The organism is Pseudomonas sp. P7759 (genome assembly GCF_013386445.1).
In the GTDB taxonomy this organism is placed as follows: domain Bacteria; phylum Pseudomonadota; class Gammaproteobacteria; order Pseudomonadales; family Pseudomonadaceae; genus Aquipseudomonas; species Aquipseudomonas azotoformans_A.
On record NZ_JACART010000031.1, the window covers coordinates 1 to 87,129 of the forward strand.

The window sequence follows — 87,129 nt, forward strand, 5'->3', positions numbered from 1 at the left end:
GGGCTGCGCAGCAGCCCCAACAAGAACACCACATCGTGTCAGGTAGAGCGAGGTGCCAGGTTTTGGGGCGGCTTCGCCACCCAGCGCGGGGCAAGCCCGCTCACCACAACAAGACTCATGTTAGAAGTCGACGGTGGCCGACAGCAGGTAGGTGCGCGGCGTCGACAAGGTCAGCCCCGGCTCGCTGTCATCCGAAGCGCCGGCCGAACTCCAGTAGCGTTTATCGGCGACGTTCTCCACATTCGCCCGCAAGGTGATGTGTTTGTCGTCCACCTTGAACGCATACCGCGCCCCCACGTCGAGGCGGTTCCAGGCGTCGATTTCCTTCACGTTGGACTGGTCCAGGTACTGCGAGCTGGAATAGATGCCACGGCTGGTCAGCGTGAGGCCTTCGAGGCCTGGCACATCCCATTCGGCGCCCAGGTTGACGTTGTACTTGGGCGTGGCCGGGGCGCGGTTGCCGTCCCAGGTGCCGTTGGTGGTGTCTTTCAGTTCACTGTCGATGTACATCACCCCACCGAGCAGGCGGAAGCCCTTGAGCGGTTCGCCGAACACACTCAGCTCTACGCCTGAGTTCTCGCGCTTGCCGTTAGGCCCGAAGAGCCGCGTGGCGGCGTTGGTTTCATAGGCTGGCTGCTTGATGCGGAACACGGCGGCGGTCACCGCGAACGCGCCGGCGTCGTACTTTGCGCCCACTTCCACCTGGCGACTGATAAACGGCGGGAAAATCTCGTCTTCGTTTCGCGAGGTGGACGGCGCGATCTTGCCCTGGCTCAGGCCTTCCATGTAGTTGGCGTACAGCGACAGTTTGTCGGTGGCCTTGAACAGCAGGCCGCCGGACGGCGAAACCTTTTCTTCGTCGTAGGCCGTGGCACCTTTGACGCCGTTGCTCCAGTCATCCACCTTCACGCGCTGCCAGCGGGCACCGAGGGTGAGCAACAGGCGGTCGTCGAAGAAGCCCAGGGTGTCGGACAAGGCCACGCCGCTGAATTTGTTTTCGGTGTAGACCTTGGCGTCCTGGCGGGTAGCTGTGGACGGCGTCGGTGTTTGTACCGGGTTGTAGAGATTGCTCGGCGCCGCCCCATAGCGTGCGCCACCGTTGGTGAAGTCCATATCGAAGTAGCTGGCGGCGAGGTTGACCTCATGGCTGACCGGCCCGGTATGGAACCAGTTGCGCACGCCAGCGGTGTAGGTGCGCACGTTTTCATCGCGGGTGAAATCCCGTGGCTGCACGCTGAAATCACCGGCCGCATTGGACACGGACACCGCGTGGCGCAGGAAGTCGTGGTTGCTTTTGCGCGCGCCCACGCCGCCGTAGAGCATCACGTTGTCGCTGAGGTCGTACTCGGCATTGACTGTGCCGAACGTGTCGTTGGTGCGGGCCTTGCTCCAGGATTGCGCATAATTGCGGCGCACGTCGTTAGCGCTGGGCACCGGCGCTGCGGCCGCCACCTGCACGCGCTCTTGCGGTGCATCCGTGTCGCGCTCGGTGTGGCCGATATCGGTGGAAAGGCGAAGGCGTTCGCCACGGAAATCCAGGCCCAGCACGGCCATTTCGCGGTCGACGCTCTGGTGATCCCAGGCGGTGTCGCCGGACTGCTTCACACCGTTGAAACGGATGCCGTACTGGTTGTCTTCGCCAAAGCGTCGACCGATGTCCACCGCGCCGCCAGCCTGGCTGTCGGACGCCCAGTTGCCGGTAAACGAGTTGATGTCCTTGTCGGTGGCGCGCTTGGGCACCACGTTGATCCCGCCGCCCACGCTGCCACGCGGCGAGATGCCGTTGATCAACTGGCTCGGGCCCTTGAGGATGTCGACGCGGTCGGCCATTTCCATGTCGATGGTGTAGGTCGGCAGCACGCCGTACAGGCCGTTGTAGGCCACGTCACTGTTGAACAGGCTGAAGCCGCGGATGGTGAATTGCTCGTAACGCCCACCGGCCGGGTTGGTTGCACGCACCGAGGGGTCGGCGGCGATCAGGTCGCCGAGGGTGCGGGCCTGTTGGTTCTTCACCGCATCCGCAGTGTAGGTGGTGATGCTGAACGGGGTTTCCATGAAGTCCCGCGTGCCGAGCATGCCCTGGGCCGTGCGGCGCGCCACCTGGCCGCCGGCGTAGGTGTCGCCGTCATACAGGCCGGTGGTGCCGAGGATCGACGTCGGGGCCAACTCCAGCGTACTGCCCTCCGGCGCCGGCACCAGCATGTAGGCCTGTGCGCCCATCGGTTGCAGTTGCAGGCCAGAGCCTTGCAGCAAGCGCGCGAAGCCCTCCTCCACCCCATATTCACCGGACAAACCACTGCTGCTGCGCCCGCTGACCAACGCCGGGTCCACCGACAGGTTGACACCCGCCAACCCGGCGAAGCGGGTGAGCGCCGCACTCAGGCTGCCGGCGGGCACCTGATAACTACGGCGGGTGGCGGTGTCTTCGGCATAACTGACGGCGGCGAAAAACGGACTGGCGCTGAGGCTCAGCAGCAGGCTCAGTTTGAGCAAGGGACGGACGACGGGCATTGGCGGAAGCTCTCGATAGTGTTCACTTGCCTGGAATGACAGGCGAGATGAAAAAAAGGGACAGGCTCCGCCATTTTTTTTCGCTTACCACACGGCGATCGTTGAATCCGCCCTCGGCTCCGTTCCGCCGCACAATACACCACTGACCGGATCACGCAGGATGATCTGCCCGCGCCCGTAGTCGGTGAGGTCGCTGGCGATCTGCACCTGATGCCCGCGCCGTGCCAAGGCGTTGGCCAAGTCGCGGGAGGCGCCCTGTTCGATGCCGACCTTCATGTCACCCAGCCATTGCCAGCGCGGCGCATCCAGCGCCGCTTGCGGGTTGAGGCCGAAATCCACCAGGTTCATCACCATCTGCACGTGACCCTGGGGCTGCATGTAGCCGCCCATCACGCCGAACGGGCCAAGGGCCTGGCCGTCCTTGGTGAGGAAACCGGGGATGATGGTGTGGAAGGTTTTTTTGCCCGGCGCCAGGCAGTTGGCGTGGGTTGGGTCGAGGCTGAACTCCTGCCCACGGTTTTGCAGGGCGATGCCGCTGTCGGGCAGCACCACGCCGGAGCCGAAGCCGTGGTAGTTGCTCTGGATGAACGAAACCATATTGCCTTCGGCGTCGGCCGTGGCCAGGTACACCGTGCCGCTGGCGTGAGGGTCGCCGGGTTTGGGTGGCTGGGCCTGTTCGCCGATCTGTCCACGGCGGCGCGCGCTGTAGTCATCGCTGAGCAGGTCAGCAACGGCCACGCGCATGTGCAGTGGGTCGGTGATGTAGTGCAAGCCGTCGCTGTAGGCGAGTTTCATTGCCTCCAATTGGCGGTGCCAGGTTTGTTGGCTGTCGCGGTGATCGAAGCTGAAACCTTCGAGGATTTTCAGCGCCATCAACGCTACCAAACCCTGGCCGCTGGGTGGGATTTCCCACACATCCACCCCCCGGTAATTGACGTGGATCGGCTCCACCCACTCGGCGCGGTAATCCTGGAGATCGCTCGCGCGCAGGTAGCCGCCGCTGGCCTTGGAATGTGCGTCCAAGCGTTCGGCCAGCGCGCCGCGATACAGGCTTTCGCAGCGGGTGGCCGCCAGCTCTTCGAGGGTGCGGGCCTGGGCCGGGTTGCGAAACATCTCCCCGGCCCGGGGCGCACGGCCGTCGATCAGGAAAGTGTCGAACCAGGCGTCCAGCGCAGCGTCACGATGGGGCGTGAACTCTTCCAGGGTGAGCTGCCATTGATGGGCAACTACCGGCGACAGCGGGAAACCGTCGCGCGCCAGGCGGATGGCTGGTTGCAGCAACTCGGCAAACGGCAATTTGCCGAAACGCTGGGACAGCTCGGCCCAAGCCGACGGGCAACCGGGCACCGTGACCGGCGTCCAGCCATACAGCGGCATCTGGTCATGCCCCGCCGCTTTAACCGCCTTGATGCTCAAGGCCGCCGGCGCATGGCCGTTGCCATTCAAACCGTGCAACTGGCCCTTGCACCAGACCAAGGCAAACGCATCGCCACCAAGGCCACAGCCGGTGGGTTCCACCACCGTCAAAGCGGCCGCCGTGGCAATGGCGGCATCAATGGCATTGCCACCCTTTTGCATGACCTCGATACCGGCCTGGGCGGCCAGGGGCTGGGACGCCGCGACCATGCCGCGCTGGGCAAACACGCTCTGGCGTTGCGAGGGATAAGGGTACTCGTGAGCAGAAAATTTCAACATGGCAGAGGCTCTTCGATTCATTGGCCGGACTTGATGCGGTTCCATTCCCGGGTCATCAGGCGCTGGATATTTTCCGGCAGGTCGGCGGAGACAAAGGTGTGGTTGATCACGTCATCGCCAGGGTAGATACCGGGGTTGCCGCTGACTTTCGGGTCCATCAGTGGCGTGGCGTCTTTATTCGGGTTGGCGTAGCCGACGTAGTCGCTGATCGGCGCGATCACCTCGGGGCGCAACAGGTAGTTGATCAGGGCGTGGGCGTTGGCCGTGTTGCCGGCGTCCTTGGGAATCGCCAGCATGTCGAACCACAGGTTCACGCCTTCCTTGGGGATCAGGTAGCGGATGTCGATATGTTTGCCGGCTTCCTTGGCGCGGCTCTGGGCCTGCATCACGTCGCCGGAATAACCGACCGCCACGCAGATATCGCCGTTGGCCAGGTCGGCGGTGTATTTCGAGGAGTTGAAGTAGGTCACCGAGGGCCGTAGCGCCATCAGCCGGGTCGAGGCCTGCTTGTAGTCGTCGGGCTGAGTGCTGTTGGGGTCCAGGCCGAGGTAGAGCATGACCTGCGGGATGATCTTCACCGGCGCATCAAGAAAAGCCACGCCGCAGCTTTTGAGCTTGGCCAGGTTGCCTGGCTCGAAGACCATCGACCAGGAATCCAGCACCGCGTCCTTACCCAGCACGGCGCGCACTTTTTCTGCGTTGTAGCCGATGCCCACGGTGCCCCACATATAAGGCACGGCGTAGCGGTTGCCAGGGTCGGCCGCTTCCAGGCGCTGCATCAGGCGCGGGTCGAGGTGCTTCCAGTTATCCAGCAAATTTCGCTGCAACGGCTGGTAGGCACCGGCGTGGATCTGCTTGGACAGGAACTGGCTGGACGGCACCACCACGTCATATCCCGAATGCCCGGAAAGCAGCTTGGCTTCCAGCATTTCGTTGGTGTCGAAGATGTCGTATTGCACCTTGATGCCGCTGTCTTTCTCAAAGTTCTTCAAGGTGTCGGGGCCGATGTAATCGGACCAGTTGTAGACCTTGACCACAGGTGTGGCAGCCTGGCTCATGGGTACAACGGCGGCGCAGCACAGGGCTGCAAACAAGCTGGATAAACGCATGGCACATTTCCTTGGAAGGGTCATAACACGCGACTGAGAAAGGCTCGGGTACGGGGATGGCTGGGGTGGCTGAAAATCTGTTCCGGTGGCCCCTGTTCGATGAGCTCACCTTGGTCGAGCACCACCACGCGATCGGCCACTTCACGGGCAAAGCCCATTTCGTGGGTGACCACCACCATGGTCATGCCCTCCTCGGCCAGCTCCTTCATCACCTGCAGCACTTCGCCGACGGTTTCCGGGTCGAGGGCGCTGGTGGGTTCGTCGAACAGCATGGCCTGGGGTTTCATCGCCAGGGCACGGGCGATCGCCACCCGTTGCTGCTGGCCGCCGGAGAGCATCGACGGGTAGTGGTTGGCCTTGTCTGCCAGGCCGACCCGAGCGAGTAATCCACGGGCCTGTTCCAAGGCTTCAGCGCGGGGTGTGCCGAGTACCTGGATCGGCGCTTCGATGATGTTTTCCAACGCGGTCATGTGGGGGAACAGGTTGAAGCGCTGGAACACCATGCCGATGTCGCGGCGCTGGCGGGCAATGTTGCGCTCCGAGTCGCGTACCAGGCTGCCGTCGCTGCGCTCGCGATAGCCCATGGCGCGACCGTTGACGCGGATGCGCCCGCCCTGGATGTCTTCGAGCAGGTTGATACAGCGAATGAAGGTGGTCTTGCCCGAACCCGAGGCGCCGATCAGCACCACGACTTCTCCGCGCCGCACTTGCAGGGAAATGCCCTTGAGGATCTGCAGCGTGCCAAACGACTTGTGGATATCCAGGGCTTCGATGATCAGTTCTTCACTGTGATGCGCCATGGTTATCGTCCCCTCAGCAGTTTCAAGGTGCTGCGCCCGAACATGCGGCTGGACGCCGGTGGCGGCGCGGAAGGCCGGTCGGACTGGCCGAAGCGCGCCTCCAGCCAACGCTGGAAGAAGCCCCAGAGCGTGGTGAGCATCAGGAAGTAGATCGCCACCACCAGGTACAGCTCGAACACGCGGAACGTCGCCGAGGTGACCATCTGCGTACTGAGCAGTAATTCCTGCACACCGATCACGCTGACCAGGGTGGTGTTCTTGAGCATCACGTTGAACTCGTTGCCCAGCGGCGGCACGATCACGCGGAACGCCTGGGGCAGTACGATGCGCCGCATCAGCTTGGCAAAGCCCATGCCCAGGGAGCGCCCGGCTTCGTATTGGCCCTTGTCGACGGCGCCAATGCCGGCGCGGATGATTTCAGCCATGTAGGCGCCTTCGTTGAGGCCCAGGGCGATGATCGCCGCCTGGATATTGCCGGGCACGACCAGGCCGAACAGGTCGATGTCCTCAAAGCGGAAAATCCCCCCGGCCGCCAGTGCGGTGTAGAGAAATACGATCTGCACCAACAATGGCGTGCCGCGCATCAACCACACGTAAAACCGCACTGGCAGGTGCAGCAGCGGGTTCTTCGACAGGCGCAACAGCGCCGCCGCCAAGCCCAGTACGCAGCCCAGCAACATCGCCGACACCGCGATCAAGCAAGTCAGCCACAGCCCGGTGAGGTAGACCCCGCTGGGCTGCAACAGGTACTGCCAGAACACATCCCAATTGAAGTTCATCGCCGCAAACCTCAGTCGAGAGTGTCACTGCTGACATGCCATTTGTTCAGCAACGCCACATAGCTGCCATCGCTGCGCATGTCGCTGATCACTTGCTGCACGGCGGCGGTGAGTTGCGGGTCGTCCTTGCGCATGCCCAGGCCGGTGAGGATGCGGCTGAAGGCCGGTACACCTTCCTGGAACAGGTCCGGGGCCATCGCGGCGTAGTAGCCGGCGGTTTCCACCGTGGTGCCGTAGGCATCGACCTGGCTGATGCGCAGGGCCTGGAAGGCATCAGTGTCGGTGTTGTAGACCACCAGCTTCATCGGTGGCTTGCCGGCCTTGGTCAGGTTGTCGTTTTGCGCGTCCAGCAGGGTCTTGATGGTGGAGCCGTTGAGTACCGCCACCTTGTGCCCGGACAAGTCATCCAGGGCCTTGATGCCTTTGGGATTGCCCTTGGGCACCACCACCGACTGGCTGGAATACATGTAGTTGACGATGTCGATCACCTGGCGCCGATCGGGCTTGTCGAACAGCTGGTCGACGATCATGTCGCACTGCTGGGCAAGCAACGCCGGCACCAGGCCGGAGAACGGAATCACCCGCCACTGCACGTGTTTGTCGCCCAGGCGCTTGGCGATCTCGAGCCCGAGGTCGACGGTGAGCCCGCGCGGCTTCTGCGCTTCATCGAAGGACACCAGGGGCGGCGAATCCATCCCCGAGCAATACACCAGTTTATCGACGCTCTTCAGGCGCTCCGGTACCTGGGGCGCGGCAATGGCCCATTGGGTACAGAGGCCGAGGGAGACAGCCACCAGCAAGGCGCGGCGTTTATGCATGACCAGACACTCCAGTTCGTTGGTTAACGGGGCAGGACTCAAAGTCAAAACACGGGCGGGCTTGGGCCCGCCTCTGATTATTTTTCCGATTGCAAAAACTGGATCAGCGCCGGCACCGTGCCTTCGATGTGCTCGCGCACTACGGCTTCAGCACGTGCGGCATCACCGGAACGGATAGCATCGAGGATCACCGCGTGTTCCTGGCGTGCGCTGAGGGGTTTCTCGCCATGCTGCAACCACAGGCGCATGGGCGCTTCCACCAGCGAGTACAGCGCTGAGATCTGCTTCATCAAGCGCGGACGGCCGCTGAGGCTGCACAGGTATTCGTGGAAAGCGCGGTGACGGCTGACCCAGGCGGCGCTTTCGTCGCGGTAATCGTCCATCTCGTCGAGCAGGCGCTCCAGTGCGGCCAATTGGCGTTCGCCGATGCGTGCGACGGCCACGCGCACCGCCAGGCCTTCGAGGGCACTGCGCATCTCGAACACTTCGTGCAATTCATCGATATCCAGGCCGCTGACGACGGCGCCTCGGTTAGGCCTGAGGGTTACCAGACCCTGGGCATCCAGGCGGCGGAAGGCTTCGCGCACCGGCATGCGGCTCATGCCGATCTCGCTGGCGATGTCCTCGGCAATCAACCGGTCGCCCTTGCGGTAGCGGCCACTGCATATGGCGTCCAGCAGAAAGTTGTAGGCCTCCTCCTCGGCGGTGAGGGGCTGGCGGTCAACGTAAGCGGGGGCGAATTGCATCGGCAGCACCTTTTGAATTTTTGTATCCAATTATCCACGAATGCAAAAAAGCAGGATGTGTGCCAACTGATCGGGGGATATAGCAAGTGATTGATTTGGATGGGATAGCGATGAAATAGCGATAATAGAGAGGATCGCGCGCGTAGGAAATTGCTACCAAATAGCTCAGAAAACGCACCGCCTGTGGGCGGAAGTAACGGGAGGTGAGCATAAAACGCAGCAGACCGGACCATGAACTTTGCTTTAAGAAGGAACTCAGTCATACCCCGCAGGGTCGGGTGCTGTAGGTATTTTCCTCTCACTGCACGGTTGGGCCCGATGAAACAGACAGCCTTCGTCGCCATCGAGCATGCTGGCAACGCTCAGCAGGCTTTGTACGCCCCCTTCACAGCCCCTTGGCTTTCGAACAAATACCAACTGGACCTGAGCGATTTTGACGCCTGCCGGAACGCGGAGTCAGGTGCGGTCTTTATCATTGCTTCCGGCCCGTCAGCCAAGTCCTTTCCCATCAAAAAATTCGCGCACGTGCCAATGATCACGATGAATGGCGCCATTTCGATGTTCCTGGACTCTGAGGTTAAGCCGTACTTCTACGCCTGCACGGACAGAAGTTTCTCCGACCAGCAGCCGGAGCTGTTCAAACACGCGATGGCGATCAGCCAAAGGGTTGCGCTGTGGGAAGATCACGCACGCTCCTCTCATGCTCGACCGACTGGACGGCTGTACCCATTATCCAAAGCCAAGCGGCCCTCCTGGCTGGAATCTGTTCGAGGCAAACACAGTGCACTGGTCGTCAATCACCCCTTGCTACTGGGTCGCGAAAGACCGCTAGGGTTCAGCAAAGACATGAGCGAGGGCTTTTTTGACGCTCGAACCGTGGCCTATCTGGCCATACAGCTGGCGTTCCATGTGGGATTTACCCAGGTCTTTCTGGTGGGCGTCGATCTGGACGAGCACTCAGGCAGGTTTTACGAAAGTGCTGATTCCACCCACTCACCCTGCGGGCTCGATCAGCACTACTTCACACGCATACTGCCGTCGTTTGAGTTGATGTCCGATAAGGTCATGGGTGATGACTTCAGGGTGTACAACCTGTCTGGCACCTCGAGGATTCCGGACAGTGTCGTCCCACACGCCACCCTGGCAGAGGTTGAGGCCATGATCGCGTAAAACGGCGAAAGCCAGAAACGAGAAGCCCGGCGCTGGGCCGGGCTTCAATGTAACAACGTCAGAGCCTAACGATGCTTGTTCTTGTGTTTATGCTTGTTGTTGCCTTTGTGCTTCTTGCCGTCTGATCGATGACCACTCTCATCATCTGCCAGGTTATTACCCAGCGCGCCACCTGCAGCCCCCCCTACACCGGCGCCGATAGTCGATCCAGTTGTGCCTCCGAGACGATTACCAATCAGCGAGCCGCCGGCGGAACCGATACCGCCACCGAGCGCGGCTTCCGCACGATTGCCTCTTTGAGCCCCGACCGCACTGCCGGCGGCACCACCAACGCCTGCGCCTACCGCTGCGCCCGTTGAGCCACCGAGCTGTTGACCTACGATATTGCCAAGGGCACCACCAACGCCGCCTCCAAGAGCGGCTGTGCCATCTCCGGCGGCCATCGCTCCTTGCGAAATGAGGGCGCCCAACATCAGGGCGGGTAGTGTCATTTTCATTCTGTGAACCTCTATGGGTTGTCAGCAGGCGCTCACGGTTTGAAACACGCCTGGAATATGGATGAGAACAGATGGCCGAAGTTCTATACCGACTGCACCCTGGGGCGAATGGTTGTAACAAGATGTGCCGTGATGGTGCGAGGGGGACGCTTAATACCAAATGGCCCTGCGAAACTCACTAGCCCGAAGCATTCTTGCCAGTACCCAATACCTTGGGAGCTTCAGCGAGGCAGCATCACTCAATGGTCGAAAATCCTGTGGGGTGAATGCGGTTTGTTCCGGGCATGAAAAAGCACAACCTGCAAAGATTGGGCTTTCTATCAGAAAGTCCCTGCCCTCGGCGTTCTGCCGATCAACAAATCATAAAGCACTCACCACGAACGCCAGCAGTTCGTCATAGCGCACGCCCAGCACACCGCCTTCGGTGCCAACTATGGCGTAATCGTTTGTATCCAGCCCTTCAGACTTGAACGCCTCAATCACGTCCTGGGCCATCACGCCGACATGGATCTTTCCATCACCGCCCTTTTGTTTCGAAGCCTTGATCAGCGTCTTGAGCTTGGCTGCCACTTTCAGCTCTTTACGAGAAAGGTCGCGCACGTCCTTGGCCTGGGTCGAATCAGCGGAGATAACCGGACCGGTACCAGGACCAAAGAACAGCATGGATCGGTGGTAGCTGGGTGCCGTGCCGGATGAATAGAGGGTGTGACCGTTCGACTGCGATAGGACAACTGCAGAGTTGTTGCTGCCGCTGCGGATGTCCTGAACAAGAACACCAATGTTCTAGTCGATTGTTCCGCCGTTGATGATCGGCATATCGCCAATATCCACGCCGGTGCGCATGTAGATCTTGCCGGTGCCGGCGTGCACAGGGTGCGACATGAATCCGTCGAGCAACTTGATTGCGTTGGAGCCGCTGTACTTCAAGCGGTCCTGAAAGGAAATCATGTGGTCTTGCAGGTTGCTCCCGCGCAACTCTGTCGTGGCGTCGAACGCGCCATAGGTACCAGCGTCTTGGACCTCATCAATGACGGTCTTGTCGGCGAAGGCATGCGCGTCGGTCTGGTGCAGCATCTTGCGCGATACGACTACGCCATCCCGGAGGGCAACACCCTCTACGGGCACGTTGCCTATATGAAGATGCTCAACAGCTTGTGGGTTGGTGGTGTCTGCCGCGACGTGACCGGAAAACATCTCCATTGCGAGGATTGCGGCAAGGGCGATTGGTAACAGCCGCTTGTAGGTCTGTTTGTCCTGGCTCATCTGTTTCACGTCCGTACCACCTCAAAATGGTTTGAGACATCATACGGGCTATGAACAGACGAGCATATTACAGGCCGTCGTTACTCCTCCAGGGCAGACAGTCGCGCTTCAAAACCTGCCGCGATGAACGCCAGCAGCCCGTCCATGCGGAAACTGTAGAGGTCTCCGGCCTCCTGAATGGTTTCGGTCCAAGCCGGTTTTACAACCTGGGTCCAGGCGTCGGACATCTTCACCATCGACGGCTGACCACGATCATCTGAAACCTCGCTTGCCCGGATACGGGTGGCCTGATCGGTTCGGGAGCTACGGCAGTTGAGCGAATGAATGATTCGACCTGGAGGAAGGCCAGGAAGCACGCGGCGGACAAGTGGAAGGAAATTCACAAGTCGCCAGCGCACCCAGGGTTCAGGTCATTCCGGGTTCACGATTTGAAGCACACCTTTGGCAGAAGGCTACGTGCGCAAACGTGACGGAGGAGGATCCGAAGGCATTGCTGGGGCATAAGAACGGCAGCATTACGAGCCGCTATTCTACAGCCGAATTGCAGTACCTGATTGAGGATGCGAACAAAGTGTCGGCAACTGACTCTCGCGGGCCAGCGCTGACCATCTTGAGGAGGAAGACGGGATGAATCCCCGCAAAAGTCCCTACGCATGAAAAAGCCGAACTGGTTAGAGTTCGGCTAAGTCATTGAATAATATGGTCGGGACGGAGTGATTCGAACACTCGACCCCTAGCACCCCATGCTAGTGCGCTACCGGACTGCGCTACGCCCCGACTAGGCGTGTTACTGGGTTTGCTTCTTGACGAAGCGATCCGGAATATACCGCAAGCTTTTGAAATGTGGAAGTATTTTAAAAGCTTGAATCACTTCTTCAACACCACCAGCACATCTTCGAGTTCGGCGATCATCTGGCGGATCATTTGCTTGTATTGGGTAGTGTCGTCTTTGGCTTCATCACCGGACATACGCTGGCGCGCGCCGCTGATGGTGAACCCCTGGTCGTACAGCAACGCGCGGATCTGTCGGATCATCAGCACATCCTGGCGCTGATAATACCGACGGTTCCCGGTGCGTTTGACGGGGTTGAGTTGAGGAAACTCCTGCTCCCAATAGCGCAGCACGTGCGGTTTTACCGCACAGAGCTCGCTGACTTCACCAATGGTGAAGTAGCGTTTGCCTGGGATGACGGGTAGCTCGTCGTTATGACTTGGTTCCAGCATAAGCCTCAACTCGGGCCTTCAACTTCTGCCCTGGACGAAAGGTGACCACACGGCGAGCCGTGATCGGGATTTCTTCTCCCGTTTTTGGATTGCGGCCAGGCCGCTGGCGTTTGTCCCGCAGGTCAAAGTTGCCGAAACCGGACAATTTGACCTGTTCGTTGTCTTCCAGAGCGTGTCTGATCTCTTCAAAAAACAGCTCGACCAATTCCTTGGCCTCGCGCTTGTTCAGACCCAACTCTTCGTACAGACGTTCCGCCATCTCAGCTTTCGTCAAAGCCCCCATACGTCACTTCCTTAACGTGGCGTTCAACCTTTGTTCGAGCGAGGTGAGGATATTTTGTGTCGTGGTATTCACCTCATCGTCATTAAGAGTGCGCGATGGATGCTGCCAGGTCAAGCCAACTGCAAGGCTTTTTCTATGCGGATCAATACCTTTACCCTGATAGACGTCAAATAGCCTGAGGTCTGTCAGCCATTCCCCTGCATTTTCACGGATTACATCCAGAACAGCAGTGGCGGCCACTTCACGGTCGGCGATCAAGGCCAGGTCACGGCGCACTTCAGGGAAGCGCGACAACTCGCTGAATTTAGGCATCTTGCCAGAAGCCACTTCAGCCAGAACCAGCTCGAACACGAAGACCGGACGGTCGAGACCGAGGGTTTTCGACAATTCAGGGTGAATGGCGCCGACGAAACCGACCAGCCGACCTTCACGCTCGATGCGTGCCGTCTGGCCCGGATGCAATGCAGGATGGCTGCCCGGCACGAAAGTGAAGGCATCCAGAGCGCCGGCGAAACCCAGTACCGCTTCCACGTCAGCCTTGACGTCGAAGAAGTCCACAGCGTCGCGCCCCTGTGCCCAGCCTTCCGGCAGACGGCTGCCGCAGACCACACCGGCCAGCATCGGCTCTTGCTTCAGGCCGTCCAACTGACCGACGAAACGCAGGCCGCTTTCAAACATGCGCACGCGGTCTTGCTGACGGTTCAGGTTGTGGGAAAGTGCTTTCACCAGGCCTGGCCACAACGAAGAACGCATGGCCGCCATGTCGTTGGAGATCGGGTTGGCCAGCAACAGCGGTTCGACGCCCGGGTTGAACAGTTCGAACTGCTTCGGATCGATGAAGCTGTAGGTCACCGCTTCTTGATAACCACGGGCAACCAGCAGACGACGCAGCTCAGGCAGGTGCGCACGCGCTTCGGCCTTCGGTTGTGGCGCCAGGCGCGCTTGCGGGTAACGGACCGGCAGGCGGTTGTAGCCGTAGAGACGGGCCAACTCTTCGATCAGGTCGACTTCCAGGCTGATATCGAAGCGATGGCTTGGTACTTCAACGTGCCACTGCCCTTCCCCACTCGAGGAAATAGCCAGGCCGAGAGCCGACAGCAGTTGCTCGATTTCAGCCGCCTCGATGACCAGGCCAAGCATCTGCTCGACGCTTTTGGCACGTAGGGTGATCGGTGCAACGGAGGGCAGGAACTGCGCGTTGACGGTTTCGGTGATCGGGCCGGCTTCGCCACCGGTGATTTCCAGCAGCAGGCCAGTGGCGCGCTCCATGGCTTCACGGGCGAGGTTCCAATCCACTCCGCGCTCGTAGCGGTGCGAAGCATCGGTGTGCAGGCCGTATGAACGGGCCTTACCGGCGATGGCGATCTGGTCGAAGAACGCGCTCTCAAGGAACACGTCGCGGGTAGTCGCGGAGACGCCGCTGTGCTCGCCACCCATCACGCCGGCAATCGCCAGGGCGCGGGAGTGGTCGGCGATGACCAGGGTGTCGGCACGCAGGCTGACTTCCTGACCGTCGAGCAGTACCAGCTTCTCGCCTTCTTCTGCCATGCGCACGCGGATGCCACCGTTGATTTCGGCGAGGTCAAAAGCGTGCAACGGTTGACCCAGCTCCAGCATCACATAGTTGGTGATGTCGACGGCGGCGTCGATGCTGCGTACGTCGGCGCGACGCAAGCGCTCAACCATCCACAGCGGCGTCGGCTTGGACAGGTCGACGTTACGGATCACACGGCCCAGGTAACGCGGGCAAGCGTTTGGCGCCAGCACGTCGATCGGGCGTACTTCGTCATGTACCGCAGCTACGGCGGCAACCACTGGACGGGTGACCGGGGCGTTGTACAACGCGCCAACTTCACGGGCCAAACCTGCCAACGACAGGCAGTCGCCACGGTTCGGGGTCAGGTCGACCTCGATGCTGGCATCTTCCAGTTCCAGGTAAACACGGATGTCCTGGCCCACTGGCGCGTCGGCCGGCAGCTCCATCAAGCCATCGTTGCCCTCACCGACTTGCAGTTCTGCCTGTGAGCACAGCATGCCGTTGGACTCGACACCACGCAGCTTGGCCTTCTTGATCTTGAAGTCGCCTGGCAGCTCGGCACCGATCATGGCGAACGGGATCTTCAGGCCCGGACGCACGTTTGGCGCTCCGCACACGACCTGGAAGGTTTGCGCGCCATTGCTGACCTGGCATACACGCAACTTGTCGGCATCGGGGTGTTGTTCGGTGCTCAACACCTCACCCACGACCACGCCACTGAAAACACCGGCGGCCGGCGTAACGCTATCGACCTCAAGGCCGGCCATCGACAGACGGGCAACCAGCGCGTCGCGATCTACCTGCGGGCTTACCCAGCCACGCAGCCATTGTTCACTGAATTTCATCCTGCTCTCCTAAAGATTCGTTACGACTAGCGAAATTGCGCGAGGAACCGCAAGTCGTTGTCGAAGAACAGACGCAAGTCGTTCACGCCGTAACGCAGCATGGCCAGACGCTCAACGCCCATGCCGAAGGCAAAGCCCGAGAACTCTTCCGGATCGATGCCGGACATGCGCAGCACGTTAGGGTGAACCATGCCGCAGCCCATCACTTCCAGCCAGCCGGTCTGCTTGCACACGCGGCAGCCTTTGCCGCTGCACATCACGCATTCCATGTCGACTTCAGCGGAGGGCTCGGTGAACGGGAAGAACGATGGACGGAACCGTACCGCCAGCTCCTTCTCGAAGAACACCCGCAGGAATTCTTCGATGGTGCCTTTGAGGTCGGCGAAGTTGATGTCGCGATCAACCAGCAGGCCTTCGACCTGGTGGAACATCGGCGAGTGGGTGATATCGGAGTCGCTGCGGTACACACGGCCTGGGCAGACAATGCGGATCGGCGGCTTGGTCGCTTCCATGGTGCGGACCTGTACCGGCGAGGTATGGGTGCGCAACAACATGTTCGCGTTGAAATAGAAGGTGTCGTGCATCGACCGGGCCGGGTGGTGGCCTGGGATGTTGAGCGCCTCGAAATTGTGATAGTCGTCTTCGACCTCAGGGCCTTCGGCAATGCCGTAGCCGATGTGGGTGAAGAACTGCTCGATACGTTCCAGAGTCCGGGTGATCGGATGCAGGCCGCCCGAGGCCTGGCCGCGACCAGGCAAGGTGACGTCAATGGACTCGGCGGCGAGTTTGGCCGCGAGATCAGCCTCCTCCATGGTCGCCTTGCGCGCATTGAGCACCTCTGTGACACGCTCCTTGGCGACGTTGATCAGCGCACCGACTTGCGGACGCTCTTCAGCCGGCAAATTCCCCAGGGTCTTCATCACCTGAGTCAATTCACCTTTCTTGCCAAGGTAGTGAACCCGGATTTGCTCCAGGGCATTTACATCTTCAGCGCTTTGCACAGCCTCAAGGGCTTGGGCAACGAGCGCGTCCAGGTTTTCCATGTACAGACTCCAGATACAAAATAGGGGAAGAGCTTGAAGGCTCTTCCCCTATTTAAGACGTTTACCACCTTGGGCTACAGACGTAACCCAGGGTGATTGTCGGGGGTACTTAAGCCAGAGTGGCTTTAGCTTTCTCGACAATCGCAGCAAACACCGCTTTTTCGTTCACTGCCAGTTCGGCCAGAACCTTACGGTCGATCTCGATGGAAGCTTTTTTCAGGCCAGCGATGAAACGGCTGTAGGACAGACCGTTAACACGTGCACCAGCGTTGATACGAGCGATCCACAGAGCGCGGAACTGACGTTTTTTCTGACGACGGTCGCGGTAGGCGTATTGGCCTGCCTTGATTACCGCTTGCTTGGCGACACGGAATACGCGTGAACGCGCGCCGTAGTAGCCTTTAGCAAGTTTCAGAATTTTTTTGTGACGTTTACGGGCAATGACGCCACGCTTTACACGAGCCATGAGTTACTTCCTCTATTCTTGATCCAAAAATTAACGAAGGCGCAGCATGCGCTCGACTTTTGCCACGTCAGACGGATGCAGCAAGCTGCTACCGCGCAGTTGACGCTTACGCTTGGTCGACATTTTGGTCAGGATGTGGCTCTTGAAAGCGTGCTTGTGCTTGATACCGTTAGCAGTTTTCAGAAACCGCTTAGCAGCACCACTTTTAGTCTTCATCTTTGGCATGTTCGGATACTCCGCATTCAGTTGATAAACATAATCAGAAGGCCTGCCGTGCCCTGTTGATTACTTCTTCTTTTTCGGGGCGATGACCATGATCAGCTGGCGTCCTTCCATCTTAGGATGCTGTTCAACGGAACCGTACTCCAGCAGGTCAGCTTCAACCCGCTTGAGGAGTTCCATGCCCAGCTCCTGGTGGGCCATCTCACGGCCGCGGAATCGCAAGGATACCTTGGCCCTGTCCCCATCACTCAGGAAACGTACCAGGTTGCGCAGTTTTACCTGGTAATCCCCTTCCTCCGTCCCTGGACGAAACTTGATTTCTTTTACTTGAATCTGCTTCTGGTTCTTCTTCGCCGCAGCAATCTGCTTCTTCTTTTCGAAGATCGACTTGCCGTAGTCCATCACCCGGCAAACAGGCGGGACTGCGTCGGCGGAGATTTCCACCAGGTCCAATTTGGACTCTTCAGCGATACGAAGCGCTTCATCAATCGAGACGATGCCAATCTGCTCGCCGTCAGCGCCAATTAACCGAACCTCGCGTGCCGAGATATTCTCGTTGATCGGGGCTTTCGGTGCAGCTCGTTTATCTTGTCTCATTTCACGCTTAATAATAATTACTCCGAATCTGGGCGACCACGCCGGGAAACCGCTTGCGCGAGGAACTCAGCGAACTGGGCGACGGGCATCGAGCCCAGGTCAGCACCTTCACGAGTACGCACAGCGACAGTCTGCATCTCGACTTCCCGATCTCCGATAACCAAAAGATAGGGAACCTTGAGCAAAGTATGCTCGCGGATTTTAAAGCCGATCTTTTCATTTCTCAAGTCGGACTTGGCACGAAACCCGCTTTCGTTGAGAGTTTTTTCAACTTCGGCGGCAAAATCTGCCTGTTTATCAGTGATATTCATGATCACTGCCTGGGTCGGAGCCAACCACGCAGGGAATGCACCCTCGTAGTGCTCGATCAGGATCCCGACGAACCGTTCGAACGAGCCGAGGATCGCCCGGTGCAGCATAACCGGGTGTTTACGGCTGTTGTCTTCGGACACGTATTCGGCGCCCAGACGGATCGGCAGGTTAAAATCGAGCTGCAGGGTACCACACTGCCAGACGCGGCCAAGGCAATCTTTCAGCGAGAACTCGATCTTCGGACCGTAGAACGCGCCTTCGCCCGGCTGCAGATCGTACGCAAGGCCCGCACTGTCGAGCGCAGCGGCCAGTGCAGCTTCGGCGCGATCCCACAGTTCGTCGGAGCCAACGCGTTTTTCCGGACGAGTGGACAGTTTCATCTCGACTTCGGTAAAGCCGAAATCGCGATAAACATCCATGGTCAGCTTGATGAACGCGGCGGATTCGGCCTGCATCTGCTCTTCGGTGCAGAAGATGTGGGCGTCATCCTGGGTGAAACCACGCACACGCATGATGCCGTGCAGCGCACCCGATGGCTCGTTACGGTGGCAGGCACCGAACTCAGCCAGGCGCATCGGCAACTCGCGGTAGCTCTTCAGGCCTTGGTTGAACACCTGCACGTGGCACGGGCAGTTCATCGGCTTGATGGCGTAGTCGCGGTTTTCCGACTGGGTGGTGAACATGTTGTCGGCGTAGTTGGCCCAGTGCCCGGATTTCTCCCAGAGGCTACGGTCAACAACCTGGGGCGTCTTGATCTCCAGGTAGCCGTTCTCACGCTGAACCTTGCGCATGTACTGCTCGAGCACCTGGTACAGGGTCCAACCGTTCGAGTGCCAGAACACCATACCCGGCGCTTCTTCCTGGAGGTGGAACAGGTTCAGGCGCTTGCCGATCTTGCGGTGGTCGCGCTTTTCGGCTTCTTCGATGCGCTGGATGTAGGCCGCCAGCTGCTTCTTGTCAGCCCAGGCGGTGCCGTAGATCCGCTGCAGTTGCTCGTTCTTCGCGTCGCCACGCCAGTAGGCGCCGGACAGCTTGGTCAGCTTGAACGATTTGAGGAAGCGCGTATTCGGCACGTGCGGGCCACGGCACATGTCGACATATTCTTCGTGGTAGTACAGGCCCATGGCCTGCTCTTCCGGCATGTCTTCCACCAGGCGCAGCTTGTAGTCTTCGCCACGGGCGGTGAACACGTCGATGACTTCGGCGCGCGGCGTGACTTTCTTGATCACGTCGTAGTCTTTTTCGATCAGCTGGTGCATGCGCTGTTCGATCGCAGCCAAGTCGTCCGGAGTAAAAGGACGCTCATAGGCGATGTCGTAATAGAAGCCTTCTTCGATGACCGGGCCGATCACCATTTTCGCAGTGGGATACAGTTGCTTGACCGCGTGGCCAATCAAGTGCGCGCAAGAGTGGCGAATGATCTCCAGCCCCTCTTGATCCTTGGGCGTGATGATTTGCAGGCTGGCATCGCTGGTGATCAGGTCGCTGGCGTCGACGAGCTTGCCGTCGACCTTGCCGGCCACGGTGGCCTTGGCCAGGCCTGCACCAATGGATGCGGCGACTTCGGCTACGGAAACCGAATGATCGAATGAACGTTGACTGCCGTCGGGAAGAGTAATAGTTGGCATGGCGCCTCCTCTCCTAGTGGTGACCCCTACCAAAGGTCACGTGGGTTGGGATGAGCCAGTACAAGATCCAATACCAGGCCGTTCAGTGATGAACGCCTGCCTTACAGCGGCAGGAGCCTTTCGGCCAACCGATAATCGAACCAGAGTGACTGGAGTGAGCTAAAAAGAACATGGCAAGGCGGCAATGGGCGCGCCTGGAAATAGCCAGGCCGAAGATGCTAGCACAGATGAACGGTCATCGTGCCGCCGCTATCTTGCGTAAATACAAATTCCGCCCTTTATAGCTGCAAAAGTGAACTTGGGCTGTACGCCAGCCCTCAAACCCTCCGAGAATCGCCGTTCGTCCTCGACCCAAAGGAGCATCCTCATGATGCGTTTTACCTCTACCCTCGCTCTCGCCGCTTCCCTGACCCTCCTCTCCCTGGGTGCACAAGCTGCTGCCCCGTCGAACTGGCCAGCCGGTGCTCGCGACAGTTTTGTCAGCGACTGCAGCGCCGCCGCCAGCCAGAACGTAGACGTCAAAACTGCCAAAGCCCATTGCGAATGTGGCGCAGACAAGATCAACGCTGAACTGAGCACTGCCGAAATCAAAGAACTCATGACGAACCAGAACGCCAGCCCGGAGCTTAAAAACAAAGCCGTCGCGGCTATTTCGTCCTGCAAAGTCGTGAAGAAAAAGTAAGATTTGCGGCTGATCACACAGCTGTTTTGCCGGAAAAATGGCCCGAAAACTGCCATTTCTCACAAATTACACAGGTTTTACGGCTTTTTTTACCAGCTGATATTTCGAGCTTAAGCCCCGTAAATCGGGGCTTTCAGCCGACCAAGGCACTAAACGCAACGCTATTGATTAGCAAACAATGCCTTGGGGGGGCTCCCAAGCCGAACATTTCGACTATGATAGCCCGGTGTGCCCAGTTGGCCTGAGCAGCACAGCACTACTGAAAATATATGTTTCTTGGAGATACACCATGTCTAATCGCCAAACCGGCACCGTTAAATGGTTCAACGATGAAAAAGGCTTCGGCTTCATCACTCCTCAAGGTGGCGGTGACGACCTGTTCGTACACTTCAAAGCTATCGAAAGCGACGGTTTCAAAAGCCTGAAAGAAGGCCAAACCGTTTCCTTCGTGGCTGAGAAAGGCCAAAAGGGTATGCAAGCTGCACAGGTTCGCGGCGAGTAATTCTCCGCTGAGCTAAAAAAAACCCCGTCCATGTGACGGGGTTTTTTATGGGCGCTGCAAAAGCCTGGAGCGACTTAGCCGCAATTGACTCGCGTGATCACCAGGTTGTCGTCAGTGTTCAGGTTCAAGCGGTCGGAGCGATACTCCAGGGTGATCATGTCGTTCGGCTTGAGGATGCGTGCGTTCTGCGCACCGGCACGGGTACGCGCCTGCTCCAGCAACTGGGGCGAAGCTTTCTGGCCGATGGTGAATTCGGCGGCCTTCGACTCACAGCGGCTATGACCGGCATCGGCCACGGCGGCGTCTTTGGCTGGCTCAGAGGCACCCGGGGTGCTGCAACCCGCCAACGCGAGTGCTGCCAACAAAGTACCGAATGATGCGAGCTTCCAAGGCATGAAGCCTCCTATGATAAAAAATGGACAGAGATCGTGCGACAGCGATTGGGCGGATTGGTTTCAAGACGTAAACCGCCGCCTGGGAAGTCTGCCTGACTCTCGACAGGCAATCGCCCGCTCAATCGTGACCAGATATGAACGAAATCAGTAGATATCGATGTAGTCAAATTCCGGCGTCGGCCAATTCTGTTTCAGCGCATTGAAAATCTGGGTGACCCAGACTTCGTCACTGGCAGCCACATTTCCCACGTATCCTGAGCCTTTTGCCCAAGTCTCCAGACGAAACAGCAGGTCGTCGATCTCTACACCGCCTACAAGCTTCCCAGAGGAGATATAAGCGATTCCAGCCTTGGTCACCCGCAACTGGGTATGTTCGTCGTCGCTGGCACTGGCGAGCAATTGGCGCACATTGGCCAATGTCAGGTTCTCGGGGTTGTTCAAATCGATCTGCACGTGGTGTCCCCGGCAATTAAACAGGCCGACAGTGTCGCACAGCGCTGCCGTCATTCCGAATCGCCTCATGCCTAAGTATCAGTGCCAAACGCGATACAAAATGGTTAACTGGCCCGGTAAGAACCGCGTTCCAGCGCACTGCCCAGTACTTTTAGCCTCGCGAGACCGTCATGACCACCGTAACGCTCCAAGCCGACATCAAAGCCAAGTGGCCCCAAGGGCAAAGCTCCTACAGCCCCGGCAGCCCCGAGGAATTGGCAATCATTGGTATCGACCTGCTGGTCAAGGAACTGGGCACGCAGGCGGCGCAAGCGTTCATCGGCCAGATATTCGAGAAATACCCGGCCGATCACATGGGGGCACACGACCCCGAGCGCGAATAAGAACCGGCCGGCGAGCGCCGACCGGTAAAGCCATTACTTCAGCCGTGCCAGGCGCTCGGTCAGCAGATCGAAGAAGCCCTGGGCGTCGCCATTCTCAACCCAGAACACATTCTTTTGCTGCTTCAGGCCGTCGTACCAATCGACGATGGTCTGGCCGAAGGTTGGACCTTCACGGCTATCCACCACCATATTGGCCTGACGCCCACTGAACAACGAAGGCTTGAGCAGGTAGGCGATAACGGTTGCGTCATGCACCGGGCCGCCAGGGATACCGTAGTGCTCCATGTCGCCCTTGACGTATTCGTTAAGAATATCGCCCACCACCTTGCTCGCGTTGTTCTTGATGTCAGCGATCTTTTTCAGGCGTGCTTCGCTGGTCAACACCTTGTGGGTGACATCCAGCGGCAGGTAGGTCAGCTTGACACCACTCTTGAGCACAATCTCGGCGGCCACCGGGTCGGCGAACAGGTTGAATTCCGCCACCGGGGTGATATTGCCGCCATTGAAGTGTGCACCGCCCATCACCACCACTTCCTTGATGCCTTGGGTGATTTCTGGTGCCTGGGTCAGTGCCAGTGCCAGGTTGGTCTGCGGGCCAAGCATGGCGATGGTGATGCTGTGCGGCTTGGCGGTGCTCAGGGTCTTGATCAGGTAGTCAACGGCATTGCCGTCCGCCAGACCCTTCTTGGGCTCATGTACGGTGACACCGGAAATACCTTCCTTGCCATGGATGTTCTCGGCGTAGATCGGCGTGCGCAGCAGCGGGGCTGGCGCACCGGCATACACTGGGATTTCCTCGCGCCCTGCCCACTCGCGGGCCAGGCGTGCGTTGCGAGAGGTTTTGTCCAGGCGCACGTTACCGGCGACGGTAGTCAGCGCGCGGATGTTCAGCTCATCCGGGGAAGCCATGGCGAACAGCAAGGCCACCACATCATCGGCGCCGGGGTCAGTGTCGATGATCAGGTCGATCTTTTCCGCCGCCTGGACGCTTGCAGCAGTGAGTGCGGACAAAAGCAGAACACTCCGGAACAGGTTTTTCAGGGTTGGGAGACCACGTTGCATAAAACACTCCTTGTCGTTGGGAACGCTAGAACGTTACGCCGGATACCAGCGCGATATTGCAGTAAGGCTGGCATTCGCCGGTGCGCACCACGGCGCGCGCCTTGCGGCTGAGCTGCTTGAATTCTTCATGGCTGACCAGCCGCCGCTCACCGAGTGCGGCCTGTTCTGTGAGCGTGTTGAGTTCGGCCAGCGCCGGCGGTTGCTTGAGCAGGATTTCTTCGGCCAGCACATGACTCTCCACCTGCATTTCACTGAGCACGATACGCAAGGTGCTGATGAAATCCGGGATGCCCTGGGTCAACGCCAGGTCAATCAGCTCGACGCCGGGCGGCACCGGCAGACCTGCATCGCCAATCACCAGAATGTCGCCATGCCCCAGCGAAGCGATGACACGCGACAGGGCGATATTAAGCAGAGGTGTCTTTTTCATGAGGGCACAAAACCTTGTACGTCGTGCAGCGTTGGAATAGAGGGTTGCGCGCCGGCACGGGTGACTGACAACGCTGCAGCGACCTGGCCAAAACGGATGGCCTCAGCCTCGCTTTTGCCGTTGGCCAGTGCCGCGGCGAAACCGCCGACAAAGGTGTCGCCCGCAGCCGTGGTGTCGACCGCCTTGACCTTCGGCGCCTGCAGGTGCTCGAAGCGCTGGCCGTCGGTAAACAACGCGCCCTGGGATCCCAGGGTGATGATCACTTTACCGGCTCCGGCCTGGATCAGTTGGGTCGCTGCCACCTTGGCGCTGTCAATCGAGTCGACCGTCACGCCGCTCAGTGCCGTGGCTTCGCTTTCATTGGGAATGAGGTAGTCGATCGACGCGTACCACTCAGCCGGCAATGGACCGCTGGCCGGAGCTGGATTTAGGATCACCGTCTTGCCTAGCTCACGGCCGCGCTGGAGGGTGTAGCCCACCGAATTCATCGGCACTTCCAGTTGGCAGACGATCACGTCGGCCGCTTGCAACACCGCGTCAAACGCCTGCAACGAGGCAGGCGTCAGTTCGCCGTTACTGCCGGCCACGATCACAATCGCGTTCTGGCTGCTGTCATCCACCACGATCAAGGCCACGCCACTGGAGCCCTCCACCGTACTGACGGCCTGACAATCAATGCCTTCCACCAGCAATGCGTCACGCAATTGGGTGCCATAGGCGTCCGTGCCCACACAGCCGATCATCGAAACCTCAGCGCCCAGCCGCGCCGAAGCGACCGCCTGGTTCGCGCCCTTCCCGCCAGGCACGGTGGAAAATGTCTGCCCGATGAGCGTTTCACCGGCACGCGGCAGCCGGCTGGCGCGGGTCACCAGGTCCATGTTCAAGCTGCCTACTACCACTACTTTTGCTGGCATACATCAGTACTCATCAATTCGGTTCAGCGGTATTGGGCGAATGTACCGGCGACGGGCGCCGTCGACTCACGCAATACAATGCTCGGCGTCACGATGCGTTGATCGATCGGCATGTGGGGTGTCGCAATTCTTCGCAGTAACAGCTCGGCCGCCGTCTCGCCCAGTTGCACGATCGACTGCCCGACCGTCGTCAATGCCGGGTAGACGTAACGGCCCATTTGAATGTCATCGAAACCGATCACTGACAGCTCGCCCGGCACGCGGATATTGCGCTCGGCTGCTGCGCGCAACACGCCGAAACCGATCATGTCGTTGCTGGCAAAAATCGCGCTGGGCGGATTGTGCGCCAATAACTGGACAGCGGCGGCATACCCGCCTGTGCTGGTGAAGTCGCTTTCCTGGGTGCGATTGTCTGCCACTGCCACGCCAGCCTCATGCAGCGCGCGGTGATACCCCGCCAGACGCATCTGCGCGACACGAGTATGGGCCGGACCACCGATGCAGGCGATGTCTCGGTGGCCCAGTTCGAGCAAGTGCCGGGTCGCCAGGTAGGCGCCCTCCTCATGGTCGATACGCACCAGGTCCACGTCAATGCCATCCAGCGCCCGGTCAACAATCACCATGGGCGTACGCACCGCGCTCAAACCGGCGGCAAGACCGCTGTCGTCGCCGCCCACCGAGGTCACGATCAAGCCGTCGATGCGTTTTTCCAACAACACGCGCAAATAGTTGCGCTGTTTTTCGGCGTTGTCGTCGGAATTGCAAAGAATCACGCAGTAGCCATTACGCTCACAGTAATCCTCGATACCTCGGGCCAATTCCGCGAAATACGGGTTGAGACTGTTGGGCACCAGCAAACCGATGGTGGCCGTGGTCTTGGCCTTGAGCGAACGCGCGACGGCGCTGGGCACGTAGTCGAGCTGTTTGATCGCCGCTTCGACCTTGATACGTACCGGCTCGCTGACCGGGCGCGTCTTGTTCACCACATGGGACACCGTGGTGTAGGAAATACCTGCAAGCGCCGCCACATCCTTGATCGTTGCCATGGCTCAGCCTCGCCGACTGGCGCGCTGGCTGCGGTAGGTATCGAGGACCACGGCAATCACGATCACGGCACCGGTAATGATGCGTTTCGTGGGCTCCGTGGCACCGATCTGCGCCAGGCCGGCGGCCAATACCGAAATAATCAATACACCAAAAAAGGTACTGATCACCGAGCCGCGCCCGCCCATCAGGCTGGTGCCGCCGATCACCACTGCGGCGATCACTTGCAGCTCCAGACCGGAGCCCGCATTCGGGTCCGCGGCTTCCAGGCGCGAAATCTGGAACAGTGCGGCCACACCAGCCAGCAGGCCCATAAGGCTGAACACCAGAATCTTGTAGGGCTTGGGATTGATCCCCGCCAGGCGTACGGCCTCTTCGTTGGTGCCGATACCGATCAGATAACGACCAAACACGGTACGCGTCAATACAAGCTGCGCGGCGATAATCACCAGCAAGGCAATGATGAACGACGGCGAGATGCCAAAGGCAATCGGGTTGGACAGCCAGGCAAATGAATCACCGATGTAGGCGGTGCGCGAGCCAGTCATCTGGTACGCCACGCCACGGGCCATTTCCAGCACACCGAGGGACACGATAAATGACGGAATGCGCCAGGCCACGGTGATCGAGCCGGTAATTGTACCGGCCAATGCCGCACAACCCATGCCCAGCAAGGCGGCCGGCAATACGCTCCAGCCCCAGCCAAGAATCGCCACGCTGACGGCCGACGCCGCCAGGGCCAGCACCGAGCCCACCGACAGGTCGATGCCGCCGATGATCAGGATAAAGGTCATGCCGACCGCCAGCACCATCAGGTCCGGAATCTGGTTGGCCAACGTGCTGAAGGTGTCGTAGGACAGGAAGTGGTCGCTGAGCACCGAGAACAGCGCGATCATCGCCAGCAAGGCGCCCGCCAGGCCCAGGTAGGTGCCCAGGCCGTAGAAGTTGCCGCCAGTCTTGCCGGGGGAAGTTGTGGTTTTCATGGGGTATCCCTAAGCACTGCGTCATTGAGCAGCGCATCACGTTTTTGATAGCCGGCAAAGGCGGCGGCGAGCAATTCGTCCTGGGTCCAGCTGTCGCGCTCGAAGGTCTCGATCAAGCGCCCGGCGGACAACACACCGATGCGGTCGCAAATCAGCATGAGTTCACGCAGGTCGCTGGACACCACCACCAGCGCTTTGCCCTGGCGGGTCAATTCGCCCAGCAAGGCATAAATATCGAATTTGGCACCGACGTCGATGCCACGGGTCGGCTCATCGAACAACATCACCGAGCAATCGCGCTCCAGCCACCGGCCAATCACCACCTTCTGCTGGTTACCACCGGACAACTCGGAAACCAACTGCGCCGGGCTGGAACTGCGGATGCGCATGGCATCGATCTGGCGCTTGGCCAATGCGGTTTCATTGCGGCTGTTGACCACGCCACCGCCGGAAATTTCCGGCATGTTACCCAGCGCGATATTGGCGCTGATGGACTGAGTCAGCAGCAAGCCTTCGCCCTTGCGGTCCTCGGTGATCAGGGCAATGCCGTGGCCCACCGCATCCACCGGCGAGCGAATGCTCACCACCTGGGCCGGCGAGCCGAGCGCCACGGTGCCGCTGTCGGCCAGGTCAGCACCGAAGATCAGGCGCAACAGTTCAGTACGACCGGCACCGATCAGGCCGGAAATGCCGTAGATCTCGCCCGCACGCACTTCAAAGGACACATCGCGGACCTTGTCCGAGCGGGTCAGGCCTTTCACCGTCAGGGCCGGGCCGCCAATGGTGCGCGGGCCCAGGTCGATGTGTTCGCCCAGCTCGCGACCGACCATCAAGGTGACCAATTGCTCACTGTTGTAGTTGGCCATCGGCTCGACACAGACCAGCTTGCCGTCGCGCAATACCGCAATGCGTTGGGCCACACGGGCCAGCTCTTCCAGCCGGTGTGAAATGTAGATGATCGCCACGCCCCGGGCCTGCAGGCGGGTGATTTGTTCAAACAGCATCTCGACTTCACGGGCGGTGAGCATGGCCGTGGGTTCGTCGAGGATCAGTACATGGCAGTCGCCGATCAGGTTACGGGCGATCTCGACCATTTGCTGATGGCCAATGCCCAGGCTGCCGACCAGAGTATCCGGGTCGATAGCATCCAGGCCGACCTGGGCCATGGCCTCGATCGCAGCCTTGCGCAGTTGCTTGCGGCTGATCCAGCCACAGTGGCTGGGCAGGTTATCCAGGAACAGGTTTTCGGCGACGGTCAGCGTCGGCAGCAGGTTGAGTTCCTGCATGACCATGCGCACGCCCAGCTCTTCGGCCTGGGTGCGGCTGCCGGGGCGGTAGTCCTGGCCATTGAACTGCATGTGCCCGGTGGTCGGCGTGACCAGCCCGCCGATGATCTTCGACAAGGTGCTTTTGCCTGCGCCGTTCTCACCGGTCAGCGCCAGCACTTCCCCGCGATTGAGCGTCAGGGTGATGTCGGACAGAACCGGCTGGGCATAGGTCTTGCCGATACCGCTGACCGAGAGGACAGCGTTCGGGGCGGAAGATGACATAGGAAAATCTCCAGGCGCCCGCTCAGGACGAGCGAGCGCTGTTGGGTACTGCCAGGATTACTTCTTGAGGACGAGTTCGACCGGGGTTTCGATCACGCCGTCCTTGGAGTCGACTTTCTCACCCTTGACCAGCTTGAGCGCGTTCTGGATACCGAACACAGCTTGCTGGGCAGCTGCCTGGTCAGCGGTCGCGAGTACGCGGCCGTCTTGCAGCATCGGCTTGATGGCTTCGATGTTGTCGTAGCCCACGACCAGCACTTTGCCAGCCTTGCCTGCCGCACGCACGGCGGAGACGGCGCCGAGGGCCATGTTGTCGTTACCGGCCAACAGCGCCTTGAGGTCCGGATATTCACTCAACATGGCGGAAGCGACCTTCTGGCCCTGGTCGATTTCCCAGTTGCCCGATTGAGTGGAGACGATCTTCATGCCGGCAGCGTCCATCGCATCCTTGTAGCCTGCGGTACGTTGCTGGGCGTTGGTGGTCGTCGGCACGCCTTCGATGATGCCGACCTTGTCACCCGAAGCCAGTTGCTTGGCCAGGTAGTCGCCCACCAGCTTGGAGCCTTTGCGGTTGTCCGGGCCTACGAACGGAATATCGAGGTTTTTGCTTTTGAGCACGTCCGGGTCCAGGCGGTTGTCGATGTTGACGACTTTGATACCGGCATCCGAAGCCTTCTTCAGCACGGTGACCAGCGCCTTGGAATCGGCGGGTGCGATGACGATGGCATTGACCTTGGCGAGGATCATCTGGTTGACGATATCGATCTGCGCGCTGGTATCGGTTTCGTTCTTGATCCCGTTGGTGATCATGTCGAAATCGGCGGCGTGTTCTTTCTGGTACGTCTTGGCACCGTCTTGCATGGTGACGAAGAATTCGTTGGCGAGGGATTTCATGACCAGGCCAACCTTGGGTTTGGCAGCGTCATCGGCAAATGCAGAGGAGAGAGGCAGGGCAGCGGATGCGGCGGCAAGCACAGCGACAGCAAGAAGGCGTCCAGCAAATGGCAGCTTCATGGGTTCACTCCGATCTTATGATTATTGTGAGCAACGCTTGCACCGAAGATCGCTTCGGCAGCCCTCCCACCCGGGTGGCTGATACGAGCTGTCACGATACTCAGGGAGCACCCCGTGAAACATCTCGCAAACGTTTGCGTTATTCAAACTATGAGAACCTTGTCGAGATTTGTCAACGGTTGAAAACAGCCTTTCATCCACCTCCTCCCTCGCGCCTGACGATAGACACCGTTAAACATCGCACGCTGCCGGTCGTTCTCTAAAACGACAGTCTGTGGCGCATTATTCATGCAAACCCCAAGGGTCGGCGCTCAACTTTTTCGGACAACCGAACGCAATAAGGTCCGATGTTCGGAAAGCCGGACGCCCACCTACCCACAACTCATCAAAATTCAAATTAAACTGTTATAAATCAATAGGTTATTTTATAACCTCGAACACAATCAGCCTGGTACAGATCCTGCTCTACCCCATCACCTCGTGGCATTCAGAACCGCCCGGGTGTTCTAGATGAACCTGCTACAGCACTCATCAAAAACCAGAGAGAAAAATAATGAAATCTGCACTGAAGAACTTTGTTCCGGGCGCGTTAGCCTTCCTGCTGCTGTTCCCCCTTGCCGCCCAGGCAAAGGAAGTTGAATCCAAGACCAAACTGTCCAACGTAGTGATCCTCGCCACCGGCGGCACCATTGCCGGCGCTGGCGCCAGTGCGGCCAACAGTGCCACCTACCAGGCGGCCAAAGTCGGTATCGAGCAATTGATTGCCGGTGTTCCTGAGCTTAGCCAGATCGCCAATGTGCGCGGCGAGCAAGTGATGCAAATTGCGTCCGAAAGCATCAACAATGAAAACCTGCTGCAACTGGGTCGCCGCGTCGCCGAACTGGCCGACAGCAAGGACGTGGACGGCATCGTGATCACCCACGGTACTGACACCCTGGAAGAAACCGCCTACTTCCTGAACCTGGTGGAAAAAACCGACAAGCCCATCGTGGTGGTCGGTTCCATGCGCCCAGGCACCGCCATGTCGGCAGACGGCATGCTTAACCTGTACAACGCCGTGGCCGTGGCAGGCAGCAAAGACGCGCGCGGCAAAGGCGTGCTGGTCACCATGAACGACGAGATCCAGTCGGGTCGCGACGTCAGCAAGATGATCAATATCAAGACCGAGGCGTTCAAGAGCCCATGGGGCCCGCTGGGCATGGTGGTTGAAGGCAAATCCTACTGGTTCCGCTTGCCAGCCAAGCGTCACACCATGGATTCGGAATTCGACATCAAAAGCATCAAGAGCCTGCCTGACGTTGAAATCGCCTATGGCTATGGCAACGTGAGCGACACTGCGGTCAAAGCCCTGGCCCAAGCTGGCGCGAAAGCCATCATCCATGCCGGCACTGGTAATGGCTCGGTGTCTTCCAAGGTCGTGCCTGCCCTGCAGGAACTGCGCAAGCAAGGCGTTCAGATCATCCGTTCTTCCCACGTGAATGCCGGTGGTTTCGTTCTGCGTAACGCCGAACAACCGGACGACAAGTACGACTGGGTGGCTGCACATGACCTGAACCCACAGAAAGCCCGCATCCTGGCGATGGTCGCCCTGACCAAGACCCAGGACAGCAAAGAGCTGCAACGGATGTTCTGGGAATATTGATTCCCGGTAACACCTCGGCAGGGGCGGTTCTATCCGCTCCTGCTCTCCCCCTCGTTTAAAACCCCTTCGCCCTACGCCAAATTACCCGATTTGCTGTCAGACGGACTTCTTGAAATCTAAGTAGTTGCGAAAACGCCTACAGTTAAATACTGTATGTGCGTACAGCTTATTAAGGAACACTCCGTGGCAAAGTCCTCTTCCGCAGCGCCAACCCCACCCGATGCCTACACACGCCTCGCCGTTCGCGTACAAAAGATCATCAATTCGACCAATGCCCAGAAAGCCAAGGCGGCGTTGATCTTCCGTTTGCCGGACGAGCCAGAGGATGAATGGGCGCGCTTGCTGGAGGAAATCGCCGAGAACGACAACGTCACCCTCGCCTATCGGGACGATGGTGGCGTGCAGATTTTCTGGGTTGTGCCGAAGGAAGATTGATTCAATGAGTGTTCGTTTTATCGCGGTGTGTTGCCTGTTTTTTGCCGTCACCGCTCACGCCCAGGCGCCCCGAACCTTCAGCGAAGCCAAGAAAGTCGCCTGGAAGCTCTACGCCCCACAATCCACCGAGTTTTATTGCGGCTGCAAGTACACCGGCAACCGTGTGGACTTGAAGGCCTGCGGCTACGTACCACGCAAAAACGCCAACCGCGCCGCGCGCATTGAGTGGGAACATATCGTTCCGGCCTGGCAGATCGGGCATCAGCGCCAGTGCTGGCAGGACGGTGGGCGCAAAAACTGCACACGCCGTGACGACGTGTTCAAGCGTGCCGAAGCCGACCTGCACAACCTGGTGCCGAGCATCGGCGAGGTCAATGGTGACCGTAACAACTTCAGTTTTGGTTGGCTGCCAGTGCAAAGCGGGCAGTACGGCTCCTGCCTGACCCAGGTGGATTTCAAGGCCAAGAAGGTCATGCCGCGCCCCTCCATTCGGGGAATGATCGCCCGCACGTATTTCTACATGAGCAAGCAGTACGGGTTGCGCCTGTCGAAACAGGACCGCCAACTGTACGAAGCCTGGAACAAGACCTACCCGGTGCAAACCTGGGAGCGTCAACGCAACCAGACCGTGGCCTGCGTGATGGGACGCGGCAATGAGTTCGTCGGGCCGGTGAATCTCAAAGCCTGCGGTTGAACGTGGGCGGTACTCCCGCCCACTCTGTCTTTACTGGGCGGCCTTGTGCTCGATGACCTCTGACACGGTGTCGGTTTTCTTGGCACGGGCCATTTTCTCGTTGAGCAGGGTCTGTTTGGCCTCGGCTTCCGCCTTGGTTGCGAACGGTCCCAGCAGGACTTCGTCCTTGCCATCCACTTTCACGATGTAAAAATTGAAACCATGCTCCAGCAGCCAGGCTGTAAGGTCGGTGATCGCCTGCAACTTGTGGTCCGGCGGGCCGACCCACACGTCCCATTCCTGGGCGGCAATCGCTCCGGTCTGGGGTTGGCTCTCGGTCACGGCAGGCTTGGGCTTGGGCGCCTCGACGCTTTTGCCTTCACCACAACCGGCCAATGCCAACACCGCAATTGCCATCGCTACTTTACGCACTGCCCTGCTCCTTCAAAGATAAAGAGGCGACTTTATCATTCACTGTCTATTCTGGCCGTCATAAACGTTGGCTTAAACAATGCGAATCATGTATCGCAGACCTGTATGATGCCGCCATGGGAATTAATGTCGCCTCTATGCGTCCTAAAAGAGGCAGTCACAGGGAAGCGCTTAGCAGTAAGCTACACACATCCGACACCTGCCCTGTCTGAAACATGTGTCCTTAAAAGTAATCAAGGAGAAGTCCATGCTTATACTCACCCGCAAAGTTGGTGAAAGCATAAACATCGGTGATGACATCACGATCACCATTCTGGGCGTAAGCGGCCAGCAAGTACGAATCGGCATCAACGCACCCAAGGATGTTGCCGTGCATCGCGAGGAGATCTACCAGCGCATCCAGGCCGGCCTGACTGCCCCGGATAAAAACCAGACGCCTTGAAGCGCCCTCAGTAGCCAGCCTTTTCGTTTACTGTAACGGCTGGCGAAAACTTCTTCGGACTGCTCTGATCGTTGTTGCGTGACTGACGGCGCCAATGTGTTCATCTTCATGGAAAGATGAAACTGTCTTCACGCCTGGAACTTGTTGTTTCATTCACGGCCGAATCTTCTGACTGACACTCAGCCATCCGTGTGCATTCTGGAGCACGACGATGAGGCCTATGACCGCACCACCCTTTGCCTACAGGTCCTGGATGATCGCTCTTTTGATAGGGTTGGTTTTCGTGGGGCTGGCCTATGGCCTGAGGTATTTAATTGAAGGCCCCGATAACGACGCCCCCCGCTCCTGGCTGGACCTGACGCTGCTGCTCGGCGGCTACTTGTTCCTGTTTTGCCTCAAACCTATCCAGAAAGCCGTTCAACGCAGGTTGTGCCGGCAAGCGACACGCTGATGTCGTGCCAGCTCGCAGGACCACAACATGATCTGGCGAGGACGCGCATAGTCGCAGCGCAGGGGTTTCAGGCTGCTCCGCTCTGCAAGTACAGCAAACTGTCCGCGTCGCACTGCACCCTCAGCTGCTCGTACCCCTCGATGGAAGGATGCTCGGTGAGCATGGGCGCGTGATGCGTCGACGTCACCACCATCACATCCGCCCCTGCTGCCTCTCCCGCACGAATGCCTACCGCTGCATCTTCAAACACCAGGCAGTCCTGCACAGGTACGCCCAGGCGTTGTGCCCCCAGCACGTAACAGGCGGGGTCTGGCTTGCCGACGGCAACATCTTCGGCGGTGACCAACACCGCCGGCGGCGTTATACCCGCCGCCTGCAGGCGACGCAGCGCCAACTCCCTGGGGGCCGACGTTACCAGCGCCCATTGATCGCCCGGCAGGTTGTTCAGGAACGTGACAGCACCGGGAATCGCGACAACGCCTTGCACGTCATTGATTTCCGCCTCGGTGATCCACTGTGACTCGACCTCAGGATCGACCCCAGGCAATGCCTGGCGCGTGATGGTGTCGATTGCGCGGGCACCGTGGATGGTCTTCAAGAACGCTGGCACATCCAAACCATGGCGCTGCGCCCAGATGCTCCACACGCGCTCCGCGGCAGCAATGGAGTTGAGCAACGTCCCATCCATATCAAACAGAAAGGCACGGTAACGGCGGTTGAACACGGCTGAACCTCGGTTGGACACTGCGTGGCTTCCTCTGGGGTGGTAACAAATGACGGGCCCGATGCAATCTACGGATCACCTCGCCTCTTGTAAACGCTAGGAACCTGGATTGCATTACAGGTTTGTAATGAAGCTGTAAGTCTTGCCAGCACCCTCACTTCATACAGTGGAGCCGTCAGTCACCCACATCGGATGACGTCACTTCCCACTGATGAAAAGGGTCCACCCATGAAACCTGCAAGCAAACTCTGCCTGATCGCCGCCAGCCTGCTGATGCTGGGCACCGGCACTGCCATGGCCGGCACCGTCGCGCCGGTCAAAGCCAATAACGTGGTGCTGGTACATGGCTCCTGGGCTGACGGCTCGAGCTGGTCCGAGGTGATTACCCGCCTGCAGGCAGCCGGGCTGCACGTCACTGCCGTGCAGAACCCGCTGACCTCAGTGGCCGACGATGTCGCCGCCACCAACCGCGTACTGGATCAACAAGACGGCCCTACCGTGCTGGTCGGCCACTCCTACGCCGGCACTGTGGTCAGCGACGCCGGAGTCAATCCGAAAGTCAGTTCGCTGGTCTACGTGGCCGCCCGGGCTCCAGATGCCAACGAAGACTTCGTCGCCCTCTCTGCCAAATACCCAACCATGCCGGTGCGCGCCGGCGTCGAAGACCATGACGGCTACCTCACCCTGAGCCAGGACGCCTTCCTCAAGTATTTCGCCGCCGATGTGGCGCACGCCAAGGCCATGGAACTGTACGCCGTGCAACAACCCATCACCAAGACCCTGTTCAGCGGCCGCACCGTCAATGCCGCCTGGCACACCAAGCCATCCTGGTACGCGGTGTCAGCGAATGACCAAACCATCAACCCGGACCTAGAGCGCTTCCTCGCCAAGCGCATGAACGCCAGCACCATCGAGCTGCCATCGAGCCATTTATCACTGGTGTCCCACGCCAAGGAAATCACGGATCTGATCCTCGAAGCCTCGGGCCGCCAGCCTTAAGCCTTGCATTACAAACTTGTCATCATCCTGTTGGTTGGCTGTTCGGGGCCCCTGGTTACTGTGAAGTCACTGCCATGACCTGGCAGCCAACCCGTTAAGAGAGATACCGCCATGAAACTGTTTATCCTCGGCTTTGCCGCTTTGCTCGCTACCGGCTCCGTGTTTGCCGCCGAACCCGTGATCCACGACAAAACCGGCTTCTTCGTCCATCTGGACGTGGCCAAAGTCTTGTCGAGCACCGACACCTATGGCCAATGCGGCATCGTCCCCGCACGCCTCAACTACCTCGACAGCCAAGGCCGCGAACACGTGTTGGACTATCAAGTGCAGGGCATCGGTTGCGCCAGTGACAATTGATCGGGCTACACTTGCGCCACGCATTGAGACAGGGCATTTCCCATGAACATCCTCGTAGTCGAAGACGAACCCAAGGCCGGCAATTACCTGCTCAATGGCCTGCAGGAACTGGGCTATTCCGTCAGCCTCGCCCGTGATGGCGTGGACGGCTTGCACCAAGCCCTGGAAACACCGTTCGACGTGATCGTGCTGGATGTGATGATGCCGAAAATGGACGGCTGGGAAGTGCTGCGCCGCCTGCGCAAGGAAGCCGACACACCGGTACTTTTTCTGACGGCCCGCGATGATATCGCCGACCGTATCAAGGGCCTCGAACTGGGCGCTGATGATTATCTGATCAAGCCGTTTTCCTTCGCCGAGCTGGTGGCACGCTTGCGTACCCTGACCCGTCGCGGCCCGAGCCGAGACGAGGAACAACTGCAGATCGCCGACCTGCAAATCGACGTACTGAAGCGCCGCGTGTCCCGCGCCGGCACGCGCATTACCCTGACCAATAAAGAGTTCGCCCTGCTGCACCTGTTCGCAACTCACCAGGACCAGGTGCTGTCGCGCTCACTGATCGCGTCGCGGGTATGGGATATGAACTTCGATAGCGACACCAATGTGGTCGACGTTGCCGTGCGGCGCCTGCGCTTGAAAATCGACGACCCGTTCCAGCTCAAGCTGATCCACAGCGTGCGCGGTATCGGCTACCGCTTCGATACCCAGCCATGAACAAACGTCGCCACTATTCCCTGACGCTGCGTCTGGCGCTGATCTTCGCCCTGCTTGCCTTCGCCTTGCTTGCTACCCTGGGTGTGGCGCTGTACCGCGAGCTGGAGCGAGAGTTGATCAAGCGGGACGATGCGGCCTTGATTTCCCGCGTCGACCAACTGCGCAACTTGCTCAATGACAGCAACACGGTCGACCTGATCAAAACCAAGCCGGAGTTGTTCCAAAACATGCTGGGCAACCGTGAATCGGTACTGAGCATCGCCGCGCCTGGGCAAAAACCATTGCTGACGGTCAATCCCGGTAACATCGACCTGCCTTCCGTTCCCCCGGTGCCCAAGAACCACGAGCTGACGTTTGCTGATGTGCACCACTTCCCCAGCATTAACGGTGTGCCGTTCGCGACCGTGGCCGCGTCCATCGACTCCGGCGACCTGGGCAGCCTGCAAGTCACTACGGGGCGCCTGATGACCGAGCGCACCGCCATGCTGGCCAGCTATCGCTTGAGCGTTTACATCCTGGCGAGCATCGCCGCAATCATCCTGGCGGTGGCCGGTTATCTGCTGGTGCATCGTGGACTTGTACCGTTACGTCGCCTGGCCCGGCACGCCCAAGGCATAGGCGTCGGCAACCTCGCCGAACGCCTCGACAGCCATGGCGCGCCAAAAGAACTGCTGCCGATGATTGACTCGTTCAACACCATGCTGGAGCGGCTGGCCAAGGGCTTTGTCCAACTGGGCCAAGTGTCTACCGACATGGCCCATGAACTGCGCACGCCCATCAATAACCTACTGGGAGAAACCCAGGTCGCCCTGCAACAGCACCGCAGCATCGAGAGCTACCAGCAGTTGCTGGCCTCCAATGTCGAAGAGCTTGAACGCCTGGCGCGGATGCTCGACAACATGCTGTTCCTGGCGCGCACCGACCCGGCCAGCGCACTGCGCCAGCGTCAGGAACTCAACGCCGCCGATGAAGTGGAACGCATCGCCGAGTACTTTGAAGGCTTGGCGGGAGATATGGATATCAGCATTCGTGCTGAAGGCGACGGGGTGATCTGGGCGGAGCCGATGCTACTGCGCAGGGCCCTGGCGAACCTGTGTGCCAACGCCATCAAATATGGGGCGCCGAGCACTGAGCTGGTGATACAGGCGACTCCCAATAACGGCGGCATTCATCTGAGCGTCAGCAACCACGGCGAGACCATCGCTGCCGAGCATCTGCCGCGACTGTTCGAACGTTTTTACCGGGTGGATGAATCACGAGAACGGTCAGCGCAATCCAATGGGCTGGGCTTGTCGATTGTGGCGACCATCATGCAGTTGCATAACGGGCAATACAGCGTGAGCAGTGAGGCAGGGGTGACGTGTTTTGATTTGTTCTTTCCGAAGCGGGAAGACTGAGCAGCCGCCCCCCGGTGTTATTTTGCAAAGGTTTGCCCCTTACCCCTGGACGAAAGCCACACTACTCTTACTCCCAACGGGCTCAAGGTAGAGCCGGCAACGGTAAAAACAAGGGAGATTCGGGAATGGAACTACGATTAGGTTTACTGGAAAAGGGGCTGGCTGAAATGAACGAGAAGCTGATCACCGTTTCGAGCAAGGCAGACGCCATGGATAAGCACTTTGCTTCCAAGGCAGACTTGGCAACCACTGAACTGAACCTTATCAAGTGGTACGTGGCGACCGCATTTGCAATGACTGGCCTGGCTTGCGCCATCACCTTCGGGCTCACCCGATTGTTTGCAATGTGAGGAGCGCTGGGCCGGTCAACTGACCTGCCCGCCCACTTCCACTACATCCACAGGTGTTTGCCACGCCGTCAGTACAGCCGCCTGCAATCCCGCAACCATTTTACCCAGCTCCATTGAAGGCCGCTGCGACCCCGTTACCTGCTCCGGCAGAAACGGTACATGAATAAAGCCACTGCGCACTTGCGACCCAGCGAGAGCATGCTGCAATAGATAAAAAACTTGGTTACACACAAAGGTCCCCGCCGTCTGCGAAACCGAGGCCGCGACTCCCGCTTCACGCACAGCCTTGACCATCGCCTTGATCGGCAGCGTCGTGAAGTAGGCCACCGGGCCGTCAGCCAGGACCGGCGTATCGACAGGCTGCTCGCCCAGGTTATCGGGGATACGCGCATCGTTGAGATTGATCGCTACCCGTTCGATGGAGATATCGCTACGACCGGGCCCCAGGCCAGTGGCGATCACCATCGCCGGATGCAATTCGTCGATCAGGCGGGTCAGGCCCCCACCCGCCGTGGCAAATGCGCAAGGCAATTGACGGGCAACAATCTGCACACCGGCCTCCAGCTGCACGCCGTCCAGTTGGCGCACAGCCTCCCAGGACGGATTAACCAAGTCTTTATCAAAGGGCTCAAAGCCCGTCAGCAATACGATTTGCATCCTGGCCTCACATCAACAGGTAGAGCAGCACAATATTGACCACCAACATCATCAACGCCGTGGGCAGTTGAGCCTTGATCACCGCGTTCTTGTCCGGCAGTTCCAGCAACGCAGCAGGCACGATATTGAAGTTGGCGGCCATCGGCGTCATCAATGTGCCGCAGTAGCCGGAGAACATGCCAATCGCCGCCATCACCGCTGGATTCCCGCCGTAGATACCCACCAGCACCGGCACGCCGACACCGCCCGTCATCACCGGGAACGCCGCAAAACCATTCCCCATGATCACCGTAAACAACGCCATGCCCAATACATAGACCATCACTGCCACCAACTTGAAATCCAGGTTGATGTAGGTGGTGGTGACATGCGCAACAGCCGTACCGACCCCAGCCTCATTAAACAGCAAGCCGAGCATCGCCAGCATTTGCGGAAGCACCATCGCCCAGCCAAGGGCTTCAGTGAGACGGCGGGATTCGCGCAAGGCTTGTACCGGCGTATCACGGGTGAGCCAGCAGGCCAGGCCAAGTGCGATCAAGCAGCCGATACCGAGGGAAACGAAGGTGGTGTTTTTCGGATCCAGCAGCGGCACACCGCCAATCTCGGTGTGCTTGAGCAGCACCGAGCCAATGACCGTGGTCAGTGGGATGGCGAGCGCAGGAATGAACAGCTTGTGGCCCAGGCGACCGGCACTGGCGCGAGAGGCCTTGTCATGCAGTTCGGCATGCTTGCCACGGCCGACGCCGCCCATGCCGGCAATCAATGCCATCACTACGACGCCAACGCCGATTGCCACCGATGGCAGGCGCTCACCGATCAGGAACGGAATAGCGAACAGCAACCAGAACAACGCACTGGACCAGCGCTTTGGATGAGTGCGGTCCATCAGGATCATGCCTGCGGTGATCAGCAGCAGAACGCCGGCCAGCCAGTACAGGTATTGAATGGAAATAATCATTGCGCGGCCTCCACTGGCGTAGCGGTAGGCGCCATCTCACGAGTGAGCCTTCGGTCAAACCGATGCAGACGGATCGCGTGAATGATGAAGGCGCAAATCGCCGTAGGAATGCCCCACACCGCAATATGCAGAGGCTCCACGTCAATTCCGGAACCGAGCAGGAAGGTGTGCATCAACGCGATGGCGCCAAAGGCAACAAAGATATCTTCGCCAAAAAATAGTCCGACGTTATCCGTCGCGGCGCACATGGCCAACACCTTGTGGCGCAGCTTGTCCGGCAGCTTGCCGTAGCGTTTTTCCGCCGCACCCTCGGCCATCGGTGCGAGCAACGGACGCACCATCTGTGGGTGCCCACCCAGACTGGTCAAGCCCATGGCGGCGGTGGATTCGCGTACAAACAGATAGATGATCAACAACCGCCCGACCGTGGCGCGTTCGAACCGTGCAATCCAGTTCTGCGCATGCAGGCGCAATCCGTGGCGCTCCAGCAGACCGATGACCGCCAGGGGCAACAACAGAATCAATTGCAGGGCACGGGTCTGAAGGAAGCCATCACCCATGGTGGCGAGGATTTTTTCCAGTGGGAAATGGGCAGCAAGCCCGGTGGCGATAGCGGCGGCGGTGACCACCAACAGAGGGTTGAATCGCAAGACAAAGCCAACCACGATCACAAGTACGCCGATCAACGGCCATAAGTTCACAACAGTTTGCATGACGGTAAGGTCCTTGGAATGCGCGATGCGGCGCCATGGGAGCAGGATGTGAACAAGGGGTTCACAGCAAGAAGTGGCGTGCGGTCGGCTCGGTTTTTTATTGTTGACCCGGAAGGTCGAGCGTCAGTGGCGGCAACTTTGCTGCCTGCGGGCGGGGGTGTCCAACAAGAAAAATTGTTGCTGCGAACCAATAAATTTTGTGGGTGGTGAGAGTTTTGCAAAAGTTTGCAAATCGCAGGCAACAAAAAAGGGCCCACCTTTCGGTGAGCCCTTCTAGACCGCCCAGCAGAGCGGATTTTGTTTGGTAGGCGCGATTGGACTCGAACCAACGACCCCCACCATGTCAAGGTGGTGCTCTAACCAACTGAGCTACGTGCCTGCTGTGAGGCGGCATTCTACGGAATTCCGGAGGGATGTCAACATCTTTTTTGCAGCTAACCCTATGAATATGCGAATTTTTTATTTGCGCGGAGCACACCCGTGGATTTCGGGTGGCTGGCAGGCAATTTTCAACTCAGGTAGGATCGACGCACTCGTAAAAAATATAAAACAGAGGTTCCAGGATGGCGAACACCCCCTACCCCCAGTCGTATTACGCTGCGTCCGCGAATGCCGTTCCGCCTCGCCCGGTGTTGCAAGGCGAAGTCGAAACCGATGTGTGCGTGATTGGCGCCGGCTACACCGGCCTGTCCAGCGCGCTGTTCCTGCTGGAGAACGGTTTTCGCGTGACAGTGCTGGAAGCCGCCAAGGTGGGGTTTGGCGCCTCGGGCCGCAACGGTGGGCAGATCGTCAACAGCTACAGCCGTGATATTGATGTGATCGAGCGCAGCGTTGGCCCCAAACAGGCACAACTGCTGGGAGAGATGGCGTTCGAAGGCGGGAGGATCATCCGCGAGCGCGTCGCCAAGTACCAGATCCCGTGCGACTTGAAGGACGGCGGTGTATTCGCAGCACTCAACAGCAAGCACATGGGCCACCTGGAGTCGCAGAAGCGCCTGTGGGAGCGCTACGGCCATACGCAGCTGGAGCTGCTGGACGAGCGACGTATCCGCGAAGTGGTGGCCTGCGACAACTATGTGGGCGGCTTGCTGGACATGAGCGGCGGCCACATCCACCCGCTCAACCTGGCACTCGGCGAAGCGGCGGCCGTGGAATCTTTGGGCGGCACAATCTACGAGCAATCGGCAGCCGTGCGAATCGAGCGCGGCGCCAACCCAGTGGTGCATACCGCCGAGGGCAAGGTCAGGGCCAAGTTCATTATCGTCGCGGGCAATGCCTACCTGGGCAACCTGGTGCCGGAGCTGGCAGCCAAGTCGATGCCCTGCGGCACGCAAGTGATCACTACCGCCCCGCTGGGTGACGAACTGGCAAAAACCCTGCTGCCGCAGGATTACTGCGTAGAAGACTGTAACTACCTACTCGACTACTACCGCCTCACCAGCGACAAGCGCCTGATTTTCGGCGGTGGCGTGGTGTATGGCGCGCGCGACCCGGCAAATATCGAGGCGATCATCCGTCCGAAGATGCTCAAGGCCTTCCCACAGCTCAAGGACGTAAAGATCGACTACGCCTGGACCGGCAATTTCCTGCTGACTCTGTCGCGCCTGCCGCAGGTGGGACGCCTGGGCGACAACATCTACTACTCACAGGGCTGCAGTGGCCATGGCGTCACGTATACGCACCTGGCCGGCAAGGTACTGGCGGAGGCACTCAGAGGCCAGGCAGAGCGTTTTGACGCGTTTGCCGACCTGCCGCACTACCCGTTCCCGGGCGGGCAACTGTTGCGTACGCCGTTCGCGGCAATGGGCGCCTGGTACTACGGGCTGCGGGACAAGCTGGGTTTCTGACAGCGCGATGGGCGCCGGCAAGCCGGCGCCCGTCATGAACCACCAAATCACAGACACAAAAAACCCCGGTCTTTCGACCAGGGTATTTGCTATCGGATCAAAGTAGCCAGAGGCTTGCTTTGCGCTTCAAGGCGTTCAGTGGGCCTTGAGGCAGATATGGCGCAGCGGACGGGACTCGAACCCGCGACCCCCGGCGTGACAGGCCGGTATTCTAACCGACTGAACTACCGCTGCGTATCGCTTGACGGGCTGAGCGTAAAACCCTCAACCGTCTTTAAACATCTGATCGATCAGCCTAGGCTGTTCAATCTCAAGCCCGACGAATCAGACCTGGAAAATATGGCGCAGCGGACGGGACTCGAACCCGCGACCCCCGGCGTGACAGGCCGGTATTCTAACCGACTGAACTACCGCTGCGCGTCGGTGCAACCTTTAACGTTGCGTCTTGCCCTGGGGCAAAACTCTCAAGAAGTGGTGGGTGATGACGGGATCGAACCGCCGACCCTCTGCTTGTAAGGCAGATGCTCTCCCAGCTGAGCTAATCACCCTTTGCTTCGTTGAGGCCGCGAAATTTACGCAGGTATCGGACCTAAGTCAATAGCCTGCTTGAAGTTTTTCTGAAAAAGACAAAAATGCTTCAAGACGGCTACCCGCCCTACTCGCTGTAAATCATCTTCTTGCTCATGCCACCGTCCACGACAAACTCTTGTCCGGTAACAAACCCCGCCTGACGGGACAGCAGCCACGCGACCATCGCCGCCACGTCTTCTACAGTGCCTACCCTGCCCGCCGGATGTTGCGCATGATCAGCATCACTCAACGGCTCGGCGCGACGCGCCGCCGGATCACGCGCATCGATCCAGCCAGGGCTGACTGCATTGACCCGCACTTCCGGGCCCAAGCTCATTGCCAGGGCGTGCGTAAGGGCCAGCAGGCCACCCTTGCTCGCCGCGTACGCTTCGGTGTCCGGCTCAGACTGGCGAGCCCGGGTCGATGCCAGGTTGACGATGGCCCCGCCATGGGCGCGCAGGTAAGGCGCACAATGCTTGGCCAGCAACATCGGCCCACTGAGATTCACCGCAAGCACTCGATTCCAGTACGCCAGGTCGAGGCTTTCCAGGGTGATATTGCGCGGATCAGCCACCGCCGCATTGCACACCAACGCATCCAGGCGCCCAAACTGCCCCAATACCTCGGCAACACCTTGGGCCACCTGCTTCTCGTCGGCCACGTCCATGCTGATAAACCAGGCGTTATCACCCAGCACCTTGGACACCTTGGAGCCACGCTCACGGTCCAGGTCGGTCAACACCACCTGCCAGCCTTCGCTGATCAGCCACGCAGCAATCCCAAGGCCAATGCCCCGCGCCGCGCCCGTCACCAGCGCGACGCGCCCGTTACTGGCTGCCGCAGCCTCCATGGACCACTCGATCACAAGGCCGCCAGCCCGCGAGCCAGATCAGCTTGCAAGTCAGCAACATCTTCCAGGCCGACCGCAATGCGGATCAGGCTGTCACGGATACCAGCCGCTTCACGCTCCTGCGGTGCCAGACGACCATGGGAAGTGGTACTCGGATGAGTAATGGTGGTCTTGCTGTCACCCAGGTTGGCAGTGATGGAGATCAGACGGGTCGCATCGATAAAGCGCCAGGCGCCCTCTTTGCCGCCCTTCACCTCAAAGCTCACCACCGCCCCGAAACCACGCTGCTGGCGCTGGGCCAATTCATGTTGCGGGTGGCTCTTGAGACCGGCGTAATGCACCTTTTCGATACCGTCCTGCTGCTCCAGCCACTCAGCCAAAGCCTGGGCGTTGGCGCAGTGGGCCTTCATCCGCAGGTTGAGGGTCTCGAGGCCCTTGAGGAAGATCCACGCATTGAACGGGCTCAAGGTCGGGCCGGCCGTACGCAGGAAGCCGACGACTTCTTTCATCTGCTCGCTACGGCCTGCAACCACACCGCCCATGCAACGGCCCTGGCCGTCGATGAACTTGGTCGCCGAATGCACGACAATGTCCGCCCCCAGCTTCAACGGCTGTTGCAGCGCCGGGGTGCAGAAGCAGTTGTCTACGACCAGCATCGCGCCCTTGGCATGCGCCACTTCGGACAACGCAGCGATATCCACCAGCTCGGCCAATGGATTGGACGGCGACTCGACGAACAGCAACTTGGTGTTGGCCTTGATCGCCGCATCCCAACCGGAAAGATCCGCCAGGGGCACGTAGTCCACTTCGATACCGAAGCGCTTGAAGTACTTCTCGAACAGGCTGATGGTCGAACCGAACACACTGCGCGACACCAGTACATGGTCGCCGGCACTGCACAGGCTCATCACCACCGCCAGGATCGCCGCCATGCCAGTGGCCGTGGCCACCGCCTGCTCAGCGCCTTCCAGTGCCGCGAGACGCTCTTCGAACGCGCGCACGGTCGGGTTGGTATAACGCGAATACACGTTGCCCGGCACTTCGCCAGCAAAGCGCGCAGCAGCATCGGCCGCCGTGCGGAACACATAGCTGGAAGTGAAGAACATCGGGTCACCGTGCTCAGCTTCCGGGGTGCGGTGCTGGCCGGCGCGCACAGCCAGGGTATCGAAAGCTACGCCATCGAGGTCGCTGTCCAACCGACCGGCATCCCATTCCTGACTCATGCTGCGACTCCTTACTCAATTCTTTATTTAAGATACAAAACCGGCCCCTCAGGGCCGGTTGTCACTCAGTTGTTGTACAGGTCGATGATCGCGCTGACCGCCTGGGTCTTGATCTTCGACGAGTCGTTACGCGCCTGCTCGATCTTGTTCAGGTAGGCCTCGTCGACATCACCGGTCACATACTTGCCGTCAAACACGGCGCAGTCGAACTGGTCGATCTTGATTTTGCCACCACCAACCGCCTCGATCAGGTCCGGCAGGTCCTGGTAGATCAGCCAATCAGCGCCGATCAGGTAGGCCACGTCCTGGGTCGAGCGGTTGTGAGCGATCAGCTCATGGGCGCTCGGCATGTCGATGCCGTAGACGTTCGGGTAACGCACGGCAGGCGCTGCGGAACAGAAGTACACGTTCTTCGCACCGGCTTCGCGGGCCATCTGGATGATCTGCTTGCAGGTAGTGCCGCGCACGATGGAGTCATCCACCAGCATCACGTTCTTGCCGCGGAACTCCAGTTCGATGGCGTTGAGCTTCTGGCGCACCGACTTCTTGCGTGCAGCCTGGCCCGGCATGATGAAGGTACGGCCGATGTAGCGGTTCTTCACGAAGCCTTCGCGGAACTTGACGCCCAAGTGGTTGGCCAGCTCAAGCGCAGCGGTGCGGCTGGTGTCCGGAATCGGGATCACCACGTCGATGTCGTGCTCAGGACGCTCGCGCAGGATCTTCTCGGCCAGCTTCTCGCCCATGCGCAGACGCGCCTTGTACACCGAGACACCGTCGATGATCGAATCCGGACGCGCCAGGTAGACGTGCTCGAAGATGCACGGGGTGAGTTTCGGCGCCACGGCGCACTGGCGGGTGTGCAGTTTGCCGTCTTCGGTGATGTACACCGCTTCGCCTGGCGCAAGGTCGCGGATCAGGGTGAAGCCCAGCACGTCCAGGGACACACTTTCGGACGCGATCATGTACTCGACGCCTTCGTCGGTGTGACGCTGGCCGAACACGATCGGACGGATGCCATGCGGGTCACGGAAGCCGACGATGCCATAACCGGTGACCATGGCCACCACGGCGTAGCCACCGACGCAACGGTTGTGCACGTCAGTGACGGCAGCGAACACGTCCTCTTCGGTCGGCTGCAGCTTGCCGCGCTGGGCCAGCTCGTGGGCAAACACGTTGAGCAGCACTTCCGAGTCGGAGCTGGTGTTGACGTGGCGCAGGTCAGATTCGTAAATCTCCTTGGCCAGCTGTTCAACGTTGGTCAGGTTACCGTTATGCGCCAAGGTGATGCCGTAAGGCGAGTTGACGTAAAACGGTTGAGCTTCGGCCGAGGTCGAGCTACCGGCGGTCGGGTAACGCACATGGCCAATGCCCATGTGCCCGACCAGGCGCTGCATGTGACGCTGATGGAACACGTCACGCACCAGGCCATTGTCCTTGCGCAGGAATAACCGGCCGTCGTGGCTGGTCACAATACCGGCAGCGTCCTGGCCGCGGTGCTGGAGGACGGTTAGCGCGTCATACAGCGCCTGATTGACGTTCGACTTACCGACGATACCGACGATGCCACACATGCGACGCAACCCCTACTTAATGAATCTTGACTGAACACAGCTTACTGAGGCGTTTTGGCCGGTAAGAGGTGTTCCTTGAACGGAAGATCAGCGGGTACGCTGATTCCGCTGGCCAGCCACTGACTGCTCCACCCCAAAATGAGGTTCTTGGACCAATCTGCAACCAATAGAAATTTTGGCACGAGTACCGACTCCTGCCACCACGAATCCTGCTGTACCGGCCCCAGGCTCAACAGCCCGACCGCCACGACCACCAGCAACGCGCCACGCGCGGCGCCAAAGGCCATGCCGAGGAATCGATCGGTCCCGGAGAGGCCGGTGACACGTATCAACTCGCCGATAAGATAATTGACCATTGCTCCCACCAGCAGCGTGGCGATGAACATGATGGCGCAGCCCGCGATGACGCGAGCCGAAGGTGTCTCGATGTATCCGGCCAGGTAGACCGACAATGAACCGCCGAACATCCAGGCTACGACTCCTGCGATGATCCATGTCAGCAACGACAGTGCTTCTTTTACGAAGCCGCGGCTTAGACTGATCAAAGCGGAGATGGCGACGATTGCGACGATCGCCCAATCAACCCAGGTAAATGGCACAGTTCAGCCTACGGACAGATGAGGCGGCGCATTTTAGCAGAGCGTCGGGCTATCGGTAAGCTGTGATTGTCAGTGCCTTGCAAATCAGTAGTTTGGGGCGAGCGAATCCGATCTCAACCCCACCATAAAACGAATGTGGGAGCTGGCTTGCATTCCAACCAGAGACTAGCGGTATTAGTCGCGCTCAGGCTGAAAACGGGTCACAAACCCCTTGAGGTTCTGCTGGCGGTCCAGCAGATCTCGCAGGCGATCCGCCTCGGCACGCTCGATCAGCGGCCCGATAAACACACGGTTCTTGCCATCGGCGCTGCGGATATAGGCGTTATAGCCTTGGCTGCGCAGCTTCTTCTGCAAAGCATCAGCGCCTTCGCGATTACCCAGGCTGGCGACTTGAATCGACCAACTGATCGGCAGGCCATTCGGATCAATACGGCTCTGCCCCACATCCGGCTTGCCCGGTGCAGCCGGTTGCGGCGCTACCGGCTTCGGTGCGGGCGCAGGCGTGGCAGGCTTGGCCGCTACGGCCGGCGCAGGCGCTGGCTTGACCACTGGCACGCTCGGCTGAACCGGCATCGATGGAGCTTGCTGGGCAGCCACCTCCGCATCGGTAGGCACCGGCTCTTCTTCCGGCAAGGCCTGGGGCTCAGGCACCACCACCGGTTCAACCTGTACTTGCGGTACCGCCGGCGCCTGTGGCGCAGCCGGGGCTTCGACGACCACTTGGCGCTCTTCGTCCTGACGCGAGAACAGCATCGGCAGGAAAATCACCGCCAACGCCACCAACACCAGGGCTCCGACCATTCGCTGCTTGTATGCGCTATCCAGTAATGCCATGTGCAGCTTCCTCCGTGGAGCGCCGGGCCAACCACTCGAGCGCCTCGGCAACACAATAAAATGACCCGAACAACAGAATCTCATCATCGGGGGTGGCAACGGCGCACTGCGCTTCAAGGGCAGCGGTCACGCTTGCATACGACGCCACCGGCGCACCAAGGTTCTGCAAGGCCACTTCCAGCTCGGCGGCAGGTCGGCTGCGCGAGGTATCCAGGGGCGCTACGGCCCACGCCTGGACATTGCGCAGCAAGGGCGCAACCACACCGTCCAGGTCCTTATCGGCTAACAAGCCAAAGACTGCAAGGCGACGACCGACCGGCGGCGTGCGCGACAGGCGTTGCGCAAGGTACTCGGCCGCATGGGGGTTATGCCCCACGTCCAGCAACAGGTTCAGGCGTTTGCCTTGCCATTGGAACTCGCGACGATCCAATCGCCCGACTACACGTGTCGCCAGCAAGGTGGCGGCAATCTGCTCAGCATTCCACGGCAGATCCAGCAGCAGATAGGCCTGCAGTGCGAGCGCGGCGTTTTCCATTGGCAGGTTCAGCAGCGGCAGGTCGCGCAGCTCTACAGCCTGGCCACGGGTATCACGCCCGTGCCATTGCCAGTGCTGCGCATCGATTTCCAGATTGAAGTCGCGACCGCGCAGGAAAAACGGGCAATCCAGCTCGCGCACCTTGTCGAGCAAGGTATGCGGCGGATCCAGGTCACCGCACAGTGCAGGCTTGCCCAGGCGGAAGATCCCGGCTTTTTCATAGGCCACGGATTCGCGGGTATTGCCCAGGTAGTCGGCGTGGTCCACGCCAATGCTGGTGACCAACGCCAGGTCGGCATCCACCACGTTGACCGTGTCCAGGCGCCCGCCCAGGCCGACTTCCAGCACCACAACATCCAATTGCGCACGCTCGAACAGCCAGAACGCCGCCAAGGTGCCCATCTCGAAGTAAGTCAGGGAAGTCTCGCCCCGGCCGGCATCGAGCGCGGCGAAGGCTTCGCAGAGTTGCTCATCGGTGGCTTCGACACCATTGAGCTGCACCCGCTCGTTGTAACGCAGCAGGTGCGGGGAATTGTAGACGCCGACTTTCAGCCCTTGGGCCTGCAGCAGCGCCGCGACAAAGGCACAGGTAGAGCCTTTGCCGTTGGTGCCGGTCACCGTGATCACACGCGGTGCCGGCCGGCCCAACCCGAGGCGGGCCGCTACCTGTTGCGAGCGCTCCAGGCCCATGTCGATGGCGGACGGATGCAACTGCTCAAGGTAGGCGAGCCATTCGCCCAGGGTACGTTGGGTCATAGGTTTGCAGGCACCGGCGGCACGACGATCGGCTCAACTTTAGGCGCGACGTACACAGGGGTCGGCAGGCCCATCATTTGTGCCAGCAGGTTACCCAGGCGTGGACGCAGTTCACCGCGCGGGATGATCAGGTCAATCGCACCGTGCTCCAGCAGGAACTCGCTGCGCTGGAAACCTTCCGGCAGTTTTTCACGTACGGTTTGCTCAATCACACGCGGGCCAGCAAAGCCGATCAGCGCCTTTGGCTCGCCGACGATCACGTCACCCAGCATCGCCAGGCTGGCGGAAACGCCGCCGTAGACCGGGTCGGTCAGCACGGAGATGAACGGGATGCCTTCTTCGCGCAGACGCGCCAGTACCGCAGAGGTCTTGGCCATTTGCATCAAGGAGATCAGGGCTTCCTGCATGCGCGCACCACCGGAGGCGGCGAAGCAGATCATCGGACAACGGTTTTCCAGGGCGTAGTTGGCGGCGCGAACGAAGCGCTCACCAACGATGGCACCCATGGAACCACCCATGAAGGAGAACTCGAACGCCGACACCACGACAGGCATGCCCAGCAGTTTGCCGCTGACGGAAATCAGCGCGTCCTTCTCGCCGGTCTGCTTCTGCGCGCCGACCAGACGGTCCTTGTACTTCTTGCTGTCGCGGAACTTGAGGCGGTCAACCGGCTCCAGGTCGGCACCCAGCTCGTTACGACCTTCGGTGTCCAGGAAAATGTCGATGCGGGCGCGGGCGCCGATACGCATGTGGTGGTTGCACTTGGGGCAAACGTCCAGGGTCTTTTCCAGCTCCGGGCGGTACAACACCGCGTCGCAGGATGGGCACTTGTGCCACAGACCTTCAGGAACCGAGCTTTTCTTCACCTCGGAACGCATGATCGAAGGGATCAGTTTGTCTACTAACCAGTTGCTCATGCTTTCTTTCTCCAGTACCGGTGGCTTGAACACAGCCCCGCGTATGCCCTTGAGCTAAATTCATATGTGGCGATGACACATGCTGGACGGGGTCAGACGTTCGACCGGCCTTTTCCCGCATGTATCCTCAGCCTTCCAGACAACCTGCCAGCGCAGGGTTGCCATTTCGTTTCCAGGCCACCCTCAGGCGGCACTGTGCTGTTTTACACAGTGGTAGTTATGGACGGCGGCAGACTGCCAGCCGTCACATCCCGCGCACAGCTTGCATAAATGCGCGAATCTTGTCGTGATCCTTGATGCCCTTGCCCTGCTCCACGCCGCCGCTGACATCCACGGCATAAGGCCGCACCTGCTCTATCGCCGCCCCGACATTGCCGGGGTTGAGCCCGCCGGCCAGGATGATCGGCTTGCTCAAGCCAGCAGGGATCAGCGACCAATCGAACGCTTCACCGGTGCCGCCGGGCACGCCTTCGACATAGGTGTCGAGCAGAATCCCGCGAGCGCCACCATAGGCCGCACACGCTGCCGCGATGTCATCCCCGGCCTTCACGCGCAACGCCTTGATATACGGACGCTGGTAGCTTTCACATTCTTCCGGCGTTTCGTCGCCGTGGAACTGCAGCATATCCAGCGGTACGGCATCCAGGGTTTCGTTGAGTTCGCAGCGACTGGCGTTGACGAACAACCCCACGGTGGTCACGAACGGCGGCAAGGCGGCGATGATCGCCCGCGCCTGCAAAACGTTCACCGCCCGCGGGCTCTTGGCATAGAACACGAAACCGATGGCGTCCGCGCCCGCCTCGACTGCCGCCAGCGCGTCTTCTATGCGGGTAATCCCGCAAATCTTGCTGCGAACGGCTGACATGTCGTGGAAACCCCAGGGATTGGACCGAGAAAGTCCCGGATGGTAACAAAAGCTTTTCCGGGCGTCAGCCGCCAAGTTCGCTGAAACCTGTGAGGAAGTGTGGCCCGATGAAACGTTCCGGCAATTGGAACTCGTCGCGGTACTCCACATCCACCAGGTACAGGCCGAACGGATGCGCCGTGACCCCACCCGTACGGCGGACGCGGCTTTCCAGCACTTCCTTGGCCCACTCCACCGGACGCTCGCCGGTACCGATGGTCATCAGCACCCCGGCAATGTTTCGAACCATATGGTGCAGGAACGCACCGGCGCGAATATCCAGCACGATCATCTTGCCGTGACGGGTCACCCGCAAATGATGGACTTCCTTGATCGGCGACTTGGCCTGGCACTGGCCGGCACGGAAGGCGCTGAAATCGTGCACACCCACCAGATGCTGCGCGGCCTCGGCCATGCGCTCGGCGTCGAGCGGGCGATGGTTCCAGGTGATTTCTTCGTTGAGGTGCGCCGGACGGATCTGGTCGTTGTAGATCACATAGCGATAACGCCGGGCGATGGCCTTGAAGCGCGCATGAAAATGCGCCGGCATGACCTTGGCCCAACTGACGCTGACGTCATGGGGCAGATTGATATTAGCGCCCATCACCCAGGCCTTCATGGACCGTTCAGCCTGGGTGTCGAAGTGCACCACCTGACCACAGGCATGCACGCCCGCATCGGTACGCCCGGCGCACATCAGCGACACCGGCGAATCGGCGACTTTCGACAGCGCCTTCTCCAGGGTTTCCTGCACCGTCAGTACACCAGACGCCTGACGCTGCCAGCCGCGATAGCGCGAGCCTTTGTATTCCACGCCCAGGGCGATGCGGTAAAAGCCTGCGGCCGCCATTTCGGCGGCCGCGTTATCTATATTTGCCAAGAACTGAGAGCCTGATGAGTTGCGCAAAGGCGGCCATTATGCCGATTTGTGCGGGTGCCCACAAAAGCAAAACGGCGACCCGAAGGTCGCCGCTGCATTGAAGTATGGCGGTCAGGCCAACCGGCCGAGCATTTCCTTGGCCTCGCCGCGCTGAGTTTCGTCGCCTTCGGTCAGCACTTCGCTGAGAATGTCCCGCGCACCGTCCGCATCGCCCATGTCGATATACGCCTGGGCCAGGTCGAGTTTGGTGGCCACTTCATCTGTGCCGGAGAGGAAGTCGAATTCCGGCTCATCGTCGCCCTTCGCCGCATCTTCTGCGGTGAAGGAAGGCTCGATGGACGGATGTTCCAGGCTCTGGGACAAACGATCCAGCTCGGCGTTGACATCGTCCAACTCGGATGCAAAGGCGTCAGGCTTGGCGGCAGCTTCCGGCTCATCGGCCAGGGACAGGTCGAAGTCTTCCGGCAGGTCAAAGTCATCCAGGGCCGCCGGGGTCAGGGTCGGCGGCTCGACAGCCGGCACATCCTTCATCTGCTCTTCCAGGCCGGAGCGGAAGTCGTCATCCGATTGCGCCGACGCCGGCGCATCCAGTTGCAGGTCCAAGTCGAAGTCCGACAGGTCGTCCGGCGCAGCCTGAGCTTTGGTTTCCTGTTGCAGCAGCGATTCGAAGGTCTGCTGATCCTCCTTGACCACGGCTGGGGAGGCTTCTTCCAGTTCATCCAGGCTCAGGTCAAAATCGGTGTCGAAGGCTTCGGGTTCCGCAGGGGCCTGGGCCGGGGCCGGCTTGTCTTCCAGCAGATCCTTGACGTACTGAGCGTCCAAGGCAGCCGCGGCCACCGCAGCACTGACGCCCGCCGCCAGCACGGCCATGGCCGGGAAGCGACTCTTGAGCTGCTCGACCTGGGCATGGTTTTCACCATTGGCCACCAGTTGGCGCTCCTGGGTCACGAAACCGTCTTTGTCGTTTTGCAGGCCGTAGACTTCCATCAGCTTCAAACGCAGGTCGCTGCGCTTGGGCTCCTGCTTGATGGCCTGCTCCAGCACGTCGGCGGCCTGGTTCAGGTGGCCACGGTCAACAAGGGATTGGGCTTGGGCCAGTGCATCGGTGGAGTTCACCGGCGCAACGGCAACCGCCAATGGCGCCAGTACGGAGGCGACGGTCGGCACGGCGACTGCCGGCTCAACCACTGGGGCTGGCGCTGGCGCAGCGGCCAGCTTGACGGTTGGCGACGGCACTTCCAGGCCTTCGAAGCTGTCTGGCGGCAGGTCCTGATCGATGTTCGAGGTGAACACCGGCTCTTCAGCCAGGGCGCGCGCCATGCGCAGGTGTTTTTCTTCTTCGCGACGGGCGTTGCGATGGCGTATCCCCAGCAGCAGGAGCAAAAACGCCAGCAACGCTGCTGCACCGCCGATCACCCAGAGAATAATAGGGTTTGTCAGCAGGTCGTTGAATTTGCCCTCGCTGGCGGCAGGCGTTGCATCCGCCTTGACCGGTTCAGGTGCTGGCGCGGCGGGCGCAGGTGTCGCAGCGGCGGCATCAGGAGCGGCCGGAGCGGCCGCCGGCTCGCCTGCCAACTGCGCAGGCATTGCCGCTGTGGCCGGCGTTGCTGGGGCGCCCTTCTCAGCCTGCAAACGCGCAAGCTGATCGTTTTTCAGTTGAATCAGTTTCTGCAACTTGTCCAACTGGCTCTGCAGGTCGGCCGCGCGGCTTTTGAGTTCTTCGTTGTCGCGACGGGTGGTGTCCAGTTGCTCCTGGGTCATCGCCAGTTTGTCGCTCAACCCCGCACTATCGCCCGCCTTGCCCTTGGCGCCCTTCTTGGCCGCTTCGGCGGAAACCAGGCTCAGGTTGTCCTTGGCGTTAGTGCTCGCCGGGGCATTGCCGGCCTGGGTGCGTTTGGTGGCATCCAGTTGCTGCTTGCCCGCTGCCGGATTGGTGGCAGCGCGTCGGCCCTGGCGCCAGGCGGCATTCTGCGCGCTGACTTCGGCGATCGCCTGGGGTTGCGGCAGCGCAGTGCTTTGTACGGGATCGGGCAAGCGCAGGACCTGGCCGGTCTTCAAACGGTTGATGTTGCCGTCGATAAAGGCGTCAGGATTCAGCGCCTGGATCGCCAGCATGGTCTGCTGTACCGAACCGCCATTGCGGTTCTTCGCGGCAATTTCCCACAAGGTGTCGCGGGAGGTGGTGGTGTGCTGTGCCGGTTTGCTTGCAGCTGGCGCGCTGCTGGCCGGCGCCGCCAGACGCGGGGCTGGCGCAGCGGTCGTCGGTGCCGGCTGGTCGAACTTGGCCGGGTCGAGCAACACGCTGTAGTCGCGCATCAACCGGCCATTGGGCCATTGCACCTGCAACAGGAAGCGTACGTAGGAATCGGGCAACGGCTTGCTGGAGGTGACACGCACCACGCTGCGGCCGTTGGGATTGACCACCGGGGTAAACGTCAGGTCATCGAGGAACGCCTGGCGATCAACGCCCGCATCCACAAAGGCTTGGGAGGACGCCAGGCTCGGCGTGATCTCGGAAGCGGTGAGGCCACCCACATCGAGCAATTCGATTTCCACCGCCAATGGCTGGTTCAACTTCGACTTGAGGGTCATCTCCCCCAGCTGCAGCGCCTGCGCCATACCGGAGGACAGCGCCGAGGCGGCCGCTATTGCTAACACCAGTTTGCGAACTTGAACCATAGCCTCATCCTTTGTTTGAACACTCCCCGGCCTGCGAGAAGGTTGGTAACCGCTGCCATAAGGCATGGCGAGCCGATAGGTCACCGACGCGCAACTTTTCCTGCCTGGGGCCAAGCATAGCGCCTGGCTAGAATCAATCTACAAATTGCCGCCAAGTATCTTTTACGCAAGGCCTTTTATCAACAACTGCGCCAGCTGCACGGCGTTCAGTGCGGCGCCTTTGCGTACGTTATCTGACGTCAGCCACAGATTTAGTTCCGCCGGGTCATCCACACCTGCACGAACCCGTCCTACATAGACCACATCCTGGCCGACCGCGTCGCCCACCGCCGTTGGGTAATCCCCCTCTTCAACCCGCTCTATACCTGGCGCTGCGTCGAGGATGCGGTTCACAGCAGCGAGGTGGACCGGCGCACCGAGTTGCAGAGACACTGTCAGGCTATCGCCAAAAAACACCGGGGCTTGAACGCAGGTTGCGGAAATCTTTAGAAATGGAGTTTCCAACACTGCACGCAATTCGTGTATCAGCCTTTTCTCCAGGTCGGTATGGCCTTGGTCGTCCGGCTTGCCGACTTGTGCCAATAGATTGAAGGCAACCTGCCGATCAAACAGTTTCGGCTCCAGCGGGCGCATGTTCAGCAGCTCGGCGGTTTGCCGGGCCAATTCGCTGACGGCTTCACGCCCCTGGGACGACATCGCCAGGTTGGCGGTGACGCTCACACGTTGGATATCCAACAGGCTGCGCAGTGGCGCGAGGACTACGGCCAGGTGGGTGGCCGACGGGCTTGGACTGCCGAGCCGGAAGGGTTTTTCCAGGCCATCGAGCACATGGGCATTGGCTTCCGGCACCACCCGCGGCGCCTGTTCGGCCGACAACGCGCCCGACAAGTCAATCACCGAGCAACCCGCCGCCGTGGCGCGCGGGGCGAAACTCAGGGTGACCGCCGGACCCGCCGCAAAGAACGCCAGTTGCACCTTATTGAAGTCGAATTCATCGACCTCCTTGACCCGCACGTTCTTGCCACGAAACGGCACCGATGCGCCGGCGGAATTGCTGCCCGCCAGCAAATACAGGGTGCCCACCGGGAAGTTCAACTCTTCGAGGATCTGCACCAGGGTCTCGCCAACGGTGCCGGTAGCGCCGATCACGGCAATTTCAAAGGTCTGGGTCATGGGGGCTGCCTCGGGCATTGCGGGGGGAGCGGCACTTTACCGGGTGGCTGGGGGTGAGGCCAATAAAAAACCCGCACCTGTCACCAGAGCGCGGGTTTCTTCATTGCTTCAAGCGATCAACGCTCCAGCAAGATCCGCAGCATGCGGCGCAGCGGTTCGGCCGCGCCCCACAGCAGTTGGTCGCCCACGGTGAACGCGCCCAGGAACTGGCTGCCCATGTTCAGCTTGCGCAGGCGGCCCACCGGGACATTCAGGGTGCCGGTGACCTTGGTCGGGCTCAGTTCCTGCATGCTGATGTCGCGGTTGTTCGGCACCAGCTTGACCCACGGGTTGTGCTGGCTGATCAAGGCTTCGATATCGCTGATCGGCACGTCTTTGTTCAGCTTGATGGTCAGCGCCTGGCTGTGGCAGCGCATCGCGCCAATACGCACGCAGATGCCGTCCACCGGGATCGGGCTCTTGAAGCGGCCGAGGATCTTGTTGGTCTCGGCCTGGGCCTTCCACTCTTCACGGCTCTGGCCGTTCGGCAGCTCTTTGTCGATCCACGGGATCAGGCTGCCGGCCAATGGCACGCCGAAGTTCTCGGTCGGGTAGGCATCGCTGCGCATGGCTTCGGCCACACGGCGGTCGATGTCGAGGATCGCACTGGCCGGGTCGGCCAGTTGATCGGCAACGGCGGCGTGGGTCGCGCCCATCTGCTTGATCAGCTCACGCATGTTCTGCGCGCCGGCACCGGAAGCAGCCTGATAGGTCATGGCGCTCATCCACTCGACCAGGCCAGCTTCGAACAGGCCGCCCAGGCCCATCAGCATCAGGCTGACGGTGCAGTTGCCGCCGACATAGTTCTTGGTGCCCGCGTCCAGCTGCTGGTCGATGACCTTGCGGTTCACCGGGTCGAGGATGATCACGGCATCGTCCTGCATGCGCAGGCTTGACGCGGCGTCGATCCAGTAACCCTGCCAGCCGGCTTCACGCAGCTTGGGGAAGACTTCGCTGGTGTAGTCGCCGCCCTGACAGGTCAGAATCACGTCGAGGGTTTTCAGCTCTTCAATGTTGTAGGCGTCCTTGAGCGGGGCAATATCCTTACCCACAGACGGCCCTTGGCCACCCACATTCGAAGTGGTGAAAAACACCGGCTCAATAAGATCGAAATCCTGCTCTTCCAGCATCCGCTGCATGAGCACGGAACCGACCATACCGCGCCAACCGATCAGACCTACACGTTTCATCGCAACTACACCTTGTTAAAAAGTGGGCCGCCTTGCAGCAACAACTGCAAGCGGGCCCGAGAGATTACAGATTCCGCAGCGCGGCGACTACTGCGTCGCCCATTTCTTGCGTACCGACCTTGGTGCAACCCTGCGACCAGATGTCGCCAGTGCGCAAGCCCTGGTCCAGCACCAGGCTCACGGCCTTCTCTATCGCGTCCGCCGCATCCGCCAGGTTGAAGCTGTAACGCAGCATCATCGAGACCGACAAAATCGTCGCCAACGGGTTGGCAATGCCCTGGCCCGCGATGTCCGGCGCCGAACCGTGGCACGGCTCGTACATGCCCTTGTTGTTGGTGTCCAGGGATGCCGACGGCAGCATGCCGATGGAACCGGTGAGCATCGACGCCTGGTCAGACAGGATGTCGCCGAACAGGTTGTCGGTGACGATCACGTCGAACTGCTTGGGTGCACGCACCAACTGCATGGCGGCGTTATCGACGTACATGTGGCTCAGCTCAACGTCCGGGTAGTCCTTGGCCACTTCTTCGACGATTTCGCGCCAGAGCTGGCTGGAGGCCAGGACGTTGGCCTTGTCCACCGAGCAGACCTTCTTGCCACGCACGCGGGCCATGTCGAAGCCGACACGGGCGATACGGCGGATTTCGCTCTCGCTGTACGGCAGGGTGTCGTAGGCCTGGCGCTCGCCATTTTCCAGTTCGCGCACGCCACGTGGCGAGCCGAAGTAAATACCGCCGGTCAGCTCGCGCACGATGAGGATATCCAGGCCCGCGACCACTTCCGGCTTGAGGCTCGACGCGTCAGCCAGTTGCGGGTAGAGGATCGCCGGGCGCAGGTTGCCGAACAGGCCCAGTTGCGCACGGATCTTCAGCAGGCCGCGCTCAGGGCGGATGTCACGTTCGATCTTGTCCCATTTCGGGCCGCCCACCGCGCCGAGCAATACGGCGTCGGCCGCGCGGGCGCGGTCCAGGGTTTCATCGGCCAGGGGCACGCCGTGCTTGTCGATGGCGGCGCCGCCGATCACGTCGTGGCTCAGCTCGAAGCCCAGGCTGTACTTGCTGTTGGCGAGTTCCAGCACCTTGACCGCTTCGGCCATGATTTCCGGACCAATACCGTCGCCAGGGAGAATCAGAATCTGCTTGCTCATGCGTTCCTCATTTCATCAAGCGACCCGCCCGTGGGCAGGTCGGGAAAAATCAATCAGCGTTCGGCGAAAACCACCAGCACGTCGGTGCTGAAGGTGCCGTCGGCCTGAATTTCGTAATAATCGCGCACTTCCTGGCCCATCGCTTTCTGCAACTCAAGGATGGCAGCGCGCAGTACTTCTGGCGTGCGCATGCGCTCGACCCACGAGGTGTATTCCAGGCGCAGACGCTGGCGACTGCTGGTGCGCACATGCAAGCCGGACTCGCTGAGCTGCTGCATCCATTCGGCGGCGGAGTAGTCGCGCACGTGGCTGGTGTCGCGCAGCACTTCGACGGTTTGCAGGTAAGTGTCCAACAGCGGGCTGCCCGGTGACAAGACGTCGACGAACGCCGCCACACCGCCCGGTTTGAGTACGCGGCGCACTTCGCGCAGGGCCTGGCCGAGGTCGCTCCAGTGGTGGGCCGAATAACGGCTGAACACGAAGTTGAACTCGCCATCAGCGAACGGCAGGCGTTCGGCGGCGCCTTGGACGGTGCGGATGTTGTCCAAACCGCGATCTGTCGCCGCAGCGGCAACCACGTCGAGCATCTGCTGGGACAAGTCGTAGGCGACCACTTCTTTAACCAGCGGGGCTACGTGAAAGCTGACATGACCGGCACCGCAGCCCAAATCCAGCAGTCGCGCACTGCCCTGCCCGGCCAGTTCGGCCTGCAGCAGCGCGAATTCGGTGCCTTGGGCGTGCACGGCACTGCTCAGGTAGGCCGAGGCTTGCTCGCCGAATTGTTTTTGCACAACTTGGGTGTGGGCAGTGCTGGTCATGGTGCTTTTCCTTGGGACTTGTGTTGTTTGTGCTGCCGCCTTCGCGAGCCAGTCCTGCTTACATCAAATCAGGCATCGCGAAACAACCAAGGCTGGCTCGCCCGGTGCTTGGCCTCAAACGCCGCAATCGCATCGCCGTCCTGCAAGGTCAGGCCGATGTCGTCCAGGCCGTTGATCAGGCAGTGCTTACGGAACGCATCCACTTCAAAGTGATACACCTTGCCGTCCGGACGGGTCACCGTTTGCGCGGCCAGGTCGACGGTCAGTTGGTAGCCCTCTTCGGCTTCCACCTGCTTGAACAACTCGTCGACTTCTGCGTCGGTCAAGATGATCGGCAACAGGCCGTTCTTGAAGCTGTTGTTGAAGAAGATGTCGGCATAGCTCGGCGCGATGATGCTGCGAAAGCCATATTCTTCCAGGGCCCACGGCGCGTGTTCACGGCTGGAGCCGCAACCGAAGTTCTCGCGGGCCAGCAGCACGCTGGCGCCTTGGTAACGTTCGGCGTTGAGCACGAAGTCCTTGTTCAGCGGGCGCTTGGAGTTGTCCTGGTAGGCGTAGCCCACGTCCAGGTAGCGCCACTCGTCGAACAGGTTCGGGCCGAAACCGGTGCGTTTGATCGACTTCAAGAACTGCTTGGGGATGATCTGGTCGGTGTCGACGTTGGCGCGATCCAAAGGGGCGACAAGGCCGGTGTGTTGAGTAAAAGCACGCATCGGGTATTCCTCAGATCAATTCGCGAACGTCGATGAAACGACCGTTGACGGCCGCCGCAGCGGCCATGGCCGGGCTGACCAGGTGGGTACGCCCACCGGCGCCCTGACGCCCTTCGAAGTTACGGTTGGACGTAGACGCGCAATGCTCGCCCGATTCCAAACGGTCCGGGTTCATCGCCAGGCACATCGAGCAGCCCGGCTCACGCCATTCAAAACCGGCTTCGAGGAAGATCTTGTCGAGGCCTTCGGCTTCTGCCTGGGCTTTAACCAGACCGGAGCCTGGCACCACGATGGCTTGCTTGATGGTCGACGCCACTTTGCGGCCCTTGGCGATCACCGCCGCGGCGCGCAGGTCTTCGATCCGCGAGTTGGTGCAGGAGCCGATGAACACGCGGTCCAACTGAATATCGGTGATCGCCTGGTTGGCCTGCAAACCCATGTACTTCAAGGCGCGCTCGATGGAACCACGCTTGACCAGATCGGCCTCTTTGGCCGGGTCCGGCACATTCTGGTCAACGGCCAAGACCATTTCCGGCGAAGTGCCCCAGCTGACTTGTGGCTTGATCTGGGCAGCATCGAGTTCAACCACGGTGTCGAACACCGCATCGGCATCGGAAACCAGGTCTTTCCAGGCTTCTACCGCCGCATCCCAATCCGCGCCTGCCGGAGCGAAAGGACGACCCTTGACGTATTCAACGGTCTTTTCGTCCGCCGCCACCATGCCCACACGGGCACCGGCTTCGATGGACATGTTGCAGATGGTCATGCGGCCTTCGATGGACAGGTCACGGATGGCGCTGCCGGCGAACTCGATGGCATGGCCGTTACCGCCGGCGGTGCCGATCTTGCCGATCACGGCGAGGACGATGTCTTTAGCGGTCACGCCGAACGGCAATTTGCCCTCAACGCGAACCAACATATTCTTCATCTTCTTGGCGACCAGGCACTGGGTGGCGAACACATGCTCCACCTCGGACGTGCCGATGCCGTGGGCCAAAGCGCCAAAGGCACCGTGGGTGGAGGTATGGGAGTCACCGCAGACCACGGTCATGCCCGGCAAGGTCGCGCCCTGCTCCGGGCCGATCACGTGCACGATGCCTTGACGTACGTCATTCATCTTGAATTCGGTAATGCCATATTCGTCGCAGTAGTCGTCGAGGGTCTGTACCTGCAAACGCGAGACAGTGTCGACGATTGCGTCGATGCCGCCCTTGCGCTCTGGGGTGGTCGGCACGTTGTGGTCGGGTGTGGCGATGATGGAGTCGACGCGCCAAGGCTTGCGCCCGGCCAGTCGCAGGCCTTCGAACGCTTGGGGCGAGGTCACTTCATGGATGATGTGACGGTCGATATAGATCAGCGACGAGCCATCGTCGCGCCGTTTCACTTCATGGGAATCCCAAAGCTTGTCGTAAAGCGTTTTGCCGGCCATCAGTCGGTCCTCATCAGCGGTGTTTCTCTATGCCGGGCTTTTCAATAACCCTTTGGCTTGTGAGGCTGATGGTATGGCGCTACATTAAATAACTCAAATTCATATTTTTTATGCTTTGGATTACCAACTGGAATACCACAATGGACCTGGCCAACCTCAACGCCTTTATTGCCATCGCCGAGACCGGCAGCTTCTCCGGCGCCGGTGAACGGCTGCACCTGACCCAACCGGCCATCAGCAAGCGCATTGCCGGCCTGGAACAACAATTGAAGGTGCGCCTGTTCGATCGCCTGGGTCGCGAAGTCGGTTTGACTGAGGCCGGACGGGCCTTGCTGCCGCGCGCTTATCAGATCCTCAATGTGCTGGACGACACCCGCCGCGCCCTGACCAACCTCACCGGCGAAGTCAGCGGCCGCCTGACCCTGGCCACCAGTCACCACATCGGCCTGCATCGCTTGCCGCCGGTGCTGCGCACCTTTACCCGGGAATACCCGAATGTGGCGCTGGATATTCAGTTTCTCGATTCGGAAGTGGCCTACGAAGAAATCCTCCATGGCCGTGCCGAAGTGGCGGTGATCACCCTCGCGCCCGATCCTCACAACCTGGTGCGGGCCACCCCGGTGTGGGATGACCCGCTGGATTTCGTGGTCGCGCCGGAGCACAGCCTGATCAGCAACGGCAGCATCAGCCTGGCCGATATTGCCGGCCATCCCGCCGTTTTCCCCGGCGGCAACACCTTTACCCACCATATTGTCAGCCGATTGTTCGAGGCCCAGGGCCTCACGCCGAACATCGCGATGAGCACTAACTACCTGGAAACTATCAAGATGATGGTGTCGATCGGCCTGGCCTGGAGCGTATTGCCGCGCACGATGCTGGATGATCAGGTGGCAAGTATCGCTTTGCCGGGCATACAGCTCAGTCGCCAGCTAGGCTATATCGTGCACACCGAAAGGACGCTGTCGAACGCTGCGCGGGCTTTCATGAGCCTATTGGATGCACAGGTCGATCTGCCAGGGATACCGGCATGAAGCTGTGCGGCCTCAAGGCCTGAATAAAGCCGCGCCGAACGCCCATTGAGCCAAGGCCCTTTGATAATGCGCAACCCCGTCGATTCCGTGCCACCCCTGCCCCGCATCTACGCCCTTGACCCTCAAGCGGCGGAACAAAGCTGGGACAGCGCCCCGCAATTGCTGGCAGCGCTCAATGCTGCCCGGCTGGGGGCATGGTGCTGGGAAATCGACACCGGCCGCATCAGCTGGTCACGGGGCACCCAGGCGTTGTTTGGCTTTGACCCGCGCCAACCGCTGCCCAAAGACCTGGACTACCTCGACCTGCTGGCCCCCGAAGACAGCGCCCGCGTGGTGCGGGCGTTCCATGCGGTGCTGGCGGGCGAGCCGTTCGAGCAGGCCATGCATCACCGTATCCAATGGCCGGATGGCAGCCTTCATTGGCTGGAAATCAACGGCAGCCTGGCGCCGGACAAGGCCGGACGGCGCCGTATGATCGGAGTGATCCGCGAGATCACCCACCAACGCGACCGCGAAGCCGCCCTCAGCCACTCCGAAAAACGCTTCGCCACGCTGTTCCACCTGTGCCCGAACATGGTCCTGCTGACCCGCCAGGCCGACGGCCTGATCAGCGAAGCCAACCAGTATTTCGAAATGCTGTTCGGCTGGCCGGTGGCCGACGCCATCGGCCGCACCACCCTGGACCTCGGTCTGTGGCGTCACCCGGAGCAACGCGCGCAGTTGGTCAAAGCCACCCAGCGCAAGGGCGAGCCGATCACCATGGAAGTCCAGTTTTGCGCGAGCAATGGCCAGATCCACGATGGCACCCTCAGTGCGCAGAAGGTCGAACTGGAAGGCGAGGCCTACCTGATCAGTACCTTTCTCGACACCACCGAGCGCAAAAACGCCGAACAAGCCCTCAAGGACAGCCAGGAACGCCTCGACCTGGCCCTGGACTCGGCGCAACTGGGCACCTGGGACTGGCACATCCCGACCGGCATGCTTTATGGCTCGGCCCGCGCTGCCCAATTGCACGGCCTGCCGCCGGAACCCTTCCATGAATCCTTCGACGCTTTCTTCGAAGGCATGCCCGATGACGAGCGCGAGAGCATGCGCAACGCCTACCGCACTCTGCGCGAAGGCCCGGCGGGCAACTATCAACTGACGTATCGCGTGCCCATGGAAGACGGCAGCTCACGCTACCTCGAAAGCCGCGCGCGCCTGTACCGCGATGAACACGGCGCACCGCTGCGCATGGCCGGCACCTTGCTCGACATCACCGACCAGGTCGAACGTGAACAACGCCTGACCGCCTCTGAAGAAAAATTCGCCAGCCTGTTCCAGGCCAGCCCCGACCCAATCTGCGTCACCGGCCTGGACAGCGGCGCGTTTATCGAGATCAACCCCGCGTTTACCCAGACCTTTGGCTGGACGGCCGCCGAGGTGATCGACAAGAGCGCCGAGCAGATTGGCCTGTGGGACGAATCCAGCAAGCGCCTGCAACGGATCGAACGGGTGATCCGCGAGCAGGCTCTGAGCAATGTGGCGATCGTGGTGCATCACAAGAATGGCCAGGCGCTGACCTGCGTGATTTCCAGCCGGCTGATCAAGGTGGGCGACCAGCCGTGTATCGTCACCACCTTGCGCGACATCACTCAACAACAGCGCTCGGAAGCCGCGCTCAAGGCCAGCGAAGAGAAATTCGCCAAGGCCTTCCATTCCAGCCCTGATGCGATTTCCATCACCGAGCGCGACACCGGCCGTTATGTGGAGGTCAACGACGGTTTCTGCCGGTTGACCGGTTATCGCGCCGAGGAAGCCATTGGCCTGACCCTCTACCAGATCGGCATCTGGGCCGACGAGAACCAGCGTGCCGCGCTGCTGGCCGAATTGCAGATCAAGGGTCGTATCCATCACCTGGAAATGCTCTGGCACAACAAACGCGGCGAGTTACTGGCGGTAGAAGTCTCGGTTGAACCCATCACCCTCAACGAAACCCCGTGCCTGCTGCTGACCGCACGGGACGTGAGCCTGCTGAAAAACGCCCAGGCGCAGATCCGTCACCTGGCCTATCACGACCCGCTGACCAACCTGCCCAACCGCGCCCTGTTGATGGACCGCCTGAGCCAGCAGATCGCCCTGCTCAAGCGCCACAACCTGCGCGGCGCACTGCTGTTCCTCGACCTCGACCACTTCAAGCACATCAACGATTCCCTCGGCCACCCGGTGGGCGACACAGTGCTGAAGATCGTCACCGCCCGCCTGGAAGCCAGCGTGCGCATGGAGGACACCGTGGCGCGCCTGGGTGGCGATGAGTTTGTAGTGCTGCTCAGCGGCCTGGATGGCACGCGCACGGAAGTCAGCCGCCAGGTCCAGGAACTGGCCGACACCTTGCGCGAGCTGCTTTCGGAGCCGATGTTCCTGGATGGCCATCGCTTGCAGGTCACGCCGAGCATTGGCGTGGCGTTGATTCCCGATCACGGTTCCACGCCTGCGGACTTGCTCAAGCGTGCCGATATCGCCCTGTATCGCGCCAAAGACTCAGGACGCAACACCACGCAGATGTTCCACAACAGCATGCAAAAAACCGCCAGCGAACGCCTGCGCATGGAGACCGACCTGCGCCTGGCCCTGTCGCGCGGCGAGTTCAGCGTGCATTACCAACCGCAGGTGGATGCGCGGGGCAACCGCATCGTCGGCGCCGAGGCCTTGGTGCGCTGGCAGCACCCACAACTGGGTGCGCAGTCGCCCGCGGAGTTTATCAAGGTGCTGGAGGACAGCGGCCTGATCCTTGAAGTCGGTACCTGGATCCTCGATGAAGCCTGCGCCGCCTTCCAACAGTTGATCGCCGAAGGCCTGGTCGACCCGCTGAATTTCAGCCTGTGCGTGAACATCAGTCCTCGGCAGTTTCGCCAGAACGACTTCGTGGAGCGGGTGGAGCGCAGCCTCAAGCAGCACGAGCTGCCATTCAGCCTGTTGAAACTGGAAATCACCGAAGGCATCGTGATCCAGAATCTGGACGACACCATCAGTAAAATGCGCCGCCTGAAAAAACTCGGCGTGAGCTTTGCGATGGATGACTTCGGTACCGGCTATTCATCACTGACCTACCTCAAGCGCCTGCCGGTGGACGCGCTGAAGATTGACCAATCCTTTGTGCGTGACGCCACCCATGACCCCAACGACGCCGAGATCATCCGCGCCATTGTCGCCATGGCCCGCAGCCTGAACCTGGAGGTGATTGCCGAAGGCGTGGAAACCCAGGACCAACTCGCGTTCCTGCAGGGCCTGGGTTGCCATTTGTACCAAGGGTATTTGCACAGCCGGCCACTGCCTATGATCGGATTCAGGGAACGCTTGCTCGCGGGAGATGGGCGGGGTTAAACCAGCTTCAAGGCGTGACCGCCCTGTTGCATCCAGTGCGAACTGTTCAAGTCACGCTTGTCCCCATAATCATCAAGTGCACCGTTTACCACGACTACGGAATGCCCGAAGTTCGCTAGGGTGCCTGGCACGCCTGACGCCAGTTCCTCCACGCTGCTTGCGCGAGTGAATGCATACAAGCCAAGGCGTCGTAACGCATCGCCCGGGACTTCCCCGTTATTCAACGTTTTGAGGGCGGCATTGAAGCCAGCGCCGGCGCGAAACTCATGGTTCTCCAGTTGGGCACGCTTGGCACTCGCGGCATACAGGAACACCGCATCCTCAATCAGGCCTTTATCCATTCCATGGAAGTTGGCAGCCTCTCGTGCCTGGCTCAGCTCGGCATGGGTGAGGCGCACCGTGCAACCATCCCGCATGGCGATGCTGAAACCTGCTGGCGTTTCAGTGACACGCTTGAAGATCCCCAGAGGGTTTTGTCCATATTTCATCATCGCTGCCTTGATGGCCGACACCGTGACACAGTTACCCTCAACACCTTGATAAAAACCGCTCCAGATATCGTCAGGTTTGACCCCCACGGGTACCGCCGAGAACTGCGCAGGCTTGCCGTTGGGGTCGACGGGGACGTCTGCGGCAAGCTGGTAACCATAGTCCTTGGTGACTGACGCTTGTTCACCGTTGCTATGCTTGATGCCATTCACGACGAGCGCGCCTGAATAGTTGAAGGTATGGGTGACGCCGACGCTGTGGGGTTCTCGTAGTTTGTCCGGCGGCACAACCTGCAAAAAGCCGGTCAGCCCCATGCCCTTCAAGACGTTGTAAATGTGCTCTCCGCACAATGTGCTCGATAGCACGGCATCAAACCCAGCATTGCCTTCAACCTGTTTGCGCTTGGCAAAGGCCGCCAGCATGAAATTGGCATCAGCGACCTTTTGCGCATCAGGCCCGGAAAACCTTGACGCTGCGCCAGTGCGCTGCAACTCCTGCTTTGACAGCGTCACTTCAAACCCGTCTTTCATCGTGATGCTGTACCCCGTAGCGGTCGCCTCGACACGCTCAAACATATCGGAGGGCGACGGGCCAAACCTGAGCATCATCAGCTTGATGACCGCGGCGTGGCTGCTCAGGTCAAAGACTTCGCCAAAATTTCGCGAGCCCTCACTGAAGCCCTGCATCACCCCTGCGGCCTCGGGTCGGACCTTCGAGGTGGCCGGGTCAACCTTGGGTACGACGATAGGCGCAACGGGAGCCGGGACCACGGGAGGCTTTGGTGCGTTATCGCTCATCAACGTATACAGGTAGGCTCGGTCCGGTGAGCGCTCCCTGCCAAATTGATGCGCCTTGCCTGCATAAATCAGGGAAGAACCTGCGTCATAGCTGTCTGCTACGCCTGCTCCGCCCGCAGCCACAACCGTTGCGGTGGCTACATGCTGAAGATGACGGGATAACCCCATACCTTTGAGCATGTTAAAGGTCGTTTCACCTTGCAGAGACTCCGTCAGCATCGACTGAAAATCGGGGAGATCCGGCGAACTGCCGCGCTCGAGTTGTTTACGCTTGATGAACACTGCCAGCGCAAAATGGGCACTGCCCAACACATCGCCATCACTGCCGGTAAAACGCGATGCAGACGCTGCCTGTTGCAGTTCCTGTTTGGATAGATGCAGCCGGTAACCATCTTTCATGGTCACGTCGTAAGCCTCACCGTTGTTCCTTACATCGCTGAACATATCGCCAGGGCGTGGGCCGAACTTGAGCATCATCAACTTGATGACCGCGCTGTGTGAACTCGCGTTGAAATGCTCGCCAAAGCCCCTCTCCGGCACATCAAAAGCTGGGATGCGAGACGCTTCAGGGTGGTTTGATAATTGCGGCGCAAGGGGATTTAAGCGCGCGAAAGATCCAATCGCAAACGTACTCATATCGTTCACTCTTTGCTGAAACAGTGGAAGAGTTCGAGTCCGGAAACTCGGATCAGGCGAGGTGATCAGATCAACGCAACGGCCTGTCCATCCCTGGGTCGATTGCCTTTGCGCCCGTATAACTCCTCGCAACCCTCCACGACGGCAACCGAATGTCCGCGCCTATTGACCATACCGATCAAAGACGGGTCAGCGAATTCACTCACCTTGACCCTCTTCATGTGGTCCTTCAACCCCAGCCGCAGGAAGCCTTCGCCAGGCTTGTTCCTGTCTTCGTCTTCACCATTATTGAGCGTCGTGATCGCCGCATTGAAACTTCTGCTCGCCCATCCGTCGTTGTTCTCCATTTGCGCACGCTTGGCGGAACAGGCAAACAGGAAGTGGGCATCCTTGAGCATTTCTGGATCACTCATGCCGACAAAGTTGGAACCGCGAATAGCCGCCTGCAACTCGGCCTTGCTCAGCGTCAATTCAAACCCGTCACGCATAACAACTTTATAACCCTGCTCACTGGCCTCCACAGACTTATAAATATCCTTTGGGCTTTGACCAAACTTCGCCATCGCCGCCTTGATGGCGGAAATCGTTACGCAATTACCATTACTTCCCTGGCGAAAACCAGTCCAGATGTTGTTGGGTTTTTCACCCTTGCGCTTGTTGGAGAGCCCGGGAATGTATTCGTTTCGCTTGTCTGTCAGTGTCGCGTCGTCAGCGGGTTTCACGTGGGGTTGCGGAATGGGTACGTCGTTGTTCTTCGGCACCGGCGGGCGTACGCCTTTATCCAAGATGGCCTGCAACTGGTTGAAGAACTGCATGAACAAGTCCTTAAGCATACCCAACACGGCCTCGGGGTCTGCAGTATTCCCGATATTCCTAGGCTGCGACGCTGTGGGTGAGGCCTGTGTCGGAGTGCGCAAACTGTTTCGGCTGGCAGAATCGAGGGAAGCGCTACCTGAAAAACCTGACGCGCCATAAGGATCAATAGTGGGTCGTGTAACAGGAAGATGGTTAATCGACAACATGACTTCATACCTCATTGAGGAGGCTCCCTGACCGCATCGGCCAGGGAACGATCATTACGTTGGTGTTTAACGCTTCAAGGCAGCAGGCTCAGAAGCGAGAGCGGAGGCTGGACCTGGAGAACCGGCTATGGGAGTGCCTGGCGAAGTCGTCCGCCAAGTTATCGGGTGCGGGGGATGTAATCTCCGGCGTGGGTTTTGTGTCGATGTTGGGCGTTACCACCGGCGGCGGCGTGGGTTGTGCGTCGACCTTCGGGGTTACCACCGACGGCGGTGTGGGTTTGGTTTCAACCTTTGGCATCACCACCAGTGGCGGCGTGGGTTCTGCATCGACCTTCGGGGTTACCGCCGGCTGCGGCGCGGGTTTTGTTTCAACCTTTGGCGTCACCACGGGCGGCGGCGTGGGTTGTGCATCGATCTTCGGAGTTACCGCCGGCTGCGGCGCGGGTTTTGTTTCAACCGTTGGCGTCACCACCAACGGCGGCGTGGGTTGTACGTCGACCTTTGGCGCTATCACCGGTTGTGCGTGCCGGGGTTGTGGCGGGGTTTTTTCGTCCGTATGCGGGCAATGGCAGTTCTGCACCTGCACAATCACATTGATATCAGACGACAGCTTATTCTGCTGTGCAACGTCGGTGAGGGTAGTCGTTACCTGCTTGGCATTGGGTTTACCGTCCGGCGTGATAGTCACTTGCGCAGGCCTATCTGGCGTGACGTGTGTATCTAGCTTGGGCTCCACCTTTGCCCTGGCGTCTGCTTGCGGCGTGACCTTGGGTTGCACTCCCGTATCCATGGCAACCTTGGTATCGGCACCGGGCATCACTTTTGGCTTGGTATCCGCTTCGGCTGTGACCTTGGGTTGGACACCGGTATCCGTGGCAACCTTATTATCAGCTGCTGGCATCACTTTTGGCTTGGTATCCGCTGCAGGTGCTACCTTGCTCTGGGCCGCCGTATCCGCAACGACCTTGGCGTCCGGGCCAGGCTTCACCTGGGGCTGAGCATCCGCCTCACCGGGCAACTTGGGCAGCACCCCCATACCGGCGAGCATGCTGCGCATCGCCTTGACCGCGAACTCAAACATGGCAAACAACTTTTCCAGCGACTCCTTATTCATCGGCACATGAGTATCTTTAGAGGCGGGATTAGTGTCCTTCAGAAACTTACTAACACTGTCCATCGAAGGCGATAACCCAGGTGCTTTATCCATTTGCACAGAAGGCTGATTAAGTTGAGTGTAACCTGTATTCATCGGCACAAATTTTTGGGTCGAGACATTAGACATTTTCTTATTCCTATGACCTTGCCCAACTCCTGCAATGGCAGGAGAGAGACAGTTATTGACAGGGAGCGTTAAACAACGGCGAGTTCAGCAAACTCGTAAGATTCGTGGGGCGTAGCGACAATGAGTTCCGAAAAAGCGCGGCTTATATAAGGAAACCAATTGACCGCCAGGGGTGTTTGCCTATGGACAAACCGAGAAAAACCCAGGCTGTGTACGCCTAAGGCGCTTCCTGGAGTGGAAACTTAAGGCAACACCCTCTGAACAAAGTAACTTAAAGAAAACAACACGATCGCCTTACAAGCGAAACCTATGTTAATTGACGCGCACACAAGTACTTTACCGCACACTAAAAAACACATAAATTCAAAACTTAGTTGCAGTCAAACTCAAACACTCATAGACACTTGCATATATCTCGAAATAACACTTCGCCCGCTTTAGCAATACAGCGACTGAAACCTACTCCAGACGGCAGACAATGACGCCAAACGTACTTTTCAGACAAAAAAAAGGCACCTTTCGGTGCCCTCTATCGCAATGGTTGAAACACTTATATATGTAAACCTAATCTTGCAGCGTAACCGACTGTTCCCGCTGACTGGGCATCCCCAGCAATCGCCCGACCTGCTCCAGGTCGGTTTCCCTACGCATCAGCGTAAACAACTCCACCGCCTCAGGGTAATTGCGAGTGAGCATCGCCAGCCATTGCTTCAAACGCCCCGGTGCCTGACGCTCGGTCAGTTGCGCCACCGATTGGGTCCAGAAGTCCTGGAGCATCGGCTGCATTTCGGCCCAGGTCATCTCGATCACTTCCTCGCCTGCCCGCGCCGCAGCAATCTGCCGCGCCAGGTCCGGACGCGCGACCAGGCCACGGCCCAGCATGATGTCTTCGGCGCCACTGACTTCGCGGCAGCGCTTCCAGTCTTCAACGCTCCAGATATCACCATTGGCGAATACCGGCACCTTGACCACGTCTTGTACGCGCGGGATCCATTCCCAATGAGCGGGCGGTTTGTAGCCGTCAGTCTTGGTCCGCGCATGCACCACGATATGTGCCGCGCCGCCTTCGGCCAGGGCCGTGGCACAGACCAGCGCGCCGTCCGGGCTGTCGAACCCCAGGCGCATCTTGGCGGTGACTGGAATGTGCGCCGGTACAGCGCGGCGCACGTGTTCGACGATCTGGTTGAGCAGCTCCGGCTCCTTGAGCAGCACTGCCCCGCCACGGGACTTGTTGACGGTCTTGGCCGGGCAGCCGAAATTCAGGTCGATGACCTGCGAGCCCAGCTCACACGCCAAGGCGGCGTTTTCCGCCAGGCACACCGGGTCGGAGCCGAGCAATTGCACACGCAGCGGCACACCGGCAGCGGTGTGGGCGCCGTGTAGCAGTTCCGGGGCGAGTTTATGGAAATACGCGGGGGTGAGCAGGCGGTCGTTGACGCGGATGAACTCGGTCACGCACCAGTCAATACCGCCGACACGGGTGAGCACGTCCCGCAGGATGTTGTCGACCAACCCCTCCATGGGCGCCAAAGCAATTTGCATGGAAAACACTCAACAAAAATCGTGGCGCAGTTTACTGGGTTTCCCACAGCAACCGTTAACCCCCTGTCAGGGCGGGGCCATAACCGTCGAGAAATTCTGCGGGCATGCGCTTGGGCTTGCCGGTGGAGAGTTCGATGCAGACAAAGGTGGTTTGCGCACGCAGCAGGGTCGCGCCGTCACGCGGGCGAACCAGCTGGAAACGCCGGGTCATCTTCAGGCGCTGGTCCCAGTCGACGATCCAGGTGGCCAGTTGCAGCTCGTCGCCTTCGTAGCCGGCGGCCAGGTAGTCGATCTCATGGCGCACCACTGCCATGGCGCGGTCCAGGCGGCGGTATTCGGTCAGGTCCAGGCCCAAACGCTGGGAATGACGCCAGGCACAGCGCTCCAGCCAGGACACATACACCGCGTTGTTGGCGTGCCCCAGGCCGTCGATGTCTTCAGGGGCCACCTGCAGATCGATGATAAACGGCGTTGCCAAATCCCAGCCCATGCCTTGCTCCCGGTCGATTAACGTATCCGGGGCAGTGTATCAGGCCGTTTGCCGCGCCTGTAGACGACGGCCGGCCAGCAGCGCCAGCACAGCGTCGATCACACGCGGATCGGCCAGCACTTTCTGGTGACCGCCCTGCTCCAGGCGCAGCAGGCGGCTGTCGAACCAGGCTTCGTGAATAGCGTGAGAGGCTTTGACCGGGACGAACGTATCGTCTTCGGCGTGCACAATCAGGCCAGGGATATTCATCTGGTAATGGGCCACATCCAGATGCTTGAGCGGCATGCCAAAGGTTTGCTCAACCTCTTGGATGAACGCCGAACGCGCCCGCGCCGGCAAACCGACCATCTGGGTGAAGCCCCGCAGCACATCCAGAAAGCGAGACGGTGCGGCGATGCTCACCAACGCCTCAGTGCGCAAGCCCAACTGCACCGCCAGCATCGCACTGGCGCCGCCCATGGAATGACCGATCACCGCATGCAGCGGCGGCAACTCGGCAGCGGCTTCGAGCATGGCGCGGGCGAACAGCAGCACATGGGCTTCACGCCCTGGCGAACGGCCATGGGCGGGACCGTCGAGAGCAATCACGGAGTAACCGTTGTCGACCAATGCCGTGATCAGGCTGGCGAATTGAGTGGGCCGCCCTTCCCAACCGTGCATCAACAACACCGCAGGCCCCTGGCCCCAGCGCAAGGCGGACAGACCGAAGCGCAAGGTGATGCGCTCCGATTGCGCCAACAGCGGCAGCTCCCAGTCACGCGGCGGCAGGTCGCGGGGGGTCATGAAGGCCCGGCGCATCTTGTTGGCCACCGTTTGCGGCGCCAGGTGCCCCAGGGTGCCGTTGAAGCGACGAATCCAGGTTAACGTGCCCATCATGACAGCCCTCTTCTAGCGCACGGCCGACTTGGCGGCGCGCAGCACACGGTCAGACAACTCGCCCGGCCCCAAGGCGCGGGCCAAGGCCAGGCCACCGATCATCAGCGCCATGTCCGCCAGGGCTTTGTCGGTGTCTTCAGGGCTGGCGGCGAGTTGCGCAGCCATCAGCTCGCAGTGCTCGTTCAGCGCCTGGCGGAATTCATCCGGCAGACGACTCATCTCACCGACGGTCGCCGGGATCGGGCAGGCCTGGGCGGTAGAGTCACGGTGCTTGCGCGACAGATAGAACGCCGCCACCAGGCTTCTGCGCTCCTCCCCGGTCAACTGGGCGTCCATGTCATCAATCGACGCACGACGCTTGGCCAGCAACTGAGTGAAGGCCTCCAGCATCAGTGCGTCCTTGCTTTCGAAGTGCGCGTAGAAACCACCGACGGTCAGCCCCGCCGCGCCCATGACTTCACCCACACTCGGTTCGGCCGGGCCGCGCTGGATCAACGCGGCGCTGGCGGCCTGCAGAATGCGTTCGCGGGTTTGCGCTTTTTTATCGCTCATCATTGCCTCCGATGTTCATGGGTTGAATATTATTACCATAATAATATTTGGCAAGCCACAGGCGTGACCGCTGGTCAGAAGAGAAGAAGGGCATGGAGGAAAGATTTGGCCAAACGCCAGACAAACAAAAGGGCCATTCAATAATTGAATGACCCTTAAAAATCCCGCAAAGCGGGTAATCGTGGCGTCCCCTAGGGGACTCGAACCCCTGTTACCGCCGTGAAAGGGCGGTGTCCTAGGCCACTAGACGAAGGGGACACAAACCTTCTGTACACTGATCAGGCTGAGACTGATCGATCCAAGGACGGTGTGGCCGGAACCTTGGAACTGTAAATTGGTGGAGCTAAACGGGATCGAACCGTTGACCTCTTGCATGCCATGCAAGCGCTCTCCCAGCTGAGCTATAGCCCCGGATTTTTCGTCTCGCGACGCAGCAGGCCTTGCGAACTGCTTGTTGAAACTGGCGTCCCCTAGGGGACTCGAACCCCTGTTACCGCCGTGAAAGGGCGGTGTCCTAGGCCACTAGACGAAGGGGACAAAACCTTCTGTACAACTGATCAGCGCTGAGAACTGATCGATTCAAGGACGGTGTGGCCAGACCTTGAACCTGTAAATTGGTGGAGCTAAACGGGATCGAACCGTTGACCTCTTGCATGCCATGCAAGCGCTCTCCCAGCTGAGCTATAGCCCCTCATCGGTGAGGACGGGGCGAATCTTAATGGCGCTTTGGAAGTGTGTCAAATTTATTTTCAACATTTTCCAAAATTTTTTGCCGGGATAACAATCACTTACCGTCGAAACCCCGGAAAACCGGGGTTTCGCCGTTTCAACCGCGTGCTTAAGCGATAGCGCCCAGCAGCTTTTCCCACTCTTTGTTTTCTTTCTTCGACACACCACCAAGCAAATCAAGGGCTTGGCGCAGGCGGAAACGGGTCAGGTCCGGGCCGAGGATTTCCATCGCATCCAGCACCGACACCGAACTGGCCTGCCCGGTGATCGCGGCAAACATCAACGGCATGGCATCGCGCAATTTCAGTTCCAGGGATTCCACCACCGCCTGGATCGTCGCGGTGATCGCATCTTTCTCCCACTGGCGCAGGCTTTCCAGCTTCCACAGGATCAACTGCATCAATTGGCGAACCTGATCGCCGGAGAGTTTCTTCGACTCGAACAGCTTGGGATCCGGATTCACGCCCCCGGCAAAGAAGAAACTGGCCAACGGTGCGACCTGGCTGAAGGTCTCCACCCTGCCCTGCACCAGCGGCGCGATCTTCATCATGTATTCGGGGTTCAACGCCCACTGCTGCACACGGCTGGCGAATTCTTCTACCGGCAGGTCACGCAGCCACTGGCCATTGAGCCACGACAGTTTCTCGATATCGAAGATCGGCCCGCCCAGGGACACGCGGGACAGATCGAAGTTGTCGACCATTTCCTGCAACGAGAACTTCTCGCGCTCGTCCGGCATCGACCAGCCCATGCGGCCCAGATAGTTGAGCATCGCTTCCGGCATAAAGCCCATGCGCTCGTAGAAGGTCACCGAGGTCGGGTTCTTGCGCTTGGACAGCTTGCTCTTGTCCGGGTTACGCAGCAGCGGCATGTAGCACAGCTGCGGCTGTTCCCAGCCAAAGTACTCGTAGAGCAGGATCAGTTTCGGCGCCGATGGCAACCACTCTTCGCCGCGCAGCACGTGGGTGATGCCCATCAGGTGGTCGTCGACCACGTTGGCCAGGAAGTACGTCGGCAGGCCGTCGGTCTTCATCAGCACCTGCATGTCCATGCGGTCCCACGGGATCTCGACGTCACCGCGCAGCATGTCCGGCACCACGCACACGCCTTCGCTCGGTACTTTCATGCGGATCACGTGGGGCTCACCGGCCGCCAGGCGCTGGGCCACTTCTTCTTTCGACAGCAGCAGCGCGCGGCCATCGTAGCGTGGAGTTTCGCCACGGGCCTGTTGCTCGGCACGCATCTGGTCCAATTCTTCTGCGGTGCAGAAGCACGGGAACGCATGGCCCATGTCGACCAGTTGCTGGGTGTACTGCTTGTAGATGTCGCTGCGCTCGCTCTGGCGATACGGGCCGTGCGGGCCGCCAACATCCGGGCCTTCCGCCCAGGTAATGCCCAACCAGCGCAGGGCATCGAAAATCTGCTGCTCCGACTCGCGGGTGGAACGCAGTTGATCGGTGTCTTCGATCCGCAGGATGAATTCACCGCCGTGCTGCTTGGCAAAGCAGTAGTTGAACAAGGCGATGTAAGCAGTACCGACGTGGGGATCCCCAGTGGGCGATGGCGCGATGCGCGTGCGGACGGTGGTCATGGCAGGTCTCGAATGGGCGATAAAACTGAAATTGAAACAAGGGGCGAATGGTAACAGCCCAGCCCCCCTCGGCTCCAGTGCGGTACAGCCGGCTGAGGACAACCACCTTCTAAACATATACAGCTTGTACCGGTCACTGCGCCCATAACCTGAAATGGCAACGTTCTTTCTCAAAAAACGCAGGTAATTGATCATGCATCACCAAGACATACTCACTGCAGCACACCATTTGATTACGTCATTCACGCATCTGCTGTCACCTTTGACCGACGAGCAGTTGGCTGCAAGAAACAAAGGCCTGGAACGCTACAACCTGGGGGAATTCCTGGACGCTGAAAGCGATCTGACTATCGCCGCCATGGCGGGCGATAGTGATGCGCAATATGCCCTGGGTGAGGTCACTCAACGCAGTGCTGGCACTATCAATGACGCTGCTAAAGCTTGGTATCGCCTAGCCGGCGAGCAAAGCCATGTCTACGCATTGATGCGCCTGGGCGATGTCAACTCTCTGGCAAAAGCCAGAAAGCTGGCGCAAAACCTCGTTGATGTGGACGATGCCGATGCCATGCTGCAAATGTACGAACTGACGAAGGACACCTACTGGCTGTCACGCGCCGGAGCCGCTGGCAATGGCGAAGCCCTTTACCTACAGGCAATCCTCAGCGAAAGAACCCCAGAATTGCGCAACAGCCCTAACGGGAACACCAAGCTCGACACACTGTTAATAAGGTCCGCCAACCTTGGTTTTCCACCCGCGATGCAATGGCTGGAGCGACGTCCGTATTTCGCCCTCAATGCAGGTTTTCAGACAGCAATGCTGAGCAAGCGCCTGGAAAAAAACCAACTGAGCGCCGTCATGGCATATGCCTATGCGCTACTGCAGGTGTTTGTCGATAAATCAGACAAAAATCGCTACAACGTTCGCCGTGACAAGATCAAGGGGTACGGACTGCTATGGCTAGTGGTCAATAGTACCCGGCAGTACATCAGGCACAGTGAGGCGGCGCAAACGCTGGAGACAATCACCGCCACGCTAAATGCCGAGCAGATAGAAGCCGGCAAAAAATTCGCCAACGACTGGAAAAAACAACATCCACCGCTGTCCGCCTACAACCTCACTTATAGCGAGCTTAAATAAATCACACAGCCAACAACCGCTCCCGCAACTTGCCAATCTCGTCCCGCGTCTGCGCCGCCGCCTCGAACTCCAGGTCCCGCGCCAACTGGTACATCTTCTCTTCCAACTGGCGGATGCGCTTGGTGATCTCACTCGGCGAGCGCAATTCGTTCTCGTACTTGGCGCTTTCCTCAGCGGCCTTGGCCATGCCTTTGCGCTTCTTGCTGCGCGAGCCCGGCACGGTGGCGCCTTCCATGATGTCGGCAACGTCCTTGAACACGCCCTTGGGCGTGATGCCGTTTTCCAGGTTGAAGGCGATCTGCTTGTCGCGGCGGCGCTGCGTCTCACCAATCGCCCGCTCCATGGAACCGGTAATGCGGTCCGCGTAGAGAATCGCCCGGCCATTGAGGTTCCGTGCCGCACGCCCGATGGTCTGGATCAACGAGCGTTCAGAGCGCAAAAAGCCCTCTTTGTCCGCATCGAGGATCGCCACCAGCGACACTTCCGGCATGTCCAGGCCTTCACGCAGCAGGTTGATGCCCACCAGCACATCAAAGGTGCCCAGGCGCAGGTCGCGGATGATCTCCACGCGTTCCACGGTGTCGATGTCCGAGTGCAGATAGCGCACGCGCACGCCGTGGTCGGCCAGGTAGTCGGTCAAGTCTTCGGACATGCGCTTGGTCAGCGTGGTGACCAGCACCCGCTCTTCCAGGGCCACGCGCTTGGTGATTTCCGAGAGCAGGTCGTCGACTTGGGTCAGCGCCGGGCGGATCTCGATTTCCGGGTCGACCAAACCAGTCGGCCGCACCAGTTGCTCGATCACGCGGCCGGCATGCTCGGCCTCATAGTTGCCCGGCGTGGCGGACACAAAGATAGTCTGCGGGCTGATGGCCTCCCACTCATCAAAGCGCATCGGCCGGTTATCCAGCGCCGACGGCAGGCGGAAACCGTACTCCACCAGGGTTTCTTTACGCGAACGGTCGCCCTTATACATCGCGCCCACTTGCGGCACGCTGACGTGGGACTCGTCGATCACCAGCAGCGCGTCAGGCGGCAGGTAATCGTAAAGCGTCGGCGGCGGCGCGCCGGATTCACGGCCCGACAGGTAGCGCGAGTAGTTTTCGATGCCGTTGCAGTAGCCCAGCTCCAGGATCATCTCCAGGTCGAAGCGGGTGCGCTGCTCCAGGCGCTGGGCTTCCACCAGCTTGTTATTGGAACGCAGGTACTCCAGGCGCTCGGCCAACTCGACTTTGATGCCCTCAATGGCGCCCATCAGGGTTTCACGCGGGGTCACGTAGTGGCTTTTCGGATAGAAGGTGAAGCGCGGTAGCTTGCGGATCACCTCGCCGGTCAACGGGTCGAAGGCCGACAGGCTCTCGACTTCATCGTCGAACAGCTCGATGCGGATCGCTTCCAAGTCGGATTCCGCCGGGTAGATGTCGATCACATCGCCGCGCACGCGGAAGGTGGCGCGGGCAAAATCCATGTCATTGCGGGTGTATTGCAGGCTGGTCAGGCGGCGCAACAGCTCGCGTTGATCGAGCTTGTCGCCGCGATCGACGTGCAGCACCATCTTCAGATAGGTTTCCGGGCTGCCCAGGCCGTAGATGCACGACACGGTGGTGACGATGATCGCGTCCTTGCGCTCCAGCAAGGCCTTGGTCGCCGACAGCCGCATCTGCTCGATGTGGTCGTTGATCGACGCATCCTTCTCGATAAAGGTATCGGAGGACGGCACGTAGGCTTCGGGCTGGTAGTAGTCGTAGTAGGAAACGAAGTACTCCACCGCGTTGTTCGGGAAGAACGCCTTGAACTCGCCGTAGAGCTGCGCCGCCAGGGTCTTGTTCGGCGCCAGCACCAGGGTGGGCCGGTTGATCTGCGCAATGACGTTGGCGATGCTGAAGGTCTTGCCCGACCCGGTCACCCCGAGCAGGGTCTGATGCGCCAGCCCGGCTTCGATGCCTTCGACCATCTGGCGAATGGCTTCCGGTTGATCGCCGGCGGGTTCAAAGCGGGTGACGAGCTGGAAATCCGACATAACGTACCTCGTGAAGTCACCCCAGACTCAAAACCGCCAGGGACGAAATAGCTCAGCAACCCGCGAATAATCATCGCAGGTTGCAGGAAAAAACCATGATAGCTGTAGAAGTGGTGGCGAATGTGACGGGTTTCAAGGCAATCGTCCTACACGCCTTTACCGATCAATGTTGCAATAAGACTAACGGTCAGCAAATAAACCGAAAAACTTGGCCGAAAAGCCGTTTCGGCTGTCGCCTCAGGCGGTGATGGTCTCTATACTAACTCCCCGTTTGTGCACCGCTCTAGTGCATTCGGCTGGAGCGCGACACGTCCCTCCTACCCCCCATAGAGCTGCCGCAAAAATGAGCCTGTTCTCCGCTGTCGAAATGGCACCACGCGATCCAATCCTGGGCCTCAACGAAGCATTCAACGCCGATACACGAACCACCAAGGTCAACCTTGGCGTGGGCGTTTACTGCAACGAGGAGGGGAAGATTCCACTCTTGCGTGCCGTTGCCGAAGCGGAAGCCATTCGCGTGGCGCAACACGCCGCCCGTGGCTACTTGCCAATCGACGGCATCGCGGCCTACGACAAGGCCGTGCAAACCCTGCTGTTCGGCGCTGAGTCGCCACTGCTGAACGCTGGCCGCGTCACCACCGTGCAAGCGGTAGGCGGCACTGGCGCGCTGAAACTGGGTGCTGACTTCCTCAAGCAGCTGCTGCCAAACGCCGTCGTCGCCATCAGCGACCCGAGCTGGGAAAACCACCGCGCCCTGTTCGAAACCGCCGGTTTTCCGGTGCAGAACTACCGTTACTACGACGCCGCCACCCACGACGTAAACCGTGCCGGCCTGCTCGAAGACCTCAACGCCCTGCCGCCGCAGTCCATCGTGGTGCTGCACGCGTGCTGCCACAACCCGACCGGCGTCGACCTGAGCCCGGCCGACTGGCAGAACGTGCTGGACGTGATCAAGGCCAAGAACCTGGTGCCGTTCCTCGACATGGCCTACCAGGGCTTTGGCGACGGCATCCACGAAGACGCCGCCGCCGTGCGCCTGTTCGCTGAATCGGGCCTGACCTTCTTTGTGTCCAGCTCGTTCTCCAAGTCGTTCTCCCTGTACGGCGAACGTGTGGGCGCACTGTCCATCGTCGGCGACTCCAAGGAAGAAAGCGCGCGCATCCTGTCCCAGGTCAAACGCGTGATCCGCACCAACTACTCCAACCCGCCGACCCACGGCGCGGCGATCGTTGCAGCGGTACTGAACAACCCTGAGCTGCGCGCCCAGTGGGAAGCCGAACTGGCCGAAATGCGCCTGCGCATCCGTGGCATGCGCGAGCAGATGGTGGCCGAACTGGCCAAGGCTGCTCCGGGCCACGACTTCAGCTTCGTCGGCCGCCAGCGTGGAATGTTCTCCTACTCCGGCCTGACCGTTGAGCAAGTCACCCGTCTGCGCAGCGAGTTCGGCATCTACGCCCTCGACACTGGCCGTATCTGTGTAGCGGCGTTGAACCAGTCGAACATTGATGCAGTCACAAAGGCAATCGTTCAGGTGCTGTAAACCTGCAGCTGTTGCACCAGAAGGGGAAGCCGATGGCTTCCCCTTTTTCGTCTCCAGCCCCTAGACTGAACCTTGACCGCCCCTTTGCTGTGAGAATGCTATGAGAAACGACGACCTGGACCTGCGCGCCGACCGCGACGAACTGCATGACTACGCTCCACGCGCACCGCAACCCAAGCGCCAGAAGAGCCTGGTGCTGCAAGTGGCACTGGGGGTCTTTCTGGGCGGCCTGGCGCTGTGGCTGGTGCAATTGGGTGCGACCGCACTGATGGCGAAGCTGGCGATGGGCACCCTGCAATTGGGCGGCTAAGCCGCACGAATCGCCCCCTGCTCCTCCAACAGCTTCACAAAACTGTTCAAACTCTGCGACACCGTCCCCCGCCGCCAGATCAGCCAGGTGTGCAGGATCCGGAAGTTGTCCGTCAGCGGCCACACACTCACCGCCGTCGACCCCGGCATGCTGTCGAGCATGCTGCGTGGCATCAGCGCCAGGCCCGCGCCGGCGCTGACGCAGGCGAGCATGCCATGGTAGGACTCGATCTCGAAGATCTTGCCCGGCACCGCGCCGTCCTGTGCAAACCAGCGTTCCAGGTGATGTCGGTAGGAGCAGTTGGAGCGAAAGGTGTAGATGCTCTCCCCGTTCACGTCCTGCCCACGGGTGATCGGCGCATGATGCAGCGGCGCAATCACCACCATCTCTTCCTCGAACACCGCCACGCCTTCCAGGGTCGCGTGCAACAGCGGGCCGTCGACGAATGCCGCCGTCAGCCGCCCGGACAACACGCCTTCGATCATGGTGCCCGAAGGCCCGGTACTCAGGTCCAGCTCGACCTTGGTGTGTTTCTGGTTGTACGCCGCCAGCAACGCCGGGATCCGCACCGCCGCCGTGCTTTCCAGCGACCCCAGGGCAAACGCGCCTTGGGGCTCCTCCCCCGCCACGGTCGCGCGGGCTTCCTGCACCAGGTCGAGAATGCGCCGCGCATAACCGAGGAAATTCCATCCAGCCGGGGACAGGCGCAGGCGGCTTTTCTCGCGGATGAACAGCTCCACACCGAGGTCCTGCTCCAGTTGCTTGATGCGCGTGGTCAGATTTGACGGCACCCGATGAATCAACTGCGCGGCGGCACTGATACTGCCTTGCTCGGCAACGGCCTTGAAGATTTCCAGCTGCACCAGATCCACATCATTCTCCAATCGTGAACGTATTGCTTAATATTATTCAGTTTCCAGAAAAGAGATAGCCCCGTACGCTGAACCCCACTTAATTCACTCAGCAGGACGGTGCCATGAACGCGACTACCCACGCCCTCTCGATCAACCCGGCCAACGGCGAAACGGTCGGCAGCTATCCGTATGAAACCGCGCAGCAACTGGACGCCGCCCTCGACCGCTCCACCCTCGCCTTCCGCACCTGGCGCCGCCAGCCAGTGAGCCAGCGCGCCGAGTTGCTGCTGAGCCTGGCCAGCGCCCTGCGCGAACAAGCCGAAGACATGGCGCAGATGATCACCCTGGAAATGGGCAAACCCATCGCCCAGGCCCGTGCCGAAATCGAAAAATGCGCGCAACTCAGCGAATGGTACGCCGCCCACGGCCCGGCCATGCTCGCCCCGGAGCCGACGCTGGTGGACAACGGCAGCGCCCAGATCGAATACCGCCCGCTGGGCCCGATCTTCGCCGTGATGCCGTGGAACTTCCCGGTATGGCAAGTGCTGCGCGGCGCAGTGCCGACGATGTTGGCCGGCAATACCTACGTGCTCAAGCATGCGCCGAACGTAATGGGCAGCGCCTATCTGATCCAACTGGCGTTCCAGAAGGCCGGTTTCGCCGATGGCCTGTTTGAAGTGGTCAACGTGACCAACGACGGCGTGTCCAAAGCCATCGCCGACCCGCGCATCGCCGCCGTCACCCTCACCGGCAGCGTGCGTGCCGGCATCGCCATCGGCTCCCAGGCTGGCGCTGCGCTGAAAAAGTGCGTGCTGGAGTTGGGCGGCTCGGATCCGTTCATCGTGCTCAACGACGCCGACCTCGACGCCGCCGTGCAAGCCGCACTGATCGGGCGCTTCCAGAACAGCGGCCAAGTCTGCGCCGCCGCCAAGCGCCTGATCATCGAGGAAGGTGTAGCGCAAGCCTTCACCGCCAAGTTCCTCGAGGCCAGCCGTGCCCTGGTGATGGGCGACCCGACGTCAGCCACCACCTACATCGGCCCGATGGCGCGCTTCGACCTGCGCGACGAGTTGCACGGCCAGGTCCAGGCCACCCTGGAAGAAGGCGCGACGCTGTTGCTGGGCGGCAATAAAGTGCCCGGCGCCGGTAACTACTACGAGCCGACCGTACTGGCGGGCGTCACCGACCAGATGACCTCGTTCAAACAGGAACTGTTCGGCCCTGTCGCCTCGATCATCACCGCACGCGACGCCGACCACGCTGTGGCCCTGGCGAATGACAGCGAGTTCGGCCTCACGGCGAGCATCTTCACCACCGACCCGGCCAAGGCGCGCGACATCGCCAACCAGCTTGAAACCGGCGGCATCTTCGTCAACGCCTTCAGCGTTTCCGACCCTCGGGTGGCGTTTGGCGGGGTGAAAAAGAGTGGTTTCGGCCGCGAGCTGTCGCACTTTGGCGTGCGGGAGTTCTGCAACGCGCAGACGGTGTGGCTGGACCGCAAGTAAAACGCAGGGGTGGCGCGGGCACGGGTCGTGGCTATCGCCCCCCCAGCCCCGCCACCAAGGCTTCCAGCACCACACTGACCTTGGGCAACGCCTGGCGATTCCTGACCCAGGCCAGCCTGATCGCGGCTCCCTCGGTGGCCAGCTGCGGCAGCACCTCAACCAGCTTGCCTTCCTCCAGCGATGGCCGGACCACCCACGACGGCAGTTGCACGATCCCGCAACCGGCCAACGCAGCCTGCATCAAGCCGTCGCCATTGCCGATCACCAGGTGCGGCGTCATCTGCCAACGCCGTGCAGTGCCCTGTTCACCGGCGAAGTTCCAGGGGCTGACGCGACCGTCCACCCAGCCATAGGCGAGACACTGATGCCGTTCAAGCTCACGCTCGCACGTCGGGGTGCCATGGTTCGCCAAGTAATCCGGCGAGGCACACAACGTATGCCATTCGTGCGCAAGCACACGCTGTTCGATCGTTTCTGGCCAGCCCTGCGCTTCACCGACACGCACCACCAGATCCACACCCTCCTTGAACGGGTCCACTAACCCGTCGCTGAAGGAAATGTGCGGCACCAAGGACGGAAAAGCCTGCAGCAAAGGCAGCAGCACCGGCAACACCCGCACGCGCCCAAACACATTGGGCAGATCAATGCGCACACGTCCACGCGGCTCGCTTTGCTCCGCGCGCAGCGACAGCTCGGCCTCCTCCAGGTCAGCCAGCACCCCCGTACAGGTACGGTAAAACGCCACGCCGGCCTCGGTGAGGGACAAGCGCCGCGTTGTGCGCAGAAACAGTCGAGCGCCCAGGCGCGTTTCAAGCCGCGCGATGCTTTTGCTGATGGCCGAGGCAGTCAGGCTCATTTTCTCGGCAGCGGCGGTAAAGCTGCCGTAGTCCGCAACACACACAAACACATCAATCCCTTTCAAGCGTTCGGAAGAAAACATGCACGCCCCGCATTTGTGAATTCAGGTCAGCCAAGCTGGTAATTAACATCCTAAATCAGAATTCAACTCAACAGTAAGCTAGGGTCAATGAACCCGGTACTGAGGCTCGGATGCTGACCACGCTGAAAAACTACCCCTTGACCGTCAACCTGCTTCTGAGTGCGTCACTGGTGTTGACCCTCGCCAGGGCCATCACCTTGCCCTATCTGGTGATCTACCTGTCGAGCCAGTTCCAATTGGGCGTCGCCGACATCGGCCTGGTGATCGGCAGTTCGCTGATCCTCGGCTCATTGTTGAGCCTGTACGGCGGTTTCCTGGTGGACAGCCAGCCAGGTTACCGCTTGATCCTGGGCTGTTGCGCGGTGTTCACTTGCGGGTTTCTGGCAGCGTTTGCCGCACGGGACCTGTGGGTGTTCTACGCCTGCCTGGTCGCGATCAACCTGGCGTACGCCGTCATTGATATCGCGGTCAAATCAGGATTTGGCCGGCTACTGCCCGTCGATGCGCGCAGTGAAGCATTTTCGATCAAATACACCCTGACCAACATCGGCTACGCCGTCGGCCCTTTTCTCGGTGCGGGATTGGCCGCGCTCGCCATCAGCCTGCCCTTCCTGGCGTCGGCGATGCTGGGCGCCGGTTTTTTCATCGTTTACGCCGTGTGGGGTGACAAGCATGCAATGCCCGTGGACACGAGCCAGCCCGGCGCGCCATTCCTGGCGGTCGGCAAGGTGCTGCTCAGTGATTACCGGCTGGTGTGTTTTACCCTGGGTGGTGCACTCAGTGCCGTGGTGTTCGGCCAATTCACCGCTTACCTCTCGCAATATCTGATCGTCACCACGACACCCGAAATGGCCTACCGGATAATCAGCAGCGTGGTGGCCACCAACGCGCTGATGGTGATCAGCCTGCAATACGTGATCGGCAAGCGAATCACCCATCAGCACTTGAATCTGTGGCTCGCAGGTGGGTTGGGCATGTTTATCGTCGGCCTGGCGGGGTTCGGCTTGTCTACCTCGCTGATGTTCTGGGTGGTATCCATGACGGTCTTCACGCTGGGAGAGATCATCGTGTTCCCTGCCGAGTACATGTTCATCGACATCATCGCCCCCGATCATCTGCGGGGCATGTACTACGCTGCGCAAAACCTGGGCAACGTTGGCGCGGCCCTGGGCCCGGTGCTGTGCGGGATGGTCTTGGCGACACACCCCGCCCACACCATGTTCTACATGCTCGCGCTGTTCGTTATCGCCGGCGGGTTGCTCTACAGCCTCGGTGCGTCGCTGGCAGCCAGGGTGAACGCTCCCACCTGAACCTCAGCAACGGATATGCCGACGCACGCACTGCACCAACCCGTCCAGCGCCTGCGATTTGACCGGCGCGAGCACGCAAACCGTGTGCTCGCGCTCGTCTTCCTTCACCGTCAGGGTGTAATGCACCTGGCCCGGATTACCGCGCGCAGGTGCATGGCTTTGCGGCAATTGAAAGAAATCGCACGCCTCGACAAGCCGCCGCAGTTCCTGCTGGTCTTGCTCCGGCAGCGCGTCCAACTCCACCGTCTGTGGCTTGGCCAAGCCCGGAAAATAACCGGGGCCGCCGTTTTCCTTGATCGAAATTTGCATGGCCGCTCCTCACATCAGACAGAAATGCCGACCGCCTTCCAACCGTCCTTGACCGCCTTCTGTTCATCCGTGTTCGCGCCGTAGAGTCGGCCTGCCACATCGTAAGTGATGCGCGCAAAGCGCAGGAACCCCGAGTTGGGCCGCAGCCGCGCATCCCGCAGCGCGTCGTACCAGATACGCCCGGCACGCTCCCAGGCGAACCCGCCGAGCTTGGTCGCCACCTGATAGAACGCATGGTTGGGAATACCGGAATTGATATGCACCCCGCCATTGTCCTCGTAGGTCTGCACAAAATCATCCATGTGCCCCGGCTGAGGGTCCTTGCCCAGCAGTTTGTCGTCAAACGCCGTGCCGGGGGCTTTCATCGAGCGCAGGGCGGTGCCTTTGATCTTTTGGGTGAACAGTCCTTTGCCGATCAGCCAATCAGCGTCTTGCGCGCTTTGCTTCAAGGCATATTGCTTGATGAGCGAGCCGAACACATCCGACAGCGACTCGTTCAACGCTCCGGACTGATTGAAATACATCAGCTTGGCCTCGTCCTCGGTGACGCCATGGGCCAACTCATGGCCAATTACGTCAAGCGCCACCGTGAAGCGGTTGAACAACTGCGCATCCCCATCGCCAAACACCATCTGGGTCGAGTTCCAGAAGGCATTGTTGTAGTTCTGGCCAAAATGCACCGTGGCGTCCAGCGCCATACCGGCGTCGTCGATGGAGTTGCGATCGAAGACCTGGTCGAAAAAATCGAAGGTGGCGCCCAAGCCCTCGTAGGCTTCGTCCACCGCGGCATCCCCGCTGGCGGGTTGCCCCTCACCACGCACCAGCGTGCCCGGCAGGCTGTCGGTGCCCTCGGCGCTGTAGATCGAGCGGCGCTTATCGGCGCCCATGGCCAGGGCCATGTGCGCCGGCCCCTTGGCAGGTTCGGCGACCATGCGCAACGAGCGAAACGTCGTGTCCTTGGCGCGGGTACGCAAGGCGACCTCCCGTTGCGCTTTATCACCGTTGCGCGCGATCTGGTCGAGCATATAGGGCGGGATCAGGCAGAAAATCGGATGGCGATGCGGCTGACGAACACACATGGACTGGCTCCATCTGGCAGGTGACAACGTCCGGGTCATCGATTCAGGATAGTCCCCAGGGGTTAACGCGTGTCATCAATTGTCATTAACCTATGTTGCAGTCGTGTTTATCCAAGGAGGACTGACCGATGCCAGCACGTAAAGCCAAAATCGACCTTGCATACCGCCCCAGGCTCGCTGACCTGCGCCCGTTGATCGCACCGAGCCCCACGTTGCTGGAGGCACGGGCGGCGACGCCACGCGTCACCCCCGCCAAAGACTTGAAGGGCCGGCGCGGCTACGCCGAGGACTTTCTCGGCAGCTTCGGGGTGCCCTGGCCCACGGTGGAAGAGGCCTTGGCGGAGGATGCACAGAAGCGCCTGGACTACACGCACTTCTCGATCACGATGTCGCGCGCCAAGCGGCTTGCGCTGTATGTGGGCGTCAACATCGATGGTGGTCAGCACGTCGATATCATTCGCAGCAACGACGCCTGGGCCTATGACGGCCGCTTGCCCATCGATGCGCAGGTGGGCGAAGCGCTGTATGCCAGCAATGGCCTGGATCGCGGCCACCTGGTCCGCCGACAAGACCCCAACTGGGGCGACGAGGCGCAAACCGCCAACTTCGACACCTTCCATTTCACCAACTGCTCGCCGCAGATGAGCGGGTTCAACCAGAAGACCTGGCTGGAGCTCGAAGACTACATCCTCGATAACACCCAACGCTGGAAAGCCCGCGCCACCGTGTTTACCGGCCCGGTGTTCGCCGACGACGACCGAGTGTACCGAGGCGTGCAGATCCCCAAGGCGTTCTGGAAAGTGGTCGCCTACCTCAGCGACAACGGCAAGCCTAGCGCGAGTGCCTACATGATTGACCAGAGCCGCGAACTGGGCCAACTCGACCTGGTGTTCGGCCAGCTCAAGACCTACCAGCGCAGCGTGATCCAGATCGAGCGCCTGACCGGGCTACGCTTCGGCAACCTGGCCGACTACGACGGCTTCAGCAACGAAGAGCGCGCCACCGGCACACGGATTGAAGCGCTGATACAGGGGCCTGAAGACATTCGTCTCTGACCGACGCTTTACATGTTGAACTGCGTCACACGCCAACCACGATGCGAAGCGAGCCGCTCTTGCTCTTGCTCTGGCTTTTGATCTCAGGCGCCCCGTC

At 60.0% G+C, this 87,129-nt stretch carries 85 protein-coding genes, 9 tRNA genes and 1 pseudogene; 24 read left to right on the forward strand and 71 right to left on the reverse strand.

Features of this window, described 5'->3' with window-relative positions:
• Positions 1 to 120: 120 nt before the first annotated feature.
• The 7 genes from HX823_RS21855 to HX823_RS21885 all read right to left on the reverse strand — a co-directional run bounded on the left by HX823_RS21855 (position 121) and on the right by HX823_RS21885 (position 8,458).
• Entirely contained in the window at positions 121 to 2,511 is a 2,391-nt protein-coding gene (locus HX823_RS21855) for a TonB-dependent receptor (protein ID WP_177076651.1), read from the reverse strand.
• 84 nt (positions 2,512 to 2,595) lie between these two features.
• Entirely contained in the window at positions 2,596 to 4,206 is a 1,611-nt protein-coding gene (locus HX823_RS21860) for a gamma-glutamyltransferase family protein (protein WP_177076653.1), read from the reverse strand.
• Between the two features lie 17 nt (positions 4,207 to 4,223).
• Entirely contained in the window at positions 4,224 to 5,315 is a 1,092-nt protein-coding gene (locus tag HX823_RS21865) for a polyamine ABC transporter substrate-binding protein (protein WP_177076655.1), read from the reverse strand.
• Between the two features lie 20 nt (positions 5,316 to 5,335).
• Positions 5,336 to 6,115 (reverse strand): amino acid ABC transporter ATP-binding protein, encoded by a 780-nt coding sequence (locus HX823_RS21870; RefSeq protein ID WP_033901714.1) that lies wholly within the window; start codon positions 6,113 to 6,115, stop codon positions 5,336 to 5,338.
• Positions 6,116 to 6,117: 2 nt separating this feature from the next.
• Complete coding sequence (locus tag HX823_RS21875) at positions 6,118 to 6,894, reverse strand: amino acid ABC transporter permease (RefSeq protein ID WP_010209179.1); 777 nt, start codon at positions 6,892 to 6,894, stop codon at positions 6,118 to 6,120.
• Positions 6,895 to 6,905: 11 nt separating this feature from the next.
• Entirely contained in the window at positions 6,906 to 7,712 is an 807-nt protein-coding gene (locus tag HX823_RS21880) for an ABC transporter substrate-binding protein (protein WP_177076657.1), read from the reverse strand.
• A 77-nt stretch (positions 7,713 to 7,789) separates the two neighbouring features.
• Complete coding sequence (locus HX823_RS21885; protein ID WP_177076659.1) at positions 7,790 to 8,458, reverse strand: GntR family transcriptional regulator; 669 nt, start codon at positions 8,456 to 8,458, stop codon at positions 7,790 to 7,792.
• A gap of 318 nt (positions 8,459 to 8,776) precedes the next feature.
• Between HX823_RS21885 and HX823_RS21890 the strand changes: the two genes are divergently transcribed.
• Entirely contained in the window at positions 8,777 to 9,628 is an 852-nt protein-coding gene (locus tag HX823_RS21890; RefSeq protein WP_177076661.1) for a lipopolysaccharide biosynthesis protein, read from the forward strand.
• A 65-nt stretch (positions 9,629 to 9,693) separates the two neighbouring features.
• On the opposite strand, the gene HX823_RS21895 is transcribed toward HX823_RS21890, so the two are convergent.
• The 4 genes from HX823_RS21895 to HX823_RS21910 form a co-directional block, all read right to left on the reverse strand.
• Entirely contained in the window at positions 9,694 to 10,125 is a 432-nt protein-coding gene (locus tag HX823_RS21895; RefSeq protein ID WP_177076663.1) for a hypothetical protein, read from the reverse strand.
• A gap of 360 nt (positions 10,126 to 10,485) precedes the next feature.
• On the reverse strand, positions 10,486 to 10,788 hold the full coding sequence (locus HX823_RS21900; protein ID WP_177076665.1) for a tail fiber domain-containing protein: 303 nt from the start codon (positions 10,786 to 10,788) through the stop codon (positions 10,486 to 10,488).
• Positions 10,789 to 10,908: 120 nt separating this feature from the next.
• Positions 10,909 to 11,388 carry a hypothetical protein gene (locus tag HX823_RS21905; RefSeq protein ID WP_177076668.1) on the reverse strand — a complete coding sequence of 160 codons (480 nt, stop codon included), beginning with the start codon at positions 11,386 to 11,388 and terminating at the stop codon, positions 10,909 to 10,911.
• 80 nt (positions 11,389 to 11,468) lie between these two features.
• The gene (locus HX823_RS21910) at positions 11,469 to 11,615 is read right to left on the reverse strand and encodes a hypothetical protein (RefSeq protein WP_177076649.1); all 147 of its coding nucleotides are present in this window, start codon (positions 11,613 to 11,615) and stop codon (positions 11,469 to 11,471) included.
• 50 nt (positions 11,616 to 11,665) lie between these two features.
• Between HX823_RS21910 and HX823_RS21915 the strand changes: the two are divergent.
• A pseudogene (locus HX823_RS21915) lies at positions 11,666 to 12,019 on the forward strand (site-specific integrase); the annotation flags it as partial.
• Between the two features lie 69 nt (positions 12,020 to 12,088).
• On the opposite strand, the gene HX823_RS21920 reads toward HX823_RS21915, so the two are convergent.
• The 9 genes from HX823_RS21920 to thrS form a co-directional block, all read right to left on the reverse strand.
• Positions 12,089 to 12,165, reverse strand: a tRNA-Pro gene (locus tag HX823_RS21920).
• A gap of 90 nt (positions 12,166 to 12,255) precedes the next feature.
• A complete protein-coding gene (locus HX823_RS21925) occupies positions 12,256 to 12,612 on the reverse strand; it encodes a MerR family transcriptional regulator (protein ID WP_010209127.1) in 357 nt (118 codons plus the stop codon).
• A complete protein-coding gene (gene ihfA / locus HX823_RS21930; protein ID WP_002553164.1) occupies positions 12,593 to 12,895 on the reverse strand; it encodes an integration host factor subunit alpha in 303 nt (100 codons plus the stop codon). Before ihfA ends, HX823_RS21925 begins: the two co-directional genes overlap by 20 nt.
• A 3-nt stretch (positions 12,896 to 12,898) precedes the next feature.
• Positions 12,899 to 15,277 (reverse strand): phenylalanine--tRNA ligase subunit beta, encoded by a 2,379-nt coding sequence (gene pheT / locus HX823_RS21935; protein WP_177076670.1) that lies wholly within the window; start codon positions 15,275 to 15,277, stop codon positions 12,899 to 12,901.
• Between the two features lie 26 nt (positions 15,278 to 15,303).
• Positions 15,304 to 16,320 carry a phenylalanine--tRNA ligase subunit alpha gene (gene pheS / locus HX823_RS21940; protein ID WP_177076672.1) on the reverse strand — a complete coding sequence of 339 codons (1,017 nt, stop codon included), beginning with the start codon at positions 16,318 to 16,320 and terminating at the stop codon, positions 15,304 to 15,306.
• A 109-nt stretch (positions 16,321 to 16,429) separates the two neighbouring features.
• Positions 16,430 to 16,786: a 50S ribosomal protein L20 gene (rplT, locus tag HX823_RS21945; protein WP_003174975.1), complete on the reverse strand. Its 357-nt coding sequence runs from the start codon at positions 16,784 to 16,786 to the stop codon at positions 16,430 to 16,432.
• Positions 16,787 to 16,816: 30 nt separating this feature from the next.
• The gene (gene rpmI, locus HX823_RS21950; RefSeq protein ID WP_002553160.1) at positions 16,817 to 17,011 is read right to left on the reverse strand and encodes a 50S ribosomal protein L35; all 195 of its coding nucleotides are present in this window, start codon (positions 17,009 to 17,011) and stop codon (positions 16,817 to 16,819) included.
• Between the two features lie 60 nt (positions 17,012 to 17,071).
• On the reverse strand, positions 17,072 to 17,623 hold the full coding sequence (infC, locus tag HX823_RS21955; protein ID WP_169850653.1) for a translation initiation factor IF-3: 552 nt from the start codon (positions 17,621 to 17,623) through the stop codon (positions 17,072 to 17,074).
• On the reverse strand, positions 17,623 to 19,545 hold the full coding sequence (gene thrS / locus HX823_RS21960) for a threonine--tRNA ligase (protein WP_177076673.1): 1,923 nt from the start codon (positions 19,543 to 19,545) through the stop codon (positions 17,623 to 17,625). The genes infC and thrS overlap by 1 nt, the downstream gene beginning before the upstream one ends.
• Before the next feature lie 367 nt (positions 19,546 to 19,912).
• On the opposite strand from thrS, the gene HX823_RS21965 reads away from it, so the two are divergent.
• Together HX823_RS21965 and HX823_RS21970 are read left to right on the forward strand one after the other, a co-directional pair.
• Positions 19,913 to 20,227: a hypothetical protein gene (locus HX823_RS21965; RefSeq protein ID WP_016978147.1), complete on the forward strand. Its 315-nt coding sequence runs from the start codon at positions 19,913 to 19,915 to the stop codon at positions 20,225 to 20,227.
• A gap of 289 nt (positions 20,228 to 20,516) precedes the next feature.
• A complete protein-coding gene (locus tag HX823_RS21970) occupies positions 20,517 to 20,729 on the forward strand; it encodes a cold-shock protein (protein WP_003234260.1) in 213 nt (70 codons plus the stop codon).
• Positions 20,730 to 20,803: 74 nt separating this feature from the next.
• On the opposite strand, the gene HX823_RS21975 is transcribed toward HX823_RS21970, so the two are convergent.
• Positions 20,804 to 21,124: an I78 family peptidase inhibitor gene (locus tag HX823_RS21975; protein ID WP_025857833.1), complete on the reverse strand. Its 321-nt coding sequence runs from the start codon at positions 21,122 to 21,124 to the stop codon at positions 20,804 to 20,806.
• A 144-nt stretch (positions 21,125 to 21,268) separates the two neighbouring features.
• The gene (locus HX823_RS21980; RefSeq protein WP_038845714.1) at positions 21,269 to 21,577 is read right to left on the reverse strand and encodes a hypothetical protein; all 309 of its coding nucleotides are present in this window, start codon (positions 21,575 to 21,577) and stop codon (positions 21,269 to 21,271) included.
• 170 nt (positions 21,578 to 21,747) lie between these two features.
• Between HX823_RS21980 and HX823_RS21985 the strand changes: the two genes are divergently transcribed.
• On the forward strand, positions 21,748 to 21,960 hold the full coding sequence (locus HX823_RS21985) for a hypothetical protein (RefSeq protein WP_010209115.1): 213 nt from the start codon (positions 21,748 to 21,750) through the stop codon (positions 21,958 to 21,960).
• A 33-nt stretch (positions 21,961 to 21,993) separates the two neighbouring features.
• On the opposite strand, the gene HX823_RS21990 is transcribed toward HX823_RS21985, so the two are convergent.
• The 7 genes from HX823_RS21990 to HX823_RS22020 are packed head-to-tail and all read right to left on the reverse strand — an operon-like array spanning position 21,994 to position 28,957.
• Positions 21,994 to 23,022: a nucleoside hydrolase gene (locus HX823_RS21990; RefSeq protein WP_177076675.1), complete on the reverse strand. Its 1,029-nt coding sequence runs from the start codon at positions 23,020 to 23,022 to the stop codon at positions 21,994 to 21,996.
• Between the two features lie 25 nt (positions 23,023 to 23,047).
• Positions 23,048 to 23,452 carry a D-ribose pyranase gene (rbsD, locus tag HX823_RS21995; protein WP_016978152.1) on the reverse strand — a complete coding sequence of 135 codons (405 nt, stop codon included), beginning with the start codon at positions 23,450 to 23,452 and terminating at the stop codon, positions 23,048 to 23,050.
• Entirely contained in the window at positions 23,449 to 24,366 is a 918-nt protein-coding gene (rbsK, locus tag HX823_RS22000) for a ribokinase (protein ID WP_177076677.1), read from the reverse strand. Before rbsK ends, rbsD begins: the two co-directional genes overlap by 4 nt.
• A gap of 23 nt (positions 24,367 to 24,389) precedes the next feature.
• Positions 24,390 to 25,412 (reverse strand): LacI family DNA-binding transcriptional regulator, encoded by a 1,023-nt coding sequence (locus tag HX823_RS22005; protein WP_038845641.1) that lies wholly within the window; start codon positions 25,410 to 25,412, stop codon positions 24,390 to 24,392.
• A 3-nt stretch (positions 25,413 to 25,415) separates the two neighbouring features.
• Positions 25,416 to 26,393: an ABC transporter permease gene (locus tag HX823_RS22010; RefSeq protein ID WP_016978155.1), complete on the reverse strand. Its 978-nt coding sequence runs from the start codon at positions 26,391 to 26,393 to the stop codon at positions 25,416 to 25,418.
• On the reverse strand, positions 26,390 to 27,943 hold the full coding sequence (locus tag HX823_RS22015) for a sugar ABC transporter ATP-binding protein (protein ID WP_016978156.1): 1,554 nt from the start codon (positions 27,941 to 27,943) through the stop codon (positions 26,390 to 26,392). The genes HX823_RS22010 and HX823_RS22015 overlap by 4 nt, the downstream gene beginning before the upstream one ends.
• A gap of 57 nt (positions 27,944 to 28,000) precedes the next feature.
• Positions 28,001 to 28,957, reverse strand: a complete 957-nt coding sequence (locus HX823_RS22020) for a sugar ABC transporter substrate-binding protein (RefSeq protein ID WP_010209103.1) — start codon at positions 28,955 to 28,957, stop codon at positions 28,001 to 28,003.
• Positions 28,958 to 29,510: 553 nt separating this feature from the next.
• On the opposite strand from HX823_RS22020, the gene HX823_RS22025 reads away from it, so the two are divergent.
• From HX823_RS22025 to HX823_RS22035, 3 genes are all read left to right on the forward strand, one after another.
• A complete protein-coding gene (locus tag HX823_RS22025) occupies positions 29,511 to 30,599 on the forward strand; it encodes an asparaginase (RefSeq protein WP_177076679.1) in 1,089 nt (362 codons plus the stop codon).
• Between the two features lie 183 nt (positions 30,600 to 30,782).
• The gene (locus tag HX823_RS22030; protein WP_038845635.1) at positions 30,783 to 31,034 is read left to right on the forward strand and encodes a DUF1654 domain-containing protein; all 252 of its coding nucleotides are present in this window, start codon (positions 30,783 to 30,785) and stop codon (positions 31,032 to 31,034) included.
• Between the two features lie 4 nt (positions 31,035 to 31,038).
• The gene (locus HX823_RS22035; protein ID WP_038845632.1) at positions 31,039 to 31,728 is read left to right on the forward strand and encodes an endonuclease; all 690 of its coding nucleotides are present in this window, start codon (positions 31,039 to 31,041) and stop codon (positions 31,726 to 31,728) included.
• A gap of 30 nt (positions 31,729 to 31,758) precedes the next feature.
• Here the strand turns inward: HX823_RS22035 and HX823_RS22040 are convergent, their stop codons facing one another.
• The gene (locus tag HX823_RS22040; protein ID WP_038845629.1) at positions 31,759 to 32,124 is read right to left on the reverse strand and encodes a hypothetical protein; all 366 of its coding nucleotides are present in this window, start codon (positions 32,122 to 32,124) and stop codon (positions 31,759 to 31,761) included.
• 262 nt (positions 32,125 to 32,386) lie between these two features.
• Here HX823_RS22040 and csrA point away from each other — a divergent pair, with 262 nt between their 5' ends.
• Both csrA and HX823_RS22050 read left to right on the forward strand, forming a co-directional pair.
• Positions 32,387 to 32,581, forward strand: a complete 195-nt coding sequence (csrA, locus tag HX823_RS22045) for a carbon storage regulator CsrA (RefSeq protein ID WP_003192511.1) — start codon at positions 32,387 to 32,389, stop codon at positions 32,579 to 32,581.
• 211 nt (positions 32,582 to 32,792) lie between these two features.
• Positions 32,793 to 33,032, forward strand: a complete 240-nt coding sequence (locus HX823_RS22050; protein ID WP_038845627.1) for a hypothetical protein — start codon at positions 32,793 to 32,795, stop codon at positions 33,030 to 33,032.
• A 67-nt stretch (positions 33,033 to 33,099) separates the two neighbouring features.
• On the opposite strand, the gene HX823_RS22055 is transcribed toward HX823_RS22050, so the two are convergent.
• A complete protein-coding gene (locus HX823_RS22055; RefSeq protein ID WP_038845626.1) occupies positions 33,100 to 33,777 on the reverse strand; it encodes an HAD family hydrolase in 678 nt (225 codons plus the stop codon).
• 207 nt (positions 33,778 to 33,984) lie between these two features.
• Here HX823_RS22055 and HX823_RS22060 point away from each other — a divergent pair, with 207 nt between their 5' ends.
• The 5 genes from HX823_RS22060 to HX823_RS22080 all read left to right on the forward strand — a co-directional run bounded on the left by HX823_RS22060 (position 33,985) and on the right by HX823_RS22080 (position 37,573).
• Entirely contained in the window at positions 33,985 to 34,755 is a 771-nt protein-coding gene (locus tag HX823_RS22060; RefSeq protein ID WP_177076681.1) for an alpha/beta fold hydrolase, read from the forward strand.
• A gap of 111 nt (positions 34,756 to 34,866) precedes the next feature.
• The gene (locus tag HX823_RS22065) at positions 34,867 to 35,112 is read left to right on the forward strand and encodes a DUF2790 domain-containing protein (RefSeq protein ID WP_038845623.1); all 246 of its coding nucleotides are present in this window, start codon (positions 34,867 to 34,869) and stop codon (positions 35,110 to 35,112) included.
• Between the two features lie 42 nt (positions 35,113 to 35,154).
• The gene (locus HX823_RS22070) at positions 35,155 to 35,826 is read left to right on the forward strand and encodes a heavy metal response regulator transcription factor (RefSeq protein ID WP_038845621.1); all 672 of its coding nucleotides are present in this window, start codon (positions 35,155 to 35,157) and stop codon (positions 35,824 to 35,826) included.
• Entirely contained in the window at positions 35,823 to 37,223 is a 1,401-nt protein-coding gene (locus tag HX823_RS22075) for a heavy metal sensor histidine kinase (RefSeq protein WP_177076683.1), read from the forward strand. The genes HX823_RS22070 and HX823_RS22075 overlap by 4 nt, the downstream gene beginning before the upstream one ends.
• A gap of 125 nt (positions 37,224 to 37,348) precedes the next feature.
• Positions 37,349 to 37,573, forward strand: a complete 225-nt coding sequence (locus tag HX823_RS22080) for a hypothetical protein (protein WP_033901738.1) — start codon at positions 37,349 to 37,351, stop codon at positions 37,571 to 37,573.
• 15 nt (positions 37,574 to 37,588) lie between these two features.
• Here HX823_RS22080 and pcp read toward each other — a convergent pair whose 3' ends face one another.
• The 4 genes from pcp to HX823_RS22100 form a co-directional block, all read right to left on the reverse strand.
• Positions 37,589 to 38,230, reverse strand: a complete 642-nt coding sequence (pcp, locus tag HX823_RS22085; RefSeq protein WP_177076685.1) for a pyroglutamyl-peptidase I — start codon at positions 38,228 to 38,230, stop codon at positions 37,589 to 37,591.
• A gap of 7 nt (positions 38,231 to 38,237) precedes the next feature.
• Positions 38,238 to 39,188 (reverse strand): DUF979 domain-containing protein, encoded by a 951-nt coding sequence (locus HX823_RS22090; RefSeq protein WP_177076687.1) that lies wholly within the window; start codon positions 39,186 to 39,188, stop codon positions 38,238 to 38,240.
• Positions 39,185 to 39,901: a DUF969 domain-containing protein gene (locus HX823_RS22095; protein WP_177076689.1), complete on the reverse strand. Its 717-nt coding sequence runs from the start codon at positions 39,899 to 39,901 to the stop codon at positions 39,185 to 39,187. The genes HX823_RS22090 and HX823_RS22095 overlap by 4 nt, the downstream gene beginning before the upstream one ends.
• A 302-nt stretch (positions 39,902 to 40,203) precedes the next feature.
• Positions 40,204 to 40,280, reverse strand: a tRNA-Val gene (locus HX823_RS22100).
• Positions 40,281 to 40,464: 184 nt separating this feature from the next.
• Here HX823_RS22100 and HX823_RS22105 point away from each other — a divergent pair.
• The gene (locus tag HX823_RS22105) at positions 40,465 to 41,748 is read left to right on the forward strand and encodes an FAD-binding oxidoreductase (RefSeq protein WP_177076691.1); all 1,284 of its coding nucleotides are present in this window, start codon (positions 40,465 to 40,467) and stop codon (positions 41,746 to 41,748) included.
• 157 nt (positions 41,749 to 41,905) lie between these two features.
• Here the strand turns inward: HX823_RS22105 and HX823_RS22110 are convergent.
• From HX823_RS22110 to leuC, 19 genes are all read right to left on the reverse strand, one after another.
• Positions 41,906 to 41,982 (reverse strand) — tRNA-Asp (locus HX823_RS22110).
• Positions 41,983 to 42,088: 106 nt separating this feature from the next.
• Positions 42,089 to 42,165: transfer RNA gene (locus tag HX823_RS22115), tRNA-Asp, on the reverse strand.
• A 55-nt stretch (positions 42,166 to 42,220) separates the two neighbouring features.
• Positions 42,221 to 42,296: transfer RNA gene (locus tag HX823_RS22120), tRNA-Val, on the reverse strand.
• A 107-nt stretch (positions 42,297 to 42,403) separates the two neighbouring features.
• Positions 42,404 to 43,168: an SDR family oxidoreductase gene (locus HX823_RS22125; RefSeq protein ID WP_033901791.1), complete on the reverse strand. Its 765-nt coding sequence runs from the start codon at positions 43,166 to 43,168 to the stop codon at positions 42,404 to 42,406.
• Positions 43,169 to 43,179: 11 nt separating this feature from the next.
• Positions 43,180 to 44,391 (reverse strand): O-succinylhomoserine sulfhydrylase, encoded by a 1,212-nt coding sequence (locus HX823_RS22130; protein WP_033901792.1) that lies wholly within the window; start codon positions 44,389 to 44,391, stop codon positions 43,180 to 43,182.
• Positions 44,392 to 44,456: 65 nt separating this feature from the next.
• Positions 44,457 to 45,962: an amidophosphoribosyltransferase gene (purF, locus tag HX823_RS22135; protein ID WP_177076693.1), complete on the reverse strand. Its 1,506-nt coding sequence runs from the start codon at positions 45,960 to 45,962 to the stop codon at positions 44,457 to 44,459.
• A 41-nt stretch (positions 45,963 to 46,003) separates the two neighbouring features.
• Positions 46,004 to 46,561: a CvpA family protein gene (locus tag HX823_RS22140; RefSeq protein WP_003192538.1), complete on the reverse strand. Its 558-nt coding sequence runs from the start codon at positions 46,559 to 46,561 to the stop codon at positions 46,004 to 46,006.
• A 174-nt stretch (positions 46,562 to 46,735) separates the two neighbouring features.
• On the reverse strand, positions 46,736 to 47,395 hold the full coding sequence (locus HX823_RS22145; RefSeq protein WP_177076695.1) for an SPOR domain-containing protein: 660 nt from the start codon (positions 47,393 to 47,395) through the stop codon (positions 46,736 to 46,738).
• Positions 47,379 to 48,686: a bifunctional tetrahydrofolate synthase/dihydrofolate synthase gene (gene folC, locus HX823_RS22150; RefSeq protein ID WP_177076697.1), complete on the reverse strand. Its 1,308-nt coding sequence runs from the start codon at positions 48,684 to 48,686 to the stop codon at positions 47,379 to 47,381. Before folC ends, HX823_RS22145 begins: the two co-directional genes overlap by 17 nt.
• A complete protein-coding gene (gene accD, locus HX823_RS22155; protein ID WP_177076699.1) occupies positions 48,683 to 49,603 on the reverse strand; it encodes an acetyl-CoA carboxylase, carboxyltransferase subunit beta in 921 nt (306 codons plus the stop codon). Before accD ends, folC begins: the two co-directional genes overlap by 4 nt.
• Positions 49,604 to 49,847: 244 nt before the next feature.
• Positions 49,848 to 50,468 (reverse strand): phosphoribosylanthranilate isomerase, encoded by a 621-nt coding sequence (locus HX823_RS22160; protein ID WP_177076701.1) that lies wholly within the window; start codon positions 50,466 to 50,468, stop codon positions 49,848 to 49,850.
• A gap of 64 nt (positions 50,469 to 50,532) precedes the next feature.
• Positions 50,533 to 51,357: a tRNA pseudouridine(38-40) synthase TruA gene (gene truA, locus HX823_RS22165; RefSeq protein WP_177076726.1), complete on the reverse strand. Its 825-nt coding sequence runs from the start codon at positions 51,355 to 51,357 to the stop codon at positions 50,533 to 50,535.
• Between the two features lie 141 nt (positions 51,358 to 51,498).
• Positions 51,499 to 54,066, reverse strand: coding sequence for a FimV family protein (locus HX823_RS22170; RefSeq protein ID WP_177076703.1), 2,568 nt, complete (start codon positions 54,064 to 54,066; stop codon positions 51,499 to 51,501).
• A 162-nt stretch (positions 54,067 to 54,228) separates the two neighbouring features.
• Positions 54,229 to 55,239: an aspartate-semialdehyde dehydrogenase gene (locus HX823_RS22175; RefSeq protein WP_177076705.1), complete on the reverse strand. Its 1,011-nt coding sequence runs from the start codon at positions 55,237 to 55,239 to the stop codon at positions 54,229 to 54,231.
• A 116-nt stretch (positions 55,240 to 55,355) separates the two neighbouring features.
• Positions 55,356 to 56,468 (reverse strand): aspartate-semialdehyde dehydrogenase, encoded by a 1,113-nt coding sequence (gene asd / locus HX823_RS22180; RefSeq protein WP_016976627.1) that lies wholly within the window; start codon positions 56,466 to 56,468, stop codon positions 55,356 to 55,358.
• Positions 56,469 to 56,532: 64 nt separating this feature from the next.
• Positions 56,533 to 57,615 (reverse strand): 3-isopropylmalate dehydrogenase, encoded by a 1,083-nt coding sequence (gene leuB, locus HX823_RS22185; protein WP_033901802.1) that lies wholly within the window; start codon positions 57,613 to 57,615, stop codon positions 56,533 to 56,535.
• A gap of 53 nt (positions 57,616 to 57,668) precedes the next feature.
• A complete protein-coding gene (locus tag HX823_RS22190; protein ID WP_177076707.1) occupies positions 57,669 to 58,433 on the reverse strand; it encodes a class I SAM-dependent methyltransferase in 765 nt (254 codons plus the stop codon).
• Between the two features lie 68 nt (positions 58,434 to 58,501).
• Entirely contained in the window at positions 58,502 to 59,146 is a 645-nt protein-coding gene (gene leuD / locus HX823_RS22195) for a 3-isopropylmalate dehydratase small subunit (protein ID WP_033901804.1), read from the reverse strand.
• A 10-nt stretch (positions 59,147 to 59,156) separates the two neighbouring features.
• Positions 59,157 to 60,575 (reverse strand): 3-isopropylmalate dehydratase large subunit, encoded by a 1,419-nt coding sequence (gene leuC, locus HX823_RS22200; RefSeq protein ID WP_061449071.1) that lies wholly within the window; start codon positions 60,573 to 60,575, stop codon positions 59,157 to 59,159.
• A 140-nt stretch (positions 60,576 to 60,715) separates the two neighbouring features.
• On the opposite strand from leuC, the gene HX823_RS22205 reads away from it, so the two are divergent.
• Complete coding sequence (locus HX823_RS22205; protein WP_038845586.1) at positions 60,716 to 61,606, forward strand: LysR family transcriptional regulator; 891 nt, start codon at positions 60,716 to 60,718, stop codon at positions 61,604 to 61,606.
• A gap of 66 nt (positions 61,607 to 61,672) precedes the next feature.
• Positions 61,673 to 64,969 (forward strand): EAL domain-containing protein, encoded by a 3,297-nt coding sequence (locus HX823_RS22210; protein ID WP_177076709.1) that lies wholly within the window; start codon positions 61,673 to 61,675, stop codon positions 64,967 to 64,969.
• Here the strand turns inward: HX823_RS22210 and HX823_RS22215 are convergent.
• The 12 genes from HX823_RS22215 to gltX form a co-directional block, all read right to left on the reverse strand.
• Entirely contained in the window at positions 64,966 to 66,891 is a 1,926-nt protein-coding gene (locus HX823_RS22215; RefSeq protein ID WP_177076711.1) for a hypothetical protein, read from the reverse strand. The genes HX823_RS22210 and HX823_RS22215 overlap by 4 nt on opposite strands.
• 65 nt (positions 66,892 to 66,956) lie before the next feature.
• Entirely contained in the window at positions 66,957 to 67,706 is a 750-nt protein-coding gene (locus tag HX823_RS22220) for a hypothetical protein (RefSeq protein ID WP_371317975.1), read from the reverse strand.
• Between the two features lie 295 nt (positions 67,707 to 68,001).
• Positions 68,002 to 69,195: a hypothetical protein gene (locus tag HX823_RS22225; protein ID WP_177076712.1), complete on the reverse strand. Its 1,194-nt coding sequence runs from the start codon at positions 69,193 to 69,195 to the stop codon at positions 68,002 to 68,004.
• Positions 69,196 to 69,759: 564 nt separating this feature from the next.
• The gene (locus HX823_RS22230) at positions 69,760 to 70,737 is read right to left on the reverse strand and encodes a tRNA-dihydrouridine synthase (protein ID WP_038845577.1); all 978 of its coding nucleotides are present in this window, start codon (positions 70,735 to 70,737) and stop codon (positions 69,760 to 69,762) included.
• Positions 70,738 to 70,792: 55 nt separating this feature from the next.
• Positions 70,793 to 71,227: a thioesterase family protein gene (locus HX823_RS22235; protein WP_033901813.1), complete on the reverse strand. Its 435-nt coding sequence runs from the start codon at positions 71,225 to 71,227 to the stop codon at positions 70,793 to 70,795.
• Positions 71,228 to 71,266: 39 nt separating this feature from the next.
• The gene (locus tag HX823_RS22240) at positions 71,267 to 72,100 is read right to left on the reverse strand and encodes an alpha/beta hydrolase (RefSeq protein WP_038845711.1); all 834 of its coding nucleotides are present in this window, start codon (positions 72,098 to 72,100) and stop codon (positions 71,267 to 71,269) included.
• Between the two features lie 15 nt (positions 72,101 to 72,115).
• Positions 72,116 to 72,655 carry a TetR/AcrR family transcriptional regulator gene (locus HX823_RS22245; RefSeq protein ID WP_010209050.1) on the reverse strand — a complete coding sequence of 180 codons (540 nt, stop codon included), beginning with the start codon at positions 72,653 to 72,655 and terminating at the stop codon, positions 72,116 to 72,118.
• Between the two features lie 182 nt (positions 72,656 to 72,837).
• Positions 72,838 to 72,913 (reverse strand) — tRNA-Glu (locus HX823_RS22250).
• A 77-nt stretch (positions 72,914 to 72,990) separates the two neighbouring features.
• Positions 72,991 to 73,066: transfer RNA gene (locus HX823_RS22255), tRNA-Ala, on the reverse strand.
• A 50-nt stretch (positions 73,067 to 73,116) separates the two neighbouring features.
• Positions 73,117 to 73,192 (reverse strand) — tRNA-Glu (locus HX823_RS22260).
• A gap of 78 nt (positions 73,193 to 73,270) precedes the next feature.
• Positions 73,271 to 73,346 (reverse strand) — tRNA-Ala (locus tag HX823_RS22265).
• 147 nt (positions 73,347 to 73,493) lie between these two features.
• Positions 73,494 to 74,975, reverse strand: a complete 1,482-nt coding sequence (gltX, locus tag HX823_RS22270; RefSeq protein WP_015884987.1) for a glutamate--tRNA ligase — start codon at positions 74,973 to 74,975, stop codon at positions 73,494 to 73,496.
• Positions 74,976 to 75,168: 193 nt separating this feature from the next.
• Between gltX and HX823_RS22275 the strand changes: the two genes are divergently transcribed.
• On the forward strand, positions 75,169 to 76,113 hold the full coding sequence (locus HX823_RS22275; protein ID WP_177076714.1) for a sel1 repeat family protein: 945 nt from the start codon (positions 75,169 to 75,171) through the stop codon (positions 76,111 to 76,113).
• A 1-nt stretch (position 76,114) separates the two neighbouring features.
• Here the strand turns inward: HX823_RS22275 and uvrB are convergent, their stop codons facing one another.
• Complete coding sequence (gene uvrB, locus HX823_RS22280) at positions 76,115 to 78,130, reverse strand: excinuclease ABC subunit UvrB (protein ID WP_010209048.1); 2,016 nt, start codon at positions 78,128 to 78,130, stop codon at positions 76,115 to 76,117.
• 343 nt (positions 78,131 to 78,473) lie between these two features.
• On the opposite strand from uvrB, the gene HX823_RS22285 reads away from it, so the two are divergent.
• Entirely contained in the window at positions 78,474 to 79,670 is a 1,197-nt protein-coding gene (locus HX823_RS22285; RefSeq protein WP_016979489.1) for an amino acid aminotransferase, read from the forward strand.
• A gap of 100 nt (positions 79,671 to 79,770) precedes the next feature.
• Positions 79,771 to 79,980, forward strand: a complete 210-nt coding sequence (locus tag HX823_RS22290) for a hypothetical protein (RefSeq protein ID WP_038845570.1) — start codon at positions 79,771 to 79,773, stop codon at positions 79,978 to 79,980.
• On the opposite strand, the gene HX823_RS22295 is transcribed toward HX823_RS22290, so the two are convergent.
• Entirely contained in the window at positions 79,977 to 80,852 is an 876-nt protein-coding gene (locus HX823_RS22295) for a LysR family transcriptional regulator (protein WP_038845568.1), read from the reverse strand. The genes HX823_RS22290 and HX823_RS22295 overlap by 4 nt on opposite strands.
• Positions 80,853 to 80,956: 104 nt before the next feature.
• Here HX823_RS22295 and HX823_RS22300 point away from each other — a divergent pair, with 104 nt between their 5' ends.
• Complete coding sequence (locus HX823_RS22300; protein ID WP_038845566.1) at positions 80,957 to 82,339, forward strand: aldehyde dehydrogenase family protein; 1,383 nt, start codon at positions 80,957 to 80,959, stop codon at positions 82,337 to 82,339.
• Between the two features lie 31 nt (positions 82,340 to 82,370).
• Here the strand turns inward: HX823_RS22300 and HX823_RS22305 are convergent, their stop codons facing one another.
• Positions 82,371 to 83,279, reverse strand: a complete 909-nt coding sequence (locus HX823_RS22305) for a LysR family transcriptional regulator (protein WP_177076716.1) — start codon at positions 83,277 to 83,279, stop codon at positions 82,371 to 82,373.
• A gap of 110 nt (positions 83,280 to 83,389) precedes the next feature.
• Between HX823_RS22305 and HX823_RS22310 the strand changes: the two genes are divergently transcribed.
• Positions 83,390 to 84,589, forward strand: coding sequence for an MFS transporter (locus tag HX823_RS22310; RefSeq protein ID WP_177076718.1), 1,200 nt, complete (start codon positions 83,390 to 83,392; stop codon positions 84,587 to 84,589).
• Between the two features lie 3 nt (positions 84,590 to 84,592).
• Here HX823_RS22310 and HX823_RS22315 read toward each other — a convergent pair whose 3' ends face one another.
• Positions 84,593 to 84,898, reverse strand: a complete 306-nt coding sequence (locus HX823_RS22315) for a protealysin inhibitor emfourin (RefSeq protein WP_177076720.1) — start codon at positions 84,896 to 84,898, stop codon at positions 84,593 to 84,595.
• 14 nt (positions 84,899 to 84,912) lie between these two features.
• Positions 84,913 to 85,977, reverse strand: coding sequence for a M4 family metallopeptidase (locus HX823_RS22320; protein ID WP_177076722.1), 1,065 nt, complete (start codon positions 85,975 to 85,977; stop codon positions 84,913 to 84,915).
• Positions 85,978 to 86,105: 128 nt separating this feature from the next.
• Here HX823_RS22320 and HX823_RS22325 point away from each other — a divergent pair, with 128 nt between their 5' ends.
• Positions 86,106 to 87,032 carry a DNA/RNA non-specific endonuclease gene (locus tag HX823_RS22325; RefSeq protein ID WP_177076724.1) on the forward strand — a complete coding sequence of 309 codons (927 nt, stop codon included), beginning with the start codon at positions 86,106 to 86,108 and terminating at the stop codon, positions 87,030 to 87,032.
• Positions 87,033 to 87,129: the final 97 nt, after the last annotated feature.

Excerpts from the sequence above, each read along its gene's own strand:
- HX823_RS22285 (WP_016979489.1), top strand. The coding sequence starts at position 78,474 with ATGAGCCTGTTCTCCGCTGTCGAAATGGCACCACGCGATCCAATCCTG.
- HX823_RS22240 (WP_038845711.1), bottom strand. The coding sequence starts at position 72,100 with ATGGGCACGTTAACCTGGATTCGTCGCTTCAACGGCACCCTGGGGCAC.
- HX823_RS21860 (WP_177076653.1), bottom strand. The coding sequence starts at position 4,206 with ATGTTGAAATTTTCTGCTCACGAGTACCCTTATCCCTCGCAACGCCAG.
- HX823_RS22010 (WP_016978155.1), bottom strand. The coding sequence starts at position 26,393 with ATGAAAACCACAACTTCCCCCGGCAAGACTGGCGGCAACTTCTACGGC.
- HX823_RS22015 (WP_016978156.1), bottom strand. The coding sequence starts at position 27,943 with ATGTCATCTTCCGCCCCGAACGCTGTCCTCTCGGTCAGCGGTATCGGC.
- HX823_RS22070 (WP_038845621.1), top strand. The coding sequence starts at position 35,155 with ATGAACATCCTCGTAGTCGAAGACGAACCCAAGGCCGGCAATTACCTG.
- HX823_RS22005 (WP_038845641.1), bottom strand. The coding sequence starts at position 25,412 with ATGGCAACGATCAAGGATGTGGCGGCGCTTGCAGGTATTTCCTACACC.
- leuB (WP_033901802.1), bottom strand. The coding sequence starts at position 57,615 with ATGAGCAAGCAGATTCTGATTCTCCCTGGCGACGGTATTGGTCCGGAA.
- HX823_RS21985 (WP_010209115.1), top strand. The coding sequence starts at position 21,748 with ATGACCACCGTAACGCTCCAAGCCGACATCAAAGCCAAGTGGCCCCAA.
- HX823_RS21925 (WP_010209127.1), bottom strand. The coding sequence starts at position 12,612 with ATGCTGGAACCAAGTCATAACGACGAGCTACCCGTCATCCCAGGCAAA.
- HX823_RS21885 (WP_177076659.1), bottom strand. The coding sequence starts at position 8,458 with ATGCAATTCGCCCCCGCTTACGTTGACCGCCAGCCCCTCACCGCCGAG.
- HX823_RS22160 (WP_177076701.1), bottom strand. The coding sequence starts at position 50,468 with ATGTCAGCCGTTCGCAGCAAGATTTGCGGGATTACCCGCATAGAAGAC.
- HX823_RS21895 (WP_177076663.1), bottom strand. The coding sequence starts at position 10,125 with ATGAAAATGACACTACCCGCCCTGATGTTGGGCGCCCTCATTTCGCAA.
- HX823_RS22290 (WP_038845570.1), top strand. The coding sequence starts at position 79,771 with ATGAGAAACGACGACCTGGACCTGCGCGCCGACCGCGACGAACTGCAT.
- HX823_RS21875 (WP_010209179.1), bottom strand. The coding sequence starts at position 6,894 with ATGAACTTCAATTGGGATGTGTTCTGGCAGTACCTGTTGCAGCCCAGC.
- HX823_RS22080 (WP_033901738.1), top strand. The coding sequence starts at position 37,349 with ATGGAACTACGATTAGGTTTACTGGAAAAGGGGCTGGCTGAAATGAAC.
- HX823_RS21970 (WP_003234260.1), top strand. The coding sequence starts at position 20,517 with ATGTCTAATCGCCAAACCGGCACCGTTAAATGGTTCAACGATGAAAAA.
- HX823_RS21880 (WP_177076657.1), bottom strand. The coding sequence starts at position 7,712 with ATGCATAAACGCCGCGCCTTGCTGGTGGCTGTCTCCCTCGGCCTCTGT.
- HX823_RS22275 (WP_177076714.1), top strand. The coding sequence starts at position 75,169 with ATGCATCACCAAGACATACTCACTGCAGCACACCATTTGATTACGTCA.
- HX823_RS22060 (WP_177076681.1), top strand. The coding sequence starts at position 33,985 with ATGAAACCTGCAAGCAAACTCTGCCTGATCGCCGCCAGCCTGCTGATG.
- HX823_RS22300 (WP_038845566.1), top strand. The coding sequence starts at position 80,957 with ATGAACGCGACTACCCACGCCCTCTCGATCAACCCGGCCAACGGCGAA.
- HX823_RS22130 (WP_033901792.1), bottom strand. The coding sequence starts at position 44,391 with ATGAGTCAGGAATGGGATGCCGGTCGGTTGGACAGCGACCTCGATGGC.
- HX823_RS22025 (WP_177076679.1), top strand. The coding sequence starts at position 29,511 with ATGAAATCTGCACTGAAGAACTTTGTTCCGGGCGCGTTAGCCTTCCTG.
- pheS (WP_177076672.1), bottom strand. The coding sequence starts at position 16,320 with ATGGAAAACCTGGACGCGCTCGTTGCCCAAGCCCTTGAGGCTGTGCAA.
- HX823_RS22315 (WP_177076720.1), bottom strand. The coding sequence starts at position 84,898 with ATGCAAATTTCGATCAAGGAAAACGGCGGCCCCGGTTATTTTCCGGGC.
- HX823_RS22075 (WP_177076683.1), top strand. The coding sequence starts at position 35,823 with ATGAACAAACGTCGCCACTATTCCCTGACGCTGCGTCTGGCGCTGATC.
- HX823_RS21910 (WP_177076649.1), bottom strand. The coding sequence starts at position 11,615 with ATGTCCGACGCCTGGACCCAGGTTGTAAAACCGGCTTGGACCGAAACC.
- HX823_RS22220 (WP_371317975.1), bottom strand. The coding sequence starts at position 67,706 with ATGCAGTTCTTCAACCAGTTGCAGGCCATCTTGGATAAAGGCGTACGC.
- leuD (WP_033901804.1), bottom strand. The coding sequence starts at position 59,146 with ATGCGTGCTTTTACTCAACACACCGGCCTTGTCGCCCCTTTGGATCGC.
- csrA (WP_003192511.1), top strand. The coding sequence starts at position 32,387 with ATGCTTATACTCACCCGCAAAGTTGGTGAAAGCATAAACATCGGTGAT.
- HX823_RS22105 (WP_177076691.1), top strand. The coding sequence starts at position 40,465 with ATGGCGAACACCCCCTACCCCCAGTCGTATTACGCTGCGTCCGCGAAT.
- HX823_RS22050 (WP_038845627.1), top strand. The coding sequence starts at position 32,793 with ATGAGGCCTATGACCGCACCACCCTTTGCCTACAGGTCCTGGATGATC.
- HX823_RS21900 (WP_177076665.1), bottom strand. The coding sequence starts at position 10,788 with ATGCTGTTCTTTGGTCCTGGTACCGGTCCGGTTATCTCCGCTGATTCG.
- HX823_RS22310 (WP_177076718.1), top strand. The coding sequence starts at position 83,390 with ATGCTGACCACGCTGAAAAACTACCCCTTGACCGTCAACCTGCTTCTG.
- pcp (WP_177076685.1), bottom strand. The coding sequence starts at position 38,230 with ATGCAAATCGTATTGCTGACGGGCTTTGAGCCCTTTGATAAAGACTTG.
- HX823_RS22065 (WP_038845623.1), top strand. The coding sequence starts at position 34,867 with ATGAAACTGTTTATCCTCGGCTTTGCCGCTTTGCTCGCTACCGGCTCC.
- HX823_RS22035 (WP_038845632.1), top strand. The coding sequence starts at position 31,039 with ATGAGTGTTCGTTTTATCGCGGTGTGTTGCCTGTTTTTTGCCGTCACC.
- asd (WP_016976627.1), bottom strand. The coding sequence starts at position 56,468 with ATGAAACGTGTAGGTCTGATCGGTTGGCGCGGTATGGTCGGTTCCGTG.
- pheT (WP_177076670.1), bottom strand. The coding sequence starts at position 15,277 with ATGAAATTCAGTGAACAATGGCTGCGTGGCTGGGTAAGCCCGCAGGTA.
- HX823_RS22145 (WP_177076695.1), bottom strand. The coding sequence starts at position 47,395 with ATGGCATTACTGGATAGCGCATACAAGCAGCGAATGGTCGGAGCCCTG.
- HX823_RS22020 (WP_010209103.1), bottom strand. The coding sequence starts at position 28,957 with ATGAAGCTGCCATTTGCTGGACGCCTTCTTGCTGTCGCTGTGCTTGCC.
- HX823_RS22305 (WP_177076716.1), bottom strand. The coding sequence starts at position 83,279 with ATGTTTTCTTCCGAACGCTTGAAAGGGATTGATGTGTTTGTGTGTGTT.
- HX823_RS22235 (WP_033901813.1), bottom strand. The coding sequence starts at position 71,227 with ATGGGCTGGGATTTGGCAACGCCGTTTATCATCGATCTGCAGGTGGCC.
- HX823_RS21865 (WP_177076655.1), bottom strand. The coding sequence starts at position 5,315 with ATGCGTTTATCCAGCTTGTTTGCAGCCCTGTGCTGCGCCGCCGTTGTA.
- HX823_RS21975 (WP_025857833.1), bottom strand. The coding sequence starts at position 21,124 with ATGCCTTGGAAGCTCGCATCATTCGGTACTTTGTTGGCAGCACTCGCG.
- thrS (WP_177076673.1), bottom strand. The coding sequence starts at position 19,545 with ATGCCAACTATTACTCTTCCCGACGGCAGTCAACGTTCATTCGATCAT.
- ihfA (WP_002553164.1), bottom strand. The coding sequence starts at position 12,895 with ATGGGGGCTTTGACGAAAGCTGAGATGGCGGAACGTCTGTACGAAGAG.
- HX823_RS21890 (WP_177076661.1), top strand. The coding sequence starts at position 8,777 with ATGAAACAGACAGCCTTCGTCGCCATCGAGCATGCTGGCAACGCTCAG.
- HX823_RS22230 (WP_038845577.1), bottom strand. The coding sequence starts at position 70,737 with ATGCAAATTGCTTTGGCGCCCATGGAGGGGTTGGTCGACAACATCCTG.
- truA (WP_177076726.1), bottom strand. The coding sequence starts at position 51,357 with ATGGCGGCCGCAGGCTTTTACCGCATCGCCCTGGGCGTGGAATACAAA.
- HX823_RS22175 (WP_177076705.1), bottom strand. The coding sequence starts at position 55,239 with ATGACCCAGACCTTTGAAATTGCCGTGATCGGCGCTACCGGCACCGTT.
- HX823_RS22170 (WP_177076703.1), bottom strand. The coding sequence starts at position 54,066 with ATGGTTCAAGTTCGCAAACTGGTGTTAGCAATAGCGGCCGCCTCGGCG.
- uvrB (WP_010209048.1), bottom strand. The coding sequence starts at position 78,130 with ATGTCGGATTTCCAGCTCGTCACCCGCTTTGAACCCGCCGGCGATCAA.
- HX823_RS22190 (WP_177076707.1), bottom strand. The coding sequence starts at position 58,433 with ATGACCAGCACTGCCCACACCCAAGTTGTGCAAAAACAATTCGGCGAG.
- HX823_RS22320 (WP_177076722.1), bottom strand. The coding sequence starts at position 85,977 with ATGTGTGTTCGTCAGCCGCATCGCCATCCGATTTTCTGCCTGATCCCG.
- HX823_RS21855 (WP_177076651.1), bottom strand. The coding sequence starts at position 2,511 with ATGCCCGTCGTCCGTCCCTTGCTCAAACTGAGCCTGCTGCTGAGCCTC.
- HX823_RS22090 (WP_177076687.1), bottom strand. The coding sequence starts at position 39,188 with ATGATTATTTCCATTCAATACCTGTACTGGCTGGCCGGCGTTCTGCTG.
- gltX (WP_015884987.1), bottom strand. The coding sequence starts at position 74,975 with ATGACCACCGTCCGCACGCGCATCGCGCCATCGCCCACTGGGGATCCC.
- folC (WP_177076697.1), bottom strand. The coding sequence starts at position 48,686 with ATGACCCAACGTACCCTGGGCGAATGGCTCGCCTACCTTGAGCAGTTG.
- HX823_RS22095 (WP_177076689.1), bottom strand. The coding sequence starts at position 39,901 with ATGCAAACTGTTGTGAACTTATGGCCGTTGATCGGCGTACTTGTGATC.
- HX823_RS21905 (WP_177076668.1), bottom strand. The coding sequence starts at position 11,388 with ATGAGCCAGGACAAACAGACCTACAAGCGGCTGTTACCAATCGCCCTT.
- HX823_RS21965 (WP_016978147.1), top strand. The coding sequence starts at position 19,913 with ATGATGCGTTTTACCTCTACCCTCGCTCTCGCCGCTTCCCTGACCCTC.
- HX823_RS21870 (WP_033901714.1), bottom strand. The coding sequence starts at position 6,115 with ATGGCGCATCACAGTGAAGAACTGATCATCGAAGCCCTGGATATCCAC.
- HX823_RS22205 (WP_038845586.1), top strand. The coding sequence starts at position 60,716 with ATGGACCTGGCCAACCTCAACGCCTTTATTGCCATCGCCGAGACCGGC.
- HX823_RS22210 (WP_177076709.1), top strand. The coding sequence starts at position 61,673 with ATGCGCAACCCCGTCGATTCCGTGCCACCCCTGCCCCGCATCTACGCC.
- HX823_RS22040 (WP_038845629.1), bottom strand. The coding sequence starts at position 32,124 with ATGGCAATTGCGGTGTTGGCATTGGCCGGTTGTGGTGAAGGCAAAAGC.
- rpmI (WP_002553160.1), bottom strand. The coding sequence starts at position 17,011 with ATGCCAAAGATGAAGACTAAAAGTGGTGCTGCTAAGCGGTTTCTGAAA.
- HX823_RS21990 (WP_177076675.1), bottom strand. The coding sequence starts at position 23,022 with ATGCAACGTGGTCTCCCAACCCTGAAAAACCTGTTCCGGAGTGTTCTG.
- rbsK (WP_177076677.1), bottom strand. The coding sequence starts at position 24,366 with ATGCCAGCAAAAGTAGTGGTAGTAGGCAGCTTGAACATGGACCTGGTG.
- HX823_RS22245 (WP_010209050.1), bottom strand. The coding sequence starts at position 72,655 with ATGAGCGATAAAAAAGCGCAAACCCGCGAACGCATTCTGCAGGCCGCC.
- purF (WP_177076693.1), bottom strand. The coding sequence starts at position 45,962 with ATGTGTGGCATCGTCGGTATCGTCGGTAAGTCGAACGTCAATCAGGCG.
- rplT (WP_003174975.1), bottom strand. The coding sequence starts at position 16,786 with ATGGCTCGTGTAAAGCGTGGCGTCATTGCCCGTAAACGTCACAAAAAA.
- rbsD (WP_016978152.1), bottom strand. The coding sequence starts at position 23,452 with ATGAAAAAGACACCTCTGCTTAATATCGCCCTGTCGCGTGTCATCGCT.
- HX823_RS22215 (WP_177076711.1), bottom strand. The coding sequence starts at position 66,891 with ATGAGTACGTTTGCGATTGGATCTTTCGCGCGCTTAAATCCCCTTGCG.
- HX823_RS22225 (WP_177076712.1), bottom strand. The coding sequence starts at position 69,195 with ATGTCTAATGTCTCGACCCAAAAATTTGTGCCGATGAATACAGGTTAC.
- HX823_RS22125 (WP_033901791.1), bottom strand. The coding sequence starts at position 43,168 with ATGGAGGCTGCGGCAGCCAGTAACGGGCGCGTCGCGCTGGTGACGGGC.
- HX823_RS22325 (WP_177076724.1), top strand. The coding sequence starts at position 86,106 with ATGCCAGCACGTAAAGCCAAAATCGACCTTGCATACCGCCCCAGGCTC.
- leuC (WP_061449071.1), bottom strand. The coding sequence starts at position 60,575 with ATGGCCGGCAAAACGCTTTACGACAAGCTTTGGGATTCCCATGAAGTG.
- accD (WP_177076699.1), bottom strand. The coding sequence starts at position 49,603 with ATGAGCAACTGGTTAGTAGACAAACTGATCCCTTCGATCATGCGTTCC.